Annotated in this window: 109 protein-coding genes, 3 tRNA genes and 2 riboswitches (2 of these 114 running past the window's edge); of the genes, 53 read left to right on the forward strand and 59 right to left on the reverse strand. The window is 56.4% G+C overall.

From position 1 onward, the window contains the following. Window positions 1-219 carry the beginning of an FAD-binding protein gene (locus tag KZZ06_RS05905; RefSeq protein WP_219579109.1) on the reverse strand. It extends 900 nt beyond the left edge of the window, so 219 of the gene's 1119 nt are visible here — the first part of the coding sequence; it begins with the start codon at window positions 217-219; its stop codon lies beyond the left edge, outside the window. 65 nt (window positions 220-284) lie between these two features. Further along, entirely contained in the window at window positions 285-1733 is a 1449-nt protein-coding gene (locus KZZ06_RS05910; RefSeq protein ID WP_219579110.1) for an FAD-linked oxidase C-terminal domain-containing protein, read from the reverse strand. A gap of 82 nt (window positions 1734-1815) precedes the next feature. Here KZZ06_RS05910 and KZZ06_RS05915 point away from each other — a divergent pair, with 82 nt between their 5' ends. Next, a complete protein-coding gene (locus tag KZZ06_RS05915; RefSeq protein ID WP_219579111.1) occupies window positions 1816-2508 on the forward strand; it encodes a DUF599 domain-containing protein in 693 nt (230 codons plus the stop codon). Window positions 2509-2550: 42 nt separating this feature from the next. Further along, a complete protein-coding gene (locus tag KZZ06_RS05920; RefSeq protein WP_219579112.1) occupies window positions 2551-2907 on the forward strand; it encodes a hypothetical protein in 357 nt (118 codons plus the stop codon). 2 nt (window positions 2908-2909) lie between these two features. Here KZZ06_RS05920 and rlmH read toward each other — a convergent pair whose 3' ends face one another. The 4 genes from rlmH to KZZ06_RS05940 all read right to left on the reverse strand — a co-directional run bounded on the left by rlmH (window position 2910) and on the right by KZZ06_RS05940 (window position 6368). Beyond that, window positions 2910-3380, reverse strand: a complete 471-nt coding sequence (rlmH, locus tag KZZ06_RS05925) for a 23S rRNA (pseudouridine(1915)-N(3))-methyltransferase RlmH (RefSeq protein WP_219579113.1) — start codon at window positions 3378-3380, stop codon at window positions 2910-2912. Window positions 3381-3398: 18 nt separating this feature from the next. After that, window positions 3399-3776, reverse strand: coding sequence for a ribosome silencing factor (gene rsfS, locus KZZ06_RS05930; protein ID WP_219579114.1), 378 nt, complete (start codon window positions 3774-3776; stop codon window positions 3399-3401). A gap of 516 nt (window positions 3777-4292) precedes the next feature. Then, the gene (locus tag KZZ06_RS05935) at window positions 4293-5024 is read right to left on the reverse strand and encodes a hypothetical protein (protein ID WP_219579115.1); all 732 of its coding nucleotides are present in this window, start codon (window positions 5022-5024) and stop codon (window positions 4293-4295) included. Between the two features lie 63 nt (window positions 5025-5087). After that, entirely contained in the window at window positions 5088-6368 is a 1281-nt protein-coding gene (locus tag KZZ06_RS05940) for a mechanosensitive ion channel family protein (RefSeq protein ID WP_257884237.1), read from the reverse strand. A gap of 225 nt (window positions 6369-6593) precedes the next feature. Between KZZ06_RS05940 and KZZ06_RS05945 the strand changes: the two genes are divergently transcribed. The 9 genes from KZZ06_RS05945 to KZZ06_RS05985 all read left to right on the forward strand — a co-directional run bounded on the left by KZZ06_RS05945 (window position 6594) and on the right by KZZ06_RS05985 (window position 14735). Then, on the forward strand, window positions 6594-6692 hold the full coding sequence (locus KZZ06_RS05945) for an isopropylmalate isomerase (protein WP_219579117.1): 99 nt from the start codon (window positions 6594-6596) through the stop codon (window positions 6690-6692). A 70-nt stretch (window positions 6693-6762) separates the two neighbouring features. Continuing rightward, window positions 6763-8169 carry a 3-isopropylmalate dehydratase large subunit gene (leuC, locus tag KZZ06_RS05950; RefSeq protein WP_219579118.1) on the forward strand — a complete coding sequence of 469 codons (1407 nt, stop codon included), beginning with the start codon at window positions 6763-6765 and terminating at the stop codon, window positions 8167-8169. A gap of 46 nt (window positions 8170-8215) precedes the next feature. After that, window positions 8216-8626 carry a hypothetical protein gene (locus KZZ06_RS05955; protein ID WP_219579119.1) on the forward strand — a complete coding sequence of 137 codons (411 nt, stop codon included), beginning with the start codon at window positions 8216-8218 and terminating at the stop codon, window positions 8624-8626. Continuing rightward, window positions 8623-9228 carry a 3-isopropylmalate dehydratase small subunit gene (gene leuD / locus KZZ06_RS05960; protein ID WP_219579120.1) on the forward strand — a complete coding sequence of 202 codons (606 nt, stop codon included), beginning with the start codon at window positions 8623-8625 and terminating at the stop codon, window positions 9226-9228. The genes KZZ06_RS05955 and leuD overlap by 4 nt, the downstream gene beginning before the upstream one ends. Before the next feature lie 294 nt (window positions 9229-9522). Continuing rightward, the gene (locus KZZ06_RS05965; protein WP_219579121.1) at window positions 9523-10383 is read left to right on the forward strand and encodes a hypothetical protein; all 861 of its coding nucleotides are present in this window, start codon (window positions 9523-9525) and stop codon (window positions 10381-10383) included. A gap of 95 nt (window positions 10384-10478) precedes the next feature. Next, a complete protein-coding gene (locus KZZ06_RS05970) occupies window positions 10479-11360 on the forward strand; it encodes an endonuclease/exonuclease/phosphatase family protein (protein ID WP_219579298.1) in 882 nt (293 codons plus the stop codon). Window positions 11361-11424: 64 nt separating this feature from the next. Continuing rightward, window positions 11425-12531, forward strand: a complete 1107-nt coding sequence (gene leuB, locus KZZ06_RS05975; protein WP_219579122.1) for a 3-isopropylmalate dehydrogenase — start codon at window positions 11425-11427, stop codon at window positions 12529-12531. Between the two features lie 65 nt (window positions 12532-12596). Continuing rightward, complete coding sequence (locus tag KZZ06_RS05980) at window positions 12597-13607, forward strand: DMT family transporter (protein WP_219579123.1); 1011 nt, start codon at window positions 12597-12599, stop codon at window positions 13605-13607. A gap of 36 nt (window positions 13608-13643) precedes the next feature. Beyond that, a complete protein-coding gene (locus KZZ06_RS05985) occupies window positions 13644-14735 on the forward strand; it encodes a cupin domain-containing protein (RefSeq protein ID WP_219579124.1) in 1092 nt (363 codons plus the stop codon). Window positions 14736-14744: 9 nt separating this feature from the next. Here the strand turns inward: KZZ06_RS05985 and KZZ06_RS05990 are convergent, their stop codons facing one another. Beyond that, window positions 14745-15941: a DUF563 domain-containing protein gene (locus KZZ06_RS05990; protein ID WP_219579125.1), complete on the reverse strand. Its 1197-nt coding sequence runs from the start codon at window positions 15939-15941 to the stop codon at window positions 14745-14747. A gap of 178 nt (window positions 15942-16119) precedes the next feature. Between KZZ06_RS05990 and KZZ06_RS05995 the strand changes: the two genes are divergently transcribed. Then, window positions 16120-16842, forward strand: coding sequence for an FkbM family methyltransferase (locus tag KZZ06_RS05995; protein ID WP_219579126.1), 723 nt, complete (start codon window positions 16120-16122; stop codon window positions 16840-16842). Between the two features lie 23 nt (window positions 16843-16865). Here KZZ06_RS05995 and KZZ06_RS06000 read toward each other — a convergent pair whose 3' ends face one another. From KZZ06_RS06000 to KZZ06_RS06040, 9 genes are all read right to left on the reverse strand, one after another. Further along, a complete protein-coding gene (locus tag KZZ06_RS06000; RefSeq protein ID WP_219579127.1) occupies window positions 16866-17639 on the reverse strand; it encodes a LamB/YcsF family protein in 774 nt (257 codons plus the stop codon). Window position 17640: 1 nt separating this feature from the next. Continuing rightward, the gene (locus KZZ06_RS06005; protein WP_219579128.1) at window positions 17641-18669 is read right to left on the reverse strand and encodes a biotin-dependent carboxyltransferase family protein; all 1029 of its coding nucleotides are present in this window, start codon (window positions 18667-18669) and stop codon (window positions 17641-17643) included. Further along, window positions 18666-19403 (reverse strand): allophanate hydrolase subunit 1, encoded by a 738-nt coding sequence (locus KZZ06_RS06010; RefSeq protein ID WP_219579129.1) that lies wholly within the window; start codon window positions 19401-19403, stop codon window positions 18666-18668. The genes KZZ06_RS06005 and KZZ06_RS06010 overlap by 4 nt, the downstream gene beginning before the upstream one ends. Further along, window positions 19400-20710: a TRAP transporter large permease gene (locus KZZ06_RS06015; RefSeq protein ID WP_219579130.1), complete on the reverse strand. Its 1311-nt coding sequence runs from the start codon at window positions 20708-20710 to the stop codon at window positions 19400-19402. Before KZZ06_RS06015 ends, KZZ06_RS06010 begins: the two co-directional genes overlap by 4 nt. A 4-nt stretch (window positions 20711-20714) precedes the next feature. Then, a complete protein-coding gene (locus tag KZZ06_RS06020) occupies window positions 20715-21239 on the reverse strand; it encodes a TRAP transporter small permease (RefSeq protein ID WP_219579131.1) in 525 nt (174 codons plus the stop codon). A 63-nt stretch (window positions 21240-21302) separates the two neighbouring features. Continuing rightward, window positions 21303-22292 (reverse strand): TRAP transporter substrate-binding protein, encoded by a 990-nt coding sequence (locus tag KZZ06_RS06025; protein WP_219579132.1) that lies wholly within the window; start codon window positions 22290-22292, stop codon window positions 21303-21305. A 29-nt stretch (window positions 22293-22321) separates the two neighbouring features. Next, on the reverse strand, window positions 22322-23566 hold the full coding sequence (locus tag KZZ06_RS06030) for an FAD-binding oxidoreductase (protein ID WP_219579133.1): 1245 nt from the start codon (window positions 23564-23566) through the stop codon (window positions 22322-22324). 153 nt (window positions 23567-23719) lie between these two features. After that, entirely contained in the window at window positions 23720-24940 is a 1221-nt protein-coding gene (locus KZZ06_RS06035; RefSeq protein ID WP_219579134.1) for a winged helix-turn-helix domain-containing protein, read from the reverse strand. After that, a complete protein-coding gene (locus KZZ06_RS06040) occupies window positions 24937-25974 on the reverse strand; it encodes a LacI family DNA-binding transcriptional regulator (protein WP_219579135.1) in 1038 nt (345 codons plus the stop codon). Before KZZ06_RS06040 ends, KZZ06_RS06035 begins: the two co-directional genes overlap by 4 nt. Window positions 25975-26120: 146 nt before the next feature. Here KZZ06_RS06040 and KZZ06_RS06045 point away from each other — a divergent pair. The 3 genes from KZZ06_RS06045 to KZZ06_RS22700 all read left to right on the forward strand — a co-directional run bounded on the left by KZZ06_RS06045 (window position 26121) and on the right by KZZ06_RS22700 (window position 29695). Further along, window positions 26121-26197, forward strand: a tRNA-Arg gene (locus tag KZZ06_RS06045). A 333-nt stretch (window positions 26198-26530) separates the two neighbouring features. Beyond that, window positions 26531-27706 carry a site-specific integrase gene (locus tag KZZ06_RS06050; RefSeq protein ID WP_219579136.1) on the forward strand — a complete coding sequence of 392 codons (1176 nt, stop codon included), beginning with the start codon at window positions 26531-26533 and terminating at the stop codon, window positions 27704-27706. A 165-nt stretch (window positions 27707-27871) separates the two neighbouring features. Continuing rightward, window positions 27872-29695: a DUF262 domain-containing protein gene (locus KZZ06_RS22700; RefSeq protein WP_219579137.1), complete on the forward strand. Its 1824-nt coding sequence runs from the start codon at window positions 27872-27874 to the stop codon at window positions 29693-29695. A gap of 183 nt (window positions 29696-29878) precedes the next feature. On the opposite strand, the gene KZZ06_RS06060 is transcribed toward KZZ06_RS22700, so the two are convergent. The 5 genes from KZZ06_RS06060 to KZZ06_RS06080 all read right to left on the reverse strand — a co-directional run bounded on the left by KZZ06_RS06060 (window position 29879) and on the right by KZZ06_RS06080 (window position 36559). After that, entirely contained in the window at window positions 29879-32425 is a 2547-nt protein-coding gene (locus KZZ06_RS06060; protein ID WP_219579138.1) for a DEAD/DEAH box helicase family protein, read from the reverse strand. A gap of 8 nt (window positions 32426-32433) precedes the next feature. Beyond that, the gene (locus KZZ06_RS06065) at window positions 32434-33996 is read right to left on the reverse strand and encodes an Eco57I restriction-modification methylase domain-containing protein (RefSeq protein WP_219579139.1); all 1563 of its coding nucleotides are present in this window, start codon (window positions 33994-33996) and stop codon (window positions 32434-32436) included. Then, window positions 33993-34646, reverse strand: a complete 654-nt coding sequence (locus tag KZZ06_RS06070; protein ID WP_219579140.1) for an N-6 DNA methylase — start codon at window positions 34644-34646, stop codon at window positions 33993-33995. Before KZZ06_RS06070 ends, KZZ06_RS06065 begins: the two co-directional genes overlap by 4 nt. A gap of 286 nt (window positions 34647-34932) precedes the next feature. Then, entirely contained in the window at window positions 34933-36087 is a 1155-nt protein-coding gene (locus tag KZZ06_RS06075) for a hypothetical protein (RefSeq protein WP_219579141.1), read from the reverse strand. A gap of 199 nt (window positions 36088-36286) precedes the next feature. After that, on the reverse strand, window positions 36287-36559 hold the full coding sequence (locus tag KZZ06_RS06080) for a helix-turn-helix domain-containing protein (RefSeq protein WP_219579142.1): 273 nt from the start codon (window positions 36557-36559) through the stop codon (window positions 36287-36289). A 601-nt stretch (window positions 36560-37160) separates the two neighbouring features. Between KZZ06_RS06080 and KZZ06_RS06085 the strand changes: the two genes are divergently transcribed. Beyond that, window positions 37161-37532 carry a hypothetical protein gene (locus tag KZZ06_RS06085; RefSeq protein WP_219579143.1) on the forward strand — a complete coding sequence of 124 codons (372 nt, stop codon included), beginning with the start codon at window positions 37161-37163 and terminating at the stop codon, window positions 37530-37532. On the opposite strand, the gene KZZ06_RS06090 is transcribed toward KZZ06_RS06085, so the two are convergent. The 3 genes from KZZ06_RS06090 to KZZ06_RS06100 form a co-directional block, all read right to left on the reverse strand. Next, window positions 37529-37894 (reverse strand): DUF3768 domain-containing protein, encoded by a 366-nt coding sequence (locus KZZ06_RS06090; protein WP_219579144.1) that lies wholly within the window; start codon window positions 37892-37894, stop codon window positions 37529-37531. The two genes, KZZ06_RS06085 and KZZ06_RS06090, sit on opposite strands and share 4 nt — an antisense overlap. Window positions 37895-37974: 80 nt before the next feature. Then, complete coding sequence (locus KZZ06_RS06095; protein ID WP_257884213.1) at window positions 37975-38343, reverse strand: DUF3768 domain-containing protein; 369 nt, start codon at window positions 38341-38343, stop codon at window positions 37975-37977. A 310-nt stretch (window positions 38344-38653) separates the two neighbouring features. After that, window positions 38654-38729: transfer RNA gene (locus KZZ06_RS06100), tRNA-Lys, on the reverse strand. Between the two features lie 117 nt (window positions 38730-38846). Between KZZ06_RS06100 and dapF the strand changes: the two genes are divergently transcribed. From dapF to KZZ06_RS06115, 3 genes are all read left to right on the forward strand, one after another. Further along, the gene (dapF, locus tag KZZ06_RS06105) at window positions 38847-39677 is read left to right on the forward strand and encodes a diaminopimelate epimerase (RefSeq protein ID WP_219579145.1); all 831 of its coding nucleotides are present in this window, start codon (window positions 38847-38849) and stop codon (window positions 39675-39677) included. After that, entirely contained in the window at window positions 39674-40930 is a 1257-nt protein-coding gene (gene mtaB / locus KZZ06_RS06110; protein WP_219579146.1) for a tRNA (N(6)-L-threonylcarbamoyladenosine(37)-C(2))-methylthiotransferase MtaB, read from the forward strand. The genes dapF and mtaB overlap by 4 nt, the downstream gene beginning before the upstream one ends. Before the next feature lie 172 nt (window positions 40931-41102). Then, complete coding sequence (locus KZZ06_RS06115; protein ID WP_308340005.1) at window positions 41103-41726, forward strand: Crp/Fnr family transcriptional regulator; 624 nt, start codon at window positions 41103-41105, stop codon at window positions 41724-41726. Between the two features lie 327 nt (window positions 41727-42053). Here KZZ06_RS06115 and KZZ06_RS06120 read toward each other — a convergent pair whose 3' ends face one another. The 5 genes from KZZ06_RS06120 to KZZ06_RS06140 form a co-directional block, all read right to left on the reverse strand. Next, window positions 42054-42902 (reverse strand): cytochrome c1, encoded by an 849-nt coding sequence (locus KZZ06_RS06120; RefSeq protein WP_306664339.1) that lies wholly within the window; start codon window positions 42900-42902, stop codon window positions 42054-42056. Window positions 42903-42907: 5 nt separating this feature from the next. After that, window positions 42908-44251, reverse strand: coding sequence for a cytochrome b (gene petB / locus KZZ06_RS06125; protein WP_219579148.1), 1344 nt, complete (start codon window positions 44249-44251; stop codon window positions 42908-42910). A gap of 12 nt (window positions 44252-44263) precedes the next feature. Then, window positions 44264-44824, reverse strand: a complete 561-nt coding sequence (petA, locus tag KZZ06_RS06130) for a ubiquinol-cytochrome c reductase iron-sulfur subunit (RefSeq protein ID WP_219579149.1) — start codon at window positions 44822-44824, stop codon at window positions 44264-44266. A 175-nt stretch (window positions 44825-44999) separates the two neighbouring features. Then, entirely contained in the window at window positions 45000-45611 is a 612-nt protein-coding gene (locus tag KZZ06_RS06135) for a glutathione S-transferase (RefSeq protein ID WP_219579150.1), read from the reverse strand. Window positions 45612-45676: 65 nt separating this feature from the next. Beyond that, window positions 45677-46300 carry an FMN-binding negative transcriptional regulator gene (locus tag KZZ06_RS06140; RefSeq protein WP_219579151.1) on the reverse strand — a complete coding sequence of 208 codons (624 nt, stop codon included), beginning with the start codon at window positions 46298-46300 and terminating at the stop codon, window positions 45677-45679. A gap of 66 nt (window positions 46301-46366) precedes the next feature. Next, a riboswitch (FMN riboswitch) is annotated at window positions 46367-46519 on the forward strand. An 83-nt stretch (window positions 46520-46602) separates the two neighbouring features. On the opposite strand from KZZ06_RS06140, the gene KZZ06_RS06145 reads away from it, so the two are divergent. Next, entirely contained in the window at window positions 46603-47037 is a 435-nt protein-coding gene (locus tag KZZ06_RS06145) for a 6,7-dimethyl-8-ribityllumazine synthase (protein ID WP_219579152.1), read from the forward strand. Window positions 47038-47057: 20 nt separating this feature from the next. On the opposite strand, the gene dxs is transcribed toward KZZ06_RS06145, so the two are convergent. The 5 genes from dxs to KZZ06_RS06170 all read right to left on the reverse strand — a co-directional run bounded on the left by dxs (window position 47058) and on the right by KZZ06_RS06170 (window position 51492). After that, entirely contained in the window at window positions 47058-48986 is a 1929-nt protein-coding gene (gene dxs, locus KZZ06_RS06150; protein ID WP_219579153.1) for a 1-deoxy-D-xylulose-5-phosphate synthase, read from the reverse strand. Window positions 48987-49003: 17 nt separating this feature from the next. Then, window positions 49004-49909 (reverse strand): polyprenyl synthetase family protein, encoded by a 906-nt coding sequence (locus tag KZZ06_RS06155; RefSeq protein WP_257884214.1) that lies wholly within the window; start codon window positions 49907-49909, stop codon window positions 49004-49006. Then, window positions 49896-50138: an exodeoxyribonuclease VII small subunit gene (locus tag KZZ06_RS06160; protein WP_219579155.1), complete on the reverse strand. Its 243-nt coding sequence runs from the start codon at window positions 50136-50138 to the stop codon at window positions 49896-49898. The genes KZZ06_RS06155 and KZZ06_RS06160 overlap by 14 nt, the downstream gene beginning before the upstream one ends. Window positions 50139-50281: 143 nt before the next feature. After that, window positions 50282-50983: a response regulator gene (locus KZZ06_RS06165; RefSeq protein ID WP_219579156.1), complete on the reverse strand. Its 702-nt coding sequence runs from the start codon at window positions 50981-50983 to the stop codon at window positions 50282-50284. Next, complete coding sequence (locus KZZ06_RS06170; RefSeq protein WP_219579157.1) at window positions 50980-51492, reverse strand: MarR family winged helix-turn-helix transcriptional regulator; 513 nt, start codon at window positions 51490-51492, stop codon at window positions 50980-50982. Before KZZ06_RS06170 ends, KZZ06_RS06165 begins: the two co-directional genes overlap by 4 nt. Window positions 51493-51655: 163 nt before the next feature. Here KZZ06_RS06170 and KZZ06_RS06175 point away from each other — a divergent pair, with 163 nt between their 5' ends. Next, entirely contained in the window at window positions 51656-52525 is an 870-nt protein-coding gene (locus KZZ06_RS06175; RefSeq protein ID WP_219579158.1) for a branched-chain amino acid aminotransferase, read from the forward strand. A 76-nt stretch (window positions 52526-52601) separates the two neighbouring features. Here KZZ06_RS06175 and KZZ06_RS06180 read toward each other — a convergent pair whose 3' ends face one another. The 3 genes from KZZ06_RS06180 to aroC all read right to left on the reverse strand — a co-directional run bounded on the left by KZZ06_RS06180 (window position 52602) and on the right by aroC (window position 55849). Further along, window positions 52602-53549: a cyclase family protein gene (locus tag KZZ06_RS06180; protein WP_219579159.1), complete on the reverse strand. Its 948-nt coding sequence runs from the start codon at window positions 53547-53549 to the stop codon at window positions 52602-52604. Between the two features lie 118 nt (window positions 53550-53667). Then, a complete protein-coding gene (locus KZZ06_RS06185; protein WP_219579160.1) occupies window positions 53668-54645 on the reverse strand; it encodes a DMT family transporter in 978 nt (325 codons plus the stop codon). A 103-nt stretch (window positions 54646-54748) separates the two neighbouring features. Beyond that, window positions 54749-55849, reverse strand: a complete 1101-nt coding sequence (gene aroC / locus KZZ06_RS06190) for a chorismate synthase (protein WP_219579161.1) — start codon at window positions 55847-55849, stop codon at window positions 54749-54751. A 92-nt stretch (window positions 55850-55941) separates the two neighbouring features. Then, window positions 55942-56041: riboswitch (TPP riboswitch) on the forward strand. A 34-nt stretch (window positions 56042-56075) separates the two neighbouring features. Here aroC and thiB point away from each other — a divergent pair. Genes thiB through KZZ06_RS06205 form a run of 3 tightly spaced genes read left to right on the forward strand, consistent with a single transcriptional unit; the run spans window position 56076 to window position 59264 of the window. Next, window positions 56076-57053: a thiamine ABC transporter substrate binding subunit gene (gene thiB / locus KZZ06_RS06195; RefSeq protein WP_219579162.1), complete on the forward strand. Its 978-nt coding sequence runs from the start codon at window positions 56076-56078 to the stop codon at window positions 57051-57053. Further along, on the forward strand, window positions 57029-58585 hold the full coding sequence (locus KZZ06_RS06200; protein WP_219579163.1) for a thiamine/thiamine pyrophosphate ABC transporter permease ThiP: 1557 nt from the start codon (window positions 57029-57031) through the stop codon (window positions 58583-58585). The genes thiB and KZZ06_RS06200 overlap by 25 nt, the downstream gene beginning before the upstream one ends. Next, complete coding sequence (locus KZZ06_RS06205) at window positions 58572-59264, forward strand: ATP-binding cassette domain-containing protein (RefSeq protein ID WP_219579164.1); 693 nt, start codon at window positions 58572-58574, stop codon at window positions 59262-59264. Before KZZ06_RS06200 ends, KZZ06_RS06205 begins: the two co-directional genes overlap by 14 nt. On the opposite strand, the gene KZZ06_RS06210 is transcribed toward KZZ06_RS06205, so the two are convergent. The 7 genes from KZZ06_RS06210 to KZZ06_RS06240 all read right to left on the reverse strand — a co-directional run bounded on the left by KZZ06_RS06210 (window position 59265) and on the right by KZZ06_RS06240 (window position 67091). Then, window positions 59265-59849: an exopolysaccharide biosynthesis protein gene (locus KZZ06_RS06210; protein WP_219579165.1), complete on the reverse strand. Its 585-nt coding sequence runs from the start codon at window positions 59847-59849 to the stop codon at window positions 59265-59267. Between the two features lie 13 nt (window positions 59850-59862). After that, window positions 59863-60717, reverse strand: coding sequence for an SDR family oxidoreductase (locus KZZ06_RS06215; RefSeq protein ID WP_219579166.1), 855 nt, complete (start codon window positions 60715-60717; stop codon window positions 59863-59865). A gap of 7 nt (window positions 60718-60724) precedes the next feature. Further along, on the reverse strand, window positions 60725-61984 hold the full coding sequence (locus KZZ06_RS06220) for a glycosyltransferase family 4 protein (RefSeq protein WP_219579167.1): 1260 nt from the start codon (window positions 61982-61984) through the stop codon (window positions 60725-60727). 70 nt (window positions 61985-62054) lie between these two features. Beyond that, a complete protein-coding gene (locus tag KZZ06_RS06225) occupies window positions 62055-62834 on the reverse strand; it encodes a carnitinyl-CoA dehydratase (RefSeq protein WP_219579168.1) in 780 nt (259 codons plus the stop codon). Between the two features lie 12 nt (window positions 62835-62846). Then, window positions 62847-64859: an acetate--CoA ligase family protein gene (locus tag KZZ06_RS06230; protein ID WP_219579169.1), complete on the reverse strand. Its 2013-nt coding sequence runs from the start codon at window positions 64857-64859 to the stop codon at window positions 62847-62849. A gap of 291 nt (window positions 64860-65150) precedes the next feature. Further along, a complete protein-coding gene (locus KZZ06_RS06235; RefSeq protein ID WP_219579170.1) occupies window positions 65151-66311 on the reverse strand; it encodes an acyl-CoA dehydrogenase family protein in 1161 nt (386 codons plus the stop codon). 24 nt (window positions 66312-66335) lie between these two features. Beyond that, entirely contained in the window at window positions 66336-67091 is a 756-nt protein-coding gene (locus tag KZZ06_RS06240) for a class II aldolase and adducin N-terminal domain-containing protein (RefSeq protein ID WP_219579171.1), read from the reverse strand. Between the two features lie 87 nt (window positions 67092-67178). On the opposite strand from KZZ06_RS06240, the gene ade reads away from it, so the two are divergent. The 6 genes from ade (at window position 67179) to msrA (ending at window position 72992) form a co-directional block, all read left to right on the forward strand. Continuing rightward, window positions 67179-68981, forward strand: coding sequence for an adenine deaminase (ade, locus tag KZZ06_RS06245; protein ID WP_219579172.1), 1803 nt, complete (start codon window positions 67179-67181; stop codon window positions 68979-68981). Beyond that, window positions 68978-70441: an AMP nucleosidase gene (locus tag KZZ06_RS06250; RefSeq protein ID WP_219579173.1), complete on the forward strand. Its 1464-nt coding sequence runs from the start codon at window positions 68978-68980 to the stop codon at window positions 70439-70441. Before ade ends, KZZ06_RS06250 begins: the two co-directional genes overlap by 4 nt. 128 nt (window positions 70442-70569) lie before the next feature. Then, a complete protein-coding gene (locus tag KZZ06_RS06255) occupies window positions 70570-70860 on the forward strand; it encodes an HU family DNA-binding protein (protein ID WP_175498591.1) in 291 nt (96 codons plus the stop codon). Window positions 70861-70992: 132 nt separating this feature from the next. Further along, window positions 70993-71862: a DMT family transporter gene (locus tag KZZ06_RS06260; RefSeq protein WP_219579174.1), complete on the forward strand. Its 870-nt coding sequence runs from the start codon at window positions 70993-70995 to the stop codon at window positions 71860-71862. A 174-nt stretch (window positions 71863-72036) separates the two neighbouring features. Continuing rightward, complete coding sequence (gene msrB / locus KZZ06_RS06265; RefSeq protein ID WP_219579175.1) at window positions 72037-72486, forward strand: peptide-methionine (R)-S-oxide reductase MsrB; 450 nt, start codon at window positions 72037-72039, stop codon at window positions 72484-72486. After that, a complete protein-coding gene (gene msrA, locus KZZ06_RS06270; RefSeq protein WP_219579176.1) occupies window positions 72483-72992 on the forward strand; it encodes a peptide-methionine (S)-S-oxide reductase MsrA in 510 nt (169 codons plus the stop codon). Before msrB ends, msrA begins: the two co-directional genes overlap by 4 nt. A 287-nt stretch (window positions 72993-73279) precedes the next feature. Here the strand turns inward: msrA and KZZ06_RS06275 are convergent, their stop codons facing one another. The 7 genes from KZZ06_RS06275 to KZZ06_RS06305 form a co-directional block, all read right to left on the reverse strand. Further along, window positions 73280-75286, reverse strand: a complete 2007-nt coding sequence (locus tag KZZ06_RS06275) for a hydantoinase/oxoprolinase N-terminal domain-containing protein (protein WP_219579177.1) — start codon at window positions 75284-75286, stop codon at window positions 73280-73282. Between the two features lie 65 nt (window positions 75287-75351). Further along, the gene (gene queG, locus KZZ06_RS06280; RefSeq protein ID WP_219579178.1) at window positions 75352-76380 is read right to left on the reverse strand and encodes a tRNA epoxyqueuosine(34) reductase QueG; all 1029 of its coding nucleotides are present in this window, start codon (window positions 76378-76380) and stop codon (window positions 75352-75354) included. A gap of 63 nt (window positions 76381-76443) precedes the next feature. Then, window positions 76444-77109 carry a glutathione S-transferase family protein gene (locus KZZ06_RS06285; RefSeq protein ID WP_219579179.1) on the reverse strand — a complete coding sequence of 222 codons (666 nt, stop codon included), beginning with the start codon at window positions 77107-77109 and terminating at the stop codon, window positions 76444-76446. Between the two features lie 58 nt (window positions 77110-77167). After that, complete coding sequence (gene mtgA, locus KZZ06_RS06290) at window positions 77168-77893, reverse strand: monofunctional biosynthetic peptidoglycan transglycosylase (RefSeq protein WP_219579180.1); 726 nt, start codon at window positions 77891-77893, stop codon at window positions 77168-77170. 136 nt (window positions 77894-78029) lie between these two features. Next, window positions 78030-82562 (reverse strand): glutamate synthase large subunit, encoded by a 4533-nt coding sequence (gene gltB, locus KZZ06_RS06295; RefSeq protein ID WP_219579181.1) that lies wholly within the window; start codon window positions 82560-82562, stop codon window positions 78030-78032. Further along, window positions 82559-83002, reverse strand: a complete 444-nt coding sequence (locus KZZ06_RS06300; RefSeq protein ID WP_257884215.1) for a GFA family protein — start codon at window positions 83000-83002, stop codon at window positions 82559-82561. The genes gltB and KZZ06_RS06300 overlap by 4 nt, the downstream gene beginning before the upstream one ends. A gap of 33 nt (window positions 83003-83035) precedes the next feature. Continuing rightward, window positions 83036-84469, reverse strand: a complete 1434-nt coding sequence (locus KZZ06_RS06305; RefSeq protein WP_219579182.1) for an NAD(P)-dependent oxidoreductase — start codon at window positions 84467-84469, stop codon at window positions 83036-83038. A 224-nt stretch (window positions 84470-84693) separates the two neighbouring features. On the opposite strand from KZZ06_RS06305, the gene KZZ06_RS06310 reads away from it, so the two are divergent. Continuing rightward, window positions 84694-85497 (forward strand): undecaprenyl-diphosphate phosphatase, encoded by an 804-nt coding sequence (locus KZZ06_RS06310; protein ID WP_219579183.1) that lies wholly within the window; start codon window positions 84694-84696, stop codon window positions 85495-85497. A gap of 54 nt (window positions 85498-85551) precedes the next feature. Here the strand turns inward: KZZ06_RS06310 and KZZ06_RS06315 are convergent, their stop codons facing one another. Next, window positions 85552-86535: a complex I NDUFA9 subunit family protein gene (locus KZZ06_RS06315; RefSeq protein WP_219579184.1), complete on the reverse strand. Its 984-nt coding sequence runs from the start codon at window positions 86533-86535 to the stop codon at window positions 85552-85554. Window positions 86536-86739: 204 nt separating this feature from the next. On the opposite strand from KZZ06_RS06315, the gene KZZ06_RS06320 reads away from it, so the two are divergent. Beyond that, window positions 86740-86825, forward strand: a tRNA-Leu gene (locus KZZ06_RS06320). Between the two features lie 423 nt (window positions 86826-87248). On the opposite strand, the gene KZZ06_RS06325 is transcribed toward KZZ06_RS06320, so the two are convergent. Both KZZ06_RS06325 and KZZ06_RS06330 read right to left on the reverse strand, forming a co-directional pair. Further along, entirely contained in the window at window positions 87249-87938 is a 690-nt protein-coding gene (locus KZZ06_RS06325) for a GntR family transcriptional regulator (protein WP_219579185.1), read from the reverse strand. A gap of 13 nt (window positions 87939-87951) precedes the next feature. Then, window positions 87952-90849, reverse strand: coding sequence for an FAD-binding and (Fe-S)-binding domain-containing protein (locus KZZ06_RS06330; RefSeq protein ID WP_219579186.1), 2898 nt, complete (start codon window positions 90847-90849; stop codon window positions 87952-87954). A gap of 152 nt (window positions 90850-91001) precedes the next feature. Here KZZ06_RS06330 and KZZ06_RS06335 point away from each other — a divergent pair, with 152 nt between their 5' ends. From KZZ06_RS06335 to KZZ06_RS06390, 12 genes are all read left to right on the forward strand, one after another. Next, window positions 91002-92165, forward strand: a complete 1164-nt coding sequence (locus tag KZZ06_RS06335; protein WP_219579187.1) for an alanine--glyoxylate aminotransferase family protein — start codon at window positions 91002-91004, stop codon at window positions 92163-92165. Between the two features lie 53 nt (window positions 92166-92218). Further along, window positions 92219-93199 (forward strand): TRAP transporter substrate-binding protein, encoded by a 981-nt coding sequence (locus KZZ06_RS06340; RefSeq protein WP_219579188.1) that lies wholly within the window; start codon window positions 92219-92221, stop codon window positions 93197-93199. A gap of 90 nt (window positions 93200-93289) precedes the next feature. Further along, on the forward strand, window positions 93290-93880 hold the full coding sequence (locus tag KZZ06_RS06345; RefSeq protein ID WP_257884242.1) for a TRAP transporter small permease: 591 nt from the start codon (window positions 93290-93292) through the stop codon (window positions 93878-93880). Beyond that, window positions 93880-95160, forward strand: a complete 1281-nt coding sequence (locus tag KZZ06_RS06350; RefSeq protein WP_219579189.1) for a TRAP transporter large permease — start codon at window positions 93880-93882, stop codon at window positions 95158-95160. Before KZZ06_RS06345 ends, KZZ06_RS06350 begins: the two co-directional genes overlap by 1 nt. After that, window positions 95157-95942 carry an enoyl-CoA hydratase/isomerase family protein gene (locus tag KZZ06_RS06355; RefSeq protein ID WP_219579190.1) on the forward strand — a complete coding sequence of 262 codons (786 nt, stop codon included), beginning with the start codon at window positions 95157-95159 and terminating at the stop codon, window positions 95940-95942. Before KZZ06_RS06350 ends, KZZ06_RS06355 begins: the two co-directional genes overlap by 4 nt. Then, entirely contained in the window at window positions 95927-97144 is a 1218-nt protein-coding gene (locus KZZ06_RS06360) for a CaiB/BaiF CoA-transferase family protein (RefSeq protein WP_219579191.1), read from the forward strand. Before KZZ06_RS06355 ends, KZZ06_RS06360 begins: the two co-directional genes overlap by 16 nt. Window positions 97145-97174: 30 nt before the next feature. After that, window positions 97175-97600: a heme-binding protein gene (locus tag KZZ06_RS06365; RefSeq protein ID WP_219579192.1), complete on the forward strand. Its 426-nt coding sequence runs from the start codon at window positions 97175-97177 to the stop codon at window positions 97598-97600. 496 nt (window positions 97601-98096) lie between these two features. After that, window positions 98097-98966 (forward strand): PhnD/SsuA/transferrin family substrate-binding protein, encoded by an 870-nt coding sequence (locus tag KZZ06_RS06370; RefSeq protein WP_257884216.1) that lies wholly within the window; start codon window positions 98097-98099, stop codon window positions 98964-98966. Next, window positions 98959-99777: a phosphonate ABC transporter ATP-binding protein gene (locus tag KZZ06_RS06375; protein WP_219579194.1), complete on the forward strand. Its 819-nt coding sequence runs from the start codon at window positions 98959-98961 to the stop codon at window positions 99775-99777. The genes KZZ06_RS06370 and KZZ06_RS06375 overlap by 8 nt, the downstream gene beginning before the upstream one ends. Beyond that, window positions 99770-100588, forward strand: a complete 819-nt coding sequence (gene phnE, locus KZZ06_RS06380) for a phosphonate ABC transporter, permease protein PhnE (RefSeq protein ID WP_219579195.1) — start codon at window positions 99770-99772, stop codon at window positions 100586-100588. The genes KZZ06_RS06375 and phnE overlap by 8 nt, the downstream gene beginning before the upstream one ends. After that, complete coding sequence (locus KZZ06_RS06385; protein ID WP_219579196.1) at window positions 100585-101241, forward strand: class I SAM-dependent methyltransferase; 657 nt, start codon at window positions 100585-100587, stop codon at window positions 101239-101241. Before phnE ends, KZZ06_RS06385 begins: the two co-directional genes overlap by 4 nt. Beyond that, entirely contained in the window at window positions 101242-102447 is a 1206-nt protein-coding gene (locus KZZ06_RS06390; protein ID WP_219579197.1) for an alpha-D-ribose 1-methylphosphonate 5-triphosphate diphosphatase, read from the forward strand. Here KZZ06_RS06390 and KZZ06_RS06395 read toward each other — a convergent pair. Beyond that, window positions 102423-102581, reverse strand: coding sequence for a hypothetical protein (locus tag KZZ06_RS06395; protein ID WP_219579198.1), 159 nt, complete (start codon window positions 102579-102581; stop codon window positions 102423-102425). The genes KZZ06_RS06390 and KZZ06_RS06395 overlap by 25 nt on opposite strands. On the opposite strand from KZZ06_RS06395, the gene KZZ06_RS06400 reads away from it, so the two are divergent. Next, window positions 102573-103541 (forward strand): sulfatase-like hydrolase/transferase, encoded by a 969-nt coding sequence (locus KZZ06_RS06400; protein WP_219579199.1) that lies wholly within the window; start codon window positions 102573-102575, stop codon window positions 103539-103541. The two genes, KZZ06_RS06395 and KZZ06_RS06400, sit on opposite strands and share 9 nt — an antisense overlap. 121 nt (window positions 103542-103662) lie before the next feature. On the opposite strand, the gene KZZ06_RS06405 is transcribed toward KZZ06_RS06400, so the two are convergent. Further along, entirely contained in the window at window positions 103663-104586 is a 924-nt protein-coding gene (locus tag KZZ06_RS06405; RefSeq protein WP_219579200.1) for a LysR family transcriptional regulator, read from the reverse strand. 98 nt (window positions 104587-104684) lie between these two features. Between KZZ06_RS06405 and KZZ06_RS06410 the strand changes: the two genes are divergently transcribed. The 4 genes from KZZ06_RS06410 to KZZ06_RS06425 all read left to right on the forward strand — a co-directional run bounded on the left by KZZ06_RS06410 (window position 104685) and on the right by KZZ06_RS06425 (window position 108423). Continuing rightward, a complete protein-coding gene (locus tag KZZ06_RS06410; RefSeq protein WP_219579201.1) occupies window positions 104685-105470 on the forward strand; it encodes a CmcJ/NvfI family oxidoreductase in 786 nt (261 codons plus the stop codon). Between the two features lie 36 nt (window positions 105471-105506). Then, a complete protein-coding gene (locus tag KZZ06_RS06415) occupies window positions 105507-106295 on the forward strand; it encodes an SDR family NAD(P)-dependent oxidoreductase (protein WP_219579202.1) in 789 nt (262 codons plus the stop codon). A gap of 214 nt (window positions 106296-106509) precedes the next feature. Continuing rightward, window positions 106510-107496 carry a zinc-dependent alcohol dehydrogenase family protein gene (locus KZZ06_RS06420; protein ID WP_219579203.1) on the forward strand — a complete coding sequence of 329 codons (987 nt, stop codon included), beginning with the start codon at window positions 106510-106512 and terminating at the stop codon, window positions 107494-107496. A 237-nt stretch (window positions 107497-107733) separates the two neighbouring features. Next, entirely contained in the window at window positions 107734-108423 is a 690-nt protein-coding gene (locus KZZ06_RS06425; RefSeq protein WP_219579204.1) for a sulfotransferase family 2 domain-containing protein, read from the forward strand. On the opposite strand, the gene KZZ06_RS06430 is transcribed toward KZZ06_RS06425, so the two are convergent. Both KZZ06_RS06430 and KZZ06_RS06435 read right to left on the reverse strand, forming a co-directional pair. After that, the gene (locus tag KZZ06_RS06430; protein WP_219579205.1) at window positions 108420-109856 is read right to left on the reverse strand and encodes a sensor histidine kinase KdpD; all 1437 of its coding nucleotides are present in this window, start codon (window positions 109854-109856) and stop codon (window positions 108420-108422) included. The genes KZZ06_RS06425 and KZZ06_RS06430 overlap by 4 nt on opposite strands. Beyond that, window positions 109826-110299 carry a molybdopterin-dependent oxidoreductase gene (locus KZZ06_RS06435; protein ID WP_219579206.1) on the reverse strand — a complete coding sequence of 158 codons (474 nt, stop codon included), beginning with the start codon at window positions 110297-110299 and terminating at the stop codon, window positions 109826-109828. Before KZZ06_RS06435 ends, KZZ06_RS06430 begins: the two co-directional genes overlap by 31 nt. A 399-nt stretch (window positions 110300-110698) precedes the next feature. Here KZZ06_RS06435 and KZZ06_RS06440 point away from each other — a divergent pair, with 399 nt between their 5' ends. Continuing rightward, complete coding sequence (locus KZZ06_RS06440; protein WP_219579207.1) at window positions 110699-111205, forward strand: ferritin-like domain-containing protein; 507 nt, start codon at window positions 110699-110701, stop codon at window positions 111203-111205. Window positions 111206-111417: 212 nt separating this feature from the next. Here the strand turns inward: KZZ06_RS06440 and fliI are convergent, their stop codons facing one another. Further along, on the reverse strand, window positions 111418-112761 hold the full coding sequence (gene fliI, locus KZZ06_RS06445; RefSeq protein ID WP_219579208.1) for a flagellar protein export ATPase FliI: 1344 nt from the start codon (window positions 112759-112761) through the stop codon (window positions 111418-111420). Window positions 112762-112829: 68 nt separating this feature from the next. On the opposite strand from fliI, the gene flgB reads away from it, so the two are divergent. The 3 genes in view from flgB to KZZ06_RS06460 are tightly spaced (at most 9 nt apart) and all read left to right on the forward strand, a layout consistent with a single transcriptional unit that may run on beyond the window. Continuing rightward, complete coding sequence (gene flgB / locus KZZ06_RS06450; RefSeq protein WP_219579209.1) at window positions 112830-113234, forward strand: flagellar basal body rod protein FlgB; 405 nt, start codon at window positions 112830-112832, stop codon at window positions 113232-113234. Window positions 113235-113243: 9 nt separating this feature from the next. After that, window positions 113244-113654: a flagellar basal body rod protein FlgC gene (gene flgC, locus KZZ06_RS06455; protein ID WP_219579210.1), complete on the forward strand. Its 411-nt coding sequence runs from the start codon at window positions 113244-113246 to the stop codon at window positions 113652-113654. 7 nt (window positions 113655-113661) lie between these two features. After that, window positions 113662-113777, forward strand: the 5' end (the start) of a protein-coding gene (locus tag KZZ06_RS06460) for a flagellar hook-basal body complex protein FliE (RefSeq protein WP_219579211.1). Its footprint extends 211 nt past the window's final position; only the first 116 of its 327 coding nucleotides appear in the window; the start codon lies at window positions 113662-113664; its stop codon lies beyond the right edge, outside the window.

A 113777-nucleotide genomic window follows, 5' to 3' on the forward strand; every position in this document is an offset into this window, starting at 1 on the left:
TTCCTTGGCCAGCGCCGCCTCAATCTCGGCCACAGGCGTACCTGCCTTTGCCACCACTGTCATGGCACCCGGCTCGTAGAGTGAAATGCCGCTCAGCCCTGCAACAGATAAAACCGCACCTCGGGCCGGGACGCCGCGCGTGCCGCCGCCCTGAACCGCCAATGGACCATCTGCGCCCTTAACCGCGTCCACAAGCGCCTGTTCTGAAGTGATGTCCATTCTTCTCTGGCTCCTAAATATCCAAATCCGGCCCTGTGCCCCAAACACAGCGGCCTGCGGTCAACCTATTCGGCGGCAATCTTTACCGCGCGGCGGGTTTCGGACGCATCAAGCGGAAATACTTTGGCGGGGTTCAACAACCATGCGGGGTCAAACACATCCTTCACCGCCATCTGGGCATTCAGATCGGCGGCAGCGTATTGCACATGCATCAGATCGCGCTTTTCAATGCCCACGCCATGTTCACCGGTCAGGCAACCGCCCACTTCGACACATAGCTTCAGCACCTCGGCACCGAATTCCTCGCACAGCTCCAGATCACCGGGTTTGTTTGCATCAAACAGGATCAGCGGGTGCATGTTGCCGTCGCCGGCATGGAACACATTCCCGACCTTAAGACCGTAATGGTCGCTCATCTCACCGATACGCTTCAACACATGCGGCAGGGACGACACCGGGATCGTGCCATCAAGACACATGTAATCGTTGATCTGGCCCATCGCGCCAAAGGCCGATTTTCGACCCAACCAGATTTTGGCGCTTTCTTCGGCAGATTTGGATTGGCGCAGCTCGACCGGGTTATGCCGCCGCGCGATCTCCGAGATCAGTTCAAGCTGGTGATCAATCTCGGCGTCCGATCCTTCGACCTCGACGATCAGCAGGGCCTCGCACATCGGATAGCCGGCTTTTGCAAAGGCCTCGGTTGCCTCGATACAGGGGCGGTCCATGAATTCGATGGCAACGGGCAAAACGCCCGCCTTGATGATGTCGGACACACAGGTGCCTGCGACTTCGTTATCATCGAAACCGATCAGAACAGGCCGCGCGCCTTCGGGTTTGTGCAGGATGCGCAAGGTGGCTTCGGTCACGACGCCAAGCTGCCCTTCGGACCCGCAGATCAGCCCCAACAGGTCAAGCCCCCCTGCATCCAGATGCGCGCCGCCGATGTCGATGATTTCACCATCCATCAGCACCATTTTGACGCCCATCAGGTTGTTCGTGGTCACACCGTATTTCAAACAATGCGCCCCGCCCGAATTCATCGCGATATTGCCCGCAATGGCACAGGCAAGCTGGCTGGAGGGGTCGGGCGCATAGAAAAAACCGTGTTCCTCGACCGCGCCGGTCACGCTAAGGTTCGTGCGCCCGGTCTGAACACGGATGATGCGGTTTTCGTAATCTGTCTCAATCACGTCATTCATCCGCGCCACGCCCAGGATCACACAATCGGCTGTCGGCAGCGCGCCGCCCGCAAGGGATGTACCCGATCCGCGCGGCACGACGGGCACGCCTTCCTCGTGACAGATGCGCAGAACATCCGACACTTCCTGTGTCGAGGATGGCAGCACAGCAACCATGGGCGGGCATTTATAGGCGGTCAGCGCATCGCATTCGTATGCGCGGGTTTCACGTTCGTCGTGAATGACTGCATCTGGCGGCAAAACAGCCTGCAACCGCTCAACCACCCGCGCCTTGCGGGCCATGATTTCGGGGTTGGGAATAGGCATTTCCATGGCGCACCTCATATTTTGGTAAAATAATATGACCAATTTAGGCCATTGGCAAGTTGGAACCGTCCAGCGTATGCATCATTGCATGACTTGGATGGATCGCCTCGCCCTTTTTGGGCCGCTTGATTGCGCAGCACTGGCCTGCATTTTCATTCTATGGTTTGCCATTGGCTGGATGACCGAGAATTCGAACACAAAACGCCCGTCGATGTCACAGCTGATGGCCGCGCACCGTCGCGAATGGATGGTTCAAATGATCACGCGCCAGCCGCGGATATTTGATGCCCATATTCTGGGCACATTGCGCCAAAGCACTGCGTTTTTCGCCTCAACAAGCGTCATCGCCTTGGGCGGCACCTTGGCGCTTCTGGGCAATTCGGAACAAATGGCAACCGTGGTCGAAGATTTATCCCTGACCGATCTGCCCACAGTCGTGTGGGAGCTAAAGATGCTTTTGCCGCTGTTCTTTCTTGCCAACGGGTTTTTGAAATTTGTCTGGTCAAACCGCCTGTTCGGCTATTGCTCGGTCTTGATGGCCGCAGTCCCGAATGATGTACACGACCCGCGCGCCCCCCAAATGGCCGCAAAAGCTGCGGAACTTAACATCACCGCAGCGCGTAGTTTTAATAGAGGTCTGCGATCACTTTATTTTGCGCTGGCCAGCCTTCCATGGCTGATCGGCCCCATTCCATTGATACTTGCTGCAATTATAACCGTTATTATCGTCGGAAGACGTGAATTCAGATCAGAGTCCCGGCGCATCCTCTTGGAAAGCTGACGACGAGCCCATATATTTGATTTTTATACCATTGGTGAAATTATGCTAAAGACTGTATTGACCCTCGCGCTTGTCTCAAGTGCGCAAATCGCGGCTGCGGATAATGCCGTGATCGAAAATGTACGCGCCAGCCAAGCGAACGGGCTGTGGACATTCGACGTCACCATCAGCCATGCGGACGAGGGATGGAACCATTTCGCGGACGCGTGGCGCATATTGGATGGTTCGGGAAATCAAATTGCCATCCGCGAACTTATTCACCCGCATGTCGACGAACAGCCGCTGACGCGGTCGCTTTCTGGTGTTGCGATCCCGGACGGCTTGACAGAAGTGGGCGTTCAGGCCCGCGATACCGTAAGTGGTTGGTCCAAACAGATCGAAAAAGTGAAGCTTAAGTAGGGTTAAACCCGGTGATACGGGCCACCTGACAGGATTGAGGCCGCGCGGTACAGCTGCTCGGCCAGCATCACGCGCACCATCATATGCGGCCAAACCATCTTGCCAAATGACAGCGCGTGATCTGCGTCTTTGCGCAAATCCTTAGCGATGCCATCAGCACCCCCGATGACAAAAGCCACGTCGCCGCGCCCCTGATCACGCCATCCACCCAGCCGATTGGCAAAGTCGGGCGACGATTCCACCCGCCCGCGCTCGTCCAGAACACAGATCAATGACCCGTCCGGGATCGCACGACGCAGCAAAGCTGCCTCGGCGGCCATCCCGCCGTTCTTTTTATCTTCAACTTCGAGGATTTGTGCCGGGCCAAGACCCAGCGCTCGACCTGTTCGATCAAACCTTTTCAGGTAATCATCGATCAGGTCTTTTTCTGGTCCGGCGCGCAAACGCCCGACCACGCAGATATGAACACGCATGCCAAAAGCCTTGTGGGCTTAGTGTGGCATTACGGCTGGCGGCTCAGGTGTGTCTGTCGGCATCCACATCTTTTCCAGCTGATAGAATTCGCGCACTTCTGGGCGGAACACGTGAACGATCACGTCGCCAGTATCGATCAAGACCCAGTCGCCTGTGTCTTTACCTTCGACGCGGGGCGTGCGGTTGTATTCATCCTTGACCATCTGGGCCAGTTTTTCGGCAATCGACGATACCTGACGCGAAGACCGGCCAGAGCACACGACCATATAGTCGCCGATAGCCGTTTTGCCGCGCAGATCAATCTGCACGATATCTTCGGCTTTGTCGTCGTCCAGTTGGGACAGGATGGACGCGAGAAGTGCGTCGCTTGTTGTTACATTTGTGTCGGCAGTCATCATTGCTGCCTGCGGGTGCGCAGCGGGAGCTGCGTTTGAGAGAGTAGACAGGACATTGTCCTCCTTTAGGCGCGCCGACAGTCCCCCGGCGCTGGGGATACTTTACGATATGCCCACATGGGTGAAATTTCAATGACAAGCAAGCCGATCAGGCGGCTACCAGCCGTCTTGTGTAACAATCCAGCCGTCTTATGCGCCGACGTCTTGCAATACATCGCAGGCAAAGGCCGGAAAAGGGTCTGTATTATGAGCGCGGCTTGGCCGCGAAAACTTGTATATAGCCTTCTTTACAAAGGGCTTATTGGTTTAGCTTTTATCAGATGGCTAGGGTTATTTCATCCGGTGCCCAAAAACAGCACAGCGTTCCTGCCCAACGATGTGGCGTTTATGCACGACGCCGCCTTTTTCCACCAAATTCGATGTGCCTGCCCGTCACAGCGCCAAAATCACGACTTTCGAAGAATCGGAAGGATCAGATATGATCCGACCGTCCGACGCACATGCATCCCTACAGCGTTAGCTTTTGGCATACCGGACAAACAAATCGCGCCAGCCTTGATCTAGGGCTGCCACAGCATTTGGATCGACGTGGCGCATGTCCTCCCAGTACCGCCCCGTGGGCGTATAATACCCCAAAGCATCCTCCTTTTCGCGCAGCGCTGCATAGCGGGCGCGGTCCAGATCAAGGCTGGCCCGACGGTTGCGCAATCGATCCGGCTTTGCGCGGGGGAAAAGCAGGGCAGACGGGTCTTGGGACAGGTTCACGCAACAGCATCCCTGTTCAGCAGCCACCAATGCCAAGCGGGCAGATTTTGCCCCCAGATCGCGCAGTGTAATGTCGTCGCGCAAAGGGTCAGCCACACCTACCCCGTAAAAATGCGTATTGCCGGATGTCGGATACACCATATCGCAGCCCATAAAAGCAAGGACGGTGGGGCGCAAAGCCGACAACGCCCAATACCCCGTGGTAAAGGCCATCGTCCCGCCCGCATACACAAACCCGCCAAAACCGTTTTGCGCTGGCACAAACGCATTCGCGCCTATCAAACGTTGGTCCGCTGAAACGCTATCTGGCATGCGCTCTGCCGGAAAATCTTCGGGGTAAACCAGCGCATTCCAGTCGGGGCGCACACGCCACGCGTTGTTCATAACGACAATGTGGTCGAACCATTCTGACGGCCAGTTTTGGCTAATCGTCACATTGGGGCCACTGCCCAAGATCAACACCACTTTTTGTTTGCCGGTCATGGGGATTGCCACCCTGCTAACACCCTACGGGGACAAGGTAGGTCATTGCCCCCCGGCGGCAAGTTAATCCTCGAATACGGCTGGTGCGTCGTCGCCAAGCATCTTGACCTCGCGTTGCGGGAACGGGATCGAGATGTTGTTTTCCTTGAAGGTGTCCCAAAGCGCCAGAAAGACATTCCCGCGAATGTTGGTCAGCCCTGCGGTCGGATCCCTAATCCAGAAACGCAAAATGTAATCCACACTGCTGTCGCCAAACCCCACGATATGACAAACCGGGGCCTTGTCAGCGAGCACACGTTCAACGCCCCTTGCTGCATCAATCGCCAGCTTGCGGACCACATGCGGGTCATCGCCATAAGCGGTGCCAAAATAGATATCCAAGCGCACAAAATCGTTGGAATGCGACCAGTTCACCACTTGGCCGGTGATCAGGTCTTCGTTCGGGATCAGATATTCCTTGCCATCCCGCGTGACCACCGACGCATAGCGCGCGCCCAAGGTCTGAATCCAGCCAAAGGTTTCCCCAAGGCTGATCACATCGCCCGGTTTGATCGACTTATCGATCAGAATGATGATGCCTGAAACAAGGTTCGACACGACCTTTTGCAGACCAAAACCAAGGCCCACACCGATCGCACCCGACAGCACCGCAAGCCCGGTCAGGTCAATGCCAACCGCCTTGACCCCCATAAAGAACGCGATGCCGTAGAATGTCAGCTGGACACCTTTGACCGCCAACACTTGCATCGACGGGCTGATGTCTTCGTTTTTGCGGATGGTCGCGGCGGTTGTTTGGCTCACTATCCGCGCAACTGCGAAAAGCAGACCTATCACCACAAGCGCGGTAATCACCGTCAGAACGGACAGTCTGAAATCCCCGACATGCAACGCCAGTGAATCCAGAAACGCCGAAACGCTATCGACGACGTTCAGGAAATATAGCGTTGCATATATCCACAGGCCCCACGTGACCAAGCGGCGCATCGGACGGTTACGCACAAGCCGCGCGGCAAAGGCGATGCAGACCCAAACCGACACCAATGTCGCAAAAATACCGATCAGATACGACCGTGACGGCCAGGTGATGTTTTGCATCACCAAATAAATCACACCGCTAATCGCAGCAAACCAGATCAGCCCAAGCCGCCGTTTGATCTGCACGACCATGCGCAATTGCCACTTTGACCAGCCGTCGTGGCGGCGCACCCAAGCCTGAATCCAGTTTCCTGACAGGTGGTGCAGCGCCCATGCGGCCAGCGCCACGGCAATCAGAATCAGGATTTGATACTGCCGCCACCCGGGATAAAGCAGGCTTTCGCCCAGACCGACCCCACCAGCAATCATCGCTTGAACGCTTTCCATGAAAGTCGCAAAGGGATCTGGGTTCATGGACAACAACCTTGTTCGCACGGTGAATAATTCATCCCGCAATGGTGAGACAATCAGCACGATTGAGCAAGCCGTGATCGGCAAGGCCCATGCTTCACGACGCAGGGTGCCCATAATCCCGACCCCGATGTGCTGTCAGCCTCCTTGCCTGTAGGGCTGAAAGGGTCTAATTAACGCCCTATGACACATGTTTCAGACACTCTGTTCAACATCGGCGACCGCGCACGTCTGCGCGAACGCTTTTTCGGGGCGACCCACACCGTGCTGGCACGACTATAAAGCCCGCTTGCGCCCTCGGGCGCGCCGTCTGACGACCACCAATCACACTTTATTTACGGGAGAGGACCACATGTCCCCCAAAACGCTCTATGATAAAATCTGGGATGCCCATGTTGCGCACGAAGCCGACGATGGCACCTGCTTGCTTTATATCGACCGCCACTTGGTTCACGAAGTAACCAGCCCGCAGGCCTTTGAAGGTTTGCGCATGACCGGCCGCACCGTGCGCCGCCCGGATCAGACAATCGCGGTGCCCGATCACAACGTACCCACCACGCTGGACCGCGCCAATGCGGCCACGATGACCGAAGACAGCCGCGTTCAGGTGGCAGCCCTTGATACCAACGCCAAAGAATTCGGCCTGCACTATTACCCCGTGTCCGACGTGCGTCAGGGCATCGTGCACATCGTCGGCCCCGAGCAAGGCTGGACCTTGCCCGGCATGACTGTTGTTTGCGGCGACAGCCACACGGCGACGCATGGTGCGTTCGGGTCATTGGCCCACGGCATCGGCACCTCCGAGGTTGAACATGTTCTGGCCACGCAAACGCTGATCCAGAAGAAATCCAAAAACATGAAGGTCGAAATCACCGGCAAGCTGCCATTAGGTGTGACCGCCAAAGACATCACCATGACCGTTATCGGTGAAACCGGTACTGCCGGCGGCACCGGCTATGTCATCGAATATTGCGGCGAAGCGATCCGCGATTTGTCGATGGAAGGCCGCATGACCGTCTGCAACATGGCCATCGAGGGCGGCGCACGCGCCGGCCTGATCGCGCCGGACGAAAAGACATTCGAATATTGCATGGGTCGTCCGCACGCGCCCAAAGGCGCACAATGGGAAGCAGCCCTTGCGTGGTGGAAGACGCTTTATTCCGATGACGACGCGCATTGGGACAAGGTGATCACCATCAAGGCCGAAGACATCGCGCCAGCCGTCACTTGGGGCACATCGCCCGAAGACGTGCTGCCCATCACGGCCAACGTCCCCGCTGCGTCCGATTTCAAAGGCGGCAAGATCGAAGCTGCGAAACGGTCCATCGAATATATGGGCCTGACCGAAGGCATGCCGCTGACCGACATTAAAATCGACACCGTCTTTATCGGATCCTGCACCAATGGCCGGATCGAGGATTTGCGCGCAGCTGCCGCGATCCTGAAGGGCAAGAAGATCAAGGAAGGCATGCGTGCCATGATCGTTCCGGGCTCTGGCCTTGTACGTGCACAGGCCGAGGAAGAAGGCCTTGCCGATATCTTTAAGGAGGCCGGGTTTGAATGGCGTCTGGCTGGATGTTCGATGTGTCTAGCGATGAACCCGGACCAGTTGGCACCGGGCGAACGCTGCGCTGCCACGTCGAACCGCAACTTTGAGGGCCGTCAGGGCCGGGGCGGACGCACCCACCTGGTGTCACCCGCAATGGCTGCTGCAGCGGCGATTACCGGCCATCTGACCGATGTACGCGAGATGATGTAAATTGCTGGCAAGGGTTTCGGCCCTTGCCAGACAGTAAGGACACAGCATGCAAAGACGCAGCTTTCTATCCATGATCGGCGCGGCCAGCCTGACGCCACGGTTGCCAGCCATCGGTGCATCCGCACCAGCGGCGGTGATGGCGAACGGCTATAACCGCTACCAGTATGGGCTGGCGGTATTCCACGCCCGTACACGCATCGGATTGAACGCCGCTGACCTGATTGCCAAGCTTCGGGTCAATCCGGCGCAGGCACATGCGATGATAGGGGAAATGTCAGCCTCCGGTATCTTGGCCCGCGGCGCTTCCGGCGCGGTCACTGTGTCCTCAAATCGCATCACATCCAAACCTTATGTGCGCAAAGCGCTTCGTCAGATTATTGACGGTGCTTGTGACGCAACCATTGAACAAACCGCAGAAACACAGCCTGACGGTTCACAAACTGGAGTTCAGTCATGAACAAGTTTACCACCCTCAGCGGCATCGCCGCCCCCCTGCCCCTGATCAACATCGACACCGATATGATCATCCCCAAGCAGTTCCTGAAAACTATCAAACGGTCCGGCCTTGGCGTGAACCTGTTTGACGAAATGCGCTATGATGACGACCGCAACGAGATCCCCGATTTCGTTTTGAACAAGCCACAGTACCGCGAGGCGCAAATCCTTGTCGCGGGGGATAACTTTGGCTGCGGATCGTCGCGCGAACACGCGCCATGGGCGATTGCCGATTTCGGGATCACCTGTGTCATCGCGCCCAGCTATGCCGATATCTTCTATAACAACTGCTTCAAGAACGGCATTCTGCCCATCGCATTGCCGCAAGAGCAGGTCGATGTCTTGATGAAAGATGCCGAAAAAGGGGCGAACGCCCGCATCGAGATCGACCTTGAAGCACAGACAATCACCAGCTCTGACGGCGAGGTTTTCACCTTTGAAGTCGACAGCTTTAAGAAGCATTGCCTGATGAATGGCCTCGATGACATCGGTCTAACCATGGAAAAAGCCGCGTCAATTGACAGTTTCGAAGCCAGCGCATCACAAACCCGCCCTTGGGTTTAAACTTTTTTCAAAAACATTTTCACTAAATTTCACCCCTGTAGTGGGCCGCATATTTCGGCCCACTACATATGGTATCTGCCTTAATTTTGACCCAGCAATGGTGCATTATCGCACCACCTGCTCCTTCAAAATGCCCGATACATTAAGTCTTATTTAAGAACAGACTTGAGAACTTTGGCAGAAGAAGGCATGAATTGGGCAATAATGAGGCAGGCCTTCGTCGTCCGAAGGCAACAAGTTGGAACAAGCACGCGGCATTGAATCGTGGCTGGCCAGTCTTGGAAGGGTAGTTAAGTGATTGCACGCATAGCAGGCGCGGGAGCGCGTGGCATCCTTGTGGCATTGTTAGTCACCACGCCAGCTTTGATGCTGCCTGATACCGTTAATGACGCCAATCAAATCACCATGCTGGTCGCGTTGCTGGCCTATTTCCTGACCTTCGTTGAGTATAATTCAAAATATCCCAGCATTGTTGAATTCCGCGATGCCCCGCCCTTCAATCGGCTGCGGTTTGCATCGCTATTTGCGATCGTGATCGTTCTGACATTGATTTTGAAGCACAAAACCGATCCCTCCGCGATTTCGAACGCGTTGACATCCATCGGCACAATCGTTGGCAACGCGATGGATTTCCCGTTTTCGCCTGTCCGGATGATTGTTCTCATGCTGCCCGAAAACTCGGATTTCGCGCGGATTGAATCTGTTCGGGTGTCGGCGGGTATGGCCTATCTTATCTCGCTTGTGTCGATGGTCGCCTTCCTTGTTTTGGTTCGCCTCCTGAATTGGCCCGCCCGAAAAGGCGCATTTAACGTCTGGGTCAACATGCCTTTGTTTGACCCAACGGCAGGTGGTGATGTCATTCATCGGCTGCGCCGCGATGCCCGGATCAACATCGTGCTGGGCTTTTTGCTGCCCTTCCTGATCCCCGCAGTGGTCAAGGCGGCCTCTGATCTGATAGACCCGATCACATTGCAAAATCCGCAAACCCAGATTTGGACCGTCGCCGCATGGGCATTTCTTCCTGCCAGTATGATTATGCGCGGCATTGCCGTGGGCAAGATTGCCGACATGATCGGGGAAAAACGCCGCCGCGCTTATGCGGCCGAAAAGAACTCGGAAAACGACGCCGACAAAAAAACCATGCAGCCAGCCTAGCTGCCTGCCTGCTGGTTCTACCGGCAACGCTCTGGGCTGATCCGATCCGCATCGCCACCTATAACACCGAACTTTCACGTGATGGCCCCGGCCTTTTGCTGCGCGACATCCTGAAAGGTGCTGACCCCCAGATTGACGCTGTGGTGCAGACCATTGCGCAAGCATCCCCCGATATTTTGGTGATCCAAGGGTTCGACTACGACATGGGCGGTGCGGCCCTGTCTGCCTTTGCAGACCTTTTGGCGCAGGGTGGGGTAAACTATCCCATTCAATTCGCGCTGCCGCCCAATGCAGGCTTGCAAACCACGTTAGACATGGATGGCGACGGCAAAACCGGCGGGCCACGCGATGCGCAGGGCTACGGCCGTTTCTTCGGTGATGGTGCGATGGCGATCTTGTCGCGATACCCCGTTTTGACATCCCAAGTGCACGACTATTCTGACCTGCTGTGGCGCGATTTGCCCGGGGCCATTTTGCCCACAAAAGACGGCGACCCGTTTCCATCTTTCGCGGCACAGCAAGAACAACGTTTGTCGTCGCACGGGCATTGGGTGGTCCCCATTGAAACGCCCACACTTGGCACTGTGACGCTGATGACATCCCACGCGACGCCGCCCGTTTTTGACGGCCCCGAAGACCGCAATGGCCTACGCAACCAAGACGAGATCCTGTTTTGGGATCACTTCCTTGGCGGGGTTTTCGCCGCCCCACCGTCAGAAAAATTCGTGCTGCTTGGCGATATGAACAACGATCCGGACAAGGGCGAAGGGCTGAAGCCGGCGATCCACCGATTGCTGGACCACCCCCAGCTTCAAGACCCGCTAATTGGCCAACCAACCGCCATATTTAATGGGCTGGGCGACATGCGCGTCGATTATCTGCTGCCATCCAACGACTGGCGCGTCATCGCATCCGGCATCGCCCGCAACCCCACAGCCAGCCGCCACAGTCTGATCTGGGTCGATCTGGAACGCTAGCCGTTCTTGACGCCCCAAGCTGCTCGCGCTACGCCGCTTGCAACATATTTTCAGGAGTTCCCCCATGGCCAACCCAACATTGCTTATCCTCGCCGGTGACGGCATCGGACCCGAGGTCATGGACCAAGTTGTCCGCATCATTGACTGGTACGGCGAAAAACGTGATCTGGCGTTTGATGTCGAACATGATCTGGTCGGCGGTGCCGCCTATGACAAGCACGGCACCCCCCTGCATGATGACACGATGGCCAAAGCGCTGGAAGCCGATGCCGTTCTGCTGGGTGCCGTTGGCGGCCCGAAATACGACAACCTTGATTTCAGCGTCAAACCTGAACGTGGTCTGCTGCGTTTGCGCAAGGAAATGGACCTGTTTTCCAACCTGCGCCCGGCGCAATGCTTTGACGCCTTGGCGGATTTCTCGTCGCTCAAGAAAGAACTGGTTGCCGGTTTGGATATCATGATCGTGCGCGAACTGACGTCCGGCGTCTATTTCGGCGAACCGCGGGGGATATTCGAGGAAGGCAACGAACGCGTTGGCATCAACACCCAGCGCTATACGGAATCCGAGATTGACCGCGTTGCGCGCTCGGCGTTCGAACTGGCCCGCCGCCGTGGCAACAAGGTTTGTTCGATGGAGAAAGCCAACGTGATGGAATCCGGCATCCTGTGGCGCGAAGTTGTCCAAAAGGTCCACGACGAGGATTACCCCGATGTCGAGCTGTCGCACATGTACGCCGATAACGGCGCGATGCAGCTGGTGCGCGCGCCCAAGCAGTTTGACGTCATCGTCACCGACAACCTGTTCGGCGATATCCTGTCTGACTGTGCCGCGATGCTGACCGGATCGCTTGGCATGCTGCCATCCGCGTCTTTGGGTGCACCTAATGCAAATGGCCGCCCCAAGGCGATGTACGAACCCGTACACGGCTCTGCACCTGATATCGCGGGCCAAGGCAAGGCAAACCCGATCGCCTGCATCCTGAGCTTTGCAATGGCGCTGCGCTATTCCTTTGACCAAGGCGACGAGGCCACGCGCCTTGAGACCGCGATTGAAAAGGTTCTGGCCGATGGCGCACGTACTGCCGATCTGATGGGCCCCGAAGGCGGCACACCAATTTCGACCACACAGATGGGTGATGCCATCCTCGAGGCGCTCGACGCCAGCCTCTAAGCTTGAGCGCCCCCCGATTTGAGACCAGATCGGGGGGCTGCACACACGAAACGGGGGCTGACGGTATGGACCATACAAAAGATATTTCCGAACCGCCTGCGACCCGAAATACGACCCTACGCGGGATGGTGCTGGGTCTAGCTGCATTCGCCGTTTACGCCACCCATGACGCCGCGATCAAACAACTGGGCGAAAAATACTCTCCGGTGCAGATCGTTTTCTTTGTGGTCCTGCTCAGCTTTCCTGTCGTCACCCTGATGCTGATCAGCGACAAAACGGCTGCGAACTTGCGGCCTCGGTCGCCTTTCTTGATCTTGGTGCGTACCATCGCTGTCGTCGTCGGCGGGTTTAGCGCCTTTTATGCGTTTTCTGTCCTGCCTTTGGCCGAAACCTATGCCATCCTTTTTGCCGCCCCGATCCTGATCACGATCCTCTCTGTCCCGATTCTGGGCGAGGTCGTGCGCGCGCATCGTTGGATCGCTGTCGTCGTTGGGATGCTTGGCGTGTTGATCGTCTTGCGCCCCGGTACCGCCGATTTGGAGCTTGGTCACCTTGCCGGGTTTGTATCCGCCTTCTGCACCGCCCTAACAGCCGTCGTCATGCGCAAGATCGGCGGCGGGGAACGCCGCGAGGTGCTGCTGCTTTACCCGCTGCTGGCGAATTTCGTGGTGATGCTGTGCCTGCTGCCCCTTGTCTATGTGCCAATGCCTTTGGCTGACCTCGGATTGGTTCTGGCGGTGTCCGTACTGGCGGTCCTCGCGATGACCCTGATGATCCGCGCCTATACCCTTGCCGATGCGGCGCTGGTCGCCCCGATGCAGTACAGCCAGATCATCTGGGCCGCGCTGTTTGGCTGGCTGTTCTTCAATGAGACAACCGACCTGATGACCTTTGTCGGGGCCGGGGTGATTATCACCAGCGGTATTTACATCGTTGTGCGCGAAACCAGTGGCACCGCATCGTTGAACAAACCCGTGCTGCGCGCCCTAAGCCGCCGCCCCGAAATGGGCGGTCTGCCCCGCATCAGCCTTGCCAATCCCGAAATTCAGCAAACCGTTGAGGATGCCAGCGATTAGTGCCAGTGTCGCGCTGATCCCAGCCGGAAGACCCACATGACCACACCTATCCAAGCCGAAGTATTGCTACCCACCCAAGAGCTGCGCAGTGATCTGCCGTTTTATACCAAAACACTTGGCCTGCGGCTCGACAGTATTTTCCCCGCCGATGACCCGTCGGTTGCCAGCTTCTCCGGTCACGGTCTACGCATCCGGATCGAAAAAGGCGCAAACGTACCGCCCGGAAAAATCCGCATCCTGACCGATGATCCAGATGGCTTTGCCGATGGCGCGCGCGCGTTGGTGGCCCCCAACGGCACCCAGATCGAAATCGCACCGCTGTCGCCAACGGTTGACCGGCCGCAAACCCAGCATGAATTTGCCGTGCGCCGCCTGCGCGACGAGGCCCCTTGGGTCATTGGCCGTGCTGGAATGCACTACCGCGATCTGATCCCCTCGCGGCTTGGCGGGTCGATCATTGCCAGCCACATCCGTATCCCCGATGGCGGCCCCGTGCCGGATATGGTGCATTACCACACGGTCGGGTTTCAGTTGATCTTTTGCTATCGCGGTTGGGTCGATGTCTTGTACGAGGATCAAGGCGATCTGATCCGCCTGCATGCGGGCGATTGCGTTACTCAGCCCCCCGGTATCCGCCACCGCGTCGTCGAAGCGTCAGCCAATATCGAGGTCATCGAGATCGGCGTGCCAGCCGAACATGTCACCACCATCGACCACGAGATGACCCTGCCCAATGGCAAGGGCGACCCGATGCGCGAATGGGACGGCCAGCGTTTTGTGCATCACCTGAAAGACGGTGCTGTCTGGCAACCGTTCCGCATCCCCGGCTTTACCGCACGTGATACAGGGATCAGCGACGGCACCAAAGGCGTTGCCGGTATCCAAGTGGTGCGCACAGACGGAAAAACCCCGCCGCCCAGCAAACATGACGCGGACATCCATTTTACCTTTGTCATGGAAGGGTCGATGAGCCTGACCGCCGAAGGCCAAGACCCACGTGATTTGCAGCCCGGCGACGCCTTTGTCATCCCGCCGGGGATGGTTGCGCAATACACCAACTGCTCCCCTGATCTTGAGCTGTTGGAGGCCGCTTTGCGCGGTGACTTTGCCACCACTGTTCTGGACTAGGCGAACAGCCTAGCGCCAGAACACCTGTGGGCTTTCGCCATTCGCCAGAAGCGGCACATCCGCCAGTGACTGCCCGTCCCCGCGCACCTGATGCATGTCACAGCCCATGGATGCCCCAAAACGCTTCAGGTCAGCCTCAAGCGCGGTTTTACCCAGCCGATGCCATGGCCCGGCGTCGTCGATCATTCCGTATTTCAACAGCGTCTGACCCATCGCGGCGAAATCAACCTCGGCTGACATCATCAGGGCAGCACGGCGCACGCCAGCGGGTGCCCAGTAAGACAGGCAGTGATCTAACCCGATCCCGGTGCCTGCCTCAAACCAGCGGGTTTGATCCAACATATATTGATACTCACGCGATTTGCGCCGTTTAATAATCGCCACGTTGGTGTCAGGTCCGCAAACGTAGTTCACCAGATGAAAGGGCGACCCGTCCGGCCCGATGATATGGCGCGCCGATTTGTAATGCCGCACCTGATCGGCAAGGCTGTGGTTCTGCGGATGAAAGATCAGATAGCCCTCAGCGCGCAACAAGTCCTCAAGCGCGCCCTCCCCCAAAATACTGCGCCGTTTCTCGGTGAACTCGGACCGCGAGATATAGATTTTCTCGTGCCCCGTCGGCGCAAGATCATCCCGGATTTGCCCGCGAAGATAGGCGCGGTATTCGGGCGATGACATCATATCGGTTTTGATGCCGCTGCCTTGGGGCGGAATAATCAACCTGTCCACCTGATAGAATTGATCGACGATCTTCCAGTTGAAAGGCATATCCAGAATGGAAAACAGATCGTCAAAGCTGGCCTTTGCCGTGTCTTGGTAGGTGTTGTAGACCGGAAAGAACAAAACGCCTTCGATCTTTTCGTTTATGTGATCCAAGGCCCAGACACGGGCCAATGTCTCGCTGAAGAAGTGGCCAAATTGCGGATTATACACGCCGCCAAACAGCCATGTACCCGGCAAATGCGTGATGCGGCCCGGCCTTGGGTGTCCTGCCTCTACCGTGGCCGGTTGCCCTTGGGAATGCCAGCAAATCGCCTGAGGCACTTCGCATTGCTGCGCGTCGTAAACGCTGGCTTTGATCCGCCACCCTTGGGTTCTGGGGCGATGCGCAAGGACGGCGTCGTTTACGGTTTTGATACCCTCCACCAACGGCACCCGAGGGTCGATTGCAAAAGACGCCGGCGGCGCTGAGGGAGATATATTCATTTTGCCATCCTCCCCTTTTGGGCCGCTTCGCTTGGTGATCTTAACAGCAGATATGCAATTCAAACAGAGCCGCGCGTCAATTGAATACTACCCAGACGGCACTTGCGAAAGTGTCCCGCCTTGCCGCATGCTATAGGTAAGACAGTGCAAAATACAAAAATACGGCAGGGGTACGATCATGGCAGGCACCACATCAGAACCAGCGGCCGACGTGCGCGCAACCCTTCATAACGTCGAGGTTCTTGGCGGCAGGCATCTTAAGCGGCGCATTATTGAAACCATGATCGACGGGTCATTTGAAAAACCCGAAATTGACGCGGGTCTGGCCTGTATCCAGCCGGGCGACCGGGTGATTGAAATGGGTGCAGGGTCAGGCACGGTCGGTGCAATCCTGACCAAGAACATCCCGGACGTTCAGATTCTGTCATTCGAGGCGAACCCGAACCTGCTGCCCGCGATCAACGCGCTTTACGCCCACAACGGATTAAGCGACCGTAATACCGTACGAAATAACGCAGTGGTCGCTGGCAAGGACGCCCCAGAAGCGATCGATTTCTATGTCCGGAGCAATTTCCTTGGGTCACGGATATTTGCCGAGAATAACGAACCCGAAACCCAGATGGTTCAGGTCGGAACCGTCCAATACGAGACATTGCGCAAAGACTTCCCCCATAATGTTTTGATGATGGACATCGAGGGGGCAGAACTGGATTTCCTGCGCGCTGCCGATCTGTCGGACGTGGACCTTGTGATCATCGAACTGCACCGCAAGGTGTATCACCGCCCCGGCATGCAGGAATGCAAACGCGCCTTTGCGGACCAAGGGTTCATTCTGGACGAAGCCCATTCAAAGCGCAGTGTGTTCACCTATAAAAAGCAAAACCGGATCGACGCGGAATAGGCACCGATCCGGCGGCGGGGGCGTTATGCCTCTGTGCGCCCCTCGAAACACTTCAATGCGATGCCTGCATCTTGCAATGCGGCTTTGACCGACCGCGCGATATCGACCGCCTCTGGTGTGTCACCGTGCAGGCAGATCGTGTCGATGGCGGCGGGGATGTGTTTGCCGCTTTCGGTGATGATCGCACCGGCCTGCACCATCTTGACCATCCGCTGCCCGGCAAGCGCTGCGTCATGGATCACGGCACCTGGCTTTGACCGGTCCACCAGCGTCGCGTTGTCGTTATAGGCGCGGTCGGCAAATATCTCTCCGGCCCATTTACAGCCCAGTGACTGCGCAGCGTCTTGTTGCGCGGTTGCAGATAACACCATGATAATCAGATCGGGTGCCACGCTAAGCGCTGCCTCGTAGAGATCACGCGCTAGGGTTTCATCCTCGGACGCCATGTTCGCCAGCGCGCCATGCAATTTCAGATGACGCACCTGCGCCCCGATGCTGCGCGCCATGCCGACGCTTGCCGCGACCTGATAACGGACCTGATTCTGCAATGTGCCGCGCGGCACTGACATGCGGTTGCGGCCAAAGCCTGCGATGTCCATGAACCCCGGATGTGCGCCAATACCAACGCCGTTTTCATGCGCCATCTTCATCGTGGCTGCCATCACATCGGCGTCACCCGCATGCCCGCCACAGGCAATATTGGCCGAGCTGATGATTTTCAACAAAGCAGCGTCATCGCCCATTTTCCACGGGCCAAAGCTTTCGCCCATATCGGCGTTCAGGTCGACGGTGATCATGTCAGATGTCCTTTTCAAACGGGTTGTCGGTGGCCGAGGTCACGCCCCCCACCAACTGATAGGAAAGCAGGTTTTTGATGGTTGCGGGATCACGGACCAAGGCGGTTATCTGGCCCGACAGCGCCTTGATATCGCGGCGGTGTTGGGTCTCAATCGTGATGGCTTGATCAAGCGTGACAAATTCAAAGGTGATTTTTGTGCCAGCGGGGGCCTGTGCCACGCGCGGCAAATCACGCGGGATCACTGTGCCAATGCGGGGATAGCCGCCCGTGGTTTGCGATTCACCCATCAGCACAAAAGGCGCACCATCGCCGGTGATCTGGATATCGCCCGGTACGATGACTTCGGACAGGATGGTCAACCCACCCTCGGCATGGAACCCAGCGCCGTTGTGATCCATGCGCACGCCCATGCGGTTGGCGCGCGGATCGCGGGCGAATTGCGTGTTGGTAAACCGTTCGCGTTCCTCAGGTGTAAAACGGTCGGTTTGCATGCTGGCGACCACACGAACCGTGCCGCCGTCAAAGCGCGTGTCGCGCGGCAGTTGCATGCCCGTCCCACGGCCCTTGTCGGGGCCAATCGGCAAGCGTTCACCGGATTTCAGCGCAGCACCCAGACCGGCGCTTAGATGGCTGGCGCGAGCACCCAAAACCGGTTCTGTCGCGATGCCGCCGCCGATATGCAGATAGCCATAGGTGCCGGATACAGCCCCGCCAATGGTCAGCTTGGCCCCTGCGGGCAGCAGGTGACTGGCGTTCCAGACGATAGCTTCACCGTCGATATTGGCCGCCATGCTCGCCCCTGTCAGAGCAATGCGAATGTCTTCGCTAGCAGTAAAGGTGCCACCGGTACCTGTCATTTCGATCGCTGCTAAATCGGCGGACTGGCCCAGCAATGCCGCCCCTTCGTATAGCGCAACCAGATCGGCGGCCCCGCCTTTGGTCAGCCCTTGGGCCAACCAGCCCGCGCGGCCACGGTCTTGGATCGTCAGGGCGGGACCAGCCTGTAGGATGGTGAGGGTTGTGGTCATGGCAGCACCTCAGTCTCTGCGCCGCCAGCGCCGGATGTGTCGGTGGACAGGATATTATCAAATGCGCTGCGCGACACAGAGGGAAAGCACAGTTCGTCCCCCGGAGAGAGCGAAAACGGGCTGTCGCTGCGCGGGCGGAACGTCTTGAACGCCGTCTGCCCGATATGTCGCCATCCGGTGGGGGACGCGTTGGTAAAGATGATCAACTGCCGGATCGCGACGATCAACGCGCCCGCGGGCACCGATTTTGTCAGTGCCTGCTGGCGCGGGATATCCCAGTTTTTCGGCAGCTCGCCCATATAGGGCTGTCCGGGGGCAAAACCGATGGTCAGCACCCGCACCCGCGCCTGCGACAGCTGCGAAATCGCGGCATCAGGATCAAGGCCCGCCAGTTCGGCGGCTTCCTCGAGCTGGGGGGCCAGATCGGTGCCATAGACGGTCGGGATGTGCCACAGCGTGCGGCCCGCTGGCAAAGAGGCGGTGTACCAGTCTTGGGTGTCCAGCAGATCATGCAGCCGCGTCAGCATCGCATCCAATGGCTGGGTCACCAAATCGACCTGTAAAAAGGTCGACACAAGCGATGTGCTTGTCTCGGATACTTCAGGCCAATCAGCAACGTCGATGGCGGCGCGAAACGACAAAGCGGCGCGATTTGCAGGCTCTGACATGGTGTCGGCAAAGCTGATCAGAATACCGTTGAGGCCGACAGTCTGGATCTTGGGAAACGGTGTCATGATGGCCCTTGTCTGATGTTGTCTGGCAACCATGTGGCGATGTCAGGAAAGAAGATCAACACGAACACCATGACCACCATGATCGCAAACATCGGCAGCGCGGCCTTGGTGATATAGCCCATTTCGTGGTCGGTCATACCCTGCAACACGAACAAGTTGAACCCGATGGGCGGGGTGATTTGGGCCATCTCGACGACAACCACAACAAAGATGCCGAACCAGATCAGGTCGATCCCTGCGTCGCGCACCATCGGTTCGACCACGGCCATCGTCAGCACCACGGATGAAATGCCATCTAGGAACATGCCCAATACGATGTAGAACACCAGTAACGCCATCAGCAGTTGGAATTTGCTCAGCTCCATCCCCGCGATGCCATCGGCCAAGGCACGGGGCAAACCAGTGAACCCCATCGACAGTTTCAGAAACGCGGCACCAGCCAGGATCAGCGCAATCATCGCCGAAGTGCGCATCGCGCCCATCAGGCTTTCCTGAAAGCTGCTCCAGTTAAGCGACCCCTGCAAAAGCGCCAGCATCAACGCGCCGATCACGCCAATCGCGGCGGCCTCGGTTGCAGTGGCAAACCCCAGATACATCGACCCGATCACGACCGAAATCAGCGCAAACACCGGCAACAAGAACCGCGAATTGCGCAGCTTGTCGGTAAAGCTCATGTCGCGCTCAATCGTGGGGTTCCAGTCTTTGGAGGTTAGAGAAACAAACGCCACATAGGCCATGAACATCACCGCCAGAAACAAGCCGGGCAAGACCCCTGCAAAGAACAGTTTGGTGATGCTTTCGTTGACGGTCACGCCATAGACGATCAACGCCAGCGACGGCGGGATCATCAGGCCAAGGGTTGCGGCACCGGCCAGCGTGCCAATGATCATCTTTTCGGGGTAATTGCGGGCGCGCAGTTCGGGGATCGACATTTTGCCCACGGTGGTCAGCGTCGCGGCCGATGATCCGGACACGGCGGCGAACACAGTGCAGCCAACGATATTGGTATGGACCAGCCCGCCGGGCAGTTTGGCCAGCCAAGGTGACAGGCCTTTGAACATATCCTCGGACAGGCGGGTTCTGAACAGAATTTCGCCCATCCAGATGAACAGCGGCAGGGCGGTCAATGTCCATGAGCTGGAGCTGGCCCAGATCGTCGTGACCATTGCGTCACCGACGGGGCGCGTTGTGAACAGCTCCATCCCGACCCAGGCAACGCCCATCAGCGCAAGGCCCACCCAGACGCCCGTGCCCAGCAAAAAGAACAGGACGACGAGAAAGAGAACGATTGCGTAAAGCTCTGTCATCGCATCACTCCCCAAAGCTTTGATCGACAAGATCGCGGGTCAGGCGGTGTTCGCCCTTAACGATCAGATTTATCAGGTTGTCGGTCAGAGCGATGGCAAGGATCGCGCCGCCAACCACCATCACCGATTGCGGTATCCAAAGGGCCGTGGCGTCTTGGGCTTGGCTGATCTCGTTGAATTTCCACGACCAATAGACGAACCAATAGGCGTAATAGGTGAAATACCACGCAATCGCCGCAGCCAGCCCGAAACACCAGATGTCCAGCAGCCGCTTTGGCCCATCGGGCAGCGCGTTCAGCAGGATAGACACACGGATATGCGACCCGCGGTTCAACGCATTGGCAAAGGCAAGAAAACTGGCCCCTGCCATGGCGTATCCGGCATAGCTTGCGGCACCGGGGAAAACTTCACCCGTCCAGCGAGCGACCATTTGGACGACGATCAGCAACAGGATCGCGACCAGACACATCGCAGCCAAAGCCCCCGAAATCAGGTAAAGTGCATCAAGCGATTTGCGCAGGGCTTTCATAGGGGAATCTCCGTTCGGCGGAAAGAAACGGCGGCCCGTTTGAAGGGGCCGCCAAAGGGATGCTTATTGCATCGATTTGTAACCATCGACGATGGCCTTGCCGTTGTCACCAGCAGATTCCAGCCATTCCAACGTCATGGTGTCACCCACGGCACGCAGGCCGGTCATTAGTTCTTCGCTTGCGGGTTCAACCTTCATCCCGCCAGTGCGCAGACCGTCATAGGTGAACTGGGTATAGTCCTTGGAGGCCTGCAAACCGCGGGCTTCAGCCTCGGTTGCGCAGGTGGTGATGACGCCCTTGTTGGCATCAGACACGTCCGACCAGACGTCGTTGTTCACCATGACATAGTTGCGCGGCAACCAAGCGTCGACTTCGTAGAAGTTGGTCAGGCTTTCCCAGACCTTTTGGTCATAGCCTGTCGCACCCGACGAAATCATCGATTCAGCAACGCCTGTGGCAAAGGCTTGGCTCAGTTCGGCGGCTTCGATCGTGACGGGCAACATGCCTGTCAATTCGGCAAGACGGCTGGTCGCGTTGTTATATGACCGGAACTTGACGCCTTTCATGTCTTCGACGCTGTTCACGTCTTTCTTGAAATACAGACCTTGGGGCGGCCATGGCACGTTATAAAGCAGCGTCAGGTTTTGCTCGGCCAGCAGTTCTTCGATCTTGGGTTTCGCGGCCTTCCACAGCGCAGCGGAATCGTCGAAGGACGGCGCAAGGAATGGGATTGAGTCAAAGCCAAACAGCGCGTTTTCGTTCTGGTGACCGGACAGCAGGCGCTCGCCCAGTTGTACTTGGCCCGTCTGGATGGCGCGTTTGATGTCTGCGCCGGCAATCAGCGACCCGCCGGGGTGAACGGTAATCTCGATCTCTCCGGCAGTGCCATCGGTCACGCATTTCGCGAATGCCATACCGTTTTCAGAATGGAAGTTGGACGCGGAATAAGCCATCGGCATGTCCCACTTTTCGGCGGCCAGTGCGGGCAGCGCGCTAGTCATCGCGATCGCAGCAGTCGCCACGCCGGTCATCAGTTTATTGGTCAGTTTCATGTCACTCTCCTTGTTGGTGATTTGGTGGTTCAGACGTTGCTGAACCGTTGTGGATGATAGGGTTTCATGTCCGTATTCGTCGGCTGATCCATGATCATGCCTGCAATCAAGCGGCCGGTTTTTGGCCCGCCGGTCAGCCCGATATGGTGGTGCCCAAAGGCCGTGTAGACCCGGCTGGTGCCAACCTGCCCGATCAGGGGCAGGCTGTCGGTGGGGGCGGGCCTGTGCCCCAGCCACTCGATTTCATTGCTGGCCTTCAGGTGCGGAAACGCCGCCTTGGCCTGACGGCGCAGCAAGGCCAGCGGTGCCTTGGACGGGCCAGCCTCAAGCCCGCCGAATTCGAGGATACCTGCGCAGCGCACACCTTGGGCCATCGGGGTGGCGACGAATTTGCCACTGGCGATCATAACGGGGCGCGAAGGGCCGCCTGTCGCGTTCTCGAATATCACGTGATAGCCGCGTTCGGATTCAAGCGGAACGTTCAGCCCCAGCTTGGCCATCAGCGGCTTTGACCAAACCCCCGTTGCGAGCACGATATCATCACAAGCCACGGTGCCCTGCGTCGTCTGCACAGCGGTCACAGTGCCGTCGGTCAGGTCGAAATCCTTGACCTCGGCCTGCATTATCGTGCCGCCAGCCTGCTCAAACGCGCGTGCCAAAGCGGCGACATAGCCCCCCGGATCGCGGATAAAACCGTGATCCTTGAGCGTGGCCAAGCAGGTGATTTCAGACCCTAATGCAGGCTCATAGTCGCGAACAGCGGCCCCTTCGATCAACTGGGGGACAAACCCGGCCTGCGCACGCAGCGCCCATGTATATGCCTCGGCGTCAAAGTCTACGCGCTGGCGATAGGCAAAAACATAGTCGCTGTCGGTCACCCAATCGGACAGGCCCAGATCGGCGGTCAGGCTTTTGTGCTGTTCAACGCTGTCGCTGACAATCGGGGCAAGTGCCGCTGAAATGCGCCGTGTGTCGGTGTCATTGGCATAGCCCATGTATTTCACCAACCACGGCAGCAGACGCGGCAGATAGGACAGGCGCAGATACAGCGGCACATCGCGGTCAAGCAGCATAAACGGTGCCTTGTGCAACAACCCCGGTCCGGTAACCGGTGCAACGCCCGATGCCGCCAACACGCCAGCATTGCCATGCGACGTGCCTGTACCGGGGCCGGCGCGATCAATGATCGTTACCTTTGCGCCGGCACGCTGCAGCCAAATGGCCGCAGAAACGCCGACGATCCCCGCACCAATCACGGCGACATGGCGGGGCATCAAAAGGGCTCCCGCTGACAAGGTTTAAGCTTACGCATGGTCATGATTCCTTTGAAATCACTCTGGCAGAGAAATGCAATACGTCAACAAAATGTTTACAAAATGACATCGTAGCGCAAAACGGGCCGCGATGGTGCCCATAAACCGTGCTGTTTATTTCGATTTCGGCGCGCGCAGCCAATCATCGTCAAAGCTGACCTGAGATACGCCAGCCAGCTTGGTTAACCGCATCAACTCAGCCTCGAACGCGCTTTGCTTGCCCTTGCCCCACCGTGTGCCCGGCTCGGGCCAAAGCGCACGCACCACCAAAGTGTCGCGGTCGCGAAACGCCTTCATGTCAACGCGGGCAATAATGCTGTCGCCTTGCAGGATCGGAAAAACATAATAGCCATAGATGCGCTTAGCCTCGGGGACGAACATTTCCACCCTGTAGTTAAAGCCAAACAATCGCTCCGCCCGCTTGCGGTCGCGCAAGGCCGGATCAAAGGGGCTGAGCACGCGCAACCGCTGCGTCGGTTCGATCTGCAAGGCCGGATCATTCGCGATGTCGGGGCGGGCAAAAGCCCCACGCGTTTCGCCACTGGCACATGTCACCATGATGGGCTGCAATCGTCCATCGGCCAGTTCACGGGCCACCCAATCCTTGGCCTCTGCGGGGCTGATGTGATCCCAAAATGCGGCCAGCTCGGTATGGGTGGCAAAGCCCAGCCTTTCCAGCGCGCCGTTGCAGCACCAGTCAATCGTCGCCGTATCATCCGGTGCCGCAGTCGCGTCGCACAGATGGGCCTCCAGCACCCGTTCGGTCAGGTCATAGCGTTTCTGGAACCCGTCACGTCCAATGACATGCAATGCCCCGGTGCGCCAAAGATATTCCAACGCGGTCTTTGACGGGTGCCAATCCCACCAGCCGCTGTTGGACCGCTTTTCATCCTTGCCCACATCGGCAGAACAGACAGGGCCCTGTTCGCGGATCTGGTCCAAAAGCTTATCAAACTGCGCTTCAAAGTCGTGCTTGTGCCAGTTGCGATACCGCTTGCGCAGGTTTTCCGCATCGCGCCGACGGCGCATTTCCCAATAGGGGTAATACGCCATCGGGATCACCGCAGCGTCGTGAGTCCAATGTTCAAACAGCGCGTTATCGTTTTCATAAAGCCGCTTTAACCCGCTGGGGCGATACCGCGGCTTGCGGGAAAACAGGATCAGGTCATGCGCCCGCGCAACCGTGTTGATGCTATCCAACTGGACGAAGCCCAAGCCCTGAATGACCTGCAACAGCGCATCACCTTTTGCGTCGCCTTGCGGCGCGTCGCTTAGCAAATGACGGTGTAAAAACAGACGCCGCGCGTCCTGATTGCTGAGCGTGAGAGTATTCATCCGCTACGTTTGCGGCGCAAGGTATCCCCCAGTGAAAGGGTTGGCGTCATTGTAACATGGGTTTGCAGATCAGGGTCTGGTTCATCCAGCGTATCGTTCAAGATGATCTGCGCCGCTGCACGGCCGATTTCAGCGCGACACGCATCCATCGTTGCCAGCTGCCGCGGCAACCCTTGCAACAGCTCGACATTGTTAAAGCCCGCCAACCCGATCTGACCGGGGATATCGATGCCTTGGTCGATCAAGTATAGCAGCCCCCCGGCCCCGATCATGTCGTTGGAATAATACAGGAAATCCAGATCGGGCGACCGCTCCAGCATCTCTTGGGTCATCTCGCGGCCCTTGGCCAGCGCTGATCCACCGGAATAAAACGCGCGGTCCTCGATCTCGATCCCCGCCTTGGCCAGACCTTCGGTGAACCCTTCGAACCGTTTACGGGCGCGGTGGTCCAGCGGCATCTTGGTGCCCATGAACCCGATATGCTCGTAGCCTTCTTTCAGGATCGCCTTGGCCATTTCCTGACCGGCGCGACGGTGCGAAATCCCCACGACGGCGTCAATCGGACGTCCGTCGACATCCATGATCTCGACCACAGGAATGCCTGCGTTTTTCAACATGGCGCGGGTCGCCTCCGAATGCTCAAGCCCCGCGATAATCACGCCTGATGGCCGCCAGGACAGCATCTCGTACAAGACGCGTTCTTCCTTTTCGGGCATGTAATCCGTCACCCCGACAACAGGCTGCAGCGGCGTATCCTCGAGCACCTGATTGATGCCATTCAGAACCTCGGGGAATACCATGTTCGACAGCGACGGAATGATAACAGCGACAAGGTTCACCCGCTGCGACGCCAGCGACCCTGCGATCTGGTTGGGCACGTACCCCAGCTCTTTTGCGGCGGCCAAAACCCGCAGGCGCGTCGCCTCTGACACATCGCCCCGTTTGCGCAACACGCGGCTGACTGTCATCTCGGATACACCGCAGGCATCAGATACATCACGAAGCGTTAACGGGCGTTTTGGGGTCTGTGACAAGGGCAATATCCTACTGTTCAACCAGAGTTTTACGCTAACGTAGATTGTGAGCATGGCGCAAGGCATCACGATGCCGCGCCCCAAAACCACCACGCCACTTTTTTGCGGGTGACGCCCCCACTCCGGCTTGCTAAAGCTAGATCGGCGGCCCCGTGGCTCAACTGGATAGAGCAGCCCCCTCCTAAGGGGCAGGTTATTGGTTCGAATCCAATCGGGGTCACCAAAAACAGGACCTATTTAAATACTGCCGCTCAAAAGTCTGAAAAAACCCTCGACATCATTCGATCGGGGCGTAAACCATACGACTGCTCAAATCCGTATGTAAAAATGGTGAGCCCGTCCGGGTTCGAACCGGAGACCTACTGATTAAAAGTTTGTATTTCGAGCTCAACTACACTTTCCCACGCCGCGCCACAACACACCATAACATACTGTTAATATTTAATTTAATTTGATCTCCCCTGTGTTTATGTTAATCTAAACTGGCACATGACAGCATGCTCGGTGGTAGCTGAGTGGTTGCTATGGCTCATTTAGAAAAATGACGAGGCACGCCATGAAATTGACCAAGCGGCAGATAGAAAACTCTCACTGTGATCCAAGCAAGCCCACATATCTTTGGGACAGTTCTCTGGCTGGTTTTGGCGTAAAGATCCTACCGTCAGACAAAAAGCGATACATATTCAAGTATCGGCTACATGGCGGCGGACGACGTGCACCAACACGGTGGGTCACAATTGGCAGCCATGGTGAGATACCACTGGAAAGCGCCCGCGACATTGCCCGTGAGTTTGCAACTGCGGTGGCCCGTGGTGAAGACCCACAAGCCGATAAGATGGCAAAGCGCGAGGCCCCATCGCTCACTAATCTTTGGGAGCGCTTTGACGCTGCTGATATGAAGCGACTTAAGCCTGCGACTATACGCGACTACCATTCCTTGTGGCGCAACATTCTTGAGCCAAACCTTGGAAAGCGGAGGGTCGCTGATATCTCTCGTTCGGATGTGGACCGTATGCACAGCGCCATGAGCGACATACCCTATCAGGCAAACCGCTCGGTTGCCGTTTTGTCAAAGATGATGTCCTTGGCAGAAAGTTGGGAATGGCGGCAACAAGGCACAAACCCCTGCCGCTACGTTCGTCGACACGCGGAAGGAAAGCGTGAACGGTATATGTCGCAACAGGAGCTGGAACGATTGGGCGTGGCCCTGTCCAGCCTTGTAGAGGACGGCCTCATCTGGCCTGACATGGCGAACCTGTTTCGGTTGCTTTTGCTGGTTGGCGCACGTCGCAGCGAAATATCAAACTGTGAATGGGATTGGATCGACTGGAACCGAAGAGTCATTGCCTTGCCCGACAGTAAGACAGGTGCAAAGCCGCTATTTCTCAGCAATGAGGCTGTTGCTGTTCTCGAAAGGCAGAAGATCACGACACGGCATCAGTCGTCCAAGTTCGTATTCCCGGGTATCAAAGCAAGCCAGAGCATCGTGAACCTTGCGAAACCGTGGAAGGTCATTTGTGAAGAAGCCGAGCTTGATGACCTGCGAATACATGACCTCCGCCACACTGCTGCAAGCGTTGCTGTCGGCCAAGGCGTAGCGCTTCCAATCATCGGGCGCTTGCTAGGACACACTCAAACGCAAACAACCGCACGTTATGCACATGTCGATGCCGACCCTGCGCTTAGGGCGGCAGATATCATAGGGCAGGCAATTGGCGCTGCTATAAAGTAGTATTTAGGCGGAATGCCTTCACGAATTAATTTCACCATAAGGTTGTATTCCAATAACAAATGAGACCAATATTGAGAATAATATCAAAACTCCGGTTGCACCCTTCATGACGCATAACTGTCAGCGACTGCAGAAACTTAAGTCCATTTTTTAGGAACTATTGCCGTGCACCCAACCTATATCGAAATCGCTCAAGTTTTCAGTCAAGATCAACGCTACACAGTGCCACTTTTTCAAAGGCCTTATGTTTGGAACAAAGAAGATCAATGGGAACCTCTTTGGAGTGATATCCTAGGTGTCCTTGGTCGTTTACAGCGACGGAAAGACGACGCTGTAGTCGCGAGTCACTTCCTGGGGACAATAGTCCTAGAACAGCGGCAAACCCCCACAGGAAGCCTGCCAAAGCGCGAGGTCATTGATGGCCAGCAACGCCTCACCACACTTCAAATACTACTGAAAGCTGTTGAGCACGCCATTGGCGCAACTTTGGAAAGTAGCCCCGAAGATGAGCGTGACGCTATTGAACTGGCGAAACGGCAGATTTCCAAGCTTACGAAAAATGATGCACTTGGCGAAGAAGTTTACAAAGTTTGGCCGACAAATGAAGACCGCAAACCCTTTTCAGAAGTGATGGATGCAATCGGGTTTTCAGCGGCCACCGTCAAAATCAGCCGAATGGCAAATGCCTACCAATACTTCTATGATGCCGCTGGGCAGTTTTTAGCCAGTGCAGACAGCCATGCAGAAATGGCTAAACTCCTTTCGGAAGCGGTCAGAAACTACATGAGGCTCATCGTTCTTGACTTAGACAAGGGTGATGAACCGCAAGCCATCTTTGAAACCTTAAACGCCCATGGCACGCCACTACTTCCAACTGACCTCATTAAGAATTGGCTACTTTGGGAAGCCGCACGGCAAAAACTTGATGCTACCCCATTATATGAAAGTTACTGGTGCCTCTTTGATCGCGACCACGACTATTGGAGAGCGACCGTTGGGACAGGCCACGCTGCTCGTGCAAGGGTCGACACATTCCTACAAAACTGGTTGTCGAAAGAGACTGGTGAAGCCGTCTCTGCGAAACACTTATATGATTTGTTCTTACGCTACGCGGAACGGCTACAGCCAAACACTGGTGCGGTCATTGACGTTGCAAACCTGATGGAGAAGATCCACATTGATGCATTGCGCTTCGAAAGGATTGATAAGCCCTTAGGCAGCACGCGTTTTGACGTGTTTTTGGAACGACTCAAGCGCCTTGGTATCGTTGTTTTCCACCCCTTGTTGCTTGAGGTGATTGCACGAACGGAAGAGCATCCAGAAGACACAGATGAGTTTGGCAAGATTTTGGAAAGTTATCTTGTGCGTAGATTAGTTTGTGGAGCTCAAACCAGAAGTTACGGTAGCCTTTCCCTGTCGATCCTCAACACACTGCGTGAACACCCAGAGATGATGGCCAGCGAAGTACTACGTGACGCGCTATCATCGCTGACAGGCGCGGATGAGTGGCCTTCAGATGAGGCATTCCGCCATAGTTGGATAACAAGGCGTTTCTACGGTTATTTCAAACGCGACAGGGTCTTGATGATCCTACAAGCTCTTGAACACAAACTGCAAACTGCAAACGATAAAGCCGAACCAATAATCTCGTTTGACTGGTCGCAACTACAAATCGAACACATCATGCCTCAAGCATGGGAAGCTCACTGGCCCCTACCGGAAGGTATCAATGCGGAGGCGCGACGATTGAATGTTCAAGGTATTGGGAATTTGACTTTGGTCAGCAAGAAGTTGAACCCTCGCCTGTCGAACAGCCCATGGAGCGCCCAAGACAAAAGCCAAACAGACAAAAGAAGTGGATTGCACGATCACACAATGCTAATGATCAATCGAAATCTGCTAGATGAGTTCCCTAATTGGAACGATGAGGCCATTCAGACCAGAGCCAAGAATATCTTTGACGACGCAAAGGTAATCTGGGCTCGATGAAGTAGAAGGGCAGTGATCATCAGCATTGTATTATAGTGCATAGTGAGCCGTGTCCGCCGCCCGGTAATCCCCCACGGGGGCTGCAACTGACCCTGCCAAAATAACACTCAGGCGCACCATGAGCTTGTGCAAAAGGATAAAATAGGCTAAAAAACGCTTCTTAAGCACATTGTCGGGTTTGGCCTAAGTTGGTCTCGCTTCCACAACAGTATCGTACAAACCAATCTTTGTCAGTCCAGAATGACTGTCGAGGCCACTGTACGATAGAGACGCATCTTCATACCTACGGAATGCAAACACAGCTTGGTTCATGTGTTCAGTATTGAAAACCTTCAAGCGAACCAACATGTGAAAATCTGCGACGGTTAGGCCCGTTACTCTCAAGAACAGGTCAGGCTCCAGCTTGGTGATCACGTCCTGCAATGTATTCTCTCGAAAGTCGGTCAAATACATGAACGCTGGAATTCGCGTTGCAAACTTTACTAGCTTTTCTTGAACGAGCTTTCGTTTCGATTTGAACTCCCGCTCTTCCGCAGTCAATTCTTTATTCTCTTTAGCAGTAAGGCCATCAGATTTAGCCTTTTTCTTGAGGTCTTTAACTTTGTCGCTTTTGTTGATGATGGTCTCGATGACGTTGTCGCCAAGAGCACGCCACCCCTCAATCCGCTCGACTACGGCCATTGCCGCAGGGTTATTCATGATGCGGCGCAAGGTATCATTGTCTACGTTCACCAGCAGGGCGCTTTCCCATTTGCGGGCCAACAAAGTTGCCGAAGTGCCTGCCATTGCGATATCGAGGATGCCGCCAGCATCAATCTGGGTCATATTGGCCCCATCATAAGCCAGCACAGGAAGAAACGAGACCAGATCACGGACTGCATTCTCGGGGTTTGGCTCGTTAGGCGACAAGCCAATACCGTACTCTGACAACTGGCGAAGCGCTCGGGTCGGCGCAAAGTCGAAAACAAAACAAACCGGTTTCAGTATTTCTTCCTCGTTCGGATTGTCCCCATTTGGGTTCTTAATCGTCCACGGAGACTGTACACGGAATGCGGCTTGGAAATACGTTTCAGGTGATTTGAGGTTCCTCAGCATCAAGATTGATGACCACTGCTTGACGGTCACACCAGTCGTTAGCTTGCCGCATGACAGTGTGATCGACTGGCTGTCAAAGCCACTTCCAATGGCCTCACGAACAGGCGGCAATGCTTCTAGCCCCATGCCCGCCGATGCGCCCGCTGAGACGATGACATCATAATCATGCCAGAAGGTGTTTTGGCGTTCGCCCAAAAGGCTCTTCATCGCGTGGCACGCCGCGACATTTGGCATGAACCAAAAAGCGTGCTGCAGGTAGGGCAGCAACCGTACATCGGAATAAGGGAACGGGGGGCGTGACCCCGTTTTTAAGTTTTCCAAGGCATGTGCGCCGTACTGCCCTCGGATGATGTTTAGCCAAGTCTGGACTTCGTCTTTGTGTTTGAATTCCGCGGCGGAGTCCGTGCCGGTCGCGGCAAAGAACTCGTTTAGGTCGAACTCGTCAAACTCACCTGCGCTAGCGATTGCCAACAACTCATCTGGCATTTGATAAGTCAGCAAGCGCATCTGAGGGAGCCCGCCGTATGGGTTCCACTGATTGGGATGATCACGGGCAAACTCTGCTTTGGCCCTTTGCTCATCCGTGTAAGTCCAATTAAAGATTTGCTCTTCGATAAACTCCCCTGTGGAAAGGGCTTTGAACGGTGTGCCTGACAAATAAAGGTAGGCACGGGTTTTGATGGGCAAGAATTCCGTCTCTGCTTCCAAAGGTTCTTGATAGTCGGCAACATGCTTATTGTAGGTGCTAGGATCATCAAGCAGCTTCTCTTCACGCTCGATGGCCTCTTCTTCACCTTCAAACAGTGCCTTAGCGGAATCACGCCATGCGCCGAAATGGTATTCGTCAAAAATCACGAGGTCCCAATTCACCTCATGCAGCCATTCATTCCGCGCCTTGATGTGGCCCAACGTGTCCTTGCCCAATAAGTCTTGGAATGATCCGAAATAGACGACGGGCTTGTGGTCGTCGATCTGCGTGGGGTCTGCGCCTGATTGACGTGAGAGATACTGCCAGCCGTCAAAATCTACGTGGCTTTCCAGATCGGTTTGCCACGCGTCCTCAACTGCGGGTTTGAATGTCAGCACTAGAACCCGTTTTGCACCTAGTTTTTTAGCGAGCTGATAACTTGTGAATGTCTTGCCATACCGCATCTTGGCATTCCAGAGAAACCGCGGGACGGCGTTCTTTTCTTCGGACCACCGCGACAGGTAATATTGGTGGGTCTGCTCTACGGCCTCTGCTTGTTCACGGCGCATAGGGAAATCTTGGTGATGTGTTCCTGTACGCCTTAGGCCTGTTCGCAGCTCGTTTAGGACAGTCTGCACGTCTACAATGGTGCAGTGCATCCACTCAAGGGCGGGGTTTTCAAAACCTTTGGCCTTTAGCGCGTTGCGCACCTCGTGGTCCGTGATTATCGACCCATCTTCGCGCTCGGCAGGTTCGTCTAACTCAATCCGGTAGTTAGTGATGGCTGCTGTGCGCAACTGTTCGGCCACCCTCGCTTTAACATCCCGCGCCGTTTGCCCGACTTTGAGCTGCCCCGCGTGACCAGTATCCTCAATTGAATAGGCGTAGATGCGTGGGCGGGCCTTAGGACGTTCTTCAAGGATGTCATCGACAGTTGACTTAGGCATAGACTGCTTCAAAGCTCCATAATCTTGATCTGTGCCTTAACATGTTCCTGCTCTTGCTGAGTAAGGTCATACTTCGAAAAAAGCTCATCATCGGTCCATGTGCGATCCCATGACTGCAAAGGAACCCAGCTGTAGGTTGAGTGTAGTCCGTGTTGAGTTATTTTGCGCAACGACACCAGAAAACGGAAAAGACGTGTCGCATAGTATGACTGTGCGCTAGCCATTTCGCTTTCCTCTCCAAGACGCAGAAACAGATAGGATTGCGTGCAAACAGATGGCGAGGGGGCCATCTCTGGCCTTCCTAGAATTTGATGAGGTATCGCGTCCCCACCGTTGTACGCTTCTGGAACTAATAGTTTAAACGTATCAATAGCAGCAGCGTTTTTCTTTATCGTTTCTCTCGCGACGAAACCAACTTTGCGCTTCATTTTGCTGATGTAATAAATTGGAATGTCGTCGCTTCGAGATTTGGCCCGAATTCCGCTAAAGTTCGATGCGATGCCGAACGGAGTGTCGCGAGAGAGAACGGTCGTCAGCGACACCTCTTTTTTTGCAAGGACCTTTTTCAGAATTGTCGCTGATAGCGGGTCGCGAACGAAAACATCGAATTCCGCCAAGTCGCGTTTAGAAACCGTGGCATGTCCACCTCGCGTGACGGTAACATTACACAGTCCGTCGTGCTCTCCAGACCAAAGAAAATAGCAGACGCCGCCCTTGATCTCGACCCCTGGGAAAGTTTCTTTAGAGTCAGGGAAATCAACAAGTTCTTGTAGCTGTTTCTTGCCCAACATTGCTCCTCGAAACTCATTGAGGCCTCGTCCGCCAGCAAGCCAGCGCGAGGGAATAACCATACTCAAATAGCGCGGTTCTAGTCTTTGTGCCTGTTCTACAAATAGATGGTAGATTGATGCATCGCTAGTTCCGCCAGCTGCGCCGGTCATTTGATAAGGGGGGTTTCCTATTACTACATCGAACTGCATGTCATCTCCAAAAAGCTCGCCAATCCGAGACTTGACGTCATCAGTATGAATGAACTCATATGCGTGGCTTTCATAATCATCTCCACGTTCAAAGATTTTTCGGGGGGCACCGCAAAAAATACATTTTTTCGCGTCCCATGTATGCTCACCCCGTTCAAACCAAACATTACCGGTCTCGGAATCAAAACCGCGCGTTATTGAGTGGCGACCATTGGCGTGCTTGGAGCAATAAAGGCTGCGCCGTGCCAACATTGCCGTCAGCTCTGTAATTCCAATGCCGAACACCTGCCGCGTCAATATATGATCAACACGGGTTTGCAGGTCTGGTATGTGAGCTTCAAGCCCTTCGATCAAACGTTTCGCTATTTCCCGCAAGAACACACCGGATTTGGTGAAGGGATCAAGGAATGTCACTTCAGGGTTTGCCCAAATGCTCTCCCCGTCGTTGTCGACCGCCCAAGCCTTTGCCACCGTGTCGAGCATGCGCCCCGCAAACTCCGGCGGAGTGAACACCTCATCATTCGACAGGTTTGCGATACATGACAAAACATCGGGATTTCGTCCACGAAGAGTAAAACTTGCTTGGCTCATACATCAACCTCAGCGACAGGTTTACCCTGCGTGGCAAGTTCATGGATCGCCATAGGTGGATAGGTCTTTGTCGGTTTGAAAAGCTCTGCCGTGCCAAGCCCCGCAAAGAGCGACCCTTCGGCATTAAAAGCGGACGCTCCCGTCAAAACATCGAGGCGGAAGTCGCGCCGCTGGAACTTGCCCTTCCCGATGTACCCCCACTCAGCAAAACTAATCGGTGCACCTTTAGTCGTTTGCATGGTCAAGGCATCGCCATGCACAAGATTGGCCGACAGCACGTGTGCAGCAGCGAGGGTCAAGTCATCTTCGGGCGACAGCGACAGGTAGCTCATCAGAACATCTAGCAAATTCGCTTTGCATTCCGCGATGTTGTCCTCGAGCAGCTCAATTCCATAGGTGCACATCAGGCCGAGTAAGGCATATTGACGCTTATCAAAGTCGGACCGCGCAAATTTCAGCTCAACGGCAGCGAGTTTGCGCTGAAGAACAGGTACAAGAAAGTTGCCACTGCCGCACGCAGGTTCCAAGAACCGTGCGTCGATCCGCTCCGCTTCGCCCGCAACAAGGTCAAGCATGGCTTCAACCATCCAATCTGGAGTGAAAACCTCGCCATGGTCTGCCACGCGTTTTTTTGATCTGATTAAGCTCATATTACTAGTTATTGCAGAAGCAATTGAATTCTCAACCGAATAGAGAGCCAATCAGATGCTATTCGTACAAGTCGACAACAAATGCTTTCGCATGTTCAGTCACCAAACCTCACACCGCGCTCTAACCGAGCCTTGCAACGCTGAAACGCCTGAGTGACGAATTGGAGCTATCCATGCCTGAATTTCTACTGTTGATTGAGACTTCGCTGCAAGAGAGACAGACGCAGAAATGCGTCCGTTCATCATTAACGATGATGAGGCTGGAACAGCAATCAGGGGCGCAAAGCTATTGATCTTTGCGAAACTTAACCTTCAACGGCTTGTAGTTTTTAAGCCGTTTACTGTTGTCCTTTAGAAAGTCTTCGAACAAGTCGTCTACGCGGTGGCCCAGCTTAACCTCCTCGCCTTTGCGGGTCTTTTGCCAATCTTTCATGCGCTTCACGATACGCTTGCGGACGTCAACACCTTCACGCACACCGAATATCAAGCTTTCCATGGGTGCCTTGGCGTTGAGTTCGAAAAGGCGCAGGTGGTGGAACTTCTCCACACGCCTTGCAGTACGCAGACACGCCTCACCCAGTCCAAGCTTTGTATGGTCCACTTCTTTACCCTCATATGGAGGCTTTACCATATAGCGTCCTAGCCGCCCGAAACTTCCCTCAGCGTGATAAACTCTTGAAGAATGAATGGGGAGTTTCGTGATGCTAGACTTGAACCGCTTGGCGTGACGCTTGAGTTTTGCTGTCTGCTTCGTTGGCCCCCAGCAAAACACATGAGCATGAACCGAGAACATCTTACCCTCTTGATTTTCGGGGTAGTTGATTATCGGCTGAGTTTCGATAACTCCGATGCAGTGGAGCTCAGTGTGGTTGCGGAGGACAGCCTGCGCCGCTTGTTTGCACTTGTAGATTTCTGCTGTCCCGCCCCGTTCGTTGAACATGTATTTATCGGCAACGATGCTGATCCATTGAAAGTCTAAATCAGGATCTGCATCACCCAGCTCAAACAGGTGTGCCATTTCGTCGATTAGAAAGCCGCCCATCTTATTTCGCAACTTTAGATCACTGGCTGGCATATGATCTGCACAGAGTTCACCTTTTCCAAGCAATGCTGCGTAGTCTTTGAGGTCGGTGGTGATGAACTTGCGTTTCTTGATTGAAGCATACCAAGTTTTTTGATGTTCCTGACATATCTTGCGATGCAGATCTTTACTGTGCTCGAAGTCCTCATCGTAATCGGTCTGATTTTCGAAGTTGGTCAAAACTGAAAATGATTCAGAAACTGTATTACAGGAGCTCACGGAGGTACATGAACTGTCTGGTTGCTCGGGTGAGATAGGGAAGTTGATACGTATACAAGGCTTGTCACGTTTCTTTTTGGATTTGAGGGCTTCTTTGCGGGTCTTCTTTTTTGGATCTTTGAACTTCTTCGGCTTAGCCATATCTTGGCTCCTTCATCTGAGAATAAATCCCACACGGCAAAGAGGTACACCCTTACTCCCGCGCACATTGCGTCAGGTGTGATGCGCTCTTTACCGCGCAGGTCTTCAATGTTGTTGATTTGGTTTTGTTGTCCGCAGGTCGCGGAGGTCAGTCTGGGTTGATCAGGCCCACATCTGACAACTAGACTGTATCGGTTGTTTAGTCGTTGCGTTGACCTTGTCCGCTCAGTGGCGAAGGCTGCTCACTCGTAAAGTTACGAGTAGATTGCTGAACATATTCAAGCAATGCGTCTTTTGGGTAGCGCACCGAGTTGCCGAATTTCATCCACAAAGGTCCTGTTCCGAGGTCGCGACACTTCCGGAGCCAAGAAACTGACATATTTAGATAATCCGCGGCCTGCTTTTCCGACAAGAAGCTGGTTGGCACGGAACCATTACGATTACCGATCATAGGTGTGAGGTCATATTCCATTGTATTGCATTCTTTCTACATTTGGTTTCTTTCAACGCCAACTAACGAACCGTCATTGGTTGCTTTCTGCCATGGCGCTACTCCATGTCTTAGAGTGACACCAATATGATATAAAAATTTCAATTAATCCATATAGTTACAATGATTTTCGATGTGGTCGAAACACTCCTCGGATCGATTTTCAAAAGCTCTACGGACACCAATGGGGCCACATCTCGACACGTCAAAGTGTCAATCCTCTTGAAATTCGTATCTCTTGGGAGATACAGCTAATTCAACAGTCAATAAATAAATTTTGGCCCGATAGCTGAAAGTTAACGAAATGGCGTCCGAGAATCGAATCAGAAGAGTCAGACGAACTGACGAAAACATCGCATTAAGCGAAGGAGGCGAAATCTTAAGGAAGCTAGATCGGTCCCCAAGTAGGCTAAGATCTGACCTCCGTTATCTGGACGCAGTCAGCCTACCAAGGTTCCGCAAAATTTTTGGGAACATAGAGAAAGTCGGTGAGGTAAGGAAAAGGAGGCCACTGCAAGACGAAACTCCATACAATCGCCCTGCAAACGTGTTAAAGCGATCGGTGTATGTATTGGGTTGCCAATTGATTGAGCTTGGTCGCCAAGAAATCCTTGCTGAATATCTGCAAAGGCAAGCAGAGACTCAAAAGACACCACCTGTCAGTAAGGCCGCTCCTGACGTTCAGCAGAACCCTTTCCTATGGTGTTACCACTTATTGCTTGGCGAGAACCGCTTAGTCAAAAACACCGAGCGACTTGTAAGCAGAGATCAAATGTCAAAATCATCAAGGCAGCTTGTCTATGCATATAAGAACGGCGTTCCACCTGAGTATGTTGTCGGATTCATCTTGCAGATCGGCGGTGACCCGATCCTCGATCTATACAGTAAAGGTGACTGGCAGGGCTGGATGACGGCCAAGCGCGTTGTTAAAGAGAAGATGGCTGACGCGTCCTAATACTCACTCGCCAGAAACACCGTCAAAACCCGCGTGGTTACATCTGGGTCGGCAGGGTTACTTGAGCCTGCGCTCAGGTCATCATTGTAATAGTCAATCTTCCAGGAGATGCGATGCTCGTCATATGTGACGACGCCAAAGTCGTGTTCGCCGTAAGGGTCATTGTCTGGAGTAAAGTCGTTGAATGCAGCGATATCGTCCATAATCGCATGAACTGCACGTGGCCCCGCATCCATAATGCTGGGGGTGGCCACAAGAGTGCCGCCCGTTTGCAATTTGCGAAAACGGTCATTTAAGTCGCGTATGATACCTGCACTGGTTTGCGCATTAGGCACAGGGTTTTCGTTCGTGTGATCTGTCATGTCCACGGTCCTTTAGAATAGAGATGTTAGGAGTCAGCAGGTCCGCTTTATGCGGACCTGCGCTTGTGGCAGCCGTAAGGCTAAAGCTCGCTGTCGAGGAACAGCGTCATGAACCGTGTCGTTTGGTCTGGGTTGGTGGAATCCACCGACATGTCGTCAAACTCTTTATTGTAGCAATTGATCTCCCAATAGATGTTCCGATTACTGACGCTGATCTCGCCATTGTCATGTTCACTTCCAGCACCGCAACTTCTATCGCCTTCCACTCCCCCAAGCTTTTTCATGATAGAATCGACCTCGGCGCGGCCGAGCATGTGAATGCCCCACGAAATAGAAACTATTCCGCCCTTGGTAGTCTTGCGGAAGTGGTCATTCAACGTGCGGTTCTTTTGCAATGGAGACATTGTTGCTGTCAGTTTGACATGCTCCGAGTGTGCGTTTTCCGTCATGGTACGCTCCTTTATTTGTACGGTTGATTTGAAGGGTTCGAGCTCAAGGCGACGCCAAGAGACACTTGACATCACGGCTCGCAGCAATTTTGCAGTGCTTTGCTGTAAATTACAGTTTAATGAAAATCTGCAAAAAGTCAAATTCATTCATATATTCAATAGCTTAGGTTAAGCAATCCACATTCAAAAACCCATCCAATCACGCACGAATTACCGCACGATCCTACGCGTTATCATGCAGAGTGGTAGCTATGTGGTTGCTAAGAACGAAAAATGGGTTAGCAGAAAACTGCTAACCCATTGAAATTATTGGTGAGCCCGTCCGGGTTCGAACCGGAGACCTACTGATTAAAAGTCAGTTGCTCTACCAACTGAGCTACAGGCCCACTAGGCGGCTTACTAGAAAGGTGGGGCGGTGGGGTCAAGCCCTTAACGTACGAAATTTTCCGCACATGCTGGATAAGTTTCATTCGCCACGTTATATGCGCCAAATGAGCAGTGATATGACCAACGGTTTGCCCTTTATGAAGATGCATGGGCTGGGAAACGACTTTGTCGTGCTGGATGCACGCGAGTCGGGTGGGGATTCGTTTTCCGTCACGCCCGCCCTGGCCAAAGCCATCGGGCATCGGCATTTTGGTGTGGGCTTCGATCAGCTGGCGGTAATTTCGAACGGCAACGGCGATGCGCACCTGACTTTCTATAACTCGGATGGCTCAATCGCAGGGGCATGTGGCAACGCAACCCGCTGTATTGCGCGGTTCCTGATGGACGAGTCGGGAAAATCGTCACTGCACCTGACAACCGATCGCGGCGATTTGGCAGCGCGTGATCTGGGCGATCGTGTGACATCGGTGAACATGGGCCAGCCCCAGGTCGATTGGCAGGATATCCCCCTTGCTCACGCAATAGATACATTGGCGCTGCCGATTGAGGGCGCACCAACGGCGACCGGTATGGGCAATCCGCATTGCACGTTCTTTGTGGATGACGTCGCAGCCATCGATCTGGCCAGTTTTGGACCTGAGATCGAACATCACCCGCTGTATCCCGAACGCACCAACGTACAGGTCGCGCAGATTGTCGGGCCCGACCACATCCGCATGCGCGTCTGGGAGCGGGGCGTTGGGGTCACGCTGGCCTCCGGGTCGTCCAGCTGCGCTACGGCTGTTGCAGCGGCCCGTAGGGGCCTTACAGGGCGCAACGTACGCATCGACCTTGATGGCGGTACGCTGAACATTGACTGGCGCGAGGATGGCGTTTGGATGACGGGGCCCACCGCGCATGTTTTCAACGGCACCCTGACCCCCGCATTTCTGGATAGCCTGAAATGACTGCGCCTATTTTCTCAAACCACGGTTGCCGCCTGAACGCCTATGAAACTGAGGCTATGAAAGACCTTGCCCAACAGGCCGGGCTCGAAAATGCGGTCATCATCAACACCTGTGCAGTGACGGCCGAGGCCGTGCGCAAGGCCCGCCAAGATATCCGCAAGCTGCGCAAAGCCAACCCCGACGCTCGGCTAATCGTCACCGGATGCGCGGCCCAGACCGAGCCTGAGACCTTTACCAAGATGGCCGAAGTTGACGCTGTCATTGGCAACACCGAAAAGATGGTTGGCGCGACGTGGCAAGGGCTGGCCGCCGATTTCATTGGCGAAACCGAGGCGGTACAGGTCGATGACATCATGTCGGTTACAGAAACAGCCGGCCATCTGATTGACGGTTTCGGCACACGCAGCCGTGCCTATGTTCAGGTGCAAAACGGCTGTGACCATCGCTGTACCTTCTGCATCATCCCCTTTGGGCGCGGCAATTCACGGTCTGTCGCAGCAGGTGTCGTCGTCGATCAGATCAAGCGGTTGGTGGACAAAGGGTTCAACGAGGTCGTGCTAACCGGCGTAGACCTGACAAGTTGGGGTGCTGATTTACCATCAGAGCCAAAGTTGGGCGATCTGGTCATGCGCATTTTGCGGCTCGTGCCCGATCTGCCGCGCCTGCGAATCAGCTCGATCGATTCGATCGAGGTAGATGACAACCTGATGCAGGCGATCGCGACTGAACCCCGGTTGATGCCGCATTTGCACCTCAGCCTGCAACACGGGGATGATATGATCCTCAAACGGATGAAACGGCGCCATTTGCGCGACGATGCGATCCGTTTCGCCGAAGATGCCCGCAAACTGCGCCCCGACATGACCTTTGGTGCGGATATTATCGCGGGTTTTCCGACCGAAACCGATGCGATGTTCGCGAACTCCCTCAAGCTGGTCGACGAATGCGATCTGACGTGGCTGCATGTGTTTCCCTACTCTGCCCGGCAAGGCACCCCGGCGGCGCGGATGCCTGCGGTGAACGGCGCGGTGATCAAAGCCCGTGCAGCACAGCTGCGGGAGGCCGGCGCGCAGCAAGTGGCCAAGCATCTGAATGCACAGCAGGGTATCGATCACCGTATTCTGATGGAAAGCACCGTCATGGGCCGGACTGAACAATTCACCGAAGTCCATTTTGCCCAAGCGCAGGTCGAGGGCAGTGTCGTCGCGGCGAAAATCACGGGTCACGACGAAACACGTCTACTGGTCGGCTGATCACATTTACCCGTCTTAAACGAGAGCCTACGATTGCGTTTTCGCGTGGGTATGTAGAAGGTTGCGAAAATACCCGCACTTCGCACAAGATGGACACAAGACATTGCCTCATTCCTCTCCCCAAAATCTTAAGCGACTGATTGAAAACGGATTTCTCTCGAACGCTTCCGACGTGCTGAAGCAATTGATGGATGAGCTGGCGACCGAAAAGAAACTGGCAAAGGGCGAAGTTCTGTTCGAGCAGGGGGATCCCGGCGAAACGCTCTATGCAATAGGCAGCGGCGTGCTGGAATTTAGCGTATTATCGCCCGATGGTCGCAAGCTGATCCTTGATGTGATGCAGGAAGGCGCGATTTTCGGTGAAATTGCATTGTTTTCCCCGGGGCCCCGGACCGCGACAGTTATTGCCCTCGAGGCCGCAACCGTATGGGGGATCAAAAACGCCGATGTCTTGGCGTCGCTGAACGAACGCCCCGAACTGGGGGTGGATATGATCCAGCTTGCAGGGCGGCGCATGCGTTGGATGGGGCAACAGCTGCGGGATCAGGTTTTTCTGCCGTTGCCGATGCGACTGGCACAAAAGATACTGTATCTTGTCAAACACAACGGCGCGCAGGATGACGTACTCAAACTGTCTCAGGCGGAACTGGCCGAATTTATCGGTGTCAGCAGGGAATCGGTATCCAAGACCCTCGCCATTTGGAAGCGTGACGGTGTGATTGACCTAGGCCGTGGAACCTTGCGTATTCTTGAGAAAGAAAACCTTAAAAAAATCGCCGAGTCCGAAACTATCTAACGGCTATGTGATCAAGATCACAGACTCGAGAGCGCGCATTTACTATTTATTAACGTATTGAAAATCAGGGACAACGATAAGATCCATTCTTCTAGTCAGGATGGAGTTGGCCCGATTTAGAGACAGAGGGACAGGGTTCGGCCAAGGTAGTTACCCACCTTAGCCACGGCGTTCAATTGATCTGGATGCCTGCTCTTCTCTCTCTTTTTAAACTACCAACTTGTTTGTGCTACTTAAGAAGTCTCCCCACTTCGCACAAATGCAAAAGCCTTCTGGATCAGTCCCGATCCAGAAGGCTTTACTTTTCGTGGTAGAAAGACTGACGGATCAGTCTTTCTTATACTTTACCGGTGCCCAAAGACGCTTGTTGGTCAAATACAGCAGGACCGATAGAAGCGTCAGAAAGATCACGCCGGCGAAACCTGCCTGTTTGCGTGCCATCATCTTTGGCTCGGCTGTCCACATCAGGAATGCAGCAACGTCCATTGCCTCGTGGTGCAGGTCCGATTCGTGACCGTCGGCATATTCAACGTCGTCGCCGTACAGCGGCTGCGCCATTGCAATCCAGCTGCCCTCGACCATGGAATGACCATGCTCGTCTTTGCACGAGTCAGGGATGCCACCGTTCGCGAACGCTTTGTTGTACGAACCCGGGAAATCCTCGGGCGCGCATTCTGGCGTTTCTTCGTAGCCAACCATCAAGGACGCGATGTATTCCGTGCCGCCGATGCCTTTAAAGAACTGGTTGATACCCAGACCATACGGGCCATGAAAACCCGCACGCTTTTTCGCCATCAGGCTCAGGTCAGGCGCGTTATCAAGCGCCGACGCGGGGAAGTGGTCAACCGGTGTGGCCGGACGAAAATCGTCAAGCTCAGCGTCGAATACTTCGTAGCGTTCCGAATAGGCGCGCACCTGATCTTCTGGAAGATGTGGGCCGCCGTCATCACCCAATGTCCGCAACGGTACGAATTTCAGACCGTGGCACGCGGAACAAACTTCGGTGTAGATCTGAAGACCACGCTGAAGCTGGTTGGTATCGTAGGCCCCAAACGGGCCTTCGAAAGAGAAGTCGAAGTCTTCGACATGTGCTGCACCACCCGCCGCGAAAGCAGCAGACCCAGTAAGGCCCAGGGCGACAACAGCCGATATGAAAGTTTTCTTGATCATTGTCATGGTCCTTACTCTGCTGGGTTGGCCAGCGTCTTGGTGCCGCCAGTTTTCGCGTCATAGTGGGACGAAAAATCGGCTTCGATGGTCTCGGGCTGCGCCGATGGCTTCTCGATCACGCCAAGCAGCGGCATGATAATCAGGAAGTAACCGAACCAATAGGCCGAAGCGATCAACGAAAGGCTTGCGTATGGTTCTTCGGCAGGCATGGCACCCAGCCACATCAGCGCAAAGAAATCGACGACCAACAGGGCAAACCACCACTTGAACATCGGCCGATACCGGCCCGAACGAACGCTTGATGTGTCCAGCCAAGGTACCAATGCCATCACGATAATCGCACCGAACATCGCCAACACACCAAAGAATTTAGCGTCGATGATACCGCCGGTCACGAAGGACGCGATCTGAACAACCCATACTTCAGCAGTAAAGGCGCGCAGAATGGCGTAGAACGGCAGGAAGTACCATTCTGGAACGATGTGCGCAGGTGTCGAAAGCGGGTTCGCTTCGATGTAGTTGTCGGGGTGGCCAAGATAGTTTGGCATGAAGCCGACGATCGCAAAGAAGATAACCAGGATCACGGCCAACGCGAACAGGTCTTTCATCACAAAGTATGGCCAGAAGGGCAGTGTGTCTTTCTCTGCTTCTTCTTTCGAACCGCGACGAACCTCAACACCGGTTGGGTTGTTGTTGCCAGTCGTGTGGAACGCCCAGATGTGCACGATAACCAGACCCGCAATTACAAACGGGAACAGGTAGTGAAGGCTGAAGAAACGGTTCAGCGTTGCGTTATCAACCGCTGGACCACCCAAAAGCAGGGTTTGGATCGCTTCGCCGACGAACGGCACAGCGCCGAACAGGCCAGTGATAACAGTCGCACCCCAGAAGGACATCTGGCCCCATGGCAGAACGTAGCCCATGAACGCTGTACCCATCATCAACAGGTAGATCAGCATACCGATGATCCACGTGACCTCGCGTGGTGCTTTGTAGGAACCGTAGTACAGGCCGCGGAAGATGTGAGCATACACAGCGATAAAGAACAGCGAAGCGCCGTTTGCGTGCATATAACGCAGCATATAGCCGCCATTCACGTTACGCATGATGTGTTCAACCGAGGCAAACGCCTGATCGACATGCGGTGTATAGTGCATTGCCAGAACGATGCCGGTAATGATTTGCAGCGCCAGACAGAACGTCAGAACGATGCCCCAGATCCACATCCAGTTCAGGTTCTTGGGTGTCGGGATCATCAATGTGTCATACAGCAGCCCAACAACCGGCAGGCGGCTGTGCAGCCACTTTTCACCGTTTGATTTTGGCTCGTAATGGTCGTGAGGAATTCCAGCCATTCTAGTTCTCCCTTAACCCAGTTTGATCGTGGTTTCGTCCACGAATTCTGCAATTGGCACCGGCAGGTTGCGTGGTGCTGGACCTTTGCGGATACGACCCGCAGTATCATAGTGCGAGCCGTGGCATGGGCAGAACCAGCCGCCAAAGTCGCCCGCGTCACCCAAAGGCACGCAGCCAAGGTGCGTACATACGCCCATCATGACCAGCCAGTCTTCCTTGCCAACCATTGCGCGGTTTTCATCTGTTGCAGGCGAACCCGCTGCGATGTTGGCGTTTTCTGCGCCGGGATCGGGCAGTTCAGACATTTCGACTTCGCGTGCTTTGGCGATTTCGTCTTCGGTGCGGCGGCGGATAAAGACAGGCTTACCCAACCATTTAACCGTCAACTGTGTGCCCGGTTCGACCGCGGAAACATCAACGCGGATAGACGACAGCGCCTTCACATCTGCGGATGGGTTCATTTGATTGACCAAAGGCCAGACTGCTGCGCCAACGGCAACTGCACCTGTACCTGCCGTGGCGTAGTAGAGGAAATCCCTCCGGGTGCCTGCGTGATCTTCTGCTTGGGACACGGGTTAACTCCAAATCGAGGGCCAAAAGGCCATTAATCCAAGGGGCGGCGAAAACTCGCCTCCCGTCGTTCTGTTGTTTACTAGCCTTATGGGCTGCGCACGTCCAGATGCCTTTGACGTGCAAACCGTCACAGCTGGGGTTTCAATGGGCCTAAAACCCTGAAATTTTACTAATTTACCCAGCAGGCGGCACGGTTCCCTGCATTGAGGCGCGCGAATCAAAGTTTTTTGCCCAGTTCGCAAGTGCATCATTCCCCTTGCGCCAATTCCGGGCGTCATGTCGGAAATCAAGATAGGCAAGCGCGCAACCCACAGCGATTTGTCCCATGTCCAGCGGACCGGAGAGATGACTAACCCAGCGGCTGTTCAGCACCGCCACGGCACGTTCGATTTTACCCCATTGGCCTTCGATCCATTCGGGCATCCGCTTGTCTTCGGGGCGCAACCGGCCTTCGTACACCATCAATAACGCCGCATCCAAAATTCCGTCTGCCGTGGCCTCAAGCGTCAGAGTATCCCAGCGGCGCGGGCCGGACGGGTACAGTTTGCCACCCGCACGGTCATCCAGATAGGCGCAAATCACCCGGCTATCATAAAGTGTCGGCCCTTCGTTGCGCTCAAGCGCGGGCACCTTGGTCAGCGGGTTTTTGGACAGCAACGCCGCGTCAGGCGACAAAGGCGTGGTATGCATTGTCTCAAGCGTCACATCATCGATCTGGCCGGTTTCATGCAGCAACACCATGACCTTGCGGACATAGGGCGACGTCGGGGAATAATAGAGCTTCATCGTGGTCTCCTCCAAGAGTTGCGCCAATATCACTGGCAACGCATCCCGGCGCAATCACTTGTTTTTTAGCCGCCAATGGCCGCACGCATCATCTGGGCGATGATATTCGTCTCGGCACCGAATCCATGTGACGCCACCCCGTCAGCGGCTGCCAAACGCACCGCGTCCGCCTTGTTCTGGCTTAGTTTCCATGTGCCGTCCACGCCCGTAATGGTCATCCGACAGGGGACAATCATCCGCATCAGCTTGGTCATCGTCTCGTCTTGCATTTTGTCCGTCGTCCAGGGCTTCTTGGGCAGCAGCCTGTTCTCGTAAGCTGCCGATTGGCGATCCAGCAAGTCCAGCAGTTCGTCTGCGGGTCGCAATTCCAGAATACCGGTCAAATGCACCGACACATAATTCCAGGTCGGGACCTGATCATCGACCTTGTACCAGTCGGGCGAGATATATGTATCGCCCCCGATGACGGCCAATTTCACCTTAATCGGTTCGGCCAGCGCCCGCGCGATCGGATTCGAGCGCACCAAATGCAGATCAGCGATATCACCCGCATCATTCAGCAAAAACGGCACATGAGACATCAGCGGCCCCGCGTCCCCATTCGCGGCAAGCACACCAAACCCCCGCTCGCGGGCAAAGGCGATGTTTTTGGCGGTGTCGGCATCATGATAGACTGGGTTGGGGTGCATTGGACGATGACTTTCTTACAAGATCACTTTTGGTATTGCAGACCCGCCCCCACCTTGGCAACTTGCACGCATTCTCAGGGCGGGGTGTAATTCCCCACCGGCGGTATGTGGCCTTGCGTCACGAGCCCGCGAGCGCGACGGCCCTATCGGGGCGGTTGGTCAGCAGATCTGGTGAGATGCCAGAGCCGACGGTCATAGTCCGGATGAAAGAGAATGCGTTTGTTGCGGTCCCCGTATGGGGCCGTGCGCAACCGTGATCGCCTTGGGTGACTTGTGTCGCTGACGTTAAAAAGGAGATCACTATGACACACACCCGCTACGCCTTTATCAAAGCCCGCTGGCATGCTGATATCGTGGATCGTGCTTATGACGGCTTTTCTGAAACCATCCCGGCTGCGCAGATCGACGTTGTCGATGTGCCCGGCGCATTCGAGATGCCCTTGATGGCGCAAACGCTTGCCAAATCCGGGAAATACGATGCCATTATCTGCGCGGCATTTGTCGTGGATGGCGGCATCTATCGCCACGATTTTGTTGCGTCTGCCGTTGTCGATGGCCTGATGCGCGTGGGTTTGGATACCGGGGTGCCGATCCTGTCCGTGTCCCTGACACCACATCACTATCAGGAAACCGACCACCACAACGCAATCTACCGCGCGCATTTTGTGGAAAAAGGCCGCGAGGCCGCGTCGGCTGCCCTTGGCATTGTCGCCGCACGTCAGTTGCTAGACGCCTAAAGCCAGCGCGGGCCTGCGTGTCAGGCCCGCTGCGCCGCAATGCTGGCGATGCCCAGCACATCTAGCACTTTGGCTTCGATCTGTTCGGCATTCATACCAGCGACCGCGTACATATCCGCCGGGCTCGCCTGATCGATAAAGATATCAGGCAGCACCATCGACCGGTATTTCAGCCCTTGGTCAAACACGCCTTCATCGCTCAGCAGTTGCGCGACGTGGCTGCCAAAGCCGCCAACGGCACCTTCTTCAATCGTAATCAGCGCCTCGTGATCGGCTGCAAGCGTCAGAATCATGTCGCGGTCCAATGGCTTGGCAAAACGAGCATCTGCAATCGTCGGTGTGATCCCCTTGGCGCGCAGTGCTTCGGCGGCCTTTTCGACCTCTGCCAGACGGGTCCCGAATGACAGCAGCGCCACGCGCTTGCCCTCTGCGATAATCCTGCCCTTGCCGATTTCCAACGGCACACCGCGCTCAGGCATGTCGACGCCGTTACCCTCGCCACGGGGGAAACGGAACGCGATGGGCCCGTCATCATGCGCAGCAGCAGTGGCAACCATATGCACCAACTCCGCCTCGTCCGCGGCGGCCATCACGACCATGCCCGGCAAGTTCGCCATAAACGCCACATCGAAAGCCCCGGCATGGGTCGCGCCATCAGCGCCAACCAATCCGGCACGGTCAATCGCGAAACGCACCGGCAAACGCTGGATCGCAACATCATGCACAACCTGATCATAGCCGCGCTGCAAAAACGTGGAATACATGGTGCAGAACGGTTTCATTCCGCCAGCAGCCAGTGCGGCCGAAAACGTCACGCCGTGTTGTTCCGCAATACCAACGTCAAAACACCGGCTTGGATAACGCTCAGCGAACAGGTTCAGCCCCGTGCCATCCGGCATGGCTGCCGTCACCGCACAAATCTTGTCGTCCTTTGCCGCCTCGGCGATCAGGCTGTCCGCAAACACCCGCGTATAGCTGGGCGCGTTTGACGGTGCTTTTTTCTGCTCGCCAGTCAGAACGTTAAACTTGGCCGTGGCATGCCCCTTGTCGCGGGCAGCCTCGGCGGGTCCGTAACCCTTACCCTTTTTGGTAATGACATGGATCAGGGTCGGCCCCGTCGCCCGCGCCTTGACCGTGCGCAGCACCGGTAACAACTGGTTCAGATCATGCCCGTCGATTGGCCCCAAATAGGAAAAACCCAACTGTTCGAACAATGTCCCGCCAACTGCCATGCCCTTCAGCATATCCTTGGCGCGCTTTGCCCCCTCGCGGAACGGGCCGGGCAGCAAACTGACAGCCCCCTTGGCGGCTGCTTTGAATTCCTGAAACGGCTCTTCTGCGTATAGGCGGCTAAGATAGGCAGACATCGCACCCACAGGCGGGGCAATCGACATCTCGTTATCGTTCAAGATCACGAACATCCGCTTTTTCAGGTGGCCCGCGTTGTTCATCGCCTCATAGGCCATGCCGGCAGACATCGACCCGTCACCGATCACCGCAATCGCATCGCCAAGGCCTTCGGGCACAACGCCGCCCAGATCACGCGCAACAGCAAAACCCAAAGCGGCAGAAATCGACGTCGAACTATGGGCCGCGCCAAACGGATCATAGGGGGATTCGCTGCGTTTGGTGAAACCGCTCAACCCGTCCTTCATCCGCAGGGTACGGATGCGATCGCGCCGTTCGGTCAAAATCTTATGCGGGTAACACTGATGCCCCACATCCCAAACCAGCTTGTCGCGCGGCGTGTCAAACACAGCATGCAATGCCACCGTCAGCTCAACAACACCCAGACCAGCGCCCAAATGGCCACCGGTTTCCGAAACGGCCGAAATTGTCTCCGCACGGACTTCATCCGCGAGCTTGATCAACTCAACGTCGGAAAACTGCTTCAGGTCCGCAGGGCGTGCCACACGGTCCAGCAATGGTGTCTTGGGTCTTTCGGTCATCTCGCCCCTCCGCCGGGTCAGCTTTTGCGCGCAATAACGAAGCGTGCCGCTTCTCGCAAGGTTTCCGCATCGTCCCCATAAGGGGCCAAGGCATCGCAGGCCGATTGCACCAACGCGCGGGCCCGCTCTTTGGCGGGCTCTAGCCCCAGCAGGGATACGAATGTCGCCTTTCCTGCCCCTGCATCTTTTCCGACAGCTTTGCCAACAGTTTCCGCATCACCCTCGATATCCAAGATGTCGTCCGCGATCTGAAAGGCAAGGCCAAGATCGCGGGCATAGCGCTGCAAGGGGCCAGCATCATCGCCGGCCATCACTGGTCCGGCGGTCGCAGCCCATTCAATCAACGCGCCGGTTTTGCCGGCTTGCAGAACGCTGATCTGCTCCAAACTCAGCGGTTGGCTGGCCGTCTCGGCGGCGATGTCCATCGCTTGCCCGCCAACCATCCCGCGCACGCCAGCCGCACGGGCCAGCCCTGCGACCAACGCCACACGGGCCGCATCAGAGCATCCCGCATCTGCAATCAATTCAAACGCCAGTGCTTGCAGCGCATCCCCGGCCAGAATGGCAGTCACTTCGTCCCATTTAACATGGACCGTCGGCTGCCCGCGGCGCAGATCATCATCATCCATCGACGGTAAATCATCATGGACCAACGAATAGGCATGCAGCGCCTCGATTGCTCCGGCACCGGGGGCTGCCTGCGCATCCAGAATGCCATGCAGCCGCGCGCTCTCAACGACAAGGAATGCGCGCAATCCTTTGCCGCCGGTCACGGCATACCGCATCGCCTCAGCAACCGTACCATCCACACCGCCCAGCCCGTGCAAAATCTGCCCGGTCGCCAAATCGGCAGCATGGCCAAGCGCCTGATCAAACGGCCTGCGAGTCAGCTCTGCGGCCAAAAAAACGTCAAACCCCGTCAACAGCCGCCACCCCTGTCGGACTGCCATCCCCGTCCAAGGTAATCTGGGCAACTTTTTCTTCTGCTTCTTTCAACTTGGTTTCACAGCGTTTCTTCAACGCGGCACCACGTTCGTACAGCGCGATGCTTTCATCCAACGCGACATCGCCCCGTTCCAGCTGGCCCAATACTTTCTCAAGCTCGGCCATCGCCGCTTCAAAGCTCATTTCTTCTACCGCAGTTTCTGTCATCTCTGCCAACCCTCATACGCCAATTTGCCCCAACCATACCTTGCATGGCCCGCGCCTTCCAGTCGCCGATCACAACTTCTCTGGCTCAAAAATATCCCACGGGGGTTTGGGGGTGTGAAACCCCCATAGGGGCATCAGCTGAATTAATCAGGGGCCAGCATATAACCCGCACCGCGCACAGTCTGCAGGTAACGCGGTTGCTTCGGATTATCCTCGATCTTGCGCCGCAGCCGGGTGATCTGCACATCAACTGCGCGTTCCTGCGCCTGTCCGCGATCGCGACCCAATTCCTCAACCAGTTTTGACCGGCTCAGCGCCGCGCCGGGTTGCGCTGCAAAAATACGCATCAGCTGGATTTCTGTGGCCGTAAGCCGGACCAGATCATCGCCCTGCCACAACTCCCCACGTTCAATGTCATAGCGGATCGGCCCCATCGACAGCACCTTTGGAGCGCTGTCGGAGACGCTGGTATCCGGCATACGGCGCAAAATTGCATTGATGCGCAGCAGCAATTCCTTTGGCTCGAACGGCTTTGCCAGATAGTCATCCGCGCCCGCCTCAAGGCCCTCTATCCGGTTATCCGTCTCGCCTTTGGCGGTCAGCAGCAAAATCGGCGTCGCCAATGTTTCGCGCAAACTCCGGGTCAGGCTCACCCCATCTTCGCCCGGCATCATCACGTCCAGCACGATCAAATCAAAATCAAGCCCGGCCAGAATACGCCGCGCATGTGCGGCGTCCCGTGCAGCGGTCACCAAAAACCCGTGCCGCATCAAAAACTTCTGCAACAACGTCCGAATACGTTCGTCATCGTCAACGATCAGCAGATGCGCATCCATGCTGCTCATCCGCTATTCTCTTTCAGACGCAGGTAACTATGGCGCATTTCCGGGTCCATCATCGTTTCAAGCACAGTTCTAAAACCTGCGACGGCCTCGGGCCCTGCGTCGCGAAAGGCGCTGCGCATTCGCACCCGCTGCGCGTCCGATAATGTCTGCTCAAGCGCGCGGCCTGCTTCGGTCAAGTACAAATGCCGCTCCCGCTTGTCTGATTTCCCCACTTGGCTTTCTACCAGACCATCCGCAATCAACGTGCGCAACACACGATTTAGGGACTGTTTTGTAACACCCAGCAGCCCTAACAAGTTATTCACTGTTGTACCCGGTGCGCGGTTAATAAAATGGATAGCGCGGTGGTGGGCGCGGCCATAGGCCATATCCACCAATATCCGGTCAGGGTCTGCCGTAAATCCGCGATATGCAAAAAACATGGCCTCAATCGCCTGCCGCAGCTGTTCATCGGTCAAAAACAACAGGTTTTCACCGGAATGAGAAGATGTGCCGCGTCCGTCTGCCATTGTCGTCTCCTGCAACTTCACCTTCAGAGTTTACGTCAGCGTTGTTGACTTTCCAAGTGTCAAAGGCTAACGAATCCCAGGTTTTACGTAAGAAAGTGTCGGATACGGGCGCATTTCACGCAACATTCGTAAATTATGATGACGCATCAAGGAAGGATTCACCATGGACGGTGCATATGATGATCGCGACGGCAAGATCTGGATGGACGGCAAAATGGTCGATTGGCGCGATGCCAATGTCCATATTCTGACCCATGCCATGCACTATGCCTCGTCTGTGTTCGAAGGTGAGCGGTGCTATAACGGCAAGATTTTCAAAGGCCGCGAACATTCGGAACGTCTGCGCAAATCCGCCCAATATCTGGATTTCGAGATCCCCTATACCGTCGATGAAATCGAAGCCGCCAAATACGAAATGCTTCAGGCCAACGGTTGGACAGATGCCTATGTGCGTGCCGTTGCATGGCGTGGCGCGGGCCCTGACATGGGCGTATCAGCAGCACGCAACCCTGTGCGCCTGGCAATTGCCGGTTGGGAATGGGGCAACTATTACGGCGACGCCAAGATGAAGGGGGCCAAGCTCGACATCTCCAAATGGAAGCGCCCCTCGCCCGAGACGATTCCGGTGCACGCCAAGGCGGCTGGTCTGTATATGATCTGCACCACGTCCAAGCACGCGGCCGAGGCCAAGGGCTGCTCTGACGCGTTGTTCATGGATTACCGCGGCTATGTGGCCGAAGCGACAGGCGCGAACATCTTTTTCGTCAAGGATGGCGAAGTGCACACACCGCTGGCAGACTGCTTCCTGAACGGTCTGACACGCCAGACTGTGATCGGGATGCTCAAGGAAAAGGGCCTGACCGTCCACGAGCGTCGCATCATGCCCGAAGAGCTTGAAGGCTTTGAACAGTGCTGGCTAACCGGCACCGCCGCCGAGGTCACGCCCGTTGGCCAGATCGCGGATTACACATTCGAGGTCGGTGCCCTGACGCGCGATATCTCGGAAGCCTACGAAAAGCTGGTACGGACGTAGGGTGGGTGCCAACCCACCTTAACCAAATAAAAACGGCGCGGTTCATCCCCGCGCCGTTTTCCGTTTCGCGAAAGACTTAGTACAAGGCGACGGGGTTAATCATCGCCTGAACCGTGCCTTTGATCAGCGGCTGACCTAATACGAACATGAACTCCTTCACGCCGTCACGCACCAGCGGGCCGGTGTTCATCGTCTCAAGAATATAGATGCCGTTGTCTTTCAGCAGCGTAACGTGGCCATAGAAAATCTTGTCGCCCTCTTTGGCTGGGATCGCCTCAAGCCCCCAAGTATCGGCACCCACGGCCATCGGGTTCATCGACGCCATGTAAACCGCACCTTCGTTGTTCAGGCCCGGCTCGGATGACCCCCAGACGGCCGGGTTGCTTTCCAGCATGCCGTCGGTCCAACCAGTGTGGAAGATGACGATATCGCCTTCATTCACCGTGATCTCTTGGGCATCCATGGCCGCCTTAATCTCGGCCTCGCCGAAATGCTCGCCAGCGGCCAACACGTCTTTGCCGAAATGTTTGGCCATATCGACGATCACGGCACGGGCAACAAGCGGCGGCACGGCGTGGGTCCCCAGTTTAGTCAGCCCGCCAATCGCTGAAATCTCTTTTTCGTCCAGACAGTTATAGTATTGGCCGTTTTCACCCAAGTGACCCAAACCATCCAGCTGCGACCCGATGCCGATCCATGTCTGGATAATGTCGTCGTTGTAATTCCCCTCATACCCGAAGGCCGACAGCTTTTGCCCGCCTTGCTGGTTTGGCTGCACGATCTGCAGATTCAGTGACCGCGGTGGAAAGGCCGGAGTATCGGGGCCGATCACGATTCCAAGCGGCATGGATTTACCGCGTTTGATCAGCTTTGACGCCTCCAACGTCCGCTCGGCACTTATCAGGTTCGCCGATCCGATCTGATCCTCAGCGCCCCATTTCGAGGGCGCGCAATCCTGCGCAACTGCGCTACTGGCCGCAAAACCGCAGGCAATCGTTGCAATAATAATTGATCTCAAAGTCATGGTTCTTCTCCTCCCAGAAAATGAATGCGGACCCTTCTTTGAGAGATGATTCCGCACGTCCAGAGGATCAGGCTAGCATGATTTCCACCCAAGCGCGTATAACGCAACGTCGGGTGGCCTAGCTGGGGGTGCCTGGCGGCGGGCTGCTTGCCTTGGCTTTTGACCGATCCAGCCCCAGCTGGCGTTCCCGCCAGATGATCAGCACACCGCCGGTCATCACCAAACCGGCACCGATCAGGATGGCAGGCGTTGGTACTTCGCTAAAGACCAGCCACCCGATGATGGTCGCAAAAATCATCGACGCATAATCAAACGGAGCCAGCATAGAGACAGGCCCAAACCGGTACGAGGCGGTAATCATAATCTGGGCCACCCCACCAATCAGCCCGGCAACAATCAACAATGCGCAGACCCCAAGCCCGGGCGCGACCCACACCAAGGGCCCCCAATCCAAGACCAGCCCCAAAGGCAAAGTGAGAAATGAAAGCACCGTCGCGGTGAGAGAAAAGAAAAACACGATTGCTGCGGTGCTGTCCGTTTGCACCAATCGGCGGACGTGGATTTGCACCAACCCGCGCATGATCGACGCCCCCAAAACCATCAGCGCGCCCATCGTGGCCATCTGTGAAACTGTATCGCCGCCAACGGTAAAGCGTGGGAACAGCACGATCAAAACACCCACCAATCCGACGACAACCGCAGACAGCCGAAACAGCCGCACACGTTCGCCCAGAAAAATCGCCGCGAAAACAACGGTGAACAAGGGGGTCGCGTAACCGATTGCCGTGACTTCGGGCAACGGCAACAAACTAAGCCCGCCAAAGGTCAACCCCATGGCCGTTGTGCCAAACACACCGCGCCAAACATGCCCCATCAGATTTGACGGCTGCAACCCATGGCGCAGATCGCCCTGCTGCCAGAGCCACAAAATGATAATCGGAAATGCAAAGAACGATCTGAAAAACACAGCCTGCGCGGCTGGGACGGTCTCGGTTGCGGTCTTGATGATGGCCGACATGACCGTGAATAAAAAGACCGCCCCCAGTTTGAGGGCAATGGCCCGACCCGGGCGGTGTTCAGTCATCGTAGCTGCCATGCGCGATGCTTGCGCCCCTGCGGATCAAAGTGCAAGACCTCGCGAGCGGCGTATCGGAATTTTCGAAAATTCCGATACGAAAAATTTGAATTTTTCGGCCAGCTTAGCCGATGTGGCCCTGATTTTCGCCAACCTGCCCGCGGTGCAGCAGCATGTGATCCAGCAAGACGCAGGCCATCATCGCTTCGCCTACTGGAACTGCGCGGATACCGACGCAGGGATCATGGCGGCCTTTGGTAATAATCTCGGTATTTTCGCCTGATTTCGTGATTGTCTTGCGCGTGGTCAGGATGCTCGACGTCGGTTTGACTGCAAACCGCACGACAATATCCTGCCCCGTGCTGATCCCACCCAAGATACCACCTGCATGGTTCGACGAATAAACAGGCCCATCCGGGCCCATGCTGATCTCGTCGGCGTTCAATTCGCCCGTCAACATCGCGGCGGACATGCCTTCGCCGATTTCCACGCCTTTAACTGCGTTGATGCTCATCATTGCGGCGGCCAGATCGGTATCAAGCTTGCCGTAAACCGGCGCACCAATGCCAGCGGGAACGCCCCGCGCTGTTAATTCGATGATCGCGCCGACCGACGATCCGGACTTGCGCAAACCGTCCAGATAGCCGGCCCAATCCGCCGCCGCTTTGGCGTCGGGCACCCAAAACGGGTTCTGTTCAATCTGACCCCAATCAAACGCATCGCGGTCAATCTTGTGAGGGCCCATCTGCACCATATAGCCGGTGATCTGCACATTCGGGGCAATCGCCTTGATCGCCTCGCGGGCCAAGCCGCCTGCGGCCACGCGCGACGCCGTTTCCCGCGCCGAAGACCGGCCACCGCCGCGATAATCGCGAATGCCGTATTTCTGGAAATAGGTGATGTCGGCATGACCGGGGCGGAACTTGTCCTTGATATCACCGTAGTCTTTTGACCGTTGATCGGTGTTTTCGATCATCAACTGGATCGGCGTCCCGGTTGTGACCCCTTCGAATACGCCCGACAGAATGCGCACCTCGTCGGCCTCGCGCCGCTGGGTGGTGTATTTGTTCTGGCCGGGCTTACGCTTGTCCATCCATTGCTGGATCATCGCCGCGTCAACCGGCACGCCGGGCGGGCAACCATCGACGGTGGCACCCAAAGCAGGTCCATGGCTTTCGCCCCAAGTGGTCACACGGAAAAGATGGCCAAAGCTGTTGATCGACATATTGGATGCTCCTTTGCCCTCCGCATTAACGGGGGTGGGCGCGTGCCTCAAGGGGTTTTGGCTTGCCAAGGGCGCACAAGCCTCCTACGTCTTTGGGTACCTCGGGGGGCACTGTTGTGCTGAGATTGCGAAAGCTGACCCGTAGAACCTGAACCGGTTAACACCGGCGGAGGGAAGGTCTGGACATCACTCCAACGCTTTCTGACGCCGCATTTTGGAGGATGCCATGAAGTATCTTACACTTGCTGCCACAACTTTTCTTGCCACATCGGCCTATGCCGACACCCCTGAACTGGTGGTCTATACCTACGACAGTTTTATTTCCGATTGGGGCCCCGGCCCGGTGATCGAAAAGGCGTTCGAGGAAACCTGCGCCTGCGATCTGAAATTTGTCGGCATGGGCGATGGTCCCGCGTTGCTGGCCCGGCTCAAGCTTGAGGGCGCAAGATCCGACGCGGATATCGTGCTGGGGCTGGATACCAGTCTAATCGCTGCGGCCAAGCAAACCGGTCTGTTTGCGCCGACCGACGTAACCGCCGACTATGATCTGCCCATCGCATGGAACGACGAAAGCTTTGTCCCCTATGATTGGGGCTACTTCGCCTTTGTCCATAGCACTGATCTGACACCACCCCACAATTTTCGCGAACTCGGCGAAAGCGATATCAAGATTATCATCCAGGACCCGCGGTCATCCACCCCGGGCTTGGGTCTGCTGATGTGGATCAAAGAGGCATATGGAAACGAAGCCCCGGCAATATGGGCAGGGCTGGCCGACAATATCGTCACCGTCACCAAAGGCTGGTCCGAGGCCTACGGTCTGTTCCTTGAGGGCGAAGCCGATATGGTGCTAAGCTATACCACATCGCCCGCCTACCACATCATCGCCGAGGAAGATGAGACAAAGGTCGCGGCCCCTTTTGACGAAGGTCATTACATGCAGGTCGAAGTTGTCGGCAAATTGGCGAACAGTGATCAAAGCGATCTGGCCGGCGCGTTCATGGAATTCATGGTGTCGGATGCCGCGCAATCTGTGTTGCCAACAACGAACTGGATGTATCCTGCGATCATGCCAAAAGACGGATTGCCCGCCGCGTTTGATCAATCCATCGAACCTGAAAAGGCGCTTTTGATTCCGAACGAAGCCGTTCCCGCACTTCGAAAAGAGGCGCTGGCCGAATGGCTTTCCGCGCTTTCGCAATAAGTAAAAATACCGGGATCAGCGCGGCCACTTTGGTGGTCTTGCTGATCCTTGCTGCACTTTGGGCGGTATTGTCTCGCGCAGAGTACGGCAGCGGCCTAGGCCCCGCTGAATGGTCTGCAATCCACTTTACTGTCGTCCAAGCGGCGTTATCTGCGGGCATCTCGACCCTGCTTGCCGTTCCTGTTGCGCGTGCTTTGGCGCGCAGACGGTTTACTGGGCGTGGCCTGTTGGTGACCTTGCTTGGCGCGCCGTTCATCTTGCCGGTTATTGTCGCGGTTCTGGGCCTGTTGACGGTATTCGGGCGTGCTGGTTGGCTGAACATGGCGCTCGCTGGCGTGAACCTTCCCACGATATCAATTTATGGGCTGCACGGGGTTGTACTGGCACATGTGTTTTTTAACCTGCCGCTTGCGACGCGTCTGTTGTTGCAAGCGTGGCAGACGCTGCCCGCCGAACGGTTTCGTTTGGCGGCCCAGCTTGATCTGACACCGCATGCCGTTTTCCAAAGCATCGAATGGCCGATGCTGCGCCAGATTTTACCCGGAACGGCTGCGTTAATCTTTGTCATGTGCCTGACCAGCTTTGCCGTGGCGCTGACCCTTGGCGGCGGCCCGCGCGCCACGACCATCGAGCTGGCAATCTATCAGGCATTCCGGTTTGATTTTGACCTAAGCCGCGCCGCCTTGTTGTCCTTGGTGCAGCTTGTTCTGGCTGGCAGTGCCGCGTTCCTTGCCCTGTGGATTATACCCAGTGTCAGCATGGGCGGTGGCCAAGATCGAGCCCGTCAACGTTGGGATGCACGGGGCGGGGTTCAGCGACTGATGGACGGTATCGCCATCACGATTGGCGCACTGTTTTTGCTGCTGCCCTTTGGCGCAATCATCACGCAGGGTCTGGCCGGGTTGATGGTGACGCCGGCAAGCGTCTGGCAGTCGGCCGTTACATCGGTCGGCGTTGCCCTGTGCAGTGTGGCGGTATTGCTGATGCTGGCGTTGCCGATGGCGGGTTGGATCGCCACCGCCAAACGCGGCAGCGTCGAGGCCATCGGCCTGTTCGGCATAGCGGCCTCCCCCCTCATGGTCGGCACCGGCTGGTTTATCCTGATCCACCCCATCACGGACCCTGTGTTATTTGCCCTTCCCGTGACGGCGTTGGTGAATGCGCTTATGGCCCTGCCTTTTGTGCTGCGTATCCTTGTTCCGCCACTACGCGACACGGTGCAGGTCTATGGACGCCTGTCCCAAGCGTTGTCTCTCCAAGGTTGGCCGTTTTGGCGTTGGGTCGTCTTTCCCCGGCTGCGTCCGCAGATTGGCTTTGCGATGGGGCTGACCGGCGCGCTTTCCATGGGGGATCTTGGCGTGATCGCCCTATTCGCGGATCAAGACCACACCACGTTGCCATTGCAGATGTACCGTCTTATGGGCAGCTACCAGATGGAGGCCGCAGCAGGGGCCGCGCTTATTCTTTTGGCGCTCTCGCTGGGCATTTTTTGGATTTTCGACAAGGCAGGACGCGGCCATGCTCAAGCTTGAACAGGTGCTTATCACCCAAGGCACATTTTCAGTGCGGGCCGATATGTCGATTGAAGCGCAAAAGAAATATGCGGTCATAGGACCGTCCGGCGCAGGCAAATCAACGCTGCTGGGTGCGCTGTGCGGGTTTATCCCCATCACCGAGGGCCGATTGACATGGCAAGGGCGCGACATCACCGATGATGCCCCCGGCGCAAGGCCGATGACGATGCTATTTCAGGACAACAACCTGTTCCCCCACCTAAGCATCTTGCAGAATGTCGGGCTTGGCTTGCGCCGTGATATGCGACTGACAGCAAGCGAAAAGGCAGATGTAGAGCGCGCGCTGTCACGGGTTGGGCTCGGGGATATGGCAGATCGAAAACCCGGATCGCTATCCGGCGGACAGCAAAGCCGTGCCGCGCTTGCACGTGTATTGGTTCAGGCGCGGCCGCTGGTGTTGCTTGATGAACCCTTTGCCGCACTTGGGCCTGCATTGCGAACCGAGATGCTGGATCTGGTTCAAGAGCTGGTTACAGAAACGAACGCGTCGCTGATCATGGTCACCCACGACCCGAAAGACGTGGCCCGCATCGCGGACGAGGTTATATTTGTCGCAGGCGGCATCGCGCATGCCCCACAACCTGCCAAGGCGTTGATGGAGAACCCGCCCGCAGAACTGCGCAGCTATCTGGGATAGTCAGAAAAACACCAGATAGAACGCCACCGCGACACCAAGCATCGCAAGATAGCCCAACAGAACATAAAGCCCGTCCCGCGTAAAAAGCCCAAAGGCGAACAGTGCCACAGTGGCCCCGCCGGATGACGAGGCAAACGGCACAAACTCCAAAAAGGGCCACCCGATGGGCAGGATCGTGCACATCGCCAACGTGAGTACGCGCATCGGCCCCGTCGTCATAAACTGCAAACGTTTGCCTGAATGACGGTCAAAAAACGAAGACGGCTTGCGCAGCCATCCCACAACGCTGTGCAAATGCGCTGATTTCATCTGCTTGTTCAGCAGGAACTCCGGCAACCATAGCCGCTTGCGCCCCAAAAGCGCCTGCGCAGACAGGGTAAACACCAGGATGGCCATAAAGGTCGACACGCCGATCACGCCTGACAGAGGTGACACCAGCAGGACCGATGCCAGCAAAATAAACGGGGTGATCGACCGATCGCCGAACTCTTCCAGCACATCGCGCAGCGTGACGTTATCCTGCTCGGCGGCGCTTTGCATCCCGTCCAGCAGGTAATTCAAACTGTTGTCGGTCGCAGTCAGCATCAGACCCTCAAGATCAGCCTTCCAAGGCAAGCATCGCGTTCAACCCGGCACGATAGGTCGGGTATCTAGGCGTCCAACCCAACGCCTGCTTGATCAGGTCGTTCCGAACCTTTTTGCTTTCGGCATAAAAACTGCGCGCCATTGGGGTCATCTCGGCGTCATCAATCGCGGTGGCGGGCGGGATCGGGACCCCCAGCAGTTCGGCCGCGTAGGCGATCACATCTTGGGGCGGGGCCGGATCATCGTCGCATAGGTTATAGATCGCGCCGGGGGCAGGGCTGCGCAGCGACAACTCTAACGCTTGGGCGATGTCATCCACATGGATGCGTGAAAACACCTGACCGTCTTTGATGATCCGCCGCGCAGTCCCCGCGCGCACCTTGGCAAAGGGGCCACGCCCGGGGCCATAAATCCCCGCCAGCCGGAAAACATGCAGCGGAAGATCAGGAATAGCCTGCCACCGCGCTTCGGCATCAACCCGCGCCTGTCCGCGTCTGGTCGAGGGGCTGAGCGGCGTGGTTTCATCCACCCAGCCGCCGCCGTGATCGCCATACACGCCGGTAGTCGACAGATAGCCAAGCCACCGCAGGTTGGGCGCAGCGCGGGTGATATCATCGTTCACCTCGTTCAATACCGGATCGCTGTCCGGCCCCGGCCCTGCAGACACAAGAATGTTGGGAAACGCGCCCACCAGCGCCGCCAGATCAGTGCCCGGCCAGACCACAGGTTCGACCCCGGTCGCGGCGATTTGATCCGCCTTATCGGCGCTGCGGGTGGTCCCAACGATGCGCCACCCTTGCGGCACCAGTCGTTCCGCCAAGGCGCGCGCGCTATAGCCGTGGCCAATCGATAAAAGTGTTTTTTTCATCAAACTATCACATTCCCAGCGGCAGCTTTATCCGCTTTTCTTTGCCGACCAAGGCGTTGATCTGCGCGATATGTTCGGGCAGGCATTTGGTCGTAAAATCATAATTTTCAACCACATGCTTGCGTGCAGCTGGCCCAAGATGGTCGTATTTCTTAGGGTGCGCCAAGACATCAATCACCTGATCCGCCAGCGCTTGGGGCTTGAAAAAGTCACACAGCAAACCGGTTTCGCCATGGGTAATCGCCTCGCGTACCGGTGCCACGTCGGACGCGACAATCGTCGCCTCCATCGACATGGATTCAAGCAATGACCACGACAGTACAAAGGGCATCGTCAGATAGATGTGGCAGCGGCTGATCTGAACGACCTTCTGGTATTCAGCATACGGCAGCTTGCCCAAAAAATGCACGCGGCTCCAATCGATGTCTTTGCCGACCTCGGCCTCCATCTCGGCGCGCAGCCCACCGGGGTGTTTGCTTTTTCCGCCATAGGACGTGTCATTGCCGCCCAACACCAAAACCCGCGCATTTGGGCGTTCTTTCAGAATTTTAGGAAGCGCGCGCATAAAGACATGAAACCCGCGTGTCCGTTCCAGATTGCGGGCGATATAGGTCACGATCTCGTCGTCGCGGGTCAACTCATGATTCAAGCGACCCAGCTTTAGTGTCACCTTTGGGTTCGGCTTTAATCGATCCGTGCGAATGCCATCGTGGCAAACATATAGCTTGTCGTGAAAGCTTTTTGGGAAACGATCGCGCTGCCAATAGGTCGGGCTAAGCCCCAGATCGACGGTTTCGATATTCGTCAATGGCACGGCATTGCGTGCCCGCAGCAAAAATGCGGTATCCTCGGACACCGGGTCCTCTGGATCGAACCCGACAGGGCCACCCTTGTCGCTGTAAAAATATTCAAAGAAACCGATGATCGGGACATCCGGCCAAACGTCTTTGAAAAATGTCAGCTCGCCCCAGCCCACATGACCGATCACGATATCAGGCTTGAACCCTTCGGTTTTTTCAATCCGGCGCGCCGCGCGTGCGGCACCTAAACCATTACCTGCGCATTCTTCCCAATTTTTGGACAGACCATAGGCATTTTCGGCAGGCTTATGATGAGGTTTGTAAATACGCGACGCGACCCCGTCAAAGCTGGGCGGCGGTTGGCGCTGCGTCAGAAAATAGATCTGGTGTTCGCCCGTATCCGCCAGCCATTGCACCAACTCGCGATACTGGCCGGGCATATTCTGGTGAACAAACATGATCTTCATAAGTTTCGCCCGAAAGAGACCGCTGCGATTTCAGATAGCCCAAGCCAACCGCGCATTGCAAACACTGCCGCTACTTGCCCTTCCAAACGGGGTCGCGTTTCTCGGCAAAGGCTCGGGCCCCTTCCAGCTGATCGTCAGACGCATAAAGCGTATCTACCGTTTCCAGTTGCCGCCCTGTGATCCGGTTCATGGCATCCTGAAACTTGGAATCCTCGGCATCGCGCACGATTTCCTTGATCGCGGCATAGACCAAAGGCGGGCCAGACGCCAAAAGCCGCGCCAGCTCCCATGCCCGGTCCATCAACTGGTCGGCAGGCACGATTTCATTCACAAGGCCCCAGCCTTTCGCCTCTGGGGCGTCAAACCAACGGCCGGTCAGCAATAGCTCCATCGCGATGTGATAGGGAATACGCTTGGGCAGCTTAACACTCGCGGCGTCAGCCACCGTGCCCGACCGGATTTCAGGCAGCGCAAAAGTCGCGTGATCCGCTGCTAAAATCATATCCGCGCTCAGCGCCAGCTCAAGTCCGCCGCCGCAGGCGATGCCATTTACCGCGGCGATCACCGGCTTGTTCATACCGCGCAATTCCTGCAATCCGCCAAAGCCGCCCACGCCATAATCATCATCCACCGCGTCACCACCAGCGGCGGCTTTCAAGTCCCATCCGGGGCAGAAAAACTTACCCCCTGCCCCTGTGATGATCGCCACGCGCAGATCAGGGTGATCGCGGAAATCGCGAAATGCCTCGCCCATCAGTCGCGATGTTTCCAGATCAATTGCATTCGCTTTGGGCCGGTCCAAAGTAACCAGCAGAATGCTTCCATCGGTTTCGGTTTTCACAACACTCATGACATGTTCCTTTTAGGTACGGCGGATCAGGGCATCGACAGCAATGGCGCTATCAGTGCCGCAGATCAACGGGTTAACCTCAACCTCGCTGATCGCACCTTGATGCGCAATCACATAGGCCTGAACCGACATGATCGCTTTGGTAATCGCGCCCAGATCAGCCCCAGGCTTGCCCCGATACCCGTTCAGCAAAGGCGCAATGCGCAGATTTTGCAGCGCGTCTTGTATCTGCGCAGGCTCCACTGGCAACAGCATCGAAACGGTATCTTGCCAAAGCTCGGTCAACACACCGCCTGCGCCTATGGTCAATAAGAACCCATGGGCAGGGTCACGCGTCACACCGATCAGCAGCTCTGCGACCGGGCTTCCCACCATCTCTTCCACCAGAAAACTGTCGGTGGGCATCTCATTGGCCCGGGCTTCAACTGCGTCGGGGGAAAGCCCCACAACCACGGCACCGGCCTCGGACTTATGTGCCAACCCTTGCCCCTTCAGCACGACCAAGCCGCCAATTTTCTCGGCGATAATACCAGCTTCAGCAGCCGAGTTTGCGGCGTATCCCTTTGGCACCCTAAGGCCGAATTCCCCAAGCATTTCTTTTGCTACAGATTCGGATATCAACTGCGCGGCGCGGTCGGCACCGGGTTGTAAGGGCGGCACGGGATCCGGCGACACATTGAACGCCGCCGCTTCTGCCGCCGCGATTGCTTCGCTCAGACCGCAGATCGGGGTGACACCCCCGGCGATCAGCCGCTCCATGACATCATGAGGCATCAACTCTGGCAACGTCGCCACGACAGCAACGGGCCGCCCCGACTGCGCTTGAAGGTTCAGCGCCGCCTGCGTCGCACATTCCCAATCCTCCGCATCCGTATGAGGATAATCAACGATCACCAATGTCAGACCGATATGTTCCGCAGCCATAGGCAGCCACGCCGCTGTCATTTTCTCAACATCGCGCCAGACATAGGTGTTGTAGTCCAACGGGTTGGACAGCGCGACCATGGGGCCAAGCGCATAGCGCAACGCGCGCTTTTGGCCCTCGTTCAAGGCTGGAAATGACACCGCACGGCCATGCGCGGTATCAGCAGCCAAACTCGCCTCTCCTCCGGAACAACTGATCGACGATAGCAAAGACACGTCCAGCCGCCCGTTGACATGAAGAACTTTCAGCGCCTCAAGAAAACTTGGCAAATCACGCAGCCTGGCAATTCCCAACCGACGCAACAAGGCCGCGGCCCCCGCATCCCCCCCAGCAAGGGAGGCCGTATGCGACACGGTTGCACGTTGGGCCTGATCCGATACGCCCACCTTAAGCGCCACCAACGGGATGCCCTTTTCTGCCGCCGCAATGGCGAGCCTGTTCCACGCATGCGTGTCCGAAAACCCCTCGATGTGCAGGCCAATGGCCGTGACACGGGGATCATCCAGCAAAGCCAAAGCAATCTCAGCCTGCTTGGTCTGGGCCATGTTTCCACAGGTCACCATATAAGCAATCGGCAACCCGCGCTGCTGCATCGTTAGATTGATCGCGATGTTGGAAGATTGGGTTAGAATCGCGACGCCGCTGTCCACAGGCGCGCAACCGTGCTGATCCGGCCACAAAAGCGCGCCATCCAAGGCATTGATAAAACCATAACAATTGGGCCCCAAAATCGGCATACCCCCGGCCGCTGCTACCAACTGTGCCTGCAGCGCAGTGGCGGTATCATCCTCGGCTTCCGCTTCCGAGAACCCCGATGCAAAACACACGGCACCACCCGCCCCCATGGCCGATAACTCGGCGACCACGTCCACCGTGGCACGCCTGTTCACACCGATGAAAGCAGCGTCTGGGACCTCAGGCAATTCAGCCAACGAACGAAAGGCCTGGATACCCTCTATGCGCACCCCTTTTGGATGCACAATATACAGCGCGCCCTGAAATCCCATTCGTTGCGATTGCCGGATAACCTGCGCGCCCCACGCGCCACCACCGATCAAAACAATCGATTTTGGCCGCAACAATCTATCAAGGTTGCGCATCACATGCCGCCCCGCATCAAAAGAGTTTTTATGCCTTCGGCGAGGATATTTAAAAGCCAGAGAATACGGGTCCGCCCCCCATCCGTTATCGCAGATAGGGGGCTTCTCCGGCTACGGCCATCGGCGTCCCCGCCTGTACCGCCCAGAAAAACTATCCCCCTTATGCTGAACAAAGGCTTAAACGCCGCAGCCACTTCCGCATTCTCTGGCTTAAAAATATCCCAGGGGGATGGGCGCAAGCCCAGGGGGGCTGGCCCCCCTTCCCGACCGATGCCGAAAGGCAGCGGAACGTTAGGCTCCCAGCGCACGCAACATCTCGCGACTAATAATGTGGCGCTGGATTTCGCTGGTACCGTCCCAAATCCGTTCTACTCTTGCATCACGCCAGAAGCGTTCAATCGGGTAATCGTCCATCAACCCCATACCGCCGTGCAATTGCAGCGTTGCGTCCGTCACACGGGCCAGCATCTCCGACGCATAAAGCTTGGCGCTTGCGATCTCACGGTTTGCAGGCAGACCTTTGTCCAAGCGGTCCGCAGCGGCAAGCGTCAGCAGATCAGCCGCGTCAATTTCGGTAATCATATCGGCCAGCTGGAAACTCACCCCTTGGAACTTGCCGATCTTCTGGCCGAACTGTTCGCGTGTCGCTGCATAATCCATTGCATAGTCGAACACCCTGCGTGCCCGCCCCACCGACATTGTCGCAACCGTGATGCGGGTGGCATAAAGCCACGTGTTCATCACGTCGAACCCGCTATCGACTTCGCCCAACACCTGCGCATCCGGCAGGCGGCAATCGTCGAATTCCAGAATCATGTTCTTGTAGCCACGGTGGCTGACCGACTTGTACCCGTCGCGGATCGTAAAGCCCGGCGTGCCGCGGTCCACCAGAAAGGCGGTGATCCGTTTTTTCGGACCTTTGGGGGTCATATCTTCGCCTGTCGCGATGAAGACGATGATGAAATCGGCATGGTCCGCGCCCGAGATAAAATGCTTGGTCCCGTTCACCACCCAATCGCCACCATCACGCCGTGCTACGCATTTCATACCGCGCACATCCGATCCGGCACCCGGTTCGGTCATCGCGAGCGCATCCATGCGTTCGCCGCGCACGGCAGGCATCAGATAGCGGTCGATCTGTTCGCCCTCGCAGGCCATCAGGATGTTCTGCGGCCGTCCGAAAAAGTGGTTCAGCGCCATGGAACCCCGCCCCAACTCGCGCTCGACCAATGCGAACTCAAGATGGTTCAGCCCAGCGCAACCGACGCTTTCGGGAAAGTTGCAGGCATAAAACCCCAGCTCGATCGTCTTGCGCTTGATCTCATCTGCGATTTCCTGGGGAACTTCACCGGTTTGTTCGACCAGTGTCTCGTGGGGGTAAATCTCTTTTTCAACAAAGCTGCGCACGGTGTCGGCTATCATCAGGTTTTCTTCGGACAGACCGTAATTCATTGCTGGTCTCCCGAGATACCACAGTTAATGCGCATAGTTTGATCCTTCTTCGTTCAAAATTGCCTTGAGCTCTGCCAGATGGCGGGCGTCTTGTTCGGGGTAGTTTTCCAGCTCTTGCGCGGTTTTTTCTGCGATATCGTCAGGGATGCGCCGCAAGGGCATGCCGGTTTGCAGGGCCCGAATATATGTCTCGGCGGCGCGTTCAAAATAGAACAGCCGGTTGAAAGTATCAGCCACGGTATCGCCGATCACCAGCACCCCGTGACTGCCCATGACCATCACTTTTTGCTTGGGATCGGTCAGCAATGCGGCACAGCGCGCGCCTTCATCCTCAAACGCCAATCCGCCGTAATCTTCGTCAATCACGACGCGGTTGAAAAACGTGCAGCAGTTTTGATCGATCGGCGGTAGGCGGCTGTCTTGCAAGCTGGCCAGCACCGTCGCGTGGATCGAATGCACATGCATTACGCATCGTGCGTGGGCACAGGCGCGATGCACACCACCGTGCAAGCCCCACGCGGTGGGATCGGGCGCATCGGGGCCATTCAATGTGTCGGGGTTGTTGGCATCCACCTCGATCAGATCGCTGGCTTTGACCCTGCTAAAATGCACCTGGTTCGGGTTCATCAGAAACTTGGTGCCATCGTCATTCACTGCAAGACTAAAGTGGTTCGCGACCCCTTCGTGCATGTTCAAGCGCGCTGTCCAGCGAAACGCTGCGGCCATGTCCACGCGTTCTTGCCAGTGGTCCATATTCTGACGGATTTGCGTCACGGTCATCTGTGTCTCCCTGTTTTGCCCGAGCGATCGGTGTTCCTTGCGTCGCATCACCTTGAACCTCGTGCAATCTTCGTGTCAACGTCAGGCATGACACATTTTCCCTTCCCCTCGTGGCCCGATGTGGCGGCTCAATTGGTATCCGTCGCTGCGGGGCGCGCGTCGGCGGATATGATTATCAGCGGCGGGGTTTGGGTCAATGTCCACACCCGCGAGGTTCTGCCCGATCATGACATTGCCATCGCGGCGGGACGCATTGCATTTGTTGGCCCCGATGCCAGCCATTGCAAAGGCGAGGATACGCAGATCATCGACGCCAAGGGGCGCTATATGATCCCGGGTCTGTGTGACGGGCACATGCACATTGAAAGCGGCATGTTGACGCCGGCGGAATTCGCCCGCGCTGTGATCCCGCATGGCACCACGTCAATGTTCACCGACCCGCATGAGATCGCCAATGTTTTGGGCCTTGAAGGTGTGCGAATGATGCATGACGAGGCGCTTTTACAACCGATCAACATATTCACCCAGATGCCATCTTGTGCGCCTTCCGCGCCGGGGATGGAAACAACAGGGTTCGAGATCACCGCCGAAGACGTCGCCGAGGCGATGGAATGGCCCGGTATCATTGGTCTGGGCGAGATGATGAATTTCCCCGGCGTGACCAATGGCGACCCCAAGATGCTGGCCGAGATCGCCGCGACACAGCGGGCGGGCAAAACGGTCGGCGGACATTATGCATCGCCCGATCTGGGGCCAGCCTTTGCCGCCTATGTGGCCGGCGGGCCAGCGGATGATCACGAGGGCACCTGCGAGGCCGACGCAATTGCGCGGATGCGTCAGGGAATGCGGTCGATGATCCGGTTGGGATCGGCGTGGTATGACGTTGAAACGCAAATCACCGCGATCACGGAAAAGGGGCTGGATTCGCGCAACATGATCCTGTGCACCGATGACTGCCATTCGGGCACCTTGGTCAATGACGGGCATATGAACCGGGTCGTGCGCCACGCGATTGACTGCGGCTGTGATCCGCTGGTTGCTTTGCAAATGGCGACGATCAACACGGCCACCCATTTCGGGCTGGAACGCGAGATCGGGTCGCTGACGCCGGGACGGCGGGCGGACGTAATCCTGACTTCTGATCTGAAGACCTTGCCGATCGAGACCGTGATCGCGCGCGGGCAGATTGTGGCGCAAGCGGGCGAATGTGTGGTGGATTGCCCGCATTACGATTGGCCCACATCCGCGCGGAAAACCGTGCATATGGGCAAAACGCTTGATGCGTCCGACTTTGAGATTGCGGCCCCCAAGGGCGCAAATGCGGTCACCGCGAATGTGATCGGCGTGGTCGAAAATCAGGCCCCCACCCGCGCGCTGAAGTTCGAACTGCCGGTGACCGACGGGCGTGTGCAAGCCACCGGCGAGGTTTGCCAGATTGCGCTGGTTGAACGGCACCGTGCAACGGGGACTGTTGTAAATGCCTTTGTCTCGGGGTTCGGATATGAGGGGCCGATGGCGATGGCATCGACCGTGGCCCATGACAGCCACCACATGATTGTCGTTGGCACCGATGCCGATCACATGGCGATGGCCGCCAACCGGCTGGGCGAGGTCGGCGGCGGCATCACAATCTTTAAAGACGGCAAAGAACTGGCATTGGTCGAACTGCCCATTGCAGGCCTGATGTCCGACAGCCCGGCATCCGAGGTCGCGCAAAAGACCGAAGCCATGATGCAAGCCATGCGCGACTGCGGCTGCACCCTGAACAACGCCTATATGCAGCATTCCCTGCTTGCCCTTGTTGTGATCCCAGAATTGCGCATCTCGGACCTTGGGCTTGTTGATGTCCGCAGCTTTGAATTTATCCCCTTGTTAGAGCCTCATTCATGACCCGTATCCTAAGCCCCGACAGCCCCCCAGCTGAGCAATTCACCGACGCGAAGAAAGCTGTCGAGCGGCTGATTTTGCTTTATCAGCAAGCGACGGGTTTTCTGACAGAACATTTTCAGAAAGCCATGGATGAGGCCGCAACGGATACCCGGATCAGGGCATTCTATCCCGAAATCCGCTTTACCACGTCAACCTATGCGCAGGTCGATTCGCGGCTTTCTTTTGGTCATGTGTCGAACCCCGGCACCTATGCTGCGACCATCACCCGCCCCGAACTGTTCAAATACTACCTGACACAGCAAATCGGCCTACTGATTGAAAACCACGGGCAACCTGTCGTCATAGACGTGTCGGACACACCGATCCCGGTGCATTTTGCGGTTTCGGGCGATGCCGCGATTACGATCCCGCATGACGGGGCGGCAGAATTCACCCTGCGGGATGTGTTCGATGTGCCCGATTTAAGCACCACCAACGATGACATCGTAAACGGCACTTATACGCCCTCGAATGGTGTCGGCGCTTTGGCACCTTTCACGGCACAGCGTGTTGATTATTCGCTGGCGCGACTGGCCCATTACACGGCGACCGATCCCGACCATTTCCAGTGCCACGTGCTGTTCACCAACTATCAGTTCTATGTGACCGAATTCGAAGAATATGCCCGCGCCATGCTGCGCGACCCCGACAGCGGTTATACGTCTTTTGTCTCCACCGGGGATGTGGAAATCACAGACGGCGACGCGCCTTTGCCCGGGACCGGTAAAACACCGCAAATGCCGACCTACCACCTGAAACGGGCAAACGGCTCTGGCATTACGCTGGTCAACATCGGTGTCGGCCCGTCGAACGCGAAAACGGCCACCGACCACATCGCCGTCTTGCGCCCGCATGCATGGCTGATGGTGGGCCACTGCGCCGGACTGCGCAACACGCAACAGCTTGGCGATTTTGTGCTGGCCCACGCCTATCTGCGCGAAGATCACGTGTTGGATGATGACCTGCCCGTCTGGGTACCGATCCCGGCGCTGGCCGAAATCCAGATCGCATTGGAAGATGCCGTCGAACAGGTGACCCAGCTTGAGGGGTACGAGCTGAAACGCATTATGCGCACAGGTACCGTGGCAACCATCGACAACCGCAATTGGGAATTGCGCGATCAATCTGGCCCCGTACAACGTTTGTCGCAATCGCGTGCCGTCGCGTTGGACATGGAAAGCGCCACAATCGCAGCAAACGGATACCGCTTTAGAGTGCCCTATGGCACGCTTCTATGTGTGTCAGACAAGCCCCTTCATGGTGAGCTAAAGCTGCCTGGTATGGCCTCAGGGTTCTACAAAACACAGGTCGCACGGCATCTGATGATCGGAATTCGCGCCATGGAACTGCTGCGTGATATGCCGCTGGAAAGGCTTCACAGCCGAAAACTGCGATCATTTGAAGAAACCGCCTTCCTTTAAACGGGTAAAAATGCAGAAAAGCGCACGTTTTCGCTCATTTTCAGCACCTATTCGTTGTGTTCTCACACTACATACCGTTACATTCTGCCCGTGAGGCCCTAATTCGGGCGGACGAAGGAGAAAAAAAGATGGCTACAAAACCAATGACAAAAACCCAGCTCGTCGCAGCTCTGGCCGACGAAATGGGCACAGACAAAAAAGCGGCTGGCTCTGCACTTGATGCAGTATGTGCTTTGATCACAAAAGAAGTCTCCGGCGGCGGCGCTGTGACACTTCCTGGCATCGGCAAAATCTATTGCCGTGAACGTCCAGAGCGCATGGTACGCAACCCTGCGACCGGCGAACAGTTCAAGAAAGAAGCGGACAAGGTCGTTAAGATGACCATCGCGAAAGCGTTGAAAGACAGCGTTAACGGCTAAATCTGGCAACAGGTTTATCCAAAAGGGTCGCCCTAGGGCGGCCCTTTTTTAATGCCATCAAGGCACCGGCTCTTGCGCATCAAACGCATCTAAGAAAAGGTCAGCCGACCAAGGTTTCAGAAAGGCCCCCTCATGGATATTCGCGCTATTCTCGCGGGGCTTGCCTTTGCTTTTATGTGGTCGTCGGCCTTTACCTCGGCCCGTATCATCGTGGCTGACGCCTCCCCCCTGATGGCGCTTTCCGCGCGCTTTCTCATCTCGGGGCTGCTGGGGGTCGGCATTGCGCTGGCAATGGGCCAAACATGGCGGCTGACCAAGGCCCAATGGCGCGCAACGATCATCTTTGGCATCCTGCAAAACGCGGTGTATCTGGGCCTGAACTTTGTCGCGATGCAGACCGTGCAAGCATCACTGGCCGCGATTATTGCGTCGACCATGCCGCTTTTGGCCGGGTTGGCAACATGGCTGTTCCTTGGCGAAAAACTGAAACCGCTCGGCATTGCGGGTCTGGTCGCGGGTGTTTTCGGGGTGTCGATCATCATGGGCGCGCGGATCAGCGGTGGTGTTGATATGATGGGCCTGATGTTGTGCGGGATTAGCGTGCTGGCCTTGACTGCGGCCACGTTGCTGGTGCGCGGGGCGACGTCCGGTGGTAACTTTATGATGGTTGTGGGCCTGCAAATGCTGGTGGGCTGTGTGACGCTCACGCTTGCTACGCTGTTGTTCGAGACCCCGCATATCACCCCAAGCTGGCCGCTTTTTGCGGCGTTCGCCTATACGTGTTTGGTACCGGGCCTTTTGGCAACTGTTGTCTGGTTCTGGCTGGTGAACCGTATTGGCGCAACGCGTGCCGCAACATTCCACTTCTTGAACCCGTTTTTCGGCGTGGCGATCGCAGGTATATTGCTCGGCGAACCTTTGGGTGGGCACGATATCCTAGGCGTCATCATCATCACCTTTGGCATTCTAGCCGTTCAAACTTCACGGCAACGCACCGTTTAAGGGATGTTCGTTTTCTTTCAAAGAAAACGGCCCGGAATTTTCGAAAATTCCGCCACCGCCCAATTGCACTGGTGCGCGTAAACTGCCTCACGAAAAGGTGCGTTACTTCAACAAACCCTTTGAAAATTTCGCGCCAGCCCCATCTAGTATATCAAGACCGCAAAGGAGACATCCATGCCCAAGTATCAAAAGACCCCCGACGCCGTCGCGGCCCTGTCACCCGAGGAATACCACGTCACCCAGCAAAGCGGGACAGAGCGCCCCGGCACCGGCAAACTGCTTAGCAACAAAGAGCCGGGCATTTACGTAGACATCGTATCAGGCGAGCCCTTGTTCGCGTCAGCCGATAAATACGAATCCGGCTGCGGGTGGCCCAGCTTTACCAAAGCGATTGAACCCGCATATGTGAACGAATTGCGGGACGACACCCTTGGCATGATCCGCACCGAGGTGCGCAGCACACATGGCGACAGCCATTTGGGTCATGTCTTTCCCGATGGCCCACCGGACCGTGGCGGGCTGCGGTATTGCATCAATTCTGCCTCGCTTCGCTTTGTTCATCGCGACGATATGGAAGCCGAGGGATATGGGGACTACATCAATCAGGTGGAGAACGTAGCATGACACAACAACGTGCAGTATTGGCCGGCGGATGCTTTTGGGGCATGCAAGATTTGATCCGGAAACGCGACGGGGTCATTTCGACCCGTGTCGGGTATTCTGGCGGCGACGTGCCCAATGCGACCTATCGCGATCACGGCACCCATGCCGAAGTGATCGAAGTGATCTTTAACGACGAGGTTCTAAGTTATCGTGATTTGCTAGAGCTGTTTTTCCAGATCCACGATCCATCGACGCTGAACCGCCAAGGCAATGACCGCGGTCTAAGTTACCGTTCTGCAATCTACTATGAGAACGATGATCAAAAGGCCGTAGCCCTGGATACTATCGCCGACGTCGACGCGTCAGGCATCTGGCCTGCAAAGGTCGTAACCGAAGTCGAACCCGTTGGCGATTTTTGGGAGGCCGAAACCGAGCACCAAGACTACCTTGAGCGGATTCCAAATGGCTATACCTGCCACTTCCCCCGTCCTGATTGGGTTTTGCCCAAGCGCGCAGCCGCTGAGTAAACCGCTATAGTAACCGGCTGACAACGCAAGGTTTTCTAAGGTTATCGTTATTGTACCGCCAGCGAATAAATTCGCTGGCGGTTTACTTATTAACCTATAACTACGCGTTTCCCCACTTTCTAATGAGAAATACGAGCCGAACTGGTTACCCGGTATCGGACGTGTCGACAATTATAGTCGCCACGCACCAATACCGCGCGCCGCGACTATATTTCAAATATGGCCATATGATGGTCCTGATGCAAACTATTAACAAAAGGTTAACAAAATAAAGATTCTGTTAATTTTTATCCGTTTGCGATTCTGGGGCGTCCCGTGGCCTCGACCATGATCACCGCTTCGATAAAAACTTCGCGGTTTTCGACCTTGGAGGTGCGAATATCATGCGCGCATTTCACTTGAATATCTGCAACGCCAGCGGTCTGCGCGCCTGACACAGCCTTCTGCCGCAGCGCATCCTCAAGCTGCGCGATGGCGCTGGCCTGATCGGTGAAATCCTGCGGTCCACTGATCAGGTGAACACGGTATCGCCCTTCGCTGGGCGATGTGACCGTCCCGCTTTCGCGCATCGTCACACGACCAACCACAGCCCCAATGGCGTTTGCCACATCCGCATGTTCCGGCAAGATCATCTGCGCCCCAAGCATTCGCCCAACCGCCGGATAATAAGCTGCTGCAGAGGCACCCAGCCCGATCACCGGAACATTCAGCGCAGCATCTATCCGCAAAAGTCCCCGATGCCCCATCAACCCTCTTTGCAGCAAAACGTGGCGCGCCAGCACGTCGGGGGCAGTATCAAAGGCCTGATCTTCTTCTGCAAAGGCGGTTTCCAGCAATGCCAGTGCGGTTTGATGCGTCAGCTGATCAACAATCATCTGCGCCATCACATCAGGGTCGGGGGCCAGCATATTTCCCGCCCCCGTCCGCCGACGCCCGAATAGACCCAAGGCCTTGCGCGCAGCATCTGTATCCCACGTCTCAACGCGGCCCAAAGCATGGCTTGCGTCCGACGGCGTCACACCGGCAATCTGAACCAGCCCGCGTTCAACCAACCGTTGCAGCGCGCCTGTCTCGATCCGCGAGCGCAGGATATTACCCAGCGGATGCACACCATCGCCGATGCGTTCCAGCAGGGCGCTCTCTCGGGGGCCGATACCTTCGTGGGTTTGCCCTGCGACGGCCCGCACGAACCTCGCGTCAAATTCACCCGGCGTGGCGGTGCGCAATTGCGCATCCAATGCATCGTGGACAATTTCCGGCGCATCGACGGCCACCAACGATACCGGCAACAAACGTCTAGGCCCAAGCGTGATACCGCCCTGCAGCCCCTCGGTCAGGAAATGTACCTCGCTATCACCGCCCAGTCCCGTCGTACGCATCGCCACCGCTTCGACCATGGTACGATAGGGCCCGACTTGGGCACCCGCAGGATCAATTGCCGGCCGCCCTTCACGCAGCAACGCCACATCGGTTGTGGTCCCGCCAATGTCACTGACCAATGCATGATCCGCGCCCGTCATCCAACGCGCCCCGACGATCGACGCAGCAGGCCCGCTTAGGATCGTCTCGATCGGGCACTCGCGGGCTTGGCTCGCTGAAATCAGCGCCCCGTCGCCGCGCACCACCATCAAAGGGGCCGTCACACCAATCTCGGTCAGCACATCCTCGGCGCGGCCAATCAAGCGGTCAATCATCCCGATCAAACGCGCATTCAAAACAGCCGTCAGCGCGCGTTTTGGGCCATTCAACTTGGCCGACAATTGATGCGACGATGAAACCGGTTTGCCCGTCAACTGCGTCACAAGATCGGCCACCCGCAACTCATGCGCAGGGTTGCGGGTGGCGAACTGGCTGGCAACAGCAAAGCCGCTCACATCCCCTTTGTGCTGCTCAAGGAAAGCAACCAATGCAGTCTCATCCAGCGGGATCGCTTCGCTGCCGGCATGGTCATGGCCGCCCGCCAGGATCAGATACGGATCACCCTTTAACGCGTCGGCCAATCCATGGGCCTGCAAATCCCGCTCCTTGAAGCCGACATAGATCAGCGCGACACGACCGCCTTGCCCTTCGACCAGCGCATTGGTCGCCAGCGTTGTCGACAAGGATGCAAGCGACACATCAGCCGCGCTTACATCCGCCTTGGCCAATACTGCGCGCACCGCATTTCCGACGCCAATCGCAAGATCATTCCGGGTTGTCAGCGCCTTGGCCGACGCAATCACAGTCTTTTCGTCACGGATCACCACCGCATCCGTATAGGTTCCGCCGGTATCAACACCCAGAAGCAACGCCATCGTCTTCTCCTTGAACTATTCGCACGGGTTTAGAGATAACCCCGTTCAGGTCCAGCCTGTTTGCGTCATTTTGCGGCCAAGCGGGCCACCGCCCAACGCGCCGCATCCGCCACGGTGGCATCAGGGTCCTGGACTAAAGGTTGCGCCGCTGCCGAAAGCCGCGGCTTGCCCGAATTTCCGATGGCATAAAGAACATTGCGGATGAACCGATCCCGCCCGATCCTTTTGATCGGCGATCCCGAAAACCGCGTGCGAAATGCCGTATCATCAAGCGTGACGAGGTCGGCCAGATCAGGTGCGCCCACCCCGCCGTGATAGCGCATATCGCTGGCCGCGACGGCGAACTTGTTCCATGGGCATGCGGCAAGACAATCGTCGCAGCCGTAAATCCGGTTGCCCATCTTGCTGCGCAACGCCAGATCAACTGGGCCTTTGTGTTCAATCGTCAGATAGGAAATACAACGCCGCGCATCCAGCCGGTAGGGCGCAGGAAATGCGTCTGTCGGACAGGCATCCAAGCACGACCTACAAGACCCGCAATGATCGACCTCGGCACCGTCAACGGGCAACTCAAGCGTGGTGAAAATCGCACCCAGAAAGGCCCAATTCCCCCAATCACGGCTCAGTAAATTGGTGTGCTTGCCCTGCCACCCCAAACCCGCCGCTTGGCCCAACGCCTTTTCCGGCACCGGTGCGGTATCCACGAAAACCTTCACCTCACAGGTTTCCTGCTCGATCAACCAACGCGCCAAACGTTTGAGACGCTTTTTAACAATGTCATGGTAATCGCGGCCATGGGCATAAACCGATATCGCGGCCTTATCTGTATGCTCCAGCACCGCCGTCGGATCATGCTCAGGCGCATAGCTTTCTGCCAGCATAATAACCGACCCCGCCTCGGGCCACAAAGCAGCGGGGTCACCGCGCCACGCCATCCGGTCTGCCATCCACGCCATCTGCCCGTGGTACCCTGCCTCAACAAAGGCCGCCAACCGCGCGGGGACTTGCGGAACATCCGACGGGCGGCAAACTTTGCAGGCCACAAACCCCTCGGCCAACGCCTGAGCCACCAAACGATCCTTTAAATCGTCCATATCTTCTCTGGCTCTGAAATATCCTCGGGGGTTTGGGGGCAGACAGCCCCCAACGCTGTCCGCTTAAAAATCAAGGTCATTATAGTGCTTTGGCGGCGGAAACCCTGGTACCTGATCAGCTAGCAACGATCTGAAGGCAGGGCGTGATTTGATCTTGGCGTACCAGTCTTTCACAACGTCGGACCGGTTCCAGTCCACGTCCGAGATATAATCAAGCGATGACAGATGCGCCGCTGCCGCGAAATCGGCCAGCGTCATGACATCACCTGCCAGCCACCGCCGATGATCAAGCAGCCACGCCATATAATCGATGTGATATTTGATCGCCTTGGCACCATCTTTGACATTGCGGCTGTCAGGGAAACCTTGACCCATGACCTTTTTGTTCACACGCTCGTACAGCAGCTTTGATGTCACTTCGGCGTGGAACTTGTCATCAAACCAGCTGACCAGACGGCGCACTTCAAGACGTTGAACCGGGTCGCTTGGCATCAAGGACGGTTCCGGGCGGGTTTCCTCGATATACTCGCAGATCGCCGCACTCTCAGACATCATCACCCCATCCAATTGCAGGACAGGCACCTTGCCAGCGGGATTTCTGCGCATGAAATCAGGGTCTTGCTCCCAGTATCGCTCTTCTACCCGCTCGACCTCGATCTTCTTTTCGGCAAGGCTAAGCCGGACCTTTCGGCAGAAAGGAGAAAGAGGGACGTGAAACAGGCGGGCCATATGGGGATCCAAAACTAAGGTTGAGCTTATCCACTCATGCCTGTGTTAACTGGCATTTTCAACTCTCGAAACAAGCGGCGCGCCCATCCTTGCTGATTGTCGCCGCCCCGTCGCGTATCTGCGCGCTGCGCTTTTTGGTATAATTACCGGGGTTTGAGGCAGACCGGGTTTTGGGGGATGGCAGTATCGCGGCAAGCCGTGCCGCTTGCGTGGCCGACAGCTTTGACGGGCTGACACCGAAATAATGCTGCGCTGCAGCTTCTATCCCAAATACACCTTCGGCAAACTCTGCAACGTTAAGGTAAACCTCAATAATACGGCGCTTTGTCCAGACTGCCTCGACAAGCGGGGTGATCGCAGCCTCCAACGCTTTTCGGACCCATGTGCGACCGTGCCAAAGATAAACATTCTTGACCGTTTGCTGGCTAAGGGTGGATGCGCCACGGTTCGATCCTTCGGCAATTGCCCTTTTGATCGCCGCCAGATCAAAGCCCCAGTGATAGCAGAAATTCGCATCCTCAGCCGCCACCACGGACCGCGCCATAACTGGGGCGATTTCCTCAAGCGGGACCCAGTGGTGATCGACACCACCCAACCTGCGGGACTCGCTGAACATATAGGGTGTGGTGGGCGGATTCAGCATTGCAAACAACAAGATGAACGCCAGCAAAACCCCGACAACGACCAGCATCAGCTTGAGCGCGGCACGTATCACACGCCGTTTAAAGCCCCCACGTGATTTAGCGGCGACTTTGGTCTTTTTCGATGATGCGCGTTTTGCCATGGCCACCAGCTATACTGCCCAGAGCGGTTGTTGTGAACGGGCGTTACACCTTGAAAGTGCCTTTTGCCTGATACGCGCCATCACAGGGCGGCCTGCCGGGCATGATACGTGCTCATGCCCGGCTTATTCCCACAGCTTATTCGGCAGGGATCGCTTTCGTTTCATGGCTCAGCGGTGCCGGAATATGGATCAACATCTCTTTTGGACAAATCTGAACGAAATGATCCTTTTCAATCGACCAATGCTGCAAGATATCGGCAGCCTTACGGCTGTTCGTTTCTTCCAGATGCCGTTCGATCAGAGTTTTCAACTCATTTTCCCAGTGGTCGACCGTGACCGGGCAGGTCACAAGCGTTTCGGTGTTCAGCATCGAATCCGCGCGCCCCTCCGGGTCATACAGATAGGCCATGCCCCCTGTCATACCTGCGCCAAAGTTCGCGCCAATGCTGCCAAGGATAACGGCCACACCACCGGTCATATATTCACAACCGTTGCTGCCGCAGCCTTCGATCACGACATGCGCGCCCGAGTTGCGCACAGCAAAACGTTCACCGGCGCGGCCCGCTGCAAACAAGAACCCTTTGGTCGCACCGTATAGAACCGTGTTGCCGATGATGGTGTTTTCGGCTGCGGTGATGGTGCTGGCCATCGACGGGCGCACCACGATTGTGCCCCCCGACAGACCCTTGCCAACATAGTCATTGGCATCACCGGATACTTCCAGCTTTAGACCCGGCGCGGCAAACGCACCAAGGCTTTGACCCGCTGACCCTGTCAGTTTCACTGTCAGATGGTCGGGCTGCAACTGGTTGTTCATACCAAAGCGGCTGATGATGTGGCTCGATGTCCGCGTGCCAACAGTACGGTGCGTGTTCTGCACCGCATAGCTCAGCTGCATTTTCTCGCCATCCTCAAGGAACCGCGCGGCGTCACGCACGATTTCAGCGTCCAGCGTATCCAGCACAGCGTTACGTGGCTTGTTACGGTCATAAACGATCTCGGATGCGCCATCGACGGTGATCAGCAGCGGGTTAAGGTCCAAATCATCCAAGTGGGCAGAGCCACGGCTGACCTGTGCCAGCAGATCGGCACGGCCAATCACATCATCCAGGCTGCGCGCGCCGATGGACGCAAGCAATTCGCGTACTTCGGTGGCGTAGAATGTGATGAGGTTCACGACCTTGTCGGCGTTACCTGTGAACTTGCCACGCAGGGCTTCGTCTTGGGTACAGACGCCCACGGGACAGGTGTTCGACTGGCACTGACGCACCATGATACAGCCCATCGCGATCAGCGCGGCGGTACCGATACCGTATTCTTCGGCGCCCATCATCGCGGCCATGACAATGTCACGACCTGTGCGCAAACCACCATCGGTCCGCAGGGTCACGCGGTCACGCAGGTTGTTCATCGACAACACCTGATGCGCCTCGGTCAGGCCCATTTCCCACGGCAGACCCGCATATTTGATCGACGTGGCAGGCGACGCGCCGGTGCCACCATTGTGGCCCGAGATCAGGATGATATCCGCTTTGGCCTTGGCCACACCGGCGGCAATCGTGCCAACGCCAGACGATGCCACCAGTTTCACGGTCACCTTACAGCGCGGGTTGATCTGCTTGAGGTCATAGATCAGCTGCGCAAGGTCTTCGATCGAATAGATGTCGTGGTGCGGCGGCGGGGAAATCAGCGTCACACCCTTGGTCGAATGGCGCAGACGGGCAATCAGGTCGGTGACCTTCATACCGGGCAACTGGCCACCCTCGCCGGGCTTGGCACCTTGGGCGACTTTGATCTCCAGCTCTTCGCACTGGTTCAGGTATTCGGCGGTCACACCAAAACGGCCCGACGCAACCTGCTTGATCTTGGCCGACGGGTTGTCACCGTTGGATTCGGGCACAAAGTGTGCCGGATCTTCGCCACCCTCGCCGGAATCCGACTTGGCCCCGATGCGGTTCATTGCAACGTTCAACGTCTTGTGCGCCTCGGGCGACAAGGCACCCAACGACATGCCGGGGGTCACGAAACGCTTGCGGATCGCGGTGATGCTTTCGACTTCCTCGATCGGGATCGCAGCACCAAGCGGCTTGATATCCAGCAGGTCGCGCAGATGGATCGGCGGGTTGCTTTGCATCTTGGCGCTGTATTGCTTCCACATCTGATAGGACGCTTTGTTGCACGCCATTTGCAGCATGTGCATCGACGACGCTTCCCATGCGTGGGTCTCTCCCGATGTGCGGGCCTTGTAGAAGCCACCGATTGGCATGACGACAGCGTCGCCCTTCCAGCCACGGTCATGCACGGCTTCGGCTTTGCGCTGAATACCTGTGGTGCCGATGCCGCTGATACGGCTGGTCATACCGGGGAAGTATTCGGCACACATTGCACGGCTCAGGCCGACGGCTTCAAAGTTCAGGCCGCCGCGATAGGACGAGATGACGGAAATACCCATCTTGGCCATGATTTTCAGCAAGCCTTGGTCGATTGCCTCGCGGTAGCGGGACATCGCTTGGGTCAGGTTCACGTCCAGCAGACCGCGATCAATCCGGTCGGCCAGCGAATCTTCGGCAAGATAGGCGTTTACCACGGTCGCACCACAGCCGATCAGAACGGCAAAGTAATGCGGATCAACACATTCAGCGGAACGCACGTTGAGCGATGTGAATGTCCGCAGACCTTTGCGAGTCAACTGGCTATGCACGGCAGAGGTTGCCAAAATCATCGGCATCGCCACACGGCCCTCGCCGCTGAACTGGTCGGTCAGCACAATGTGCCCTGCACCGGAACGCACGGCATCTTCGGCCTCGTCGCGGATACGGCGCAAGCCGTCGTTCAGGTTGCTGCCACCGGGTTCAAAGGTACAGTCGATGGTCACGGAATCCGCGTTGAATTCCCCCATCAGCTGATCGAATTGCGCATTGGCAAGGAACGGGCTGTCGAGCACCAGAATTTCGGTCTGGGCACTGGATTCGTCCAACACGTTTTTCAGGTTACCGAAGCGTGTTTTCAAGCTCATCACCCGGAATTCGCGCAAGCTGTCAATCGGCGGGTTGGTGACCTGGCTAAAGTTCTGGCGGAAGAAATGGCTCAGCGGGCGGTACTGGTTCGACAGAACCGCAGATGGTGTATCATCGCCCATCGATGCCAACGGCTCTTTGCCATCCTCGGCCATAGGGGCAAGGATTTGCTCAAGGTCTTCGATGGTATAGCCGGCGGCCACCTGACGGCGGCGCAATTCATTGCCTTCAAACAAGGGCTTTTCGTCGATATCGCCTAACGCCTCGTCAAGTTCGTTGATTTTGCCGACCCATTCGCCAAACGGACGGGATGCCGCCAGTTTGTCTTTGATCTCGGTATCGCCGAACATCTTGCCTTCTTCGATGTCCACGGCCAGCAACTGGCCGGGGCCAAGCGCGCCTTTATGGATAACATTGGCTTCGTCCTGCGGGACCATGCCTGCCTCGGACCCGGCGATCAGCATGCCGTCGGCGGTGACGACATAGCGCATCGGGCGCAGACCGTTGCGGTCAAGACCAGCGCAAACCCAGCGGCCATCGGTCATGGCAAGGGCAGCAGGGCCGTCCCATGGTTCCATCACCGAGTTGCAATAGGAATACATGTCGCGCCACGCTTCGGGCAGTTCGACCGCTTGCTTAGACCATGATTCAGGCACCAGCATGGTTTTCGCCATCGGCGCGTTGCGGCCTGCGCGAACCAGAACCTCGAACACGGCGTCCAAGGCGGCAGAGTCAGACGACCCCGCAGCAACGATTGGTTTGATGTCTTCGGCCATGTCACCGAACGTGCCTGACGCCATGCGGATTTCGTGCGACTTCATCCAGTTCAGGTTGCCCTTAAGGGTGTTGATCTCGCCGTTGTGGGCCAACATGCGGAAGGGTTGCGCCAGCCACCACTGTGGGAATGTGTTGGTGGAATAACGCTGGTGATAGATCGCAAAGGCGGATTCGAACCGGTCATCCATCAGATCGGGATAGAAGTTGGCCACGTCTTGGGCCAGCATCATGCCTTTGTAGATGATCGACCGGCAAGACATCGACGCGATATAAAGGGTCGGCACCTGTGCGGCGAGTGCTGCTTTCTCGATCCGGCGGCGGATGACATACAGCTCGCGCTCAAATGTTTCTTCGTCCACGCCTTTGGCGTTAGAGATCAGGATTTGTTCGATCTCGGGGCGGGTCGCGTTGGCCTTTTCACCCAGCACAGAGATATCGACCGGCACGTGGCGCCAGCCGTAAATGTAATAGCCCATGCGCAGCACTTCGGTTTCCACGATGGTCCGGCATGTTTCTTGCGCGGCAAAGTTGGTGCGCGGCAGGAACACCTGACCGACAGCGATCAATTCACCTTCGCGGGGGCTGTGGCCGGTGCGGCGAACCTGATCGTAGAAGAAATTAACGGGGATCTGTACGTGAATACCCGCGCCATCGCCGGTTTTTCCGTCGGCATCGACAGCACCGCGGTGCCAGATTGCTTTCAGCGCCTTGATGCCCGACAAAACCACATCGCGGCTGCACGAGCCGTCGATGTTTACAACAAGGCCAACACCACAGGAAGAATGCTCTTCTTCCTCGGAGTACAGGCCGTTTTCGGCCATATACGCGCGTTTCGCTTCTTCGCGGGCCACCCAGGCGTCATCATACTTGGTCATTGGGTTTCTCCTTCATCGGGCGCAAACAGCGCAAAAGTTTGTTTTCTAGTCAGTTTCTGATGATCGTCGGCTAAGGTATATCCCTGCGGACAATCATCAGTGAAATATTCTATTGCCAATGTGGCACCGCCTGCGTTTTCAAACAGGCCGGCTGCCAGATTGCGCGAATTGTCGTGGATCAACCCGTACCAAAGCGTCGATCCGCACTCCTCGCAAAAGGCACGCTGCGCCCAATCCGAGGATTTGAAGACTTTGACCGGCCCGTTCATGACAATGCTGTCCTGATCGGTGCGGATGTTCACGAAAACCGAAGACGTATGTTGCTGACACATGATGCAATGACAGGCCCGCAAAATGGGGTCAGACGCGGTCGCTGTGACCGTGACTGCACCGCACAAGCAGCGACCTGACAATTCCAGTGGTGTCTGATCTTCGTTCAATTTTAGCTTCCCAATCTGGTGGCTATTGGCAGGTTATTCAGCGGCGATGGCGGTCGTCGCGCCCATATTCTCTAGGATCGCCTGCGCGCAATCACGCCCGTCTTTAATCGCCCAAACAACCAACGATGCACCGCGTACGATGTCACCAACGGCATAGACACCATCAAGTTCGGTCGCACCGGTGATGTAATCGGCCTTGATCGTGCCCCAACGGTTCACGGGCAGTTCCGGCGTGCTCCATAAGGTTGGCAGATCCTCGGGCTCAAAACCAAGCGCCATGATGACCAGATCGGCCTCTTCAACGTAATCGGCCCCCTCGATCACTTCGGGTGCCTGACGGCCTGTGGCATCAGGCGCGCCAAGACGCATCTTTTGCACCATAACACCTGTCACTGGATCGCCGACAAAACCCTTGGGCGCAGACAGCCACTCGAACACCACGCCTTCTTCCTCGGCGTTTTGCACTTCGCGCTGAGAGCCGGGCATGTTGGCGCGGTCACGGCGGTATAGACACTTGACGGATGTAGCACCCTGACGGATCGACGTGCGCACGCAGTCCATCGCGGTATCGCCACCGCCGATGACAACAACCTTTTTGCCATGGGCATTCAAACGACCGGATTCAAATTCCTCGACGGTGTCGCCAAAGCTTTTGCGGTTGCTGACGGTCAGGAAATCAATCGCACGCTCAAGACCGACGCCACCGACACCGGGGGCCTGAATCTCGCGGGTTTTGTACACACCAGTCGCGATGATCACCGCGTCATGCTTGGCCCGGATATCGGCAAAGCTGATGTCGACGCCGACATTACAGTTCAGTTCAAACTTTACACCACCTTCGGCTAGCTGGTCATTGCGGCGCATCACCACGTCTTTTTCCAGCTTGAAACCGGGGATGCCGTAGGTCAGCAAACCACCCGCGCGGTCATAGCGGTCATAGATGGTGACCTGCACACCCTGACGGCGCAGCACGTCAGCAGCGGCCAAACCACCGGGGCCCGCGCCAATGATACCGACGGATTCAGTGCGCTCTGAGTGTGGCTTGATCGCTTGCACCCAACCATTTTCCCACGCGGTATCCGTGATGTATTTTTCCACCGATCCGATGGTCACAGTGCCGTGGCCGGACTGTTCAATCACGCAATTGCCTTCGCACAGGCGATCCTGCGGGCAGATACGGCCGCAAATCTCGGGGAAGGTATTGGTGGCTTGCGACACTTCATACGCTTCTTTCAGACGCCCTTCGGCAGTCAGACGCAGCCAGTCGGGGATGTTATTGTGCAACGGACAGTGGGTCTGACAGTATGGAACACCACACTGGCTACAGCGGCTGGACTGCTCTTTTGCTTTCTCATCCGCGTATTCTGCGTAAATCTCGTTGAAATCTTCACGGCGCAGATTCGGGAGCCGTTTTTCAGGCATGTCTCTTGAAACCGTTATAAACTTGAGCATTGGCTGCTTGGCCATGATTAAAAACTCCGCCTGAAAAACTTTGTTAGCCTCCCTTACACAAATGCGAAATGATAATAAAGGCAGCATTGCTGACCTTTATGCAGATTTTTTCGCACGATCAAATTGGATATCACCTTTTTGGCGAAATATTAGGTCCGATCCGGAATAAACATAGCGCTTTGCATTCTTTACGGTGGGTTTATACCTCGCGCTAAACATAAAAACCGCAGGCCCGTATCATGACATTGTTCCAAATTTTGCTCGTCGCCATCATCCAAGGGCTGACCGAATTCCTGCCGGTATCCTCTTCAGGGCATCTTATTCTATTACCGTTTTTGACAGGTGGCCCCGATCAGGGGTTGGCGATCGATGTCGCCGTTCACGTAGGGACATTGCTGGCGGTGATCCTCTATTTCTGGGCAGAGGTCGCCGAAGCCACCATTGGCCTTGGCCGTTTAGTGCGGGGCAAGGTCGATACCCGCGGCGCGCGCACCGCACTTTTGCTGATTGTCGCGACACTGCCGGTTCTGGCGGTCGGGCTGCTGTTCAAGCTTTTGGGCATTGATGAAATGCTTCGGTCTGTCGCCGTGATCGGCTGGACCATGCTGATCTTTGGCCTTGTCCTGTATTGGGCGGACAAAACCGGTGCCAAGTCGCGCAGCACCACCGACTGGCGTATGAAAGATGCGGTCTGGATGGGCCTTGCTCAGGCCGTCGCGCTGATCCCCGGAACGTCGCGGTCAGGCATCACCATTACGGCGGCCCGCAAGCTTGGCTATGACCGCGCCAGCGCGGCAACCTTATCGATGTTGATGTCGATCCCAACGATCCTGGCCTCAGGCGCGTTATTATCGCTGGATGTGATCGGAGAGGCCGATTGGCAATTGGCCAAAGACGCATCAATCGCTGCGGCATTCGCCTTTGTCGCGGCAATGCTGGCACTGGTGCTGATGATGCGCCTGCTGCGCAGCGTCAGCTTTACACCCTATGTCATCTACCGCGTTATACTGGGTGTTGCACTGCTGGCGTACGCCTATTCGTAAACGCAAAAAGGCCCCGCCACAGTGGGCAGGGCCTTTTGCAAAAACATAGGTGGATTAGCTGCGCAGATCCTTGGCCGAGGCCATAATATCATCGTACTGCCCCGAAGGACGGAAGCGCCACAGATAATCCGGCAGAACCGAAGACATCGACACAGGCGCAATACCAAGCGTATCGAAACCCTTGGCCCCCTCAGCGACCACATTGTCATGCGCCAAATTTTTGACCTGATCACGTGTGACCATGAAATTCTTAACCAAGCCAAGCGTAACCGCCTGCAAAAGATCAAAGGCACCTGCCATAATCTTGGCCAAGGACATCGGCACCGACCACACCAAACGGCGGCGATGCACGACATCCAACATCCGCTTCATCAATGCGCGAAAGCTTTCCACATCCGGTCCGCCCAGCTCGTAAACACCTGCGGGCGCGTCACCAGTCACGGCCATCTCGGCCACGTGAGCCACGTCATCCACATATACCGGCTGAAACAAAGTATCGCCACCAACCACTGGCACCACCGGGCTAAGACGCGTCATGCCCGCAAACCGGTTAAAGAATTCATCCTCAGGCCCGAACACGATCGAAGGGCGCAGAATGACGGCGTCCGGCACGTGCTTCAACACAGCCGCCTCGCCCATCGCTTTGGTTTGCGCATATTCGCTTGCCGATTCAGTATCCGCACCAATGGCCGAAATATGAACCAGCCGGCTGATACCTTCGGCGGCGGCGATCCGGGCAATCCGCTCCGCACCATCCGCTTGAATAACTTCGAACGTGCTTTTGCCGGTTTCAGCCAGAATACCCACGCAATTCACAACCGCATCGGCGCCCTGCAACGCGGCACGCACCGACGCGTCATCGCGAATATTGCAGAAAACCGGCTCAACCTGTCCGACAGCACCATAAGGGCGCACAAAAATCGCCTCGTTCGGGCGGCGAACCGCAACACGAACACGCCATCCAGCCTTGGCCATACGGCGCACAATGTAACGCCCGACAAACCCCGAGCCGCCATAGATCGTCACCAGCTTTGACATGATGATGCTCCTGTCCAGAAAATCTGATCGATAGATACAGTTTTGCCTGTTTAGGAACAAGCTTCAAATCAGACCAGTTTGATCCAACTGCTGAAGACCCCATTACACCCCATGCCCCGCGCGGCAACTAGATGAAAGAATGTCAGCGAATCCAATTGACACCCCCGCCCCGCACGATTAGAGCAGCCCTCACAACCCCCCTGTGCCCAGGTGGCGGAATGGTAGACGCGCTAGCTTCAGGTGCTAGTACTGGCAACGGTGTGGAGGTTCGAGTCCTCTTCTGGGCACCAATTTATTACGAGGATATCTCGTAAGATACTGGTTGAGAATCACTTTAGCCAAACCCGATAATATGTGGTCAAGGAACCCATCCTTGCCATCCACCGAAATACGCACGTTTGAGCGCCGGAGACGGTCGGGCCAGACAAATGACGCGAACTGGCTGCGTTGGTGCGTGTTCATTCTAACCGGCGGGCCGAACGAGTGAATCGCCTCATTCAGCACATCGACGCAGAAGCCAGCCTCCAACGTATTTGATATCCGCGCATCAAACCTGATTTGGCCGAACCACATCCAGACCGCGCAGCAGATAGGGATAGGTCCCGTCCCCCTCCGCCGCGCTACTTTTGTTGGGCTTTTGATGGACCGACATAAGGCGCATCAGGCGGCTGGTCCGCTTTTCATCGAAGAAATGGTCTTCATCGCGAAGGTGCCTATTCCTCGGATGCCGCGTCTTGGTTTTGCAGCCAGCGCACAACGGAAACCCGCTTGGACTCCATGTGGTCGCGCAAGGTTTTTGCCAGCTTTTTGCCGTTTCTTTCGGCAACAAAGGTCAGTATCTTTTCATGCTCTTGCACGGCATCGTACCAACGCCCTTCGGTCATGTTGGCAAGGTAACGCGCCCGTTGCATGCGCAGCGACAGGGCCTGACAGGATGTGGTCAAGGTATCATTCCGCGCGGCAAGCAAAATTGCGTGGTGAATTTTCTGGTTGATCGAGAAATAGCTGTCCAGATCACGGCGTTCGTAACTTTCGATCATCTGGCTGTGCAGGGCGCGGATTTCGTCGATTTCCGCATCGGTGATATGCTCGCATGCCAGTTCGCCGGATATGGCATCAAGCGCCCCGAGCACCGGAAAGACTTCGTTAACCTCGCTGACCGTAACCGTCGTCACCCAAGCACCGCGATTGGGTTCCAGCCTGACCAGCCCGTCTGACGCGAGTACTTTCAACGCCTCTCGTAGCGGCGTACGCGACACCCCAAACTGCGCGCAAAGATCCCTTTCCGGTACCTTTATGCCCGGTGCCAGTTCACCGCCAATGATAAGAAGTTGAAGGCGATCCACCAGCTCCCGATGGAGCGAGGTACGGGCGATCACTTGAGGGTTTTCTTGCTGTATCATCGGATAGTTTGCCTCAGCTCTTCAACGCCATTTCTAGTAGACGCGCAACATGGATAGGTTTGCGCCCGGTTGTATCCGCCACCTGATGCCGACACGAGGTGCCATCTGCAACGATCAATGTGTCATTCTCTGCATTTCTGACGGCCGGTGCCAAACTTGCCTCTGCCATTTTCAACGAAACTTCATGTGTGTCTACCCCATAGCCGAATGCACCTGCCATCCCGCAACAGCTTGTTTCGACGACCTCGACTTGGGTGTCAGGCAACTGCGCAAGCGTCTTTTCAATGCTCGACATGACCCCCATCGCTTTTTGATGGCAATGACCGTGCACCAGGATTTTCGGAGCAGGTGACTGCAGCGGCAGCTTGAAATCAGGGTTATCGGCCTGATCGGCGATGTATTCCTCAAGCATGCGGGCATGTTTTGCCAACAGCTCTGTGTCTTTGCCGGGCAGCAGGGACGGGATTTCATCGCGCAGCGTGAGCAGGCAGCTGGGTTCCAACCCGATGATCGGCAAGCCTTTCTCGGCGTAGGGCAGCAAGGCATCGACCAACCTTTGGGCTTCGATCTTTGCCTCATCCACCAGACCCGCAGACAGGAAAGTGCGCCCGCAACACAATGGCCGCTCGCCTTTGGGCGCACCGGCAACAACAAAAGGGACGCGGGCAGCGTCAAGCACCTTTGCGGTGGCGCGCAGGTTTTCGGGTTCAAAGTAACGGTTGAAACAATCGGCAAAGACCACGGCTTGCGGGGCGTCTTGTTTGGCGATGTCGTCGTTCCTGAAAGGCCGCGCGCTCCAGGTTGGCAGATTTCGGGTGGCGGTAAAGCCGGTCAGCGTTTCTGTCAGTTTCGCCAACAGCGGTATCCGGTTTCTGAGGTTGGCAAAGAAATGAAGCCGCGACATCATTGGCGCATAGCGCGGCAGATAAGCAACCAAACGGTCATGAAAGCTCAGCCCGTGTTTCTTCACACGCGCGGCCTGCACCTCGATCTTCATCTTGGCCATATCGACGCTGGTGGGGCATTCGCTTTTGCAGGCTTTGCACGACACGCAAAGCTTCATCGTCTCGGTCATCTGGTCAGAGGACAGCGCGTCCGGCCCCAACTGCCCCGAAATCGCCAGCCGCAACGAATTGGCGCGGCCCCGGGTCAAATCCTGCTCTTTTCGGGTCACGCGGAACGATGGGCACATCACGCCGCCTTTCAGTTTGCGGCAGGCCCCGTTGTTATTGCACATCTCGACTGCACCCTGAAAGCCGCCGCCCGAACCTGTCCAGGCGGACCAGTCCAATTGGGTGTCAAAGGCTGGAACATTGTAGGTTGCATTATAACGAAACAGGTTGCGGTCATCCATTTTGGGCGGGTTCACGATCTTGCCTGGGTTGAACAACCCGTGGGGATCAAAGCGCTGTTTCACTTCGGCGAAATTAGCGACCATGCGTGCGCCGAACATCTTTTCGTGGAATTCGGAGCGCACCAATCCGTCGCCATGCTCTCCTGAGTGGGAACCCTTGTAACGCGCCACCAAGTCAAAGCATTCCTCGGCGATCGCCCGCATTTTTTTCACGTCTTGGTCCAACTTCAGGTTCAGGACCGGGCGCACATGCAAACACCCGACCGAAGCATGGGCATACCATGTGCCACGGGTGCCGTGCTTCTCGAAAATCTCGGTCAGCCCTGCGGTGTAGTTAGCCAGATCTGGCAGTTCAACGGCGCAATCCTCGACGAAGGAGACAGGTTTTCCGTCGGCCTTCATCGACATCATGATATTGAGGCCCGAGCTGCGCAAATCGGCAATCTTCGCCTGCATCTTGGGGTCGGCCACCTGCGTGACACCGCCCCAGTTCTTACCCGTACCGGACCACGAAAACCCCAGATCGCCGATCATTTCCTCAAGCTGGTTCAGTTTTTTCAGATGTTGGCTGGCATCTTCTTCCGCAAACTCCACCAGCAAAAGGGCGTCGGGCTTGCCAGTCACAAACTCTTCGATGGTTTGACGGAACATCGGAATGTCACGCGCCAGTGCAATCATGGTGGCATCAACCAGCTCGACCCCCTGCGGGTTCAGCGTGACCAGATGTTGTGCGGCGTCCATCGCCTGTTGAAAGGTAGGGAAATGACAGACGCCCAATACCTTGTGCGGGATCAGCGGCCAAAGCTTCAGCTCGATCGCGGTGGAGTAGGCAAGTGTGCCTTCCGAGCCGACCAGAAGATGGGCCAGATTGTTTGGCGTATCCTTTGGAACAAGCGCGTCGATGTTATAGCCGCCGACGCGCCGCATTACTTTGGGGAATCGCGCATCAATTTCGACGGCTTCACGCGCACCGAGGCGCAGTATGTCTTCGGTAAGCGCGGCATATTCGGGCGATGACGCCGCCCCCACAGGACCAAAATGATGCTTGCTACCATCTGCCATAAACGCATCAATGGACAGCACATTGTCGCGCATCATTCCGTAGCGCAGGGATTTGCCGCCGCATGAATTATTCGCCGTCATCCCGCCAATTGTCGCCCGCGACGCTGTCGACACATCAACAGGAAACCATAACCCATGGGGTTTTAGGGCGCGGTTAAGTTCGTCCAACACAATACCGGGCCGCACGACACAGCGTTGCCCTTCGATATCCAGCTCCAGGATATCATTGAAATACTGTGTGTTATCTAAAACCAGCGCATTATTCACGGTCTGACCGCATTGCGATGTACCGCCGCCACGCGCCAGGATCGGCACGTTTTGTTCTACGGCAATATCAAGGGCAGCGCGAATGTCATCCTCTGACTTTGGCGACAAAACACCCAGCGGCATCATCTGATAAAGCGACGCATCGGTCGCATAACGCCCCCGCGAAAAGCTGTCGAACATCACATCACCCGCAACACGTTGTTTCAGGGTGGCAGCAAGTTGAGACATGTCTGGTCCAATACGATTTAGGAAAGGGAGCGCGAATATTCTTGTTGACTTAATTATGAATTCAAAATTACGTTGATACAACAGAAAAGCGAAAACAGCCGGCCCAAAGGGGCCAAGGGCTGCAAACTCCAAAAAATGTGAGACCGATTGTCATGAGAAAAGCAGGCCGCCATTTTCTTCAAATCCCCGGACCCTCTGCGGTGCCGGACCGGATCCTCAGCGCCATCGGGCAGCAAACCATCGACCACCGCGGGCCGGATTTTGCGAAAGTTGGAATGCGCGCGCTGGACGGGTTGAAGTCGATCTTCAAGACCGAAGAGAACGTATTCATCTATCCGGCGTCAGGCACCGGTGCCTGGGAGGCCGCTTTGGTCAATACCCTGTCGCCAGGCGACCGCGTGTTGATGTTTGAAACCGGTCATTTTGCGACCCTTTGGAAAAAGCTGGCCGAAAAGCTGGGGATCAACGCCGAGTTTATCGAAGGCGACTGGCGCGGCGGCGCGGACCCTGACCAGATCGAAGCCTATCTGGCCGAAGACAAGGAACATAAAATCAAAGCGGTCTGTGTGGTCCATAACGAAACCTCGACCGGATCGGTGTCACCCGTTGCAGCGGTGCGCAAAGCGATCGACAACGCGGGCCACCCCGCGCTGTTTATGGTCGATACCATTTCGGGCCTTGCCTCGCTTGACTATCAACATGACGCATGGGGTGTCGATGTGACCGTATCTGGGTCGCAGAAAGGGTTGATGTTGCCCCCCGGCCTGTCGTTCAACGCGGCCAGTGCCAAGGCGATGGCGGCAAATAAAACCGCGACATTGCAACGGTCCTATTGGGATTGGGGCGAAATGGTCGGCCCCAACAAAACCGGATATTTCCCCTACACCCCAGCCACAAACCTTTTGTATGGCCTGAATGAAGCCGTCGACATGTTGCATGAGGAAGGGTTGGACAATGTCTTTGCCCGCCATGCGCGTCACGGCGCTGCGGCCCGTGCTGCGGTACGGACTTGGGGGCTGGACGTGCTATGCGCCAGCCAGGGACAGGAAAGCGGCGTGCTGACGGCCGTGAAAATGCCCGACGGGCACAGCGCCGATGCGTTCCGCGCCTCGACGCTCGAGCATTTCGATATCTCGCTCGGCAACGGGTTGTCCAAGGTCGCGGATAAGGTTTTCCGCATCGGCCACTTGGGCGACTTTAACGACCTGATGCTTGTCGGCACGCTGGCAGGTGTCGAAATGGGTCTGAAAAAAGCGAACGTACCCCACAAAGAGGGCGGTGTGCAGGCGGCTATGAGCCTGCTTACCGGAGCGTAAAAAGTTCGCCAGGCTGAAAGTGAAGTACATTCAATCTCTGGGAGGAGAACGTCGTGAGGATAATCGCAAAACTACTTGCCGCAACGGCAATCGCGGGACTGGCAACCAGCGCAACCGCAGCCGGCATCACCATGAAATTCGGCCATGTCGGCGCGCCGGGATCGTTGTTTGAAGCGACCGTCGATAATTTTGCCGAATGCGTCAACACCACGCTGGCGGGCGAGGTCGAAATTCAAACTTTCGGATCGTCGCAGTTGGGCAAGGACAAAGAACTGCTGCAAAAGCTGAAACTGGGTCAGGTCGATTTCGCGCTGCCCTCGTCGGTGATGTCATCGGTTGACGACAGCTTTGGCATTTTCGAAATGCCCTATATCGTCAAGGATCGTGACCATATGCGCCGCGTCCAGGGTGTTATGATGGACAAGTTTCAGGCAGCCGCTAATGCCAATGGCTACCGGATCGTCGGTCTGGCCGAAAACGGCTTTCGCCACATCACCAACAACGTGCGCCCGATCAATTTGCCCGCAGACCTTGAAGGCATCAAACTGCGCACACCCAATGGTGTATGGCGCCTGAAGATGTTCCAGGAATATGGCGCGAACCCGACGCCAATGGCCTTTTCCGACGTGTTTACCGCGCTGCAAACCGGCGTGATTGACGGTCAGGAAAACCCCTATGCGCAGATCGCATCGGCCAAGTTCCAAGAGGTCCAAAAATACCTGTCGATCACCGGCCACGTCTATACGCCGGCCTATATTCTGGCGTCCAAAAAGAAGCTAGACGCTTTGCCTGCGAATATTCAGACAGGATTGACCGACTGCGCAAACAAAACGCAGGACTTCACCTATGAGAAGGCCGCCGAGTTGGAAGCCAGCCTGCTGAAAGTGATCGAAGACGCGGGCGTGACAGTGAACACGGCGGATAAGGACGCATTCATTGAGGCCTCAAGCCCGATCTACAAGCAGTTCGCCGAAGAAGTCGAAGGCGGACAGGAAATGATCGACACCGTTCTTGGGCTTGCAAAAGCAAACTGATCAACTTTTGGGCGGCAGGGCAATCCTGCCGCCCACGTTTCTTATCCAAACAGAATGACATCCTTCTCAGGTGCCAACGGCGCATGATTGATGCATTCAACAGGTCAGGCCGACATGGAAAATAAATCCTACCCCACGCTGTCACGTATCAACCGCTTTGCCAGCAAGATACTCGAGTGGACTACCATCACGCTTATGGTGGCACTAACGTTGATCGTCGCGGTAGCTGTGATAGCGCGCCTGATGGGGCAAAGCTTTTCGTGGTATGATGAAGTTGCGGCGATCATGCTGGCGTGGATCACCTATTACGGATCGGCGCTTGCCGCGTTGCACCGCCGCCATATCGGCTTTGATACGGTGCTTCTTTCAATGCCCTTCAGGTTTCGCATCCTCGCCGTGTTCGTGGGCGAAGCGATTGTACTGACCTTCTTCTTTCTAATGGCACGCGCCGGGTTCCAAGTGCTTGACGTGCTGGCGGGCGATACGCTGATCTCGCTCAGGTGGGTGCCCATTCAGTTCACGCAATCCGTCATTCCCATCGGGGCCATTCTGTTCATGCTGTGCCAGCTTCTCAGCCTGCCTGCCTATCTGAAGATCACGGCAGAAGGCATGTCGCTTGAGCACGCGGAAATCGAAGAAGAAGTCGAAAACGAACTCAAGAAAAACAAGGACCGCACCTGATGCTGATCACAGCTATTTTCTTTGCAATGCTGTTGATGATCTGCATCAACATTCCAATTGCTGTCGCCTTGGCCATGTGTGGCGTGTTGGGGCTGTTTTTTACCGAAGGCTCCGACAGTCTGGTCAGTATCGCGCTGGATATGTACGATGGATCGACCAAATTTTCGCTGATCGCGATCCCGATGTTCGTGCTGGCCGGTGCCATCATGAACGCCGGCGGGATCACAGACCGGTTGATCAATTTTGTCACCGCGATCATCGGCTTTATCCGGGGCGGTCTTGCCATGGTCAACATTGGCGTGTCGCTGTTCTTCGCTGAAATCTCGGGCTCTGCCGTGGCGGATGTGGCCGCGATGGGGTCGATCCTGATCCCGCAGATGAAAAAGCGCGGCTACTCCAAGGAATTCTCCGCCGCGGTCACCTCGTCCTCGGCCTCGCTGGCGATTATCATACCGCCGTCCATCCCGATGATCCTTTATGCGGCCTCGGCCAATACGTCGGTCGAACAATTGTTCGTCGCCGGCCTCGTGCCGGGCCTGTTAGGGGCGGCGGGGCTGATGGTGGTCGCCTATCTTTTCGCCAAACGCTATAACTTCCCGACCGAAGCCGCGTTCAACATGGCGCGCCTGCGCGAGACATTCATCGACGCTTTGCCCGCCTTTACCCTGCCTGTGATCATTCTGGGTGGCATCTTTGGCGGATACGTCACCGCAACCGAGGCGGCCGGTCTTGCCGTGATTGCGTCACTTGTGGTGTCGGCATGGTACCGAAACCTGAATATCAGTCACCTGCGCCGCGCCATGCTGGACGGCGGCATCCAGACGGCAGTGGTCATGTTGCTGGTCGCGGCATCGGTACTGATGGGGGGCTTTCTGACCCGCGCCCAGATCCCGCAGCAACTGGCCGAAAGCATTCTGTCAGTGACCACCCAGCAATGGGCGATCCTACTGATCCTCAACTTCTTTTTTCTGGTCATCGGGTTCTTTTTGCACTCTGCCGCTGCGATCATTCTGGTCATCCCTATCGTGATCCCGCTGATCACTGCGGCGGGGATTGATCCGGTCCACTTTGGCCTTGTGGTCACGTTGAACCTTGCCATCGGGCAACAAACCCCACCGGTGGCGTCTGTCCTGATCACCGCCTGTTCGGTGGCCCGCGCCAACATCTGGGAGGTATCAAAGGTCAACATCTGGTTCGTCGGCGTCCTGCTGGCCGTGCTGATGCTGTGTACCTATGTGCCCGCCGTACCCATGTTCCTTGTGGAGTATTTTTACCGATGACATCTGAAACCCCAGACATCACCGATGAGATCCGTGATGGCATCATGTGGATCACGTTCCAGCGACCCCAGGCCCGCAATGCGCTGACCTTCGGGATGTATGAACGGCTTGCCACACTGTGCACCGACATGCCGACAGACGGGTCTGTTCGTGCCGTGGTCCTGTCGGGCGCGGGGGGCAAGGCCTTTGCAGCCGGCACCGATATGACACAATTTAGGGCGTTTGATACGGCACAGGACGCGCTGGATTACGAGGGCCGGATCGACGCTGTCCTCGAAGCTGTCGAGCGGTGCCCGGTGCCCACAATCGCCGCCATCCACGGGGCCTGCACCGGCGGTGGTGGCTCCATCGCTGCCGCTTGCGACATTCGCATCGCCTCGGAAAGCCTTAAATTCGGATTCCCCATTGCCCGTACTCTTGGCAATTGTCTGGCCGCAGGCAATCTGGCCCGCCTGACCGAATTGATTGGCGCAGGGCGCGTGCGCGAACTGATCTTTACCGCCCGCCTGATCGAAGCCCCCGAGGCGCTGGCCGCAGGGCTGGTGAGCGAAGTTCTGGCAGACGAAGACACCCTTTTGGCGCGCGCAGCCGCGCTTGCCGAAAAGGTGGGGTCAATGGCCCCGCTGACCCTGCGGGCCACGAAAGAGGCAATGCGCCGCAACCGCGTGGCCAGCCAGGTCGACGATGCCGATCTTATCGTTTCATGCTACATGAGCGACGATTTCCGCATCGGCATGGAAGCATTTTTAGGCAAGGTCAAACCCGCATGGACAGGCAAGTAAACGCGCCAACAGGCCCGCTGACAGGCATGCGGGTCATTGAACTGGCCCACATCATGGCAGGTCCGGTCTGCGGGTTGATGCTGGCGGATATGGGGGCCGATGTCATCAAGGTGGAAAAACCCACCGGCGACGACAGCCGCCGCTTTGTACCCCCCGAGATTAACGGTGAAGCCGCCGCTTATATGATGATGAACCGCAACAAGCGTGGCATCGCCGTGAACCTCAAAGACCCCGATGCCGTCGATATCTTGCGCAAGCTGCTGGCCGAGGCCGATGTGGTGATTGAAAACTACCGCAAAGGCACGATGGAGAAACTGGGCCTGTCCTACGAAGATCTGGCCGCAATCAACCCGCGCCTGATCTATTGCGAAATTTCAGGCTTTGGGCGCACCGGCCCCTATGCCGATCGAGGTGGTTTTGATCTGATTGCCCAAGGCATGTCCGGTCTGATGTCGATCACAGGCGAAGGTCCGGGCCGGCCCCCTGTCAAGGTCGCGGCCCCCATTTCCGACATCAACGCCGGCATCATGGGCGCTATGGGCGTCTGCGCGGCCTATTCCAACATGCTACAAACGGGGCTTGGGCAACGGGTCGACACATCCCTGTTCGAGGCCGCTATCGTCCAGACCTACTGGCAATCCGCCATCGCCTTTGCGACCGGCAACAAGCCTGAACCCCTTGGCTCTGCCCACCCTATAAACGCGCCCTATCAGGCGTTTCAGACCAGTGACGGCTGGATCAATGTCGGGGCCGCAAACCAAAGCAACTGGCTGCGGTTTCTGGATGTGATCGGCGCACCTGAGCTGAACGACGATCCGCGCTTTTCATCTAACGCATTACGTATCCCGAACCTGCCCGCGCTTGTCGAAATCCTGAACGGGTATTTGTCGCAAGACACCACCGAAAACTGGTTGCGGCGTATGGAAGATGCGCAGCTGCCCGCCGGTCCGGTCAATGACATCTTGCAAATGCACGCAGACCCTCAGGCCCGCGCCCGCGAGATGATTGTCGAAGTCGACCACGCCACGGCGGGCCGGATTGAAACGATTGGCCATCCGGTGAAATACAGTCGCACCCCCGCCAGCATTGACCAAGCAGCCCCGGTTTTGGGCCAACACACCCGCGAGGTCTTGGCGGAGGTCGGTTTCGATGACGCCCGGATTGACGCGCTGATCCGGTCGAATGCTGTGATTGCCGCCTGATCATTCTCTTTTTATGCAAGGACATCATTTATGACGCTCACTTTGAAACAGGCCCAGGCCATCATCAGCGACTGCCTTGAGTGGCGCAAGGCCAACGGGCTGAAACCCCTGACCGTGGCGGTGCTGGACAGTGGCGGCTACCTTTTGGCCCTTGCCCGCGAGGACGGCACCAGCAATCTGAGGCCCGATATCGCCCAAGGCAAAGCCCGCGGTGCTGTCGCCATGGGCCTCGGCTCGCGCGCCCTGTATGAACGCGCCAAGGTCGAGCCGTTCTTTATTCAATCGATGAATGCACTGTCAGACGGATCGCTTGTTCCCGTCGCAGGCGGCGTACTGATCAAGCAAGACGGCGCTATTCTGGGTGCCGTTGGTATCACCGGAGACAACTCCAACAACGACGAAGCCTGCGCAATCGCAGCAATCGAAAAAGCCGGATTTGTGGCTGATGGGGGCTGATTGGTCGGCCTCCGTTATCGACAGCCAGACTGTCGTGCTTAAAAAATGCGTATAGAATTTCGCTTTTGAGGTGACGGGTTTCACACCTGTAACGTTCTAATAATTGTCGCGGGGCGGAATCCCTGGTCTGGTGTCGCGGAATACTGTCGCCACAACGCTCAACCCGGATACTTGAAGATTGCACCGCTCCGTTTCGCGCTACCGGTGCCGCCTTCTGGCTCCGACGCAAGATGCTGAAGTCAGGCACTGACCAGCACTTTCATAGTCAGGCAGGTTTGGATCGTCGCATCGCTACAGGCTTGCTAATACCCACGATCACCTGACGGCTTCGCCTCCCACGCGGCCTCCACATCAAACGAACCTCTCGGGACATTGCTGCACAATGCCCTGCCAGTTTCATCCGATACTTTCGCCAGTCATAAATGTTTCATGAAACCGCAGCGTTGTTGATACGCCCCCCTCTCTAAGTTCAACGAAATTTAACTTGGAGTGTGCAATGAAACTCAAATCTCTTTTGCTGGGCGTCAGCCTTGCGGCTGTCTCGGCCTTTTCGGTCGCTGCGGAAACTTGGAAACTTGCTGTCACCGACGTTGAGGGCATGGAACGCCTGCAGCTGGAATGGGGCCTGTTCAAGGACGCGCTGGAAGCGTCCACTGGCGACACATTTGAATTCTATGCTGTGAATTCGCGCACAGCGGCAGCCGAAGCACTGCGCGGCAAAACAGTGGATTTCGTCGTCTCCGGCCCTGCGGAATATGTGGTCATCAACAAACTGACCAATGCGCGGCCACTGATCGGTCTGGGTCGCCCAGACTATCACTGCGCCATCATCGTGCGCGCCGACAGCGGCATCAACGTGCCAACCGACCTCAAGGGCAAGAAGGTGGCCTTTGGCGATATCGGTTCGACCTCCAACATGCTTTGCCCAATGCAGGTGCTGGCCGACCACGGTGTTGATCCCGTCAATGACATCGAGAAAACCCACACATCGCGCAACATCGCCCATGAAGCGCTGAAAAATGGCGATGTGGATGCTATCGGATCCAACGCGGGCAGCTGGTTGAGCGTGCGCAACAAAGAAACCGATCTGCCATATGGTTTCTTCAAGATGATCGCGCGTTCAGGGGACCTGCCCAACGACATGATCATGGTCGGTGCGCATGTGCCAACAGACGCGGGCAACGCCGTGCGCGATGCGATCCTTGAAAACAAGGACGCGGTCATCGCAGGCATCACCGCCCATGAAGAGAACGACAAATATGTCGGCATGGACCTCGTCGCGATTGAAGACAGCGCCTATGACTATGTCCGTTCGATGTATTCGAACGCCGGCTACCCTCAGTTCGATAACTTCATCGGTGACTGATCTTTCGCTGAAGGAAAGGACGGTCGCGCCAGCGCCGTCCAAGCCAACCGGGGCGGCTTTCGCCCCGGTTTCACCTGTTGATATCGAGGCGCGCGCCGTCTCTAAGAACTTTGCTGATACGCCGATCTTTTCGGACGTCAGTTTCCGCCTTGCGCGTGGCGAAGCGACGGCCTTGGTCGGTGCGAATGGTACCGGGAAATCAACCTTGCTGCGGTGCCTGATGGGATTGATCCCGACCACTGACGGCAGCGTGCATTTGCTGGGCCAACAGATAGATGCGGCCACGGGACGACAGATGCGCGGGCTTCGCGCACAAGTCGGTCTTGTGTCTCAGAAACACAATCTGGTGCCCCGGCTTTCGGTTCTGTCGAACGTTGTGCACGGCATGCTGGGCAAACATCCCGGCCTGCGCCACTGGAGCCATTCGCTGGCCCCGCAATCCTCCAGAGATGCGGCCATGCAGGCGCTTGAGCGTGTCGGCCTCGCTGATTATGCAAATAGGCGCGCGGATCGCTTGTCAGGCGGGCAATCACAACGTGTGGCCATTGCCCGCGCCATCGTGAGCGCGCCAAAAATTCTCTTTGCCGACGAGCCGTGCGCCTCGCTTGATCCAAGCGCCGGCGAAGATGTGATGGAGCTGTTTTTCCAGCTTGTCCGCGACGAAGACGTCACTGTGGTTTTCACCTCCCATAACATCGCGCATGCGCTGAAATATGGCGATCGGGTGCTGGGTCTTGCGCAGGGGCGGATCAAGCTTGATGCAACGTCTGCCTCGCTCGACACTGCTGATCTAAGAGGTCTTTATGATTGATATCGCCCCGCCGCGGTCCGGTCTGGTTCGTTTTGAACGGCCATCGGCTCTCAACTTTTTGGGTTACGCCTTGGGCCTCGTCGTCATTGTTTGGTGCCTCGCCGGTGCGGGGTTCTCACTCGATAAAGTGGCAAGCGCCCCGCCCCGCTTTGCCGATTTTGCCCAACGGGCCTTCCCGCCCAACCTCGAACCGCAAGTGCTTGCCCGGCTTGGTTGGAAGATGGTCGAGACCCTGCAAACCGCCGTCGCTGGCGCGGTGATCGGGGTGATCCTGTCCGTGCCAGTTGCGCTGCTGGCCGCCAAAGGACTGATCGCCGGGCCATGGGTGAACCAGATTGTGCGCACTGCGCTAAGCTTTATTCGCGCCGTGCCGGATATCGCCTGGGCGCTTGTGTTTGTTGTGGCTGTCGGTCTTGGGCCCTTTGCAGGCATGCTGGCCATCGTGATCGACACCATAGGGTTTTGCGGACGTTTCTTTGCCGACGATATGGAAGCAACCGACAAAGGCCCCGCCGAAAGCCTGACAGCGACAGGCGCGCGCAAACTTGATGTAGTGGCCTGCGCCACGATCCCCGGCAGCCTGCCTGCTTTCATTTCCACGTCGCTTTTTGCGTTGGAAAAAGCGGTGCGTTCGTCGACCATCCTGGGTCTTGTCGGCGCGGGCGGGATCGGGATCGAATTGAAAGTAGGTTTTGACCTGTTTGATTATCCCACTGCGATGACCGTGATCTTGATGATTGCGATTGTGGTCATCGGCATCGAACAGATTTCGGGCTGGGCCCGCACACGTATTATCGGAGAACAACGGTGAAGTCAGATACAGCCGATCAACACTGGAACGTTCAATGGAACACCATCGCGGCGGACAGCAAATGGCTGACGCCCGAACCAGATGTGCAAGACTGGGCCGCGGGCCTGACCAAAGGCGCGCGTATCCTTGATCTTGGGGCGGGTGTGGGCCGTCACGCGCTTTGGCTGGCCGCCCAAGGCTTTGACGTGGTCGCTTTGGATGCCGCTCGGGGCGGGCTGGCAGAGATCGACAAGGCCGGCGGTGTGGACACGGTTCTGGCCCGCATGGACGCGCTGCCCTTTGATGACCGCACGTTTGACCACGTGCTGAGCTGGAACGTCATCTATCATGGCGATGAAGACATCTTGCTGCGCACAATTGCCGGGATCCGCCGCGTGCTGAAGCCCTGCGGCAACTTTATGGGCACCATGCTGTCAAAGCGCCGCCTGCCCTATGAACAGGCCAAATACGATGGTCACGAGATTGGTCGCAACGCATGGGTGTTTGATGCGCCCGAAACGGATAAGATCCATCCACACTACTTTTGCACTGCGGCCGAGCTGTTGGCCCTGTTTTCAGGCTTTGAATGCTTACGGCTCGAGGACCGCGAACACGAAAAGCCGGGGTCTTGGCATTGGCATCTGACGATGGAAAAACTGGGGTCACAAACGTAAATGATTACCTTTGAAGGCGCGCAGGTTTATCTGCCGAACGAGATCGCGGAAACGACCGTGGCGGTCAGCAATGGCCAGATTGTCGAAATAGGCGGCCCCGCACAGGGCGAGGTGATCGACGCGCGCGGGTTGATCCTGGCCCCTGCCCTCGTCGACGTGCACGGAGATGCATTTGAGCGGCAATTGATGCCCCGTCCCGGTGTTTATTTCCCCACCGAAACCGCCTTGATCGACACCGACCGCCAGCTTGCGACCAATGGCATCGCCACGGCCTATCACGCCATCACACTGGGATGGGAGCCGGGCCTGCGCGATGTGGCGCGAGGCCGTGATCTGATGCAGGCCATGGTCGATCTGGCCCCTCGACTGACCGTTGAGAACCGTGTGCAGCTGCGGTGGGAAACCTTCGCCTTTGAGGCTTTGGACGTCATCAAATGGGCGCTTGGCGGGCCGCTCCTGCCCTCGGTTGCGTTCAACGACCACACCTCGATGACCATGCGGGCCTATGACGTGCAGATACAAGACCGCGCGTTTGAGCTGTCACCGGATTTCTCGATCGCGTCGCTCGACGATGACCGGATGAAAAAGCGCACAGCCTCCAAGGCGCATCGCGCAGGGCTGAGCGAGCAGGATTATATCGCCCTTTTGGCCCGCGTCTGGGATCGGCGCGCCAAGGTGCCGGCGGCCATCGCCGAGGTCGCGCAGATGGCCCGTGCTGCGGGTGCGCCCATGCTCAGCCATGATGACACAAGGGCCGAAACCCGCGCATATTTTCGCGATCTTGGCGCAGGGGTTGCCGAATTTCCGATGGTGATGGAAGCAGCCGAGGCCGCCCGCGCTGGCGGCGATCCGATCATCTTTGGCGCGCCCAATGCGGCGCGCGGTGGCAGCCACATCGGCTCTCTCGGGGCCGGAGATATGGTCGAGGCAGGACTGTGCGATGCGCTGGCCTCGGACTATTTCTATCCGGCGATGCTGGCCGCGATTGCCAGACTTGACGCAGAGCGGCGCGCAGACCGTTTGGCGCTTTGGTCACTGATCTCTGCAGGCCCTGCGCGCGCAATGAACTTGGACGACCGCGGCGAGATTTCCGTTGGTAAAAGAGCAGATTTGGTGCTGGTCGATTGGCCTGATGGGTCTGCTCCGGCTGTTCAAGGCACATGGGTTGCGGGGCGCTGTTCCTACCGTGGTATGCCCGCTGGATAAACCTGCCACGCCTTGACCGCGACGACCTCCCCGCCATCGGGCTCGGCGGCACCCAGATCATGGGCTGTGGCACCTTGATATAGGCCGATGCGGCGCTGTTGCCGGAAATGGCCAAAGACCTTGGGTTGACCCACTCAGAGGTCTTTGGCGTGTTGTCACTGGGGCTGTTTTCTAGTGCCGCACAGGACGACGAACCGTGGTGTCTCTATGTTGGGCTGGTCGCACCGCACCACCCGCTTGTGGCACCGCAGGAGTTTTATGATCTCTATCCGCTCGACAGCCTGCCGCCGGATAAATTGCGGCAGCGCGACGGTTACAAACAGCACCCGTGGCTGGAAAAGATGTCCCATGCGATGGTCGGGGAAGACGGCTGGCAGAACGAGGAAGAGCGCCGCAGCGCGATTGCCGCCTATTACGGGCTGACCAGTTATATGGACCACAACGTGGGCCGTATCGTCGACGCCCTGCGCGCCAGCGGCCAGTTTGATGACACCACGATCATCTACAGCAGCGACCACGGTGAGAACATTGGCGTGCGCGATTTGTGGGGCAAGATGAACATGTACGAGGAATCAGCGGCGATACCGTTGATCGTAGCCCCAGCGCCAAACGCAGCGTCCGCGCCGCGCGCGACATGTGCCACGACTGCCAGCCTGCTCGATATCTCTGAAACGATCCTGGATCATTTTGACGCCGATCTACCCGGTGACCGCCCGGGGCAGTCACTGTACGCTATGGCGCAAACAGACGATAACACCGATCGGGCTGTATTCAGCGAATATCATGCAATCGGGGCGGTGTCGGGCGCATTCATGCTCCGCAAGGGCCGCTGGAAACTGATCGAATATGTGGGGTTTGAGCCTGAAATGTTCGATTTGGACACCGATCCCGAGGAACTGACTGATTTGGCGCAAAACCCAGATTACGCTGACGTTCTGGCGATGTTGAAAGCCGAGATGCGACAGGTTTGCGATCTCGAGGCCGTCAATGCGATGGCGTTTGCGGATCAGGAAGAAATGATCAAAGCCTATGGCGGCAAGGAAATCGCCGCGACCATGGGCGCTCCGTCATCGACGCCGCCACCAAAAACCTGAGGGAGCATTGCCCCGGTCCCGCATATCGGGACTGACAAGACCCCTGTGACCCTTTGCGGGCGTTCTGCCGTGCTGCAACGCGCGTCTGCTAAAGCTTTAAACTACTGATCCGCCGCTCGCGTCAAACGTCCTTTTTAGGCGCTTTGCGTGAAACATTTGCACGCCCAAAATGATCTATCAGAAAATCCATAAACACGCGCACTTTGGCAGAGACGACATTGCTTTTCGGGTAAATCAGCCAGAGGGCGGGATTATTTGTTAACTCGTAATCGGGCAAAACTCGCACCAGCGATCCGTTCTCAAGCTCCTTTTGCACGGCCCAGAATGAATTGATCGATATCCCCGCGCCATTAAGCGTTGTTAGTTTCTGGGTCAGCCCATCGTTCAAGATCAGGTATTGGGCAGCGCGTTTTGGATCAAAAAGCGCCTGCATGCCGGCACTTGAGACCAGCGTTCTTGGCTCAAGGTCACTGAATGCAATCAATCGATGTTTCCCCAAATCCTCGGGGGTGTTCGGGGTGCCATAATGTTCAAGATAGGTCGGTGACGCGCATAAAATACGCCTATCATCAGCCAGCTTGCGCGCGGTCAGGCTGCTATCAGCAAGGACCGAGTTGCGCAGGGCAAGGTCGTAACTACCTTCGATAAGATCGAACTGCGTGTCGGATAGGTGCAAGTCGAGCCGAAGATCGGGATATTTGTCCATGAATACCGGCAGCAGGGGCGCGATGTAGAGCTGTGCGAATGTACTGGGCGCTGCGAAGCGCAATGTGCCGCTCACCTTGGTCCGGCCCTTACCAAGGGCGGCAAGGGCGGCTTCTTCCTGGGCGATCATTTCGCGCGCATAGGGCAGAAAGTCTTGCCCCTCCAAGGACAGAGATACCTTGCGGGTTGAACGGTGTAATAGATCCGCGCCGACAAGATGCTCTAACTTCGCGATGCGCGTGCTCGCGACAGCAGGGGCCATGCCGAGCGTACGGCCAGCGGCGCTGATGTTCAGTTTCTCGCAAGCAAGAACAAAAAGGCGGAGGGTTTGAGTGTCCATATCATTTACTTTTTCGGAATACTGAAATCAAATCTACCTTCTTTATATCAATTTTTGAAGTGATACCTGTTTTCATAAGATGAAAGCAGGAGCACGCGATGGCCCAGACCGCGACCGTAAATTACCACGTCCACAAGCCCGAGCGGCAGGCCTTTGAACTTGATGCTGGCGGGATCGTCGGCAACCTGATTTCACCCGAACTCGCGTCAACGCTGGTGCAGGTTCGTGATGTACGCGGCGCTACGGCCCACATGTCGTTCAACGCTGCTTCTGTCGGCTTCGCGACCTCTCCGACCGATGTTGTTTCCTTTGACGCCGGGCAGGACTGGCAGCAAAACTATGACAAAGAGCTGTCCGAACTGTTGACCACTGAAATCGGCGCGCAAGAGGTCATCATCTTTGACCATACTGTCCGTACCGACGATCCCGACGCCGACCGTAAACCGGCCCGCAATGTGCATAGCGATTACAGCGTGGATGGTGCCAACAAACGGCTGATCGATATTCTGGGCCAGGACAAAGCCGTCGAATGGTCCGATGGGCACTTTGCATTTATCAACCTGTGGCGGCCCATCGGCGCGGCGATCAATTCCGCCCCGCTGGGATTTATTCGCCCTTCCAGTGTTGCGGATCAGGATTGGGTTCTGCTTGACCTGATTTACCCAGACCGCACAGGCCAGATCATGGGGATCGCCGCGAACCCCGATCATGAATGGTTTTATATGTCCAAAATGACACCGGATGAGGTGGCGTTCTTCAACATCTTCGATAATCGCGGCCTGCCTTCAATCGCTCACAGCGCGCTTGATATGGTAGAAGACCCCAACATTCACACGGTCCGGCGCAGCATCGAAAGCCGTACATTGGTCCGCTACGCGGCCTAACCCACCCACATCGGACGACCCCTAAAGGATCACAAAATGACCAAGACAATTCTTATCACAGGCTCCACCGATGGCATCGGCCTGCTTACCGCTCAAACCCTCGCCGCTGAGGGGCACACCATCCTTCTGCATGGTCGCAACCCCGCCAAGTTGGAAGCCGCCGCGAAATCCGTCGGCGGGACGACCGAGCAATACATAGCCGATCTGTCGAAGATGGCGGAGGTGTACGCGCTGGCGACGGCCATTCGAGAAAAGCACAGCCAGATCGACGTGGTTATCAATAACGCGGGCATCCTAAAGGCACCGAGTACCGTGACCGAAGACGGCTATGATATCAGGTTTATGGTGAACACTTTTGCCCCCTACGCGCTGACCGTTGCCTTGCTGCCGATCATCGCCAAAGACGGGTGTGTCGTGAACCTGTGCTCCGCCGCACAAGCGCCGGTTAATCTGGATGCTTTGCGCGGACGCAAAAAGCTGGACGATATGGGCGCTTATACACAAAGCAAACTGGCTATCACAATCTGGTCCCGCGAGATGGCAAAGGAACTGCCGGATGGCCCTGTCATTGTGGCGGTTAACCCCGCGTCCCTGCTGGCCTCAAAGATGGTTAAAGAAGGTTTTGGTATCGCGGGTAACGATCTGAGCATCGGTGCGAACATTCTGCGCGAAGCCGCATTAGGCGCGTCCTTTGCCGATGCCAGCGGCAAGTATTTCGACAACGATAGCGGGCAATTCGCGCAACCCCATGCGGCGGCGCTTGATGCCGCTCACAGCGCCGAAGTGATGCAGGGGATCAAGGATGTGCTCGCCCCGCCGCGCTAAATTTACAAAGGTCCGCCCAACGACGGACCTTTGTTCTTTGGCTGTATGGTGATCATGTTCAGGGGCCGTGATACGCACGGCCCTTGTTATGCTGTCAGGCATATTGCACCCTATTATATCTAAAAACGGAAAACTGAACTTAATATTAGGTCAATTTACTACATTCCAGAATGCAATAATTAACACACATCACTCATTTTTAAGGATGTGCACAATGAAAGCCATGACCATCACCGCTTACGGCGAAAACGCAAAATTCGAAGCCGCCGACCTGCCGAAACCAACCCCAACACAGGGCCACGTCGTCGTGCGCATTGCGGCAAGCAGCGTGAACACAGTCGACACAATGATCCGCGCAATGGGCAGTGATCTGCCTTTGTCCCCTGCACTCCCCGCGGTTTTGGGCATGGATTTCGCTGGCGTTATTGAAGCTGTCGGCGAAGGTGTGACCGAATTTTCCGTAGGCGACGAAGTTTACGGCTGTGCGGGTGGCTTGGCCGATCTTCAGGGCGCATTGGCTGAATTCATGCTGGCCGATGCCAAACTGATTGCCCACAAGCCGAAATCCATCTCGATGCGCGAAGCTGCCGCTATGCCATTGGTTGGCATCACGGCCTATGAGGGTCTGGAACGTGCAGGCATTACAGCAGGTCAAAAGGTTCTGGTTCAGGGCGGCGCAGGTGGTGTTGGTCACCTTGCGCTGCAACTGGCCAAATACTTTGGCGCTGATGTCTATGGCACAGGCACGGGCGACAATCAGATCGATGTGATCAAAGGATACGGCGCGACGCCGATTGATTTCGCCGCTGAAAAGATCGCCGATTATGTAGCGAAATACACCGACGGCGCAGGGTTCGACCTGATCTTTGATACGGTTGGCGGTGCTAACATGACCAATTCATTCGAGGCCGCAGCGCTGAACGCCAATATCGCATCAACCGTGGGGTTGCTGGAACTTGACCTGTCACCTGCACATTTCAAAGGTCTGTCGCTGCATATCATCTTTATGCTGCTGCCAATGCTCAGCAACCAAGGGCGCGAAAAGCACGGCGCGATTTTGGCCAAGCTGGCAGAGATCGTAGACGCAGGCGCGCTGAAGCCCTTGTTGGATGACCAGACATTCGACCTTGATAACGTTGGCGGGGCATATGATCGCCTAACGAGCGGGCAGGCCATCGGCAAGGTAGTCGTTAACGTCTGATCACTACAGGATACCCAAACGTGTGGTTGCCGGGGAAATGCAAACCGGCAACCGCTCAGCGGGTCTTGAGCTTGAACCAGCCAGACGAAGAATAACGATCGAAACTAGGCATATGCGGGAGAACCAACGTGCAGACCCGCTGCCCCAGAAAAGGTTAACAAAAGGTTAATCACGAGTTGACACATCCGTGACTTTCCCCCACTAGTTGCACACCAAAGGTATTGCGCGAGGCGACCTGTGCCACTTGCGAAGATCAATGGAAGACTTCTCCACTTTATCCATATCCCCAAGACTGGTGGATCCGCTGTCTCGAGCTATCTCAGGGCAAAAGGGCCGATGGCGCTTTACAGTCGTGAGCGCGTGGACTGGTCAAAGTCGACGCCGCAACACATTGAGTTGGCAACACAGAATGTGCTCATACCGGATGGGTTTGCCGACCACAGCTTTGCAATTCTGCGCGACCCGTTCGACCGCCTGCTAAGCGAGTATCGCTACCGTGCCTTGCGGCGAAATCAGGTCGAATACCTTCCCGACAGCATCGGCCCCTCCGACAAGCTTACGGTGGAGTTTGATTGGGATGCTGCATTTCACGGCACCTTCGATGAATGGGTTAGGGAAATCTTTTCAGGCCAAGCCAGTGATCCGTATCTCTGCGACAATCACGTCAGGCCGCAAGCCGATTTCATCGGGAGTGCGGCAACCGTGTTTCTGTTCGAGGACGGCCTTGAGCAGGTTTTTAACTGGATTGACGATGTCACGGATACCGAGCGGGCCGCCGTCAAACTGGACCGTAATGCCAGCTCGCAGTTCGCCATCGAGATGCTTGATACCACCCGCAAGATGATCTCGACGTATTACCATGAGGACTTCTTGTTGATCGAAAAGGCCAAGGCCGCCCGCACTTCGATATTTGCGTCGCGTATCTAGGCTGCCGGCACCAGCGATGCGGTGCGGCTGTCATGCTGCACAGGAACCAAATCCAATTCGATCCAGAAAAGCGACCCTTCCCCCTCAACCGACCGAACGCCGATTTCACCGCCAAGCAGGTCCATCAGCTGCTTTGTGATGCTCAGACCCAGGCCGCTACTCTTGTTGCCAGCGGTGGTGCCGGGGTTGATCTGATGAAAGGGCGCAAAGATGTCATCCTGCCGGTCGGCTGGGATGCCGATACCGTGGTCGGTGACCTCGATCCGGGCCACCTGTTTGTTTCGTGTCACGCTGATTTCCACCACATCGCCAGAACCAGTGAACTTGGCCGCGTTAGAGATGAGATTGACCAGAACCTGCGTAACGCGCGCACTATCGGTCAACGTTATCATCTTATCATCCGTCGTCGTGATACGGTAACGAACACCAAGCTTTTCAGCGTAGACATGACAGCTTTCAACCGCCGTCGCGACAATTTCATTAAGGTCCGCGGGTTTACGCTCTATCGAGACTTTGCCTTCGCTCAGGGCTTGAGCGTCCAGAATGTCATTAACCAGCATCAGCAGGCGATCACCGTTGCGGCTGGCCACATCGAGCAACTTTAAGATGGATTCGTCTTTTACTGTATTACCAACCCGGACTTTCAACAGGGCAAGCCCACCAAGGATCGAGGTCAGAGGGGTGCGCAGTTCATGACTGACCACACTCATAAAGTTCATTTTCATCCGTGATGCCGATGTCGCCTCTTGAGCAAGCATACGCATTTCGTTCTCGGTGTTTTTGGCGACCTTAAGTTCGATCATGAGCAAAAACACGAAGAGGCCGAAAAGGGTCAGGATCGTCGCGCCGAGATATGCAACGGCACGCGAAAGAGACAGCATACCGGTTCTGAACTCGGCCATCGCGTCGTTCTTTGCATGCGCGAGGGCCAGCAAGAATTCTCTGAGCGCCTGATCAAAGCCGTCAAGCTCGGTTAGAATGGTCCCGGCCTGCTGGCCGCGCATCTCGTCGCTCAATCCTGACGCAGTAAGCCCCTGTATCCGAGGCTCAAGGGCCATGAATGTCGCCTCGAGGTCGGCCAGAACGCTCCGGTCTATCTGGAATTCTTCGAGCAGCCGCGACAGCTTGCCTTCCTTCAGGATATTGATCCGGCTCCAGGCAATATCAAAGCGTAGCGTCGCCGCTTCCGCAGGCTTGTTGCCGAGCGCCACCTCACCGAGGTCGCGCTCGAGTCGCAACAGTTCAAACTGCAACTGCGACCCGATCCAGAGAGGATCGCTCTGCTCAGCAGTCTGGACATTCCGGACCTCATTTCCCAGCTTGTAGATCACGCCGATGCCAAAAAACACGGCCCCCACAAACAACGCCAGGAACACAGCCCGGATTAACCTGCTCCGGTGGGTCACTCGACTGAGATGCTCTTGAGCTGCCATACTAACCGACCATTATAGACGTCATCCTGAAGTTCGGGGTTGTCGTCCATTGGATAGATGACCCAGATGGGTCCTTTTTCCCGCACCGACATCTCTTCGCCGTTGCGGAGCACCGCCAGAATAACGTCATAGGCGAAAGCATCCTCGGCGGGTACTTGAGAGGCAAAATCGTTAAGTGCGACCATTTTCAAGTTCGCATTTTGGTCGACATCCATCTTTTCGAGGACGAACCGCAGGCTCGGCCCTTGGAACGTTGTCAATTCGTCCACATAATCGTTTGTCGTAACGACGGTTGTCTGCGGCATCGCCAGCAATTCTTCGAGGGTATAGGTCGCTGAATTCTCGGAATTCGTGACTGTCAAAACCGTCTGCGCAAAACCAAAGCTCGGCAGCGCAAGCAGGGAGGCCGCGAGGGCGGCACGCATTGTTCTCTGAATATCCATTTTCGATCCTTATTAACTTGGTCTGTCGACCAAAACACTGGCACACGCTTATGGCTTTTTTCGGACAACTTCCGGAGTATCCACACTAACATATACAACACCGGACTTGAAGCACGCAGGGCGATTTGCCGCCAAGCGATCCTGTGCGGCGCTGCGTGGCACCGCATATCCAAGTTGATATCTTTTCGCAATCGACCTCAGAGAGAATTGCGATGAATCCGCACCACCGGTAGGCGTGTTCACGCAAGCAGCGGAACAGAACCGGCCAGACGGACCCCGGCAGGGTTTGTGCAAAAAAGCCAAAATGTGCCGGAACGGTTTTTGGAATCCAGCGTTCAACCATAGCGATACAGCACTATCGCGATCCTAGTAATTTTTATCAGTAAAGAGGACGTAACAATGGCCAAAACGAAAACGCTTGATGACCTTTTTCTAGATACCCTGAAAGACATCTACTATGCCGAGCGCAAAATTCTGAAGGCACTGCCCAAGATGAAACGCGCGGCAACGGATGAAAAGCTGGCGCAAGCCTTTGAGAAGCACCACAGCGAAACCGAAGAGCAGATCGAACGGCTGCAAAAGGTCTTTGAAAGCTTGGGTAAATCTGCCCGCGGCAAGACCTGTGACGCCATTGAGGGCATTATCTCCGAAGCCGAAGAAATCATGGACGAATTCAAGGGGTCTCCGGCCCTTGATGCCGGTTTGATCTCCTCTGCTCAGGCCGTCGAGCACTATGAAATCACACGCTATGGCACGCTGCACCGCTGGGCAAAAGAGCTGGGCATGAAGGACGCAGCCAAGCTGTTGAATGAAACGTTGCAGCAAGAGTGGAAGACTGACGAAGACCTTACCAAGCTTGCTGACAAAACCGTGAATGATGCCGCAAAGGCGCCGGAAAACGCCTGAGGATGAATGTGGCGGGCGGGGGTGTTCGCCCCCCTGCCCGTCAATCAAATTTCATCAGATTTGGGTTTCCAAATGTGGTTGCAATGATCCGAACGGTTTCGTCTGGCGCAAGCGGTCGGATTATACCGTCACTGCGATCCCTGATGCCATTTTTCAGCGGAATGTCTTCTTTTTTCAAAGAAACACACCGCCGATCATGGGTCACCCATGGTTCAACCGTCCGGGCTGATGCCCGCATTATCCAGCAGCGTCGCCACCGACGAAAATGCCACTTCGGGTGCAGTCTGCTCTGATTTGCGTTGCGTGAGGAATGCCTCGCACGGGCCGGAAAAGGCAATGGCACGGTCCAGTTCGGGGTTGCTGCCGCTCCGGTACGCGCCAATGCGGATCAGTTCTTCCATATCGGCATGGGCGGCCAAGGCGCGGTGCGCCGCAGTCAGCAGGATATATTCCAATTCACTATGGCATTCGGGCAGTGTCCGCGACACACTGGATAAAAGATCGATCGCCGGATAGCGCCCCTTTTCCGCGATGCGCCGATCCAGCACGATATGCCCGTCCGTGATCCCGCGCACGGCGTCGGCAATCGGGTCGTTCATATCGTCACCATCCACCAGAACCGTAAAGATTGCTGTGATGTCACCCTTGCCCTCGAGCCCCGGTCCGGCACGCTCCAGCATCTGGGGCAGTTCGGAAAACACTGTCGGCGGATAGCCCTTTGCCGTTGGCGGCTCGCGCGAGGCAAGGCCGATCTCGCGCTGCGCCATGGCAAAACGCGTCACGCTATCCATAAGCAACAGAACATGTTGCCCTTGATCCCGGAAATATTCGGCAACCGCCATCGCGGTCCACGCCGCCTGACGCCGCGTGAGAGGCGGCTCATCGCCCGTGGCCACGACCAGTACGGCCTTTTTCATGCCCTCAGGCCCCAGATCAGATGCGATGAAATCCTGCACTTCGCGGCCACGTTCACCGACCAGCGCCATGACGACCACGTCACATTCCGTGTGGCGGGCGAGCATCGCCATCAAGGTTGATTTACCAACGCCCGATCCGGCAAAAATCCCAAGACGCTGACCACGGCACAGCGGTGTAAAAATGTCGAGCGCGCGCACATGGGTGGCCAGCTTTGGCCCGATCCGCTTGCGGTCAAAGGCACCGGGCGGCGACCCGCGCAACGGGCATGCTATGCTGCCCTCGGGCAGATGGCCCTTGCCATCAAGCGGCTTGGCAGATGCGTTGATCACCCGGCCTTTCCAGCTTTCGTCGGGACGAATTACATCACCGCTGGTTTCGACCTCGACCCGGTCCCCCGCCGCCACACCGCGCCACGACCCGAACGGCAGCAGCTCAGTGCCCTGCGCGCTCAGGCCCACGACCTCGGCATGGACGGGCCTATCAGCGCCATAAACAATGCAACGATCCCCGATGCCAAGCACCCGTTCCAGCCCGACCGCCGTCAGCGTAATGCCCGTGATCGCCCGCACTTCGCCGGTGATTTGGGCGTCGCCTGCGTTCCGCGCAAAGCTTGTCAGCTCGGAAAAGATGGTTTGCATGAATAATTTCCTCTATGAGAGAAGGTTATTATTTACTATACAAGAATTAACTAGGGGGTAGTATAAAAATGAACTTGTCTAATCTTTCTATCTTTGGCCTAGCTTCTGACCGGATGACATGGCTCGCCGCACGGCAACAGGTAACGTCGGAAAACATCGCGAACTCGGCGACGCCCAGCTTTCAGGCGCGCGACGTGACTTCCTTTCAATCGATGCTGGAAAACCGGACGTCCACCGATGCGGGGCTTGTCACAACCCACGCCAACCACATTTCCGGCACATCCGTTTCCGCCCCGGGCATCCGCGAGGTCAACGACAGCACGGCAACGGCCGCAACGCTGGATGGCAATACTGTGAACCTAGAAGACCAAGCGATCCGTTCGGCTGATATTAGCGACCAATACAGAATGGCAGCACAGCTCTACCGCAAGAGCTATGATCTTCTGACAATGGCAGTCACCGGCAGCAGGTAAGGAAAACTCATGGATCCTCTTCAGTCTATCGCCCGTATCGCCGCCAGCGGCATGACCGCACAAACGGCGCGTCTGCGGGTCATTTCCGAAAACGTGGCAAACGCTGAATCCACGGGCACAACCCCCGGGGCCGACCCGTTTCGCCGCAAGACCATCAGCTTTTCAGAATTGGTTGATCGTAATAATGGCGCATCAATGGTCGAGGTCGGGCGCGTTGGCCGCGACCAATCTGATTTCCGGTTGGATTTCGACCCCTCGCACCCTGCCGCCGATGAAACCGGCTATGTCAAACGGTCGAATGTCGACCCGATCATCGAGATGGCAAACATGCGCGAAGCGTCGCGCAACTACGAAGCCAACATGAACATGTTCGAAGCCGGTCGCCGGATGCGTGGCCAGATGCTCGACCTGCTGAAGTGATGTCAAAATGAGCGATCCTGCCTCCCTGATTTCCTCTGCCGCTGTTCGCGGTGCCTATCGCACCTCGCAATCCCTCACGGGGCAAAAAGGCGAAGGGGCCGCGGAAGAGGTCAGCGCCACCAG

The sequence above is a fragment of the Sulfitobacter sp. CW3 genome (genome assembly GCF_019392245.1).
GTDB lineage: Bacteria > Pseudomonadota > Alphaproteobacteria > Rhodobacterales > Rhodobacteraceae > Sulfitobacter.

What these genes read in the sequence shown, in the direction of transcription:
- KZZ06_RS05910 (WP_219579110.1), bottom strand. Translation starts at nt 1,733, where the DNA reads ATGGAAATGCCTATTCCCAACCCCGAAATCATGGCCCGCAAGGCGCGG.
- KZZ06_RS05915 (WP_219579111.1), top strand. Translation starts at nt 1,816, where the DNA reads ATGACTTGGATGGATCGCCTCGCCCTTTTTGGGCCGCTTGATTGCGCA.
- KZZ06_RS05920 (WP_219579112.1), top strand. Translation starts at nt 2,551, where the DNA reads ATGCTAAAGACTGTATTGACCCTCGCGCTTGTCTCAAGTGCGCAAATC.
- rlmH (WP_219579113.1), bottom strand. Translation starts at nt 3,380, where the DNA reads ATGCGTGTTCATATCTGCGTGGTCGGGCGTTTGCGCGCCGGACCAGAA.
- rsfS (WP_219579114.1), bottom strand. Translation starts at nt 3,776, where the DNA reads ATGACTGCCGACACAAATGTAACAACAAGCGACGCACTTCTCGCGTCC.
- KZZ06_RS05935 (WP_219579115.1), bottom strand. Translation starts at nt 5,024, where the DNA reads ATGACCGGCAAACAAAAAGTGGTGTTGATCTTGGGCAGTGGCCCCAAT.
- KZZ06_RS05940 (WP_257884237.1), bottom strand. Translation starts at nt 6,368, where the DNA reads ATGATTGCTGGTGGGGTCGGTCTGGGCGAAAGCCTGCTTTATCCCGGG.
- KZZ06_RS05945 (WP_219579117.1), top strand. Translation starts at nt 6,594, where the DNA reads ATGACACATGTTTCAGACACTCTGTTCAACATCGGCGACCGCGCACGT.
- leuC (WP_219579118.1), top strand. Translation starts at nt 6,763, where the DNA reads ATGTCCCCCAAAACGCTCTATGATAAAATCTGGGATGCCCATGTTGCG.
- KZZ06_RS05955 (WP_219579119.1), top strand. Translation starts at nt 8,216, where the DNA reads ATGCAAAGACGCAGCTTTCTATCCATGATCGGCGCGGCCAGCCTGACG.
- leuD (WP_219579120.1), top strand. Translation starts at nt 8,623, where the DNA reads ATGAACAAGTTTACCACCCTCAGCGGCATCGCCGCCCCCCTGCCCCTG.
- leuB (WP_219579122.1), top strand. Translation starts at nt 11,425, where the DNA reads ATGGCCAACCCAACATTGCTTATCCTCGCCGGTGACGGCATCGGACCC.
- KZZ06_RS05980 (WP_219579123.1), top strand. Translation starts at nt 12,597, where the DNA reads ATGGACCATACAAAAGATATTTCCGAACCGCCTGCGACCCGAAATACG.
- KZZ06_RS05985 (WP_219579124.1), top strand. Translation starts at nt 13,644, where the DNA reads ATGACCACACCTATCCAAGCCGAAGTATTGCTACCCACCCAAGAGCTG.
- KZZ06_RS05990 (WP_219579125.1), bottom strand. Translation starts at nt 15,941, where the DNA reads ATGAATATATCTCCCTCAGCGCCGCCGGCGTCTTTTGCAATCGACCCT.
- KZZ06_RS05995 (WP_219579126.1), top strand. Translation starts at nt 16,120, where the DNA reads ATGGCAGGCACCACATCAGAACCAGCGGCCGACGTGCGCGCAACCCTT.
- KZZ06_RS06000 (WP_219579127.1), bottom strand. Translation starts at nt 17,639, where the DNA reads ATGATCACCGTCGACCTGAACGCCGATATGGGCGAAAGCTTTGGCCCG.
- KZZ06_RS06005 (WP_219579128.1), bottom strand. Translation starts at nt 18,669, where the DNA reads ATGACCACAACCCTCACCATCCTACAGGCTGGTCCCGCCCTGACGATC.
- KZZ06_RS06010 (WP_219579129.1), bottom strand. Translation starts at nt 19,403, where the DNA reads ATGACACCGTTTCCCAAGATCCAGACTGTCGGCCTCAACGGTATTCTG.
- KZZ06_RS06015 (WP_219579130.1), bottom strand. Translation starts at nt 20,710, where the DNA reads ATGACAGAGCTTTACGCAATCGTTCTCTTTCTCGTCGTCCTGTTCTTT.
- KZZ06_RS06020 (WP_219579131.1), bottom strand. Translation starts at nt 21,239, where the DNA reads ATGAAAGCCCTGCGCAAATCGCTTGATGCACTTTACCTGATTTCGGGG.
- KZZ06_RS06025 (WP_219579132.1), bottom strand. Translation starts at nt 22,292, where the DNA reads ATGAAACTGACCAATAAACTGATGACCGGCGTGGCGACTGCTGCGATC.
- KZZ06_RS06030 (WP_219579133.1), bottom strand. Translation starts at nt 23,566, where the DNA reads ATGCCCCGCCATGTCGCCGTGATTGGTGCGGGGATCGTCGGCGTTTCT.
- KZZ06_RS06035 (WP_219579134.1), bottom strand. Translation starts at nt 24,940, where the DNA reads ATGAATACTCTCACGCTCAGCAATCAGGACGCGCGGCGTCTGTTTTTA.
- KZZ06_RS06050 (WP_219579136.1), top strand. Translation starts at nt 26,531, where the DNA reads ATGAAATTGACCAAGCGGCAGATAGAAAACTCTCACTGTGATCCAAGC.
- KZZ06_RS06060 (WP_219579138.1), bottom strand. Translation starts at nt 32,425, where the DNA reads ATGCCTAAGTCAACTGTCGATGACATCCTTGAAGAACGTCCTAAGGCC.
- KZZ06_RS06065 (WP_219579139.1), bottom strand. Translation starts at nt 33,996, where the DNA reads ATGAGCCAAGCAAGTTTTACTCTTCGTGGACGAAATCCCGATGTTTTG.
- KZZ06_RS06070 (WP_219579140.1), bottom strand. Translation starts at nt 34,646, where the DNA reads ATGAGCTTAATCAGATCAAAAAAACGCGTGGCAGACCATGGCGAGGTT.
- KZZ06_RS06075 (WP_219579141.1), bottom strand. Translation starts at nt 36,087, where the DNA reads ATGGCTAAGCCGAAGAAGTTCAAAGATCCAAAAAAGAAGACCCGCAAA.
- KZZ06_RS06080 (WP_219579142.1), bottom strand. Translation starts at nt 36,559, where the DNA reads ATGGAATATGACCTCACACCTATGATCGGTAATCGTAATGGTTCCGTG.
- KZZ06_RS06090 (WP_219579144.1), bottom strand. Translation starts at nt 37,894, where the DNA reads ATGACAGATCACACGAACGAAAACCCTGTGCCTAATGCGCAAACCAGT.
- KZZ06_RS06095 (WP_257884213.1), bottom strand. Translation starts at nt 38,343, where the DNA reads ATGACGGAAAACGCACACTCGGAGCATGTCAAACTGACAGCAACAATG.
- dapF (WP_219579145.1), top strand. Translation starts at nt 38,847, where the DNA reads ATGACCAACGGTTTGCCCTTTATGAAGATGCATGGGCTGGGAAACGAC.
- mtaB (WP_219579146.1), top strand. Translation starts at nt 39,674, where the DNA reads ATGACTGCGCCTATTTTCTCAAACCACGGTTGCCGCCTGAACGCCTAT.
- KZZ06_RS06120 (WP_306664339.1), bottom strand. Translation starts at nt 42,902, where the DNA reads ATGACAATGATCAAGAAAACTTTCATATCGGCTGTTGTCGCCCTGGGC.
- petB (WP_219579148.1), bottom strand. Translation starts at nt 44,251, where the DNA reads ATGGCTGGAATTCCTCACGACCATTACGAGCCAAAATCAAACGGTGAA.
- KZZ06_RS06135 (WP_219579150.1), bottom strand. Translation starts at nt 45,611, where the DNA reads ATGAAGCTCTATTATTCCCCGACGTCGCCCTATGTCCGCAAGGTCATG.
- KZZ06_RS06140 (WP_219579151.1), bottom strand. Translation starts at nt 46,300, where the DNA reads ATGCACCCCAACCCAGTCTATCATGATGCCGACACCGCCAAAAACATC.
- KZZ06_RS06145 (WP_219579152.1), top strand. Translation starts at nt 46,603, where the DNA reads ATGACACACACCCGCTACGCCTTTATCAAAGCCCGCTGGCATGCTGAT.
- dxs (WP_219579153.1), bottom strand. Translation starts at nt 48,986, where the DNA reads ATGACCGAAAGACCCAAGACACCATTGCTGGACCGTGTGGCACGCCCT.
- KZZ06_RS06160 (WP_219579155.1), bottom strand. Translation starts at nt 50,138, where the DNA reads ATGACAGAAACTGCGGTAGAAGAAATGAGCTTTGAAGCGGCGATGGCC.
- KZZ06_RS06165 (WP_219579156.1), bottom strand. Translation starts at nt 50,983, where the DNA reads ATGAGCAGCATGGATGCGCATCTGCTGATCGTTGACGATGACGAACGT.
- KZZ06_RS06170 (WP_219579157.1), bottom strand. Translation starts at nt 51,492, where the DNA reads ATGGCAGACGGACGCGGCACATCTTCTCATTCCGGTGAAAACCTGTTG.
- KZZ06_RS06175 (WP_219579158.1), top strand. Translation starts at nt 51,656, where the DNA reads ATGGACGGTGCATATGATGATCGCGACGGCAAGATCTGGATGGACGGC.
- KZZ06_RS06180 (WP_219579159.1), bottom strand. Translation starts at nt 53,549, where the DNA reads ATGACTTTGAGATCAATTATTATTGCAACGATTGCCTGCGGTTTTGCG.
- KZZ06_RS06185 (WP_219579160.1), bottom strand. Translation starts at nt 54,645, where the DNA reads ATGGCAGCTACGATGACTGAACACCGCCCGGGTCGGGCCATTGCCCTC.
- aroC (WP_219579161.1), bottom strand. Translation starts at nt 55,849, where the DNA reads ATGTCGATCAACAGCTTTGGCCATCTTTTCCGTGTGACCACTTGGGGC.
- thiB (WP_219579162.1), top strand. Translation starts at nt 56,076, where the DNA reads ATGAAGTATCTTACACTTGCTGCCACAACTTTTCTTGCCACATCGGCC.
- KZZ06_RS06200 (WP_219579163.1), top strand. Translation starts at nt 57,029, where the DNA reads ATGGCTTTCCGCGCTTTCGCAATAAGTAAAAATACCGGGATCAGCGCG.
- KZZ06_RS06205 (WP_219579164.1), top strand. Translation starts at nt 58,572, where the DNA reads ATGCTCAAGCTTGAACAGGTGCTTATCACCCAAGGCACATTTTCAGTG.
- KZZ06_RS06210 (WP_219579165.1), bottom strand. Translation starts at nt 59,849, where the DNA reads ATGCTGACTGCGACCGACAACAGTTTGAATTACCTGCTGGACGGGATG.
- KZZ06_RS06215 (WP_219579166.1), bottom strand. Translation starts at nt 60,717, where the DNA reads ATGAAAAAAACACTTTTATCGATTGGCCACGGCTATAGCGCGCGCGCC.
- KZZ06_RS06220 (WP_219579167.1), bottom strand. Translation starts at nt 61,984, where the DNA reads ATGAAGATCATGTTTGTTCACCAGAATATGCCCGGCCAGTATCGCGAG.
- KZZ06_RS06225 (WP_219579168.1), bottom strand. Translation starts at nt 62,834, where the DNA reads ATGAGTGTTGTGAAAACCGAAACCGATGGAAGCATTCTGCTGGTTACT.
- KZZ06_RS06230 (WP_219579169.1), bottom strand. Translation starts at nt 64,859, where the DNA reads ATGCGCAACCTTGATAGATTGTTGCGGCCAAAATCGATTGTTTTGATC.
- KZZ06_RS06235 (WP_219579170.1), bottom strand. Translation starts at nt 66,311, where the DNA reads ATGAATTACGGTCTGTCCGAAGAAAACCTGATGATAGCCGACACCGTG.
- KZZ06_RS06240 (WP_219579171.1), bottom strand. Translation starts at nt 67,091, where the DNA reads ATGACCGTGACGCAAATCCGTCAGAATATGGACCACTGGCAAGAACGC.
- ade (WP_219579172.1), top strand. Translation starts at nt 67,179, where the DNA reads ATGACACATTTTCCCTTCCCCTCGTGGCCCGATGTGGCGGCTCAATTG.
- KZZ06_RS06250 (WP_219579173.1), top strand. Translation starts at nt 68,978, where the DNA reads ATGACCCGTATCCTAAGCCCCGACAGCCCCCCAGCTGAGCAATTCACC.
- KZZ06_RS06255 (WP_175498591.1), top strand. Translation starts at nt 70,570, where the DNA reads ATGGCTACAAAACCAATGACAAAAACCCAGCTCGTCGCAGCTCTGGCC.
- KZZ06_RS06260 (WP_219579174.1), top strand. Translation starts at nt 70,993, where the DNA reads ATGGATATTCGCGCTATTCTCGCGGGGCTTGCCTTTGCTTTTATGTGG.
- msrB (WP_219579175.1), top strand. Translation starts at nt 72,037, where the DNA reads ATGCCCAAGTATCAAAAGACCCCCGACGCCGTCGCGGCCCTGTCACCC.
- msrA (WP_219579176.1), top strand. Translation starts at nt 72,483, where the DNA reads ATGACACAACAACGTGCAGTATTGGCCGGCGGATGCTTTTGGGGCATG.
- KZZ06_RS06275 (WP_219579177.1), bottom strand. Translation starts at nt 75,286, where the DNA reads ATGGCGTTGCTTCTGGGTGTTGATACCGGCGGAACCTATACGGATGCG.
- queG (WP_219579178.1), bottom strand. Translation starts at nt 76,380, where the DNA reads ATGGACGATTTAAAGGATCGTTTGGTGGCTCAGGCGTTGGCCGAGGGG.
- KZZ06_RS06285 (WP_219579179.1), bottom strand. Translation starts at nt 77,109, where the DNA reads ATGGCCCGCCTGTTTCACGTCCCTCTTTCTCCTTTCTGCCGAAAGGTC.
- mtgA (WP_219579180.1), bottom strand. Translation starts at nt 77,893, where the DNA reads ATGGCAAAACGCGCATCATCGAAAAAGACCAAAGTCGCCGCTAAATCA.
- gltB (WP_219579181.1), bottom strand. Translation starts at nt 82,562, where the DNA reads ATGACCAAGTATGATGACGCCTGGGTGGCCCGCGAAGAAGCGAAACGC.
- KZZ06_RS06305 (WP_219579182.1), bottom strand. Translation starts at nt 84,469, where the DNA reads ATGGCCAAGCAGCCAATGCTCAAGTTTATAACGGTTTCAAGAGACATG.
- KZZ06_RS06310 (WP_219579183.1), top strand. Translation starts at nt 84,694, where the DNA reads ATGACATTGTTCCAAATTTTGCTCGTCGCCATCATCCAAGGGCTGACC.
- KZZ06_RS06315 (WP_219579184.1), bottom strand. Translation starts at nt 86,535, where the DNA reads ATGTCAAAGCTGGTGACGATCTATGGCGGCTCGGGGTTTGTCGGGCGT.
- KZZ06_RS06325 (WP_219579185.1), bottom strand. Translation starts at nt 87,938, where the DNA reads ATGATACAGCAAGAAAACCCTCAAGTGATCGCCCGTACCTCGCTCCAT.
- KZZ06_RS06330 (WP_219579186.1), bottom strand. Translation starts at nt 90,849, where the DNA reads ATGTCTCAACTTGCTGCCACCCTGAAACAACGTGTTGCGGGTGATGTG.
- KZZ06_RS06335 (WP_219579187.1), top strand. Translation starts at nt 91,002, where the DNA reads ATGAGAAAAGCAGGCCGCCATTTTCTTCAAATCCCCGGACCCTCTGCG.
- KZZ06_RS06345 (WP_257884242.1), top strand. Translation starts at nt 93,290, where the DNA reads ATGCATTCAACAGGTCAGGCCGACATGGAAAATAAATCCTACCCCACG.
- KZZ06_RS06350 (WP_219579189.1), top strand. Translation starts at nt 93,880, where the DNA reads ATGCTGATCACAGCTATTTTCTTTGCAATGCTGTTGATGATCTGCATC.
- KZZ06_RS06355 (WP_219579190.1), top strand. Translation starts at nt 95,157, where the DNA reads ATGACATCTGAAACCCCAGACATCACCGATGAGATCCGTGATGGCATC.
- KZZ06_RS06360 (WP_219579191.1), top strand. Translation starts at nt 95,927, where the DNA reads ATGGACAGGCAAGTAAACGCGCCAACAGGCCCGCTGACAGGCATGCGG.
- KZZ06_RS06365 (WP_219579192.1), top strand. Translation starts at nt 97,175, where the DNA reads ATGACGCTCACTTTGAAACAGGCCCAGGCCATCATCAGCGACTGCCTT.
- KZZ06_RS06370 (WP_257884216.1), top strand. Translation starts at nt 98,097, where the DNA reads ATGAAACTCAAATCTCTTTTGCTGGGCGTCAGCCTTGCGGCTGTCTCG.
- phnE (WP_219579195.1), top strand. Translation starts at nt 99,770, where the DNA reads ATGATTGATATCGCCCCGCCGCGGTCCGGTCTGGTTCGTTTTGAACGG.
- KZZ06_RS06390 (WP_219579197.1), top strand. Translation starts at nt 101,242, where the DNA reads ATGATTACCTTTGAAGGCGCGCAGGTTTATCTGCCGAACGAGATCGCG.
- KZZ06_RS06405 (WP_219579200.1), bottom strand. Translation starts at nt 104,586, where the DNA reads ATGGACACTCAAACCCTCCGCCTTTTTGTTCTTGCTTGCGAGAAACTG.
- KZZ06_RS06410 (WP_219579201.1), top strand. Translation starts at nt 104,685, where the DNA reads ATGGCCCAGACCGCGACCGTAAATTACCACGTCCACAAGCCCGAGCGG.
- KZZ06_RS06415 (WP_219579202.1), top strand. Translation starts at nt 105,507, where the DNA reads ATGACCAAGACAATTCTTATCACAGGCTCCACCGATGGCATCGGCCTG.
- KZZ06_RS06420 (WP_219579203.1), top strand. Translation starts at nt 106,510, where the DNA reads ATGAAAGCCATGACCATCACCGCTTACGGCGAAAACGCAAAATTCGAA.
- KZZ06_RS06430 (WP_219579205.1), bottom strand. Translation starts at nt 109,856, where the DNA reads ATGGCAGCTCAAGAGCATCTCAGTCGAGTGACCCACCGGAGCAGGTTA.
- KZZ06_RS06435 (WP_219579206.1), bottom strand. Translation starts at nt 110,299, where the DNA reads ATGGATATTCAGAGAACAATGCGTGCCGCCCTCGCGGCCTCCCTGCTT.
- KZZ06_RS06440 (WP_219579207.1), top strand. Translation starts at nt 110,699, where the DNA reads ATGGCCAAAACGAAAACGCTTGATGACCTTTTTCTAGATACCCTGAAA.
- fliI (WP_219579208.1), bottom strand. Translation starts at nt 112,761, where the DNA reads ATGCAAACCATCTTTTCCGAGCTGACAAGCTTTGCGCGGAACGCAGGC.
- flgB (WP_219579209.1), top strand. Translation starts at nt 112,830, where the DNA reads ATGAACTTGTCTAATCTTTCTATCTTTGGCCTAGCTTCTGACCGGATG.
- flgC (WP_219579210.1), top strand. Translation starts at nt 113,244, where the DNA reads ATGGATCCTCTTCAGTCTATCGCCCGTATCGCCGCCAGCGGCATGACC.